98 protein-coding genes, 2 tRNA genes and 2 pseudogenes (2 of these 102 only partly in view) are annotated in these 113688 nt (G+C 62.7%); 50 read left to right on the forward strand and 52 right to left on the reverse strand.

Annotation, left to right across the window (positions count from 1 at the left end):
• A protein-coding gene (fdhD, locus tag CAF92_RS07145; RefSeq protein WP_046614522.1) for a formate dehydrogenase accessory sulfurtransferase FdhD crosses the window boundary here: on the reverse strand, positions 1–471 show its 5' portion. 360 nt of this gene lie to the left of the window's left edge; only the first 471 of its 831 coding nucleotides appear in the window; the start codon lies at positions 469–471; the stop codon falls past the left edge of the window.
• A gap of 186 nt (positions 472–657) precedes the next feature.
• On the opposite strand from fdhD, the gene lysM reads away from it, so the two are divergent.
• A complete protein-coding gene (lysM, locus tag CAF92_RS07150; protein WP_023661080.1) occupies positions 658–1098 on the forward strand; it encodes a peptidoglycan-binding protein LysM in 441 nt (146 codons plus the stop codon).
• Between the two features lie 112 nt (positions 1099–1210).
• Here the strand turns inward: lysM and yrfG are convergent, their stop codons facing one another.
• On the reverse strand, positions 1211–1873 hold the full coding sequence (yrfG, locus tag CAF92_RS07155; RefSeq protein ID WP_085599973.1) for a GMP/IMP nucleotidase: 663 nt from the start codon (positions 1871–1873) through the stop codon (positions 1211–1213).
• Positions 1874–1937: 64 nt separating this feature from the next.
• Between yrfG and nudE the strand changes: the two genes are divergently transcribed.
• Together nudE and cysQ are read left to right on the forward strand one after the other, a co-directional pair.
• Complete coding sequence (gene nudE, locus CAF92_RS07160; protein WP_015268611.1) at positions 1938–2504, forward strand: ADP compounds hydrolase NudE; 567 nt, start codon at positions 1938–1940, stop codon at positions 2502–2504.
• A complete protein-coding gene (gene cysQ, locus CAF92_RS07165; RefSeq protein ID WP_085599975.1) occupies positions 2501–3319 on the forward strand; it encodes a 3'(2'),5'-bisphosphate nucleotidase CysQ in 819 nt (272 codons plus the stop codon). Before nudE ends, cysQ begins: the two co-directional genes overlap by 4 nt.
• Before the next feature lie 204 nt (positions 3320–3523).
• Here cysQ and CAF92_RS07170 read toward each other — a convergent pair whose 3' ends face one another.
• From CAF92_RS07170 to rfbC, 4 genes are read right to left on the reverse strand one after another with little or no spacing between them, the layout of a single operon-like run.
• Positions 3524–3979: a YiiD C-terminal domain-containing protein gene (locus CAF92_RS07170; RefSeq protein ID WP_046614518.1), complete on the reverse strand. Its 456-nt coding sequence runs from the start codon at positions 3977–3979 to the stop codon at positions 3524–3526.
• Positions 3979–5385, reverse strand: coding sequence for a sigma-54 dependent transcriptional regulator (locus CAF92_RS07175; protein WP_085599977.1), 1407 nt, complete (start codon positions 5383–5385; stop codon positions 3979–3981). The genes CAF92_RS07170 and CAF92_RS07175 overlap by 1 nt, the downstream gene beginning before the upstream one ends.
• Complete coding sequence (locus CAF92_RS07180) at positions 5382–7196, reverse strand: ATP-binding protein (protein ID WP_025337341.1); 1815 nt, start codon at positions 7194–7196, stop codon at positions 5382–5384. Before CAF92_RS07180 ends, CAF92_RS07175 begins: the two co-directional genes overlap by 4 nt.
• Positions 7197–7238: 42 nt before the next feature.
• On the reverse strand, positions 7239–7784 hold the full coding sequence (rfbC, locus tag CAF92_RS07185) for a dTDP-4-dehydrorhamnose 3,5-epimerase (RefSeq protein WP_085599979.1): 546 nt from the start codon (positions 7782–7784) through the stop codon (positions 7239–7241).
• A gap of 279 nt (positions 7785–8063) precedes the next feature.
• On the opposite strand from rfbC, the gene aguA reads away from it, so the two are divergent.
• Both aguA and CAF92_RS27605 read left to right on the forward strand, forming a co-directional pair.
• Positions 8064–9170 (forward strand): agmatine deiminase, encoded by a 1107-nt coding sequence (gene aguA / locus CAF92_RS07190; RefSeq protein ID WP_046614514.1) that lies wholly within the window; start codon positions 8064–8066, stop codon positions 9168–9170.
• 184 nt (positions 9171–9354) lie between these two features.
• Positions 9355–9552, forward strand: coding sequence for a hypothetical protein (locus tag CAF92_RS27605; protein WP_080563721.1), 198 nt, complete (start codon positions 9355–9357; stop codon positions 9550–9552).
• Between the two features lie 133 nt (positions 9553–9685).
• On the opposite strand, the gene CAF92_RS07200 is transcribed toward CAF92_RS27605, so the two are convergent.
• The gene (locus CAF92_RS07200) at positions 9686–11764 is read right to left on the reverse strand and encodes a TonB-dependent siderophore receptor (RefSeq protein ID WP_085599981.1); all 2079 of its coding nucleotides are present in this window, start codon (positions 11762–11764) and stop codon (positions 9686–9688) included.
• A gap of 504 nt (positions 11765–12268) precedes the next feature.
• On the opposite strand from CAF92_RS07200, the gene CAF92_RS07205 reads away from it, so the two are divergent.
• The gene (locus tag CAF92_RS07205) at positions 12269–13588 is read left to right on the forward strand and encodes an OprD family porin (RefSeq protein WP_046614512.1); all 1320 of its coding nucleotides are present in this window, start codon (positions 12269–12271) and stop codon (positions 13586–13588) included.
• A gap of 134 nt (positions 13589–13722) precedes the next feature.
• On the opposite strand, the gene CAF92_RS07210 is transcribed toward CAF92_RS07205, so the two are convergent.
• The 3 genes from CAF92_RS07210 to CAF92_RS07220 form a co-directional block, all read right to left on the reverse strand.
• Positions 13723–15387, reverse strand: a complete 1665-nt coding sequence (locus CAF92_RS07210; RefSeq protein WP_085599984.1) for an FMN-binding glutamate synthase family protein — start codon at positions 15385–15387, stop codon at positions 13723–13725.
• A gap of 170 nt (positions 15388–15557) precedes the next feature.
• Positions 15558–16925: an ATP-binding protein gene (locus CAF92_RS07215; protein ID WP_085600144.1), complete on the reverse strand. Its 1368-nt coding sequence runs from the start codon at positions 16923–16925 to the stop codon at positions 15558–15560.
• A gap of 1 nt (position 16926) precedes the next feature.
• Positions 16927–17646, reverse strand: a complete 720-nt coding sequence (locus tag CAF92_RS07220; protein WP_085599986.1) for a response regulator — start codon at positions 17644–17646, stop codon at positions 16927–16929.
• 140 nt (positions 17647–17786) lie between these two features.
• On the opposite strand from CAF92_RS07220, the gene CAF92_RS07225 reads away from it, so the two are divergent.
• Positions 17787–20084: a TonB-dependent siderophore receptor gene (locus CAF92_RS07225; protein WP_085599988.1), complete on the forward strand. Its 2298-nt coding sequence runs from the start codon at positions 17787–17789 to the stop codon at positions 20082–20084.
• Positions 20085–20337: 253 nt separating this feature from the next.
• On the opposite strand, the pseudogene CAF92_RS07230 reads toward CAF92_RS07225, so the two are convergent.
• The 6 genes and pseudogenes from CAF92_RS07230 to CAF92_RS07255 all read right to left on the reverse strand — a co-directional run bounded on the left by CAF92_RS07230 (position 20338) and on the right by CAF92_RS07255 (position 23043).
• Positions 20338–20544, reverse strand: a pseudogene (locus CAF92_RS07230) (DUF3079 domain-containing protein).
• A gap of 125 nt (positions 20545–20669) precedes the next feature.
• The gene (locus CAF92_RS07235) at positions 20670–21302 is read right to left on the reverse strand and encodes a hypothetical protein (protein WP_256573699.1); all 633 of its coding nucleotides are present in this window, start codon (positions 21300–21302) and stop codon (positions 20670–20672) included.
• Positions 21277–21858: a DUF6036 family nucleotidyltransferase gene (locus tag CAF92_RS07240; protein ID WP_085599990.1), complete on the reverse strand. Its 582-nt coding sequence runs from the start codon at positions 21856–21858 to the stop codon at positions 21277–21279. Before CAF92_RS07240 ends, CAF92_RS07235 begins: the two co-directional genes overlap by 26 nt.
• A gap of 174 nt (positions 21859–22032) precedes the next feature.
• Entirely contained in the window at positions 22033–22356 is a 324-nt protein-coding gene (locus CAF92_RS07245; RefSeq protein WP_085599992.1) for a helix-turn-helix domain-containing protein, read from the reverse strand.
• A gap of 264 nt (positions 22357–22620) precedes the next feature.
• Positions 22621–22696: transfer RNA gene (locus tag CAF92_RS07250), tRNA-Thr, on the reverse strand.
• A gap of 98 nt (positions 22697–22794) precedes the next feature.
• Positions 22795–23043, reverse strand: a complete 249-nt coding sequence (locus tag CAF92_RS07255) for a hypothetical protein (RefSeq protein WP_046614507.1) — start codon at positions 23041–23043, stop codon at positions 22795–22797.
• Between the two features lie 571 nt (positions 23044–23614).
• Here CAF92_RS07255 and CAF92_RS07260 point away from each other — a divergent pair.
• Positions 23615–23890 (forward strand): DUF3077 domain-containing protein, encoded by a 276-nt coding sequence (locus CAF92_RS07260; RefSeq protein ID WP_013970482.1) that lies wholly within the window; start codon positions 23615–23617, stop codon positions 23888–23890.
• 269 nt (positions 23891–24159) lie between these two features.
• On the opposite strand, the gene CAF92_RS07265 is transcribed toward CAF92_RS07260, so the two are convergent.
• The 5 genes from CAF92_RS07265 to CAF92_RS07285 all read right to left on the reverse strand — a co-directional run bounded on the left by CAF92_RS07265 (position 24160) and on the right by CAF92_RS07285 (position 28470).
• Positions 24160–25365, reverse strand: a complete 1206-nt coding sequence (locus CAF92_RS07265; RefSeq protein WP_085599994.1) for a methyltransferase — start codon at positions 25363–25365, stop codon at positions 24160–24162.
• Between the two features lie 128 nt (positions 25366–25493).
• Positions 25494–26183 (reverse strand): ABC transporter permease, encoded by a 690-nt coding sequence (locus CAF92_RS07270; RefSeq protein ID WP_015268628.1) that lies wholly within the window; start codon positions 26181–26183, stop codon positions 25494–25496.
• Complete coding sequence (locus CAF92_RS07275; RefSeq protein WP_025337363.1) at positions 26183–26875, reverse strand: ABC transporter permease; 693 nt, start codon at positions 26873–26875, stop codon at positions 26183–26185. The genes CAF92_RS07270 and CAF92_RS07275 overlap by 1 nt, the downstream gene beginning before the upstream one ends.
• 54 nt (positions 26876–26929) lie before the next feature.
• Positions 26930–27685, reverse strand: a complete 756-nt coding sequence (locus CAF92_RS07280; RefSeq protein ID WP_046614504.1) for an ABC transporter substrate-binding protein — start codon at positions 27683–27685, stop codon at positions 26930–26932.
• 11 nt (positions 27686–27696) lie between these two features.
• Complete coding sequence (locus tag CAF92_RS07285) at positions 27697–28470, reverse strand: ABC transporter ATP-binding protein (RefSeq protein WP_085599996.1); 774 nt, start codon at positions 28468–28470, stop codon at positions 27697–27699.
• 664 nt (positions 28471–29134) lie between these two features.
• On the opposite strand from CAF92_RS07285, the gene gabP reads away from it, so the two are divergent.
• Positions 29135–30520 (forward strand): GABA permease, encoded by a 1386-nt coding sequence (gene gabP, locus CAF92_RS07290; protein ID WP_085599998.1) that lies wholly within the window; start codon positions 29135–29137, stop codon positions 30518–30520.
• A 181-nt stretch (positions 30521–30701) separates the two neighbouring features.
• Here gabP and CAF92_RS07295 read toward each other — a convergent pair whose 3' ends face one another.
• Both CAF92_RS07295 and ppk2 read right to left on the reverse strand, forming a co-directional pair.
• Entirely contained in the window at positions 30702–31145 is a 444-nt protein-coding gene (locus tag CAF92_RS07295; RefSeq protein ID WP_085591890.1) for a hypothetical protein, read from the reverse strand.
• A gap of 59 nt (positions 31146–31204) precedes the next feature.
• Entirely contained in the window at positions 31205–32185 is a 981-nt protein-coding gene (gene ppk2, locus CAF92_RS07300; RefSeq protein ID WP_046614502.1) for a polyphosphate kinase 2, read from the reverse strand.
• 192 nt (positions 32186–32377) lie between these two features.
• Between ppk2 and CAF92_RS07305 the strand changes: the two genes are divergently transcribed.
• Positions 32378–32584 (forward strand): hypothetical protein, encoded by a 207-nt coding sequence (locus CAF92_RS07305; RefSeq protein ID WP_046614501.1) that lies wholly within the window; start codon positions 32378–32380, stop codon positions 32582–32584.
• A gap of 139 nt (positions 32585–32723) precedes the next feature.
• Here the strand turns inward: CAF92_RS07305 and CAF92_RS07310 are convergent.
• From CAF92_RS07310 to CAF92_RS07325, 4 genes are all read right to left on the reverse strand, one after another.
• Positions 32724–32799: transfer RNA gene (locus CAF92_RS07310), tRNA-Phe, on the reverse strand.
• Between the two features lie 90 nt (positions 32800–32889).
• Complete coding sequence (locus CAF92_RS07315; protein ID WP_003257478.1) at positions 32890–33162, reverse strand: oxidative damage protection protein; 273 nt, start codon at positions 33160–33162, stop codon at positions 32890–32892.
• Complete coding sequence (mutY, locus tag CAF92_RS07320) at positions 33159–34226, reverse strand: A/G-specific adenine glycosylase (protein WP_085600000.1); 1068 nt, start codon at positions 34224–34226, stop codon at positions 33159–33161. Before mutY ends, CAF92_RS07315 begins: the two co-directional genes overlap by 4 nt.
• Positions 34223–36469 carry an AsmA family protein gene (locus CAF92_RS07325; protein ID WP_085600002.1) on the reverse strand — a complete coding sequence of 749 codons (2247 nt, stop codon included), beginning with the start codon at positions 36467–36469 and terminating at the stop codon, positions 34223–34225. The genes mutY and CAF92_RS07325 overlap by 4 nt, the downstream gene beginning before the upstream one ends.
• Before the next feature lie 387 nt (positions 36470–36856).
• Between CAF92_RS07325 and CAF92_RS07330 the strand changes: the two genes are divergently transcribed.
• The 6 genes from CAF92_RS07330 to hisF all read left to right on the forward strand — a co-directional run bounded on the left by CAF92_RS07330 (position 36857) and on the right by hisF (position 41851).
• A complete protein-coding gene (locus CAF92_RS07330) occupies positions 36857–38518 on the forward strand; it encodes an OFA family MFS transporter (RefSeq protein ID WP_015268635.1) in 1662 nt (553 codons plus the stop codon).
• A 293-nt stretch (positions 38519–38811) separates the two neighbouring features.
• Positions 38812–39405: an imidazoleglycerol-phosphate dehydratase HisB gene (gene hisB, locus CAF92_RS07335; RefSeq protein WP_003255736.1), complete on the forward strand. Its 594-nt coding sequence runs from the start codon at positions 38812–38814 to the stop codon at positions 39403–39405.
• Positions 39406–40044 (forward strand): imidazole glycerol phosphate synthase subunit HisH, encoded by a 639-nt coding sequence (hisH, locus tag CAF92_RS07340; protein WP_025337371.1) that lies wholly within the window; start codon positions 39406–39408, stop codon positions 40042–40044.
• On the forward strand, positions 40045–40305 hold the full coding sequence (locus CAF92_RS07345; RefSeq protein ID WP_046614499.1) for a DUF2164 domain-containing protein: 261 nt from the start codon (positions 40045–40047) through the stop codon (positions 40303–40305).
• 27 nt (positions 40306–40332) lie between these two features.
• Positions 40333–41070: a 1-(5-phosphoribosyl)-5-[(5-phosphoribosylamino)methylideneamino]imidazole-4-carboxamide isomerase gene (hisA, locus tag CAF92_RS07350; RefSeq protein ID WP_003257484.1), complete on the forward strand. Its 738-nt coding sequence runs from the start codon at positions 40333–40335 to the stop codon at positions 41068–41070.
• Positions 41071–41080: 10 nt separating this feature from the next.
• A complete protein-coding gene (gene hisF, locus CAF92_RS07355; protein WP_025337372.1) occupies positions 41081–41851 on the forward strand; it encodes an imidazole glycerol phosphate synthase subunit HisF in 771 nt (256 codons plus the stop codon).
• Positions 41852–41986: 135 nt separating this feature from the next.
• Here hisF and choV read toward each other — a convergent pair whose 3' ends face one another.
• The 3 genes from choV to CAF92_RS07370 form a co-directional block, all read right to left on the reverse strand.
• Positions 41987–43165, reverse strand: a complete 1179-nt coding sequence (gene choV, locus CAF92_RS07360; RefSeq protein ID WP_003257485.1) for a choline ABC transporter ATP-binding protein — start codon at positions 43163–43165, stop codon at positions 41987–41989.
• Positions 43162–44010: a choline ABC transporter permease subunit gene (choW, locus tag CAF92_RS07365; protein ID WP_169774667.1), complete on the reverse strand. Its 849-nt coding sequence runs from the start codon at positions 44008–44010 to the stop codon at positions 43162–43164. The genes choV and choW overlap by 4 nt, the downstream gene beginning before the upstream one ends.
• A gap of 81 nt (positions 44011–44091) precedes the next feature.
• A complete protein-coding gene (locus CAF92_RS07370) occupies positions 44092–45039 on the reverse strand; it encodes a choline ABC transporter substrate-binding protein (RefSeq protein WP_046614496.1) in 948 nt (315 codons plus the stop codon).
• Between the two features lie 453 nt (positions 45040–45492).
• Here CAF92_RS07370 and CAF92_RS07375 point away from each other — a divergent pair, with 453 nt between their 5' ends.
• Together CAF92_RS07375 and CAF92_RS07380 are read left to right on the forward strand one after the other, a co-directional pair.
• Positions 45493–46869, forward strand: a complete 1377-nt coding sequence (locus CAF92_RS07375) for an L-serine ammonia-lyase (protein WP_046614495.1) — start codon at positions 45493–45495, stop codon at positions 46867–46869.
• Between the two features lie 519 nt (positions 46870–47388).
• Positions 47389–48495 carry a GlxA family transcriptional regulator gene (locus CAF92_RS07380; protein WP_025337376.1) on the forward strand — a complete coding sequence of 369 codons (1107 nt, stop codon included), beginning with the start codon at positions 47389–47391 and terminating at the stop codon, positions 48493–48495.
• A 103-nt stretch (positions 48496–48598) separates the two neighbouring features.
• Here CAF92_RS07380 and CAF92_RS07385 read toward each other — a convergent pair whose 3' ends face one another.
• The 5 genes from CAF92_RS07385 to choX form a co-directional block, all read right to left on the reverse strand.
• Positions 48599–48856, reverse strand: coding sequence for a hypothetical protein (locus tag CAF92_RS07385; RefSeq protein WP_046614493.1), 258 nt, complete (start codon positions 48854–48856; stop codon positions 48599–48601).
• Positions 48857–49275: 419 nt separating this feature from the next.
• The gene (locus CAF92_RS07390; RefSeq protein ID WP_085600004.1) at positions 49276–49752 is read right to left on the reverse strand and encodes a thioesterase family protein; all 477 of its coding nucleotides are present in this window, start codon (positions 49750–49752) and stop codon (positions 49276–49278) included.
• Positions 49753–49762: 10 nt separating this feature from the next.
• On the reverse strand, positions 49763–50728 hold the full coding sequence (locus CAF92_RS07395) for an L-carnitine dehydrogenase (protein ID WP_085600006.1): 966 nt from the start codon (positions 50726–50728) through the stop codon (positions 49763–49765).
• A gap of 18 nt (positions 50729–50746) precedes the next feature.
• Positions 50747–51631, reverse strand: a complete 885-nt coding sequence (locus CAF92_RS07400; protein WP_046614490.1) for a 3-keto-5-aminohexanoate cleavage protein — start codon at positions 51629–51631, stop codon at positions 50747–50749.
• A gap of 121 nt (positions 51632–51752) precedes the next feature.
• Positions 51753–52697 carry a choline ABC transporter substrate-binding protein gene (choX, locus tag CAF92_RS07405; protein WP_085600008.1) on the reverse strand — a complete coding sequence of 315 codons (945 nt, stop codon included), beginning with the start codon at positions 52695–52697 and terminating at the stop codon, positions 51753–51755.
• A gap of 147 nt (positions 52698–52844) precedes the next feature.
• Here choX and CAF92_RS07410 point away from each other — a divergent pair, with 147 nt between their 5' ends.
• Positions 52845–53807 carry a GlxA family transcriptional regulator gene (locus CAF92_RS07410; RefSeq protein WP_085600010.1) on the forward strand — a complete coding sequence of 321 codons (963 nt, stop codon included), beginning with the start codon at positions 52845–52847 and terminating at the stop codon, positions 53805–53807.
• On the opposite strand, the gene CAF92_RS07415 is transcribed toward CAF92_RS07410, so the two are convergent.
• The 3 genes from CAF92_RS07415 to CAF92_RS07425 all read right to left on the reverse strand — a co-directional run bounded on the left by CAF92_RS07415 (position 53798) and on the right by CAF92_RS07425 (position 55648).
• The gene (locus CAF92_RS07415; protein WP_085600012.1) at positions 53798–54349 is read right to left on the reverse strand and encodes a hypothetical protein; all 552 of its coding nucleotides are present in this window, start codon (positions 54347–54349) and stop codon (positions 53798–53800) included. The two genes, CAF92_RS07410 and CAF92_RS07415, sit on opposite strands and share 10 nt — an antisense overlap.
• Positions 54350–54414: 65 nt before the next feature.
• Complete coding sequence (locus CAF92_RS07420; RefSeq protein ID WP_085600014.1) at positions 54415–55131, reverse strand: hypothetical protein; 717 nt, start codon at positions 55129–55131, stop codon at positions 54415–54417.
• A 115-nt stretch (positions 55132–55246) separates the two neighbouring features.
• Complete coding sequence (locus CAF92_RS07425) at positions 55247–55648, reverse strand: lysozyme inhibitor LprI family protein (RefSeq protein ID WP_085600016.1); 402 nt, start codon at positions 55646–55648, stop codon at positions 55247–55249.
• A gap of 287 nt (positions 55649–55935) precedes the next feature.
• Between CAF92_RS07425 and CAF92_RS07430 the strand changes: the two genes are divergently transcribed.
• From CAF92_RS07430 to CAF92_RS07455, 6 genes are all read left to right on the forward strand, one after another.
• Positions 55936–56913, forward strand: a complete 978-nt coding sequence (locus CAF92_RS07430; protein WP_023382781.1) for a dipeptidase — start codon at positions 55936–55938, stop codon at positions 56911–56913.
• A gap of 77 nt (positions 56914–56990) precedes the next feature.
• Positions 56991–57521, forward strand: coding sequence for a DUF5943 domain-containing protein (locus CAF92_RS07435; protein ID WP_046614486.1), 531 nt, complete (start codon positions 56991–56993; stop codon positions 57519–57521).
• A 15-nt stretch (positions 57522–57536) separates the two neighbouring features.
• Positions 57537–59597: a dimethylglycine demethylation protein DgcA gene (dgcA, locus tag CAF92_RS07440; protein WP_046614485.1), complete on the forward strand. Its 2061-nt coding sequence runs from the start codon at positions 57537–57539 to the stop codon at positions 59595–59597.
• Positions 59598–59774: 177 nt separating this feature from the next.
• Complete coding sequence (dgcB, locus tag CAF92_RS07445) at positions 59775–61727, forward strand: dimethylglycine demethylation protein DgcB (RefSeq protein WP_046614484.1); 1953 nt, start codon at positions 59775–59777, stop codon at positions 61725–61727.
• Positions 61727–62959 (forward strand): electron transfer flavoprotein subunit alpha/FixB family protein, encoded by a 1233-nt coding sequence (locus tag CAF92_RS07450; RefSeq protein ID WP_085600017.1) that lies wholly within the window; start codon positions 61727–61729, stop codon positions 62957–62959. The genes dgcB and CAF92_RS07450 overlap by 1 nt, the downstream gene beginning before the upstream one ends.
• A gap of 10 nt (positions 62960–62969) precedes the next feature.
• Complete coding sequence (locus tag CAF92_RS07455) at positions 62970–63740, forward strand: electron transfer flavoprotein subunit beta (protein WP_085600018.1); 771 nt, start codon at positions 62970–62972, stop codon at positions 63738–63740.
• Between the two features lie 887 nt (positions 63741–64627).
• Here the strand turns inward: CAF92_RS07455 and gbcA are convergent.
• Positions 64628–65920 carry a glycine-betaine demethylase subunit GbcA gene (gene gbcA, locus CAF92_RS07460; protein WP_046614482.1) on the reverse strand — a complete coding sequence of 431 codons (1293 nt, stop codon included), beginning with the start codon at positions 65918–65920 and terminating at the stop codon, positions 64628–64630.
• A 295-nt stretch (positions 65921–66215) separates the two neighbouring features.
• Here gbcA and gbcB point away from each other — a divergent pair, with 295 nt between their 5' ends.
• Positions 66216–67316 (forward strand): glycine-betaine demethylase subunit GbcB, encoded by a 1101-nt coding sequence (gene gbcB, locus CAF92_RS07470; protein WP_015268654.1) that lies wholly within the window; start codon positions 66216–66218, stop codon positions 67314–67316.
• 138 nt (positions 67317–67454) lie between these two features.
• Here gbcB and CAF92_RS07475 read toward each other — a convergent pair whose 3' ends face one another.
• On the reverse strand, positions 67455–69080 hold the full coding sequence (locus tag CAF92_RS07475) for a methyl-accepting chemotaxis protein (protein WP_085600020.1): 1626 nt from the start codon (positions 69078–69080) through the stop codon (positions 67455–67457).
• A 276-nt stretch (positions 69081–69356) separates the two neighbouring features.
• Between CAF92_RS07475 and CAF92_RS07480 the strand changes: the two genes are divergently transcribed.
• From CAF92_RS07480 to CAF92_RS27805, 4 genes and pseudogenes are all read left to right on the forward strand, one after another.
• Positions 69357–69587 carry a hypothetical protein gene (locus tag CAF92_RS07480; protein ID WP_025337390.1) on the forward strand — a complete coding sequence of 77 codons (231 nt, stop codon included), beginning with the start codon at positions 69357–69359 and terminating at the stop codon, positions 69585–69587.
• Positions 69584–69886, forward strand: a complete 303-nt coding sequence (locus CAF92_RS07485; RefSeq protein WP_003257516.1) for a cell division protein ZapA — start codon at positions 69584–69586, stop codon at positions 69884–69886. Before CAF92_RS07480 ends, CAF92_RS07485 begins: the two co-directional genes overlap by 4 nt.
• A gap of 223 nt (positions 69887–70109) precedes the next feature.
• Positions 70110–71138: pseudogene (locus CAF92_RS27800) on the forward strand (cache domain-containing protein); the annotation flags it as partial.
• A 135-nt stretch (positions 71139–71273) separates the two neighbouring features.
• On the forward strand, positions 71274–72002 hold the full coding sequence (locus tag CAF92_RS27805; RefSeq protein ID WP_371916238.1) for a methyl-accepting chemotaxis protein: 729 nt from the start codon (positions 71274–71276) through the stop codon (positions 72000–72002).
• A gap of 152 nt (positions 72003–72154) precedes the next feature.
• Here CAF92_RS27805 and CAF92_RS07495 read toward each other — a convergent pair whose 3' ends face one another.
• Positions 72155–73195 (reverse strand): low specificity L-threonine aldolase, encoded by a 1041-nt coding sequence (locus tag CAF92_RS07495; protein WP_085600024.1) that lies wholly within the window; start codon positions 73193–73195, stop codon positions 72155–72157.
• Between the two features lie 176 nt (positions 73196–73371).
• On the reverse strand, positions 73372–73887 hold the full coding sequence (locus CAF92_RS07500) for a hypothetical protein (protein ID WP_085600026.1): 516 nt from the start codon (positions 73885–73887) through the stop codon (positions 73372–73374).
• A gap of 276 nt (positions 73888–74163) precedes the next feature.
• Here CAF92_RS07500 and CAF92_RS07505 point away from each other — a divergent pair, with 276 nt between their 5' ends.
• The 6 genes from CAF92_RS07505 (at position 74164) to purU (ending at position 81729) form a co-directional block, all read left to right on the forward strand.
• Positions 74164–75417, forward strand: a complete 1254-nt coding sequence (locus CAF92_RS07505) for a serine hydroxymethyltransferase (RefSeq protein ID WP_025337394.1) — start codon at positions 74164–74166, stop codon at positions 75415–75417.
• A gap of 15 nt (positions 75418–75432) precedes the next feature.
• Positions 75433–76683, forward strand: coding sequence for a sarcosine oxidase subunit beta family protein (locus tag CAF92_RS07510; RefSeq protein WP_003255680.1), 1251 nt, complete (start codon positions 75433–75435; stop codon positions 76681–76683).
• A 14-nt stretch (positions 76684–76697) separates the two neighbouring features.
• Positions 76698–77033 carry a sarcosine oxidase subunit delta gene (locus tag CAF92_RS07515; RefSeq protein WP_013970519.1) on the forward strand — a complete coding sequence of 112 codons (336 nt, stop codon included), beginning with the start codon at positions 76698–76700 and terminating at the stop codon, positions 77031–77033.
• Positions 77030–80047, forward strand: coding sequence for a sarcosine oxidase subunit alpha (locus tag CAF92_RS07520; protein ID WP_046614477.1), 3018 nt, complete (start codon positions 77030–77032; stop codon positions 80045–80047). Before CAF92_RS07515 ends, CAF92_RS07520 begins: the two co-directional genes overlap by 4 nt.
• 179 nt (positions 80048–80226) lie before the next feature.
• The gene (locus CAF92_RS07525) at positions 80227–80859 is read left to right on the forward strand and encodes a sarcosine oxidase subunit gamma (protein WP_085600028.1); all 633 of its coding nucleotides are present in this window, start codon (positions 80227–80229) and stop codon (positions 80857–80859) included.
• Between the two features lie 12 nt (positions 80860–80871).
• Entirely contained in the window at positions 80872–81729 is an 858-nt protein-coding gene (purU, locus tag CAF92_RS07530; RefSeq protein ID WP_046614475.1) for a formyltetrahydrofolate deformylase, read from the forward strand.
• A 12-nt stretch (positions 81730–81741) separates the two neighbouring features.
• Here purU and CAF92_RS07535 read toward each other — a convergent pair whose 3' ends face one another.
• Complete coding sequence (locus CAF92_RS07535) at positions 81742–82053, reverse strand: hypothetical protein (protein WP_085600030.1); 312 nt, start codon at positions 82051–82053, stop codon at positions 81742–81744.
• Positions 82054–82323: 270 nt separating this feature from the next.
• Here CAF92_RS07535 and fdhA point away from each other — a divergent pair, with 270 nt between their 5' ends.
• Together fdhA and CAF92_RS07545 are read left to right on the forward strand one after the other, a co-directional pair.
• Positions 82324–83523 (forward strand): formaldehyde dehydrogenase, glutathione-independent, encoded by a 1200-nt coding sequence (gene fdhA, locus CAF92_RS07540; protein ID WP_015268662.1) that lies wholly within the window; start codon positions 82324–82326, stop codon positions 83521–83523.
• A gap of 229 nt (positions 83524–83752) precedes the next feature.
• Complete coding sequence (locus CAF92_RS07545; RefSeq protein ID WP_013970525.1) at positions 83753–84334, forward strand: DUF2780 domain-containing protein; 582 nt, start codon at positions 83753–83755, stop codon at positions 84332–84334.
• A 141-nt stretch (positions 84335–84475) separates the two neighbouring features.
• On the opposite strand, the gene CAF92_RS07550 is transcribed toward CAF92_RS07545, so the two are convergent.
• Both CAF92_RS07550 and CAF92_RS07555 read right to left on the reverse strand, forming a co-directional pair.
• A complete protein-coding gene (locus tag CAF92_RS07550) occupies positions 84476–85825 on the reverse strand; it encodes an APC family permease (protein ID WP_046614474.1) in 1350 nt (449 codons plus the stop codon).
• Between the two features lie 245 nt (positions 85826–86070).
• Positions 86071–86958 (reverse strand): acyltransferase, encoded by an 888-nt coding sequence (locus tag CAF92_RS07555; protein WP_046614473.1) that lies wholly within the window; start codon positions 86956–86958, stop codon positions 86071–86073.
• 182 nt (positions 86959–87140) lie between these two features.
• On the opposite strand from CAF92_RS07555, the gene CAF92_RS07560 reads away from it, so the two are divergent.
• From CAF92_RS07560 to creD, 4 genes are all read left to right on the forward strand, one after another.
• The gene (locus CAF92_RS07560) at positions 87141–87641 is read left to right on the forward strand and encodes an ATP-dependent zinc protease (protein WP_015268670.1); all 501 of its coding nucleotides are present in this window, start codon (positions 87141–87143) and stop codon (positions 87639–87641) included.
• A 93-nt stretch (positions 87642–87734) separates the two neighbouring features.
• Positions 87735–88415, forward strand: a complete 681-nt coding sequence (creB, locus tag CAF92_RS07565; RefSeq protein ID WP_046614472.1) for a two-component system response regulator CreB — start codon at positions 87735–87737, stop codon at positions 88413–88415.
• Positions 88415–89851, forward strand: coding sequence for a two-component system sensor histidine kinase CreC (gene creC, locus CAF92_RS07570; protein WP_013970529.1), 1437 nt, complete (start codon positions 88415–88417; stop codon positions 89849–89851). The genes creB and creC overlap by 1 nt, the downstream gene beginning before the upstream one ends.
• Before the next feature lie 107 nt (positions 89852–89958).
• The gene (gene creD, locus CAF92_RS07575; protein ID WP_085600032.1) at positions 89959–91287 is read left to right on the forward strand and encodes a cell envelope integrity protein CreD; all 1329 of its coding nucleotides are present in this window, start codon (positions 89959–89961) and stop codon (positions 91285–91287) included.
• 184 nt (positions 91288–91471) lie between these two features.
• Here the strand turns inward: creD and CAF92_RS07580 are convergent, their stop codons facing one another.
• The 5 genes from CAF92_RS07580 to aceE form a co-directional block, all read right to left on the reverse strand.
• Positions 91472–92095, reverse strand: coding sequence for a glutathione S-transferase (locus CAF92_RS07580; protein WP_046614469.1), 624 nt, complete (start codon positions 92093–92095; stop codon positions 91472–91474).
• A 3-nt stretch (positions 92096–92098) separates the two neighbouring features.
• Positions 92099–92767, reverse strand: coding sequence for a peptide-methionine (S)-S-oxide reductase MsrA (msrA, locus tag CAF92_RS07585; RefSeq protein WP_046614468.1), 669 nt, complete (start codon positions 92765–92767; stop codon positions 92099–92101).
• A gap of 167 nt (positions 92768–92934) precedes the next feature.
• Positions 92935–95625: a bifunctional diguanylate cyclase/phosphodiesterase gene (locus CAF92_RS07590; protein ID WP_046614467.1), complete on the reverse strand. Its 2691-nt coding sequence runs from the start codon at positions 95623–95625 to the stop codon at positions 92935–92937.
• Positions 95626–96015: 390 nt separating this feature from the next.
• Positions 96016–97659: a dihydrolipoyllysine-residue acetyltransferase gene (gene aceF, locus CAF92_RS07595; protein WP_046614466.1), complete on the reverse strand. Its 1644-nt coding sequence runs from the start codon at positions 97657–97659 to the stop codon at positions 96016–96018.
• A gap of 13 nt (positions 97660–97672) precedes the next feature.
• A complete protein-coding gene (aceE, locus tag CAF92_RS07600; RefSeq protein WP_046614465.1) occupies positions 97673–100318 on the reverse strand; it encodes a pyruvate dehydrogenase (acetyl-transferring), homodimeric type in 2646 nt (881 codons plus the stop codon).
• Positions 100319–100701: 383 nt separating this feature from the next.
• Between aceE and glnE the strand changes: the two genes are divergently transcribed.
• The 8 genes from glnE to CAF92_RS07640 all read left to right on the forward strand — a co-directional run bounded on the left by glnE (position 100702) and on the right by CAF92_RS07640 (position 110733).
• Entirely contained in the window at positions 100702–103635 is a 2934-nt protein-coding gene (gene glnE, locus CAF92_RS07605; protein ID WP_085600034.1) for a bifunctional [glutamate--ammonia ligase]-adenylyl-L-tyrosine phosphorylase/[glutamate--ammonia-ligase] adenylyltransferase, read from the forward strand.
• Between the two features lie 137 nt (positions 103636–103772).
• On the forward strand, positions 103773–104822 hold the full coding sequence (gene waaF / locus CAF92_RS07610; RefSeq protein ID WP_046614463.1) for a lipopolysaccharide heptosyltransferase II: 1050 nt from the start codon (positions 103773–103775) through the stop codon (positions 104820–104822).
• Positions 104823–105881 (forward strand): lipopolysaccharide heptosyltransferase I, encoded by a 1059-nt coding sequence (gene waaC / locus CAF92_RS07615; protein WP_015268679.1) that lies wholly within the window; start codon positions 104823–104825, stop codon positions 105879–105881. It abuts the gene before it with no gap.
• Positions 105881–107005: a glycosyltransferase family 4 protein gene (locus CAF92_RS07620; RefSeq protein ID WP_046614462.1), complete on the forward strand. Its 1125-nt coding sequence runs from the start codon at positions 105881–105883 to the stop codon at positions 107003–107005. The genes waaC and CAF92_RS07620 overlap by 1 nt, the downstream gene beginning before the upstream one ends.
• Positions 107002–107808: a lipopolysaccharide core heptose(I) kinase RfaP gene (rfaP, locus tag CAF92_RS07625; RefSeq protein ID WP_085600036.1), complete on the forward strand. Its 807-nt coding sequence runs from the start codon at positions 107002–107004 to the stop codon at positions 107806–107808. Before CAF92_RS07620 ends, rfaP begins: the two co-directional genes overlap by 4 nt.
• Positions 107808–108542 (forward strand): lipopolysaccharide kinase InaA family protein, encoded by a 735-nt coding sequence (locus tag CAF92_RS07630; protein ID WP_046614460.1) that lies wholly within the window; start codon positions 107808–107810, stop codon positions 108540–108542. The genes rfaP and CAF92_RS07630 overlap by 1 nt, the downstream gene beginning before the upstream one ends.
• A complete protein-coding gene (locus CAF92_RS07635) occupies positions 108539–109291 on the forward strand; it encodes a lipopolysaccharide kinase InaA family protein (protein ID WP_085600038.1) in 753 nt (250 codons plus the stop codon). The genes CAF92_RS07630 and CAF92_RS07635 overlap by 4 nt, the downstream gene beginning before the upstream one ends.
• Positions 109291–110733 (forward strand): lipopolysaccharide kinase InaA family protein, encoded by a 1443-nt coding sequence (locus CAF92_RS07640; protein WP_085600040.1) that lies wholly within the window; start codon positions 109291–109293, stop codon positions 110731–110733. Before CAF92_RS07635 ends, CAF92_RS07640 begins: the two co-directional genes overlap by 1 nt.
• Here CAF92_RS07640 and CAF92_RS07645 read toward each other — a convergent pair.
• The gene (locus tag CAF92_RS07645; protein ID WP_085600042.1) at positions 110694–113510 is read right to left on the reverse strand and encodes a dermonecrotic toxin domain-containing protein; all 2817 of its coding nucleotides are present in this window, start codon (positions 113508–113510) and stop codon (positions 110694–110696) included. The two genes, CAF92_RS07640 and CAF92_RS07645, sit on opposite strands and share 40 nt — an antisense overlap.
• 66 nt (positions 113511–113576) lie before the next feature.
• Positions 113577–113688, reverse strand: the 3' portion of a protein-coding gene (locus CAF92_RS07650; protein WP_085600044.1) for a hypothetical protein. The gene runs 74 nt beyond the window's last position; 112 of the gene's 186 nt are visible here — the last part of the coding sequence; its start codon lies beyond the right edge, outside the window; its stop codon occupies positions 113577–113579.

Below are 113688 nucleotides of genomic sequence, written 5' to 3' on the forward strand. Positions count from 1 at the left end.
GCGTTCACGCAGGCCGACCAACCATTGTGCCGGTGGCAAGGGCGCGCCAGGCAGCTCGGCCAGCTCTGGCAGCGCCTGCTCCAGTGCTTCGACCCCGCACAGGCCACAACCACTGGTGCCGGCCAGTTGGCGGCGCTGGTTTTTCAGGTTCCAGAACGCTCGGCTGGAAATCTCCAGGTCGGCGTACATCGCCGAGCCGCTGCCGGAGAGCTTCAGGTCGTAGATTTCTGCTGTGCCGTCGACAATGCCGCTGCCGACGCTGAAGCCGACGGCGAAGTCTTCCAGGTCGGTGGGACTGACCAGCATCACCGCCTGGTTGAGGCCGTTGTAGGCAATGGCCAGGGCCACTTCTTCGGCCAGGGGCGTGCTGTCGCGTCTGGCGTCATTGAGCTGGACGTAATCGTAGGTGTTGCTGGCGGCGGGCATGGTCAAGGGCGATGAGGCCGCGCATACCGGAGGTTTGCTGTTCATCGGGGCTGACTTTTCATAGGGGCTATCGGCGGCTTTCAGATAGCACAAGCCTAGGCGTGCGGGTCGGTGGCGTCTAATCGCTAGGGTCTATGCCTTGATAGACCGTGTCGATTGGGCGCATGGGGCGCCAGGGGGAAAGCTGGCCTAGACTGCTGTGTCCGAGGTTTCGTCAACAAGGAGAGCGCTATGAGCTTGTTCAGTTTCGTCAAGGAAGCGGGCGAGAAGTTGATCGACCTGCTGACCCCCGGCAATGCCAATGCCGAAGAGCAGTTGAAGAAACACGTGGAAAGTGTCGGCCTGGGCAACCCGAATATCACGGCCACCGTAGAGGGCGACACGATCATCCTCAAGGGTGAGGTGGCCAGCCAGGAGGAAAAGGAGAAGATCATCCTGGCGGCGGGCAACGTCGCTGGCGTGGCCAGTGTCGATGACCAGATCACCGTGACCGGACCGGTGGCCCAGGCCGCGCGGTTCGTCACGGTGGAGAAGGGTGATACGTTGAGCGCCATTTCGAAGAAGGTGTATGGCGACCCGAACAAGTACCAGAAGATCTTCGAGGCCAACAAACCGATGCTCAAGCACCCGGACAAGATCTATCCGGGGCAGGTGTTGCGTATTCCTGACTGATATCTACAGCCTGTACCGGCCTCTTCGCGGGCTCGCCCGCTCCCACAGGTACAACGCCAGCCGTGAATGTGGCGCTGTACCTTTGGGAGCGGGCATGCCCGCGAATGGGGCCTCACAGGCCGACCAATAGCTCCCGGTAATCCTCGACCGCCGCAAACTCTTCGGTATCCCGCGGCCCTGCCTGGCTATCCGGCTGGCGCACCGCCAGCAGATGCCCCACGCCAAACCGTCGTGCACTGCGCAGAATCGCCAGGGTGTCATCGATGAACAGGCTGCGCTCCGGTTCAAAGCCGATGTCCGCCTGCAATGCGTCCCAGAACTGCGGGCTTTCCTTCGGGTAGCCATAGTCATGCGAGCTGATCAGCCTTTCGAAATACGGCGCCAGCTCCACCCGCTCCAGCTTCAGCGACAGCGAATCCCGGTGCGCATTGGTGATCATCACCACGCGCTTGCCCGCGTTGCGGATCGCGGCAAGGAACGTATCGGCATCCGGGCGCAGGGCGATCAGGTCGGCGATTTCCTGTTTCAGCTCGCGGATCGGCAGCCGCAGTTCGCGGCTCCAGAAGTCCAGGCAATACCAGTTCAGCGTGCCGGCATTGCGTTCGAACAGCGGCTGCAGCTCCATTTCCGCCATTGCCCGGCTCACCCCGTGCAGCTCGGCGTAGCGCTGGGGCAGGTGGTCCAGCCAGAAGCGGTTGTCGTAATGCAGGTCGAGCAGGGTGCCGTCCATGTCCAGCAGGACGGTATCGATGGCAGACCAGGGAAGAACAGGCATGGGAAACTCTCGATCAGTCGGCAAGCCACGGTATAGTAACCCGTTCACGCCAAGGAGCCGCCCCATGCGCCAGAAACCCACCGTCCTCAGCCGCGAAATCGTCGCCAGCAGCCGCCTGTTTCGCGTCGAAGCCGTGCAATTGCGCTTCAGCAATGGCAACGAGCGTACCTACGAGCGCCTGGTGGGCCGGGGTAATGGCTACGGTGCGGTGATGATCGTGGCCATGCTCGATGCCGAGCACGCGGTGCTGGTGGAGGAATATTGTGGCGGCACCGATGAATACGAGCTGTCGTTGCCCAAGGGCCTGATCGAGCCGGGCGAGGACGTGCTGGCGGCAGCCGACCGGGAGCTCAAGGAAGAAGCCGGTTTTGGCGCGCGCCAGCTGGAGCACCTGACCGAGCTGTCGCTGTCGCCGGGCTACATGAGCCAGAAGATCCAGGTGGTGCTGGCCAGCGACCTGTACGAGGAGCGCCTGGAGGGCGACGAGCCGGAGCCGATGCGGGTCGACAAGGTCAACCTGCGCGAACTCTCGGCCCTGGCCATGCACCCGCAGTTTACCGAGGGGCGTGCGCTGGCGGCGCTGTACCTGGCGCGTGACCTGCTGATTCAGCGGGGGCTGCTGGAAGCATGAACGACCTGCAATTGATGCACGAAGTGGTCAAGCTGGCCCTGTTGGCGGGGGACGCGATCTTGCCGTTCTGGCGTGCCGATGTGGCCGTGACCAACAAGGCCGACGATTCGCCGGTCACCGCCGCCGACCTGGCGGCGCACCGGGTGATTGCCGATGGCCTGCTGGCGCTGGCGCCGCAGATCCCGGTGCTGTCCGAAGAGGACTGCAACATTCCGCTGGCCGAGCGTCAGGGTTGGAGCCGCTGGTGGCTGGTCGACCCGCTGGACGGCACCAAGGAATTCATCGCCGGCAGTGAGGAGTTTACGGTCAACATCGCCCTGGTCGAAAACGGCGAGGTGGTGTTTGGCGTGGTTTCCATGCCGACCAACGGGCGCTGTTACTTCGGTGGTCGCGGGTTGGGCGCCTGGCGTGCCGAAGCGGGTGAGGCCGCCCAGGCGATCCAGGTGCGCAACGCGCCGCCGGCGGGTGGGCGTTTCACCGTGGTTGCCAGCCGTCGCCATTCCAGCCCGGAACAGGAAGCCTTGTTGGCCGGGTTGGGGGCTGCGGTAGGTGAGCTGGAGCTGGCTAATATCGGCAGTTCGTTGAAGTTCTGCCTGCTGGCCGAGGGCAGCGCCGACTGCTATCCGCGCCTGGCACCGACCTCGCAGTGGGATACCGCAGCGGCGCAGGGCGTGGTGGAAGGGGCTGGTGGGGAGGTAATCGGGCTGGATGGCTTGCCGTTCCGGTACCCGGCGCGGGAGTCGTTGCTCAACCCGTATTTCCTGGCGTTGCCGGCAAATGCTGCGTGGCGCCAAGCCTTCCTGAGCCTGATCTGACGGGTATCATCACACTCTGTTGGAGCTGAGGACTTCAGCTTCGCCGCCTATATCGCCGGGGCCGCTTTGCGGCCCATCGCCGGCAAGCCAGCTCCCACAAGTACTGCGCAGACCTTCAGCATGGCGCTGCACCTGGCTTGCCGGCGATGGGCTGCGCAGCAGACCCAACAGCACTAACTGACTGGCATCAGTACTTGCCCGCGGTCAGCGGTGCAGCACGTACTGGCCGCTGAAGGTAACAGCAGGCTCGTCACTACCGGCATTGCTCACCGTGGTCTCCAGCGTCAACCGTGCCCTCCCGCGGCGCTGGTACATGGTCAAGAACCGCTCCCAGGTCTTTTCATCCGGCGCCGCACAGCGCGCCACCGCCGCCCCGGTAACCGGCAGCGGATAACTGATCTGCCCTTCCTGGATGACGATATGTCCGTCATCGATCCCCAACTCGCGCAAGCGCAGGTGCAGCCAGCCCCACCCCACCAGCACCGCGGCGCAGTACAGGCTGCCGCCGAACATGGTGCTCTTGTGGTTGACGTTGGCCGCCAGCGGCAATTGCAGGCGCAGGGTGTGCTGCTGCCAATCGAGCACTTCCAGGCCCATTTCGCGGGTCAGGGGGATGTCGCCGTGCAGGACGGACTGAAGGTGCTGGCTTTCGGTATTCATTAACGGATGTCCTCTTGATCGTCATGCCCGCCGCTACCGCCGTCGAAGCTCAAGCCATGCTTGCGCAGCTTGTCGTGCAGGGTCTTGCGGGGGATGCCCAGCGCCTCGGCCAGGCTGCGCATGGAGCTGTGTGGCTGGGCCAGTTCGGCCGCGATCAGCGAGCGTTCGAACTGCTCGACCTGTTCGCTGAGGTTGCCGCTCGGCATCGGTACCGCAGGCATTGCCGCAGGTGGCGCCTGGCCGTCCAGGGCCAGTTCCAGGCCAAGGGCGAAACGCTCGGCGGCGTTCTGCAGCTCGCGTACGTTACCGGGCCAGTCGTGACGCAGCAGAATGGCGCGCTGGGCCGGCTGCAGGGCGTGTGGCGGCAGGCCATGGCGCTGGCTGGCGGCGTCGGCGAAGTGCTGGAACAGCACCAGGATGTCATCGCCACGTTCGCGCAGCGGTGGAATACGTAGCGGCGCCACATTCAGGCGGTAATACAGGTCGGCACGGAAGCGCCCCTGGTCGGCTGACTGGCGCAGGTCCTCCTTGGTCGCGGCGATGATGCGGATATCCAGCGGGATCAGCTGGTTGCCACCCAGGCGCTCGACCACCCGTTCCTGCAGCATGCGCAGCAGTTTCACCTGCACATCCAGGCTCATGCTCTCGATTTCGTCGAGGAACAGCGTGCCACCGTTGGCGAACTCGAACTTGCCGATGCGGCGTTTCTGCGCACCGGTGAACGCCCCGGGCTCATGGCCGAACAGCTCGCTTTCGACCACTGACTCGGCCAGTGCGCCGGCATTGATCGCCACGAACGGCCCGTCGCGGCGGCTGGACAGGTCGTGCAGGGCACGGGCCACCACCTCTTTGCCGGCACCGGTCTCACCCAGGATCAGCACATCGGCGCGGGTGCCGGCCAGTGCGCCGATCTGCTCGCGCAGGCGCTGCATGGACGGCGACTGGCCCACCAGGCGGGTGGCCAGTTGCTGGCGGTCGCTCAGGGCCAGGCGCAGGCTGCGGTTGTCCAGTACCAGGCGGCGCAGGGCCAGGGCGCGACGCACGCTGTCCAGCAGGGCGTCGCTGGCAAAGGGCTTTTCCAGGAAGTCGTAGGCCCCGGCGCGCATCGCTTGCACCGCCAGCGGTACATCGCCGTGGCCGGTGATCAGCAGCACCGGCAGTTCGTTGTCACGGCCGTGCAGTTGTTCCAGCAGCTGCAGGCCATCGATGCCCGGCATGCGGATGTCGCTGACCACCACGCCGGGCCAGTCGGCCTCGATGCGTTCGGCCAGGCCCTGGGCATCGGCCAGGGCGACCACCTTGAGCCCGGCCAGGTCCAGGGTCTGGCTCAGTGCCTGGCGCAGGTGCGGGTCATCATCGACCAGGATGATCTGGGCTCGGCTGTCGATCAGTGTCTCGGTGGTCATGCCGAGGGGTCCTCCGAATTGGGCAAAGTAGCGCCAGGCGCGGCCACACGCAGCTGCAGGGTCAGCAGTGCGCCACCCTCCGGGTGGTTGGCCAGCAGCAGCTCACCGCCCAGGGCGCGCATCAGGCTTTCGCAGATGGCCAGGCCCAGGCCCAGGCCCTGGGTGCGGGTCTTGGTGGTGAAGAACGGCTCCTTGGCGTGCTCCAGGGCCTGGCGGCTGAAGCCGGGGCCGTTGTCGCGAATGTACAGGTAGACGCAGTCATCGCGCTGCTCGGCACTTAGCCACAGGCGGCGCGGGTTGGCCTTCTCGGTCAGGGCGTCGAGGGCATTGGCCAGAAGGTTGCCAAGCACCTGGCGCAGGCGGGTCTCGCCGGCCTGTACCCACAAGGTGGCTTCCGGCAGGTCGCGGATCAGCTCGACGGCCATCGCCCGGCGGCGCTTGGCCAGCAGCGCCAGGGCATCGTCCAGGGCCGGCTGCAGGGCCACGCTCTCCGGGGCATGGCGGTCACGACGGGCGAAGGCGCGCAGGTGGGCGATGATCGAGGCCATGCGCCCGGTCAGTTCGCCGATCAGCTTGAGGTTGCCGCGGGCGTCTTCGGTACGCTGGTGGTCAAGCAGGATCTCGGCGTTTTCCGCGTAGCTGCGGATGGCGGCCAGCGGCTGGTTGAGTTCGTGGCTGATGCTGGCCGACATGGTGCCGAGTACCGACAGCTTGCCGGCCTGCACCAGTTCGTCCTGCGCGCGCACGGCCTCCTGCTGGGCGTTTTCGCGCTCCAGCACGGCGCTCTTGAGCCGGGTGTTCAGGCCTTCGAGATCGGCGGTGCGCTCGGCTACTCGTTTTTCCAGCTCCTGGCGGCCACGTGCCTCGAAGTCGATGCGGTCGATGTAATGACGGCGCCGCTGCATCACCAGGCCGGCCAGCAGCATAAGCACCAATAGGGTGCCAGCGCCGATGGCCATCACGGTTTGCACCGAACGGTCGACCAGCATGCGCGGGGCGAGGATGCTGACCTGCCAGCCGGTTTCCTTGATATCGCGGGTCTGGCTGATCCAGGCGTCCTGGTTGAGCACCAGCGGCTGCGGGGCCTGGGTCGGGTAGGGCTGAATGGCGATGATGGCCTGGCGCTCGGCCTCGGTCAGTGCGCGGGTCGCACGGAAGCGCCAGTCGGGCCGGGAGGTCAGGATGACCACGCCATTGTGGTCGGTCAGCAACAGCTGCTCGGGTGTGCGGCCCCACAGGGTTTCGGTGTGGTCGAGGTCGACCTTGACTACCAGTACGCCAACGATGCGTTCACGGTCACGCACGGCGGCGGCAAAGAAGTAGCCGCGCTTGGCCGACGTGGTGCCCTGGCCGAAAAAGCGCCCCAGGCGGCCGGCCATGGCTTCGTTGAAGTAGGGACGGAAGGCGAAGTTGCGGCCAACGAAGCTGTCGCGCTTGTCCCAGTTGGAGGCGGCCAGGGTGTTGCCGCTGACGTCCATCAGGTACATCACCTCGGCGCCGGTCTGCTGGACGATGTCCTTGAGCAGGCGGTTGGCGTTGGTCACCGCTTCCAGACGGAACGGGTCGGCCAGCACCCCGCGCAGGGCCGGCAGGTCGCCGAGTATTTGCGGCAAGGTTTCGTAGCGGTGCAGGGTACCGAGCAGGTTGGCGACGTACAGGTCGAGGGTCTGGCGGTTCTGCGAGGCCAGTTCTTCCTGGTAGTAGCGTTCGGCCAGATGGTGCAGGGGCCACAGTAACGGGGCCAGGCACAGGGCCAACAGGGCCAGGCTGCGCCAGCGAGGACGGCGTGGGGGCGTGGGTTTTGCAATCATCACGTAAAGGCGCCAGAAAAGTCTGCCGCAATTATGCGCTAGTTAAGGCAGCAGTTCCGCCTCTGCCAGTGGCAGGCCGAGCTTGTCCTTGTCCGACAGCACTGGTGGCTGCTGCAGCCCCCAGTCGATGGCCAGCGTCGGGTCATCCCAGCGGATGCAGCGGTCGGCGCCCGGGTTGTAGTAGTCGGTGGTCTTGTAGAGAAACTCGGCCGACTCGCTCATCACCGCAAAGCCATGGGCGAAGCCGGGCGGAATCCACAACTGGCGATGGTTTTCGGCCGACAGCTGCACCGCGACCCATTGGCCGAAGGTTGGCGAGCTTTTGCGCACGTCCACGGCAATATCACGGATTTCCCCCTGCACCACGCGCACCAGCTTGCCTTGGGTGTTTTCCACCTGGTAGTGCAGACCGCGCAGCACACCCTTGATGGAGCTCGAGTGGTTGTCCTGGACGAACTCGACATTCACGCCGGTTTGCCGGGCGAACTCACGAGCGTTGAACGCCTCGAAGAAAAAGCCACGGCTGTCAGCAAAAATCTTCGGCTCGATGATCAGTACTTCGGGGATCGCGGTAGGGATGATGTTCATGGCGGTTCGCTGGCCCGTTCTGCTCATGTATTGACCCTAGCCGGTCTGGCCGTTTTTTCCGCCTTGGGCTTCAACGGCATTCACAAGTGCTGGCTATGGTAGAGGTCGTGCCGCTTTGATTCTCGACCAAGGTTGCGCATGTTTCGATTGTTATCGATTTAATGGCGGTATTCGGTCATAGATTTCCTGATTATCGGGCTTCAAATATCGATATATATCGGTTATAAATTGACAAACGCCCCAGCACAGTCCGGCTCAGGGCCATCACAGAGGTCAATCATGAAAACCCTCAACTCCACTCCCCGTGCCGATGGTTTCCACATGCCCGCCGAGTGGGCCCCGCAAACCCAGGTATGGATGGTCTGGCCGGAGCGCCCTGACAACTGGCGCCTGGGCGGCAAGCCGGCGCAGGCTGCCCATGTGACACTGGCCAAGGCGATTGCCCGCTTCGAGCCGGTAACCGTCGCGGTGTCCGCTGGCCAGTACGAAAATGCCCGTCGTCAGCTCGACCAGCCGAACATCCGCGTGGTCGAGATCAGCAACGACGACGCCTGGGTGCGTGACACCGGCCCGACCTTCGTCATCAACGACCAGGGTGAGGTGCGTGGCGTGGACTGGGGCTTCAATGCCTGGGGCGGCTTCGATGGCGGCCTGTACGCACCGTGGAACCGCGACGAGGAGCTGGCAGCCAAGGTCCTGGAAATGGAACGCTGCCAGCGCTACCAGACCGAAGGCTTCGTGCTCGAGGGCGGCTCGATCCACGTGGACGGTGAAGGTACCGTGATCACCACTGAGGAGTGCCTGCTCAACCGCAACCGCAATCCGCATCTGAACCGCGAGCAGATCGAAGCGGTGCTGCGCGACCATCTGGCGGTGGACACCGTGGTCTGGCTGCCGGATGGCCTGTACAACGACGAGACTGACGGCCACGTCGACAACTTCTGTTGTTACGTGCGCCCGGGCGAAGTGTTACTGGCCTGGACCGATGATTCGAACGACCCCAACTATGCACGTTGCCATGCCGCCATGGAGGTGCTGAAAAACACCCGCGATGCCAAGGGCCGCGAGTTCATCGTGCACAAGATGCCGATCCCGGGCCCGCTGTTCGCCACCGCCGAAGAGTGTGCCGGTGTCGATCAGGTGGCCGGCAGCCAGGAGCGTGACCCGTCGGTGCGCCTGGCCGGCTCGTACGTGAACTTCCTGATCGTCAACGGCGGCATCATCGCGCCAAGCTTCGACGACCCGGCAGATGCCGAGGCCAGAGCGATCCTGGCGAAGATCTTCCCCGACCACGAGGTTGTGATGATCCCCGGTCGCGAGCTGTTGTTGGGCGGTGGCAACATTCACTGCCTGACCCAGCAGCAGCCGGCGCCGGTCAAGCGTTGAGCGCACGGTGAATGAAGGGGCCCGTCGGATGACGGGCCTTTTTGTTTCCAAGGCTGTCCTCAGGCCTGTGCTGGCATACGTTTTGTATTGTTTTCAGTCAGATAGCTCGGCCATGCCGAACTCTCGGATCTGTAACAATCCTTACGTAAATTAGCCGCTCACGGGCCAGGGAGTACGTGTAGAAATGAACGCAGCAAGTGAGTCGGCTTTGCGCCCATCGGCAGTGAATCACCAATCGCTCAGGCTTGTGGCGAAGTGGTTGAAACACCATGGAAGCATCAGGGTCAGGACGACCGACCCACGACGTCTGCTTGCCGGACGATATCCCCAAGGGCTGATCAGCGAAGCAGAAATGCAGGCGCTGATGGCGGTGTGGCACTGATCGAATCGGTATTACCTGTACCGGCCTCTTCGCGGGCATGCCCGCTCCCACAGATACTTCACAGGCTTCGAGGCATGTGGTGCCCCTGTGGGAGCGGGCGAGCCCGCGAAGAGGCCGGCACAGGCGCTAGAGATCAGAAGCTGTAGCTGCCAGTCACCACCAGGCTACGGGGGTCACCCACCTGGATCTGCGCCGCACTGGTCGCAGAGCTGTAGTAGGTCTTGTCGGCAATGTTGCTCAGCGCCGCTCGCACATCCCAGTCATGCGTGCGGTACCCAGCCAATGCATCCCAGCGGCCATACCCCGGTAGCACCGTGGTGTTCTGGTTGTCCGCATAACGCTCGCCCACCAGCGTCAGGCCGGTTTCGGCGTACCAGCCCAGTTCCGGTTTCCAGGTCACGAACAGGCTGCCGTTGCGCTTGGCCACATCATTGATGCGGTTGCCTTCCTGGCCGTTGTTGTCCTTGACGATGGTCGCATCCTGCAGGCCGATGCCACCGCGCACGTACCAGTTGCCGACGATATTGCCGGTGGCGGTCAGTTCGATGCCGCGCGAACGCTGCAAGCCGCTGAGCAAGATGTTTTCCGGGACAAGCGGGTCGCGGGTGCGGCGGTTGTACAGTTCCAGCTCGTAGATGGCCAGAGTGGTGGTCAGACGCTGGTCGAGCCAGTCGCTCTTCACGCCGATTTCCTTCTGGCGGGTTTCTTCCGGCTTGGCGTCGTTACCGTTGCCCTTTGCGCCCGGGGTGATACCGATCAGACCGCCGCCAACCGGCGAGAATGTCTTGCTCCACGAGACGTAGAACGAATGGTCGCGCCACGGTGTGTAGACCACACCCAGGCGTGGGCTGGTGCTGTTGCTGTCCTGTGTTTCGCGCACGCCATCCTTGTTGGTGGTCTGCACGTCGAACTGGTCGAAGCGTACGCCGGCAAGAACCTGCCACTGATCGTTCAGGCGGATCTGGTCTTGAAGATAAAGGCCGCGGCTATCGACCACGGTATGGTTGTCACTAAACAACGTCATTGGGCCATTGAGCTGCTGGTTGCGGCCGGGCTTGCCCAGGCCCTGCAGTTTCTGGTCGACCGCTTTGTACAGCACCGGGTCGCGCTTCTGGTTGCCGAATTCCAGGCCCAGCAATAGCTTGTGCTCCAGGCCCAGGGTGTCGAAGTCGCCCTCGGCTTCCAGGGTGTTGAACAGGTTGCGGGTGTTCAGGTCCTGTTGCCAGCGCTGGCGGGTCAAGGTGTCGGTGCTGGCGTCGTAGCCCGTGACGTAGGTGTTGTCGAACTCACTGTCGAGCTTGAACAGACCCAAGGTATGGCGCAACTGCCAGGTTTCGTTCAGCTGGTAGTTCAGGCGCGAGCGCAGCGACTGGGCGCGGTCGTCGATGTAGTCGCGCTGGGTGTCGCCATAGGTGGTGCTGCGGCTGACATCGGCCGGGCGGCCGTTGACCCCGGGGATGCCACGGTCCGGGGTGCGGTTGTAGCGGCTGTATTCGTATTGCACCAGCCAGTTCAGGTCGGGGGTGACCTGCCAGCTGATCGACGGGGCGAACAGTTGGCGGCTGCCGTCGATGCCGTCGCGGAAGCTGTTGTTGTCCTGGTTGCCCATGTTCAGGCGCAGGCTGACGGTATCGCTGGGGTCGGCACTGAGGTCGGCATACAGGCTGCGCAGGTCCTCGCTGCCGGCCTGCGCCTCGATGCTCGAACGGCGGCCGTGCTCCGGCGCCTTGCTCACCCGGTTGACGATACCGCCCTGGCTGCCACGGCCATAAAGCACCGCTGCCGGCCCCTTGAGCACTTCGACCCGCTCGATGTTATGCAGGTCGCGGACGTACTGGCTGTCGTCGCGAATGCCGTCCAGATAGAAGTCGTTGCTGGCTTCGAAGCCGCGGATGCGCACGCTGTCGAAGCGGGTGTCGGCACCGCTGCTGACGTTGGGGATGCCTTCCAGCGCCTTGCCCAGGGTGTTGCTGCCGTAATCCAGCACGTTGACGGTCTTTACCGTGTCGATGGCCTGCGGCACATAGCGTACTGGCGTCGAGGTGCGGGTCGCGGTGCTTACCTCCTTGACCCGCGGGTTGTCCTCTTCGCGCTCGCTGTCGGCGGTCACCGACAGTTCCGGCAGAGTGGTGGAGGCGGCACTGGCCAGGCCGGCGCCGCACAGCAGCGGCAGGCCAAGGGTAAGGGGTAAAAGACGGCAGGGTACAAGCATGGGCACATCCGGATCGAGCAGGTGAAAAAGAGATGCGGATGGTAATGCTTGTTATTTGCTCTTGCTTGGGTATTTGTAAATGGTTGTCATTACATCTGTGTCAGTTTGTTTCGCTCTCTGCCGCGCCGCATTTTCCTGTAGGAGCAGCCTTGAGCTGCGAAAGCGTCCTCACAGGAAATTGTCCGTTCGATCAAAAGGCGATTTCCCACACAAGATAAATTGTCCGCTGATAGCGCAAACCCGCATGGAAATGCACCAGACACGCGGGCTATTTTGGTTATATCAACCTGCATTTCACGACTTTTTGACATTTGTAATCGCACACAGCTAGGATTCGGCCAACGCCTGCTGGCCATGATCTTGGCCATGCTGCTGCCAGAGGCCGCCGTGTGATTACCGGCAGGCCTTCCAGTCTGGATCCGCATAGCGTCGAACCTACGAAGGGGCGTTGGTTCCTGGCGTCATATTGCAGAGCGTTTTTGATTAAGAAATAAGGAAAACAACATGTTGAAAACCAGGATCAGCCTGGTCGCCCTGGCGATGGTCGCCGCGACCCAGGCACAGGCCAATGATCAGGCCGACAGCAAAGGCTTCATCGAGGACAGCCACGCCAACGTCCTGCTGCGTAATGCCTATATCAATCGTGACAAGAAGCACGGCACCGACGACCAGATCGAATGGGGCCAGGGCGTCATCGCCAACTTCTCCTCCGGCTTCACCCAGGGCACCGTCGGTGTCGGCGTCGATGCATTCGGCCTGTATGCCGTGCGTCTGGACGGCGGCAAGGGCCACAACGGTGGCGCCGGTGTCGACTTCTTCAAGCCTTCGGACTTCAAGGACGAGAACGGCAACGCCAACTCGCCGCACAACCTGGCCCGTGGTGGCGCTGCAGTGAAGTTCCGCATCTCCAACACCGTGCTCAAGTACGGTGACCAGATGCCGGCACTGCCAGTGCTGCAGTACGACGATGCTCGTCTGCTGCCAGAAAGCTTCACCGGTACCCTGATCACCTCCAAAGAGATCCAGGGCCTGGAACTGAACGCCGGTCGCTTCACCCAGGAAGCGCGCAAGAGCGCCGAGCGCCGTGACGGTGGTGGCCTGAAGTCGATCAACGTCCTTGGTGGCAGCTACAAGTTCACCGACAACTTCACCGCTTCGCTGTACACCGCCGACAACGAAGACGTGATGAAGAAGCACTACCTGGGCCTGAACTACGTCTTCCCGATCGCCAGCGACCAGTCCCTGACCCTGGACTTCAACGGCTACAAGTCGGACATCGACGACAAGTTCGTGAAATCCGCTGGCCTGAACGGCGACTCCAACACCATCTGGAGCCTGGCAGCCACCTACGCGTACGGTGCGCACTCGTTCACCATCGCCCACCAGCGCAGCACCGGCAGCACCGGCTACAACTACGGCTGGTACCAGAACGAGGGTGGCGTGGGTGACGGTGGTTCGACCATCTACCTGGCCAACTCGTACTGGTCCGACTTCAACGCCGAAGACGAGCGTTCCTGGCAGCTGGGCTACGGCCTGGACTTCGGTGCCTACGGCATCCCGGGCCTGACCTACAAGCTGGCCTACGTGGTGGGTGACAACATCAACACCCGCAACGTCGCCAACCCGCAGGGCTTCGGTGAAGGTAAAGAGCGCGAGATCTTCAACCAGATCCGTTACGTGGTGCAGGACGGCCCGGCCAAGGACCTGTCGATCAAGCTGCGTAGCTCGTTCGTGCGTACCAACAACGCCGTGCAGCAGAACGGTTACAACGACGACGGCAACGAAGTCCGCGTATTCGTCGAGTACCCGATCAGCATCTTCTGATCCTGATCTGATGGCCTAGGGGCTGCTTTGCAGCCCATCGCGATACAAGGCCGCTTCCACATTGATCGGCATGCGCAGGACCATTGTGGGAGCGGCCTTGTGTCGCGAAAGGGCCGCAAAGCGGCCCCCGGCTTTCACGCCGGCTCCACTGCCCTGCGCCGCAACCCGGCAACCTTCACCTCTCCCTCCCCAGTCTCCGGCGCAAAGCTGTCACTGCGCGCCATCCGCCACATCCGCGCATAAAACTCGCTTTCAATCGAGCCACTGAGCAATTCGCCCGGCTTGAGGAATGTGTGCAGGTCCGAGAACAGACCGATTTCGCTGGGGCTGATACGCCGCGCCAGGTGTTTGGGCTTGAGTTCCGAAGGGTGTTCCAGGCCCGCGGCAGCCAACATTTCGGCCAGCGCATGCAGCGTGTTGCGGTGGAAGCTGGCCACCCGCTCGGCCTTGTCCGGCACCACCAGGGCGCGTTGGCGCAGCGGGTCTTGCGTGGCCACGCCGGTCGGGCACTTGTTGGTATGGCAGCTCTGCGACTGGATGCAGCCAATGGCGAACATGAAGCCGCGCGCGGAGTTGACCCAGTCCGCCCCGATGGCCAGCACGCTGGCGATGTCGAAGGCGCTGACGATCTTGCCTGCCGCGCCAATGCGGATGCCAGCGCGCAGGTTCAGGCCGACCAGGGTGTTGTGCACGAACATCAGGCCCTCGCGCATCGGCACGCCCATGTTGTCGCTGAACTCGCGTGGCGCCGCCCCGGTGCCGCCTTCCTTGCCATCGACGACGATGAAGTCAGGAGTGATGCCGGTGGCAAGCATGGCCTTGGCAATGCCCATGAACTCCCATGGGTGGCCCAGGCAGAATTTGAACCCCACCGGTTTTCCGCCCGACAGCTCGCGCAGGCTGGCCACGAACTGCAGCAATTCGACCGGGGTGCGGAAGGCACTGTGCGCCGCCGGCGAGATGCAATCCTCGCCCACGCGCACGCCACGGGTGGCGGCAATCTCGGGGCTGACCTTGTGCCCCGGCAGGATGCCGCCGTGGCCCGGCTTGGCGCCCTGGCTGAGCTTGATCTCTATCATCTTCACCTGTGGCGAGCGCGCCTGCTCGGCGAAGCGCTGCGGGTCGAAGCGGCCGTCCTCGGTGCGGCAGCCGAAGTAACCGCTGCCGATTTCCCAGATCAGGTCACCGCCATGTTCGCGGTGGTAAGGGCTGATGCTGCCTTCGCCGGTGTCATGGGCAAAACGGCCCATGCGTGCACCGCGGTTGAGGGCCGCGATGGCGTTGGCACTGAGGGCGCCGAAGCTCATGGCCGAGATGTTGAAGATCGACGCCGAGTAGGGCAGACGGCATTGCGGCCCGCCAATGGCGATGCGGAACGATGCCGGGTCTGGCGTGGCCACTGGCAGCATGGAATGGCTGATGAACTCGAAGCCGGGCTTGTAGGCATCGTTGAGGGTGCCAAAGGCTTTCTCGGCACTTTCGTTCTTGGCCCGGGCGTAGACCAGCGAACGCTGCGAGCGAGAGAACGGCAGCTTGTCGTCGTCGCCCTCGATCAGGTACTGGCGGATTTCCGGGCGGATGGTTTCGATCAGGTAGCGGATGTTGCCCAGAATCGGGTAGTTGCGGCGCACGGCGTGGTGGCTTTGCCGCAGGTCGTTCAGCCCGACCAGGCTGAGCAACGTGGTGATCAGTGTCAACGGCCACAGCCAGGCATGCTGGGGTAGCAGCGGCAAGCTGGCGAAGGAGAACAGCAGGCAGAGAGCGAGGCAGGCGTAGCGGCTGGGTAGAGAGTGTTTCATGGGTCCATCGCAGGCAGGATGACCGGGCATAGGATAGGCAAAGGCGGGGAGGGGAAAACCTGGGTAATCGGTAAAAGACTGTTACCTGATTGTGGTTGTGTTGCCTGTGCTGGCCTCATCGCCGGCGATGAGGCCAGCCCAGGTGGTAAAGTTCCTGTCCCACAAAAGTGTTAGCGAGGCAACAAAACGCTGACCCGCAACCCACCCCCCTCGCGGTTCGCCAACAGCAACTCGCCCCCATGGCTGGCAGCAATCCGCTGGGCAATGCTCAACCCCAGCCCGTACCCCCCGGACGCCTGGTTGCGCGACCCTTCACCGCGCACGAACGGGTCGATGATGGTCGCCTGCAGGCTCGGAGCAATCCCCGGGCCGCGGTCATCGATATGGATGAACACCCCCGTGGTCGCCTGCTCAAGCGTGACCGAAACCTCCTTGGCATAACGCAACGCATTGACCAGCAGGTTCTGCAGGCAACGCTGCAGCAGCAGGGCATCGACCCGCAGGCTACCCGCCTGGCCATGCACCGGCAGCGGCTCTTCAGCAGTGGCCAGCTCCGCGCACTGGCGCACCACCAGCCGGTCCAGGTCCACCTGCTGCAAGTTCTGTTGCTCCCCCGCGCGCAGGTAATCGAGCACCTGGCCGATCATGTTGTCCATCTGCGCAATGTTCTGCCGCAGGCGTTTCCGGTTTTCGTCGTCCGGCAGGCGCTCCAGGCGCAGGCGCATGCGCGTCAGAGGGGTGCGCAGGTCGTGGGACACCGCCGCCAGGAAGTGGGCCTTGTCGTTGACCATCGCGATCAGCCGCTGCTGCATGGCGTTGAAGGCCTGGGCCGCCTGGCGCACTTCCTCCGGGCCATCCAGCGCCAAAGGCGGCTGCTCGAGGTTGCTACCAAGACCGCGCGCGGCATCGGCAAGGCGCCGCAACGGGCGCAGGCACAGGCGCACGGCGATCAGGCACACCAGCAATACCGCGACGATGCGCAGCGCGTACACCCGCAACAGGTAATCGCTGATCAGCACCCAGGCCGACTCGCCGCTCCAGCCTTGCAGTTCCTGGCCCTCGATAGTCAGCCAGTGCCCATCGGGCAACGGCACCGCGAACTGCAGATGCGCCTGGGCCGTGCGAAGGCCGAACAGGCTGCGCCAGACGATCGGCTGGCCGTGTTCATCGGTCAGCTGCACCTTAATCAGGCGCACGTCCTGGGCATGCCCCAACTCGTACTCGAGGGCCTGATGCAGCAACAGTTCGATACGCCTGCGCCCACGGCGCTCGTCCTGCACCGGCGTGGGCAGGGTTTCGCTGCAACGCAGCTGGTAATGCGCTGGCGCCTGCAGTGCACCGGCACGGCAGTCGGCCTGGGCGATCAACGGCGCGCTGCGTGCGGCAATCAGCCGGACAGGGGCCTCGAGTACCTGGGCAAAACGCACATCGAACCAGATGCTGCTCGACATCAACTGGATCAGCACGGTGCCGCTGACCATTATCAGCAGCAACTGGCCGAACAACGTGCGTGGCCACAGCCGGCGCAGCCAGCGCATGTCAGGCATCGGCCCCGTTGGCGGCGATGCTCAGCAGATAGCCTTCGTTGCGGATGGTGAGAATTTGCGCGGTACCCGCCGGCGCATGGCGCAGGTGCTGGCGCAGGCGGCTGACGCACATGTCCACCGAACGGTCGTCTGGCAGGTGGTCGCGGCCGAACGCACTGCGCGTCAGCTGGTCGCGGGATACTACGCGGTTGTTGGCTTCCAGCAGCTCGCGCAATACGCGGTAGTCGGAGCGGGGCAGGGTCAGGGTCTCGCCATCGGGGCGGGTGAGCAGGCGCTTCACATGTTCCAGGCGGAAGCCGGCGAACAGCTGGGCATCTTCTACCGGCTCTTCGGCGGGCGCATCCAGGCGTTGCGGACGACGCAGCACGGCCTTTATCCGGGCGATCAGCTCGCGTGGCTCGAAGGGCTTGGACAGGTAGTCATCGGCACCCACCTCCAGGCCGATGATGCGGTCCAGCGTGCTGCCCTTGGCCGACAGCATGATCACCGCCAGCCCCGGCGTGGCTTGCAGCTGGCGGCACAGGCTCAGGCCGTCTTCGCCTGGCAGCATCAGGTCCAGCACTACCAGCTCCACCTTGTGTCGGGCCAGTTGCTCGCGCATCTGCTCGCCGTCAGCCGCTGCCAGCACGTTATAGCCTGCATCTGTCAGGTAATCACAAAGAAGTTCGCGGATCTCGTCGTCATCGTCGACAACAAGCAAAGTTGTGCTCATGCGCGGAAACACCTGTTCGGTGAGGGCCGGTGGCGCTCGTTACGTTCGATTACATCCCCGTACAAGCCGGGGCTGGAGCCCGGGGGGCCTATCCCTAGAATCCTAACAAAAAATCATCTGCAAATACGAAGCCTTCCCAAATGAACTCCGAGAGCAACCCGAACGCCTTCCCCTCCATCAGCCGAGGCGGCACGCGCCTCAAACCACTGGCACTGTTCATTGCCATGGCCGTCAGCGGTGGCGCGATGGCTGCCGACAGCAAGCCCCTGGAACTGGAAGCCACGCAAATCGAAGACAGTGCCCTGCTGCCCGCCGACGAAGCCGGCCAGCTGGGTTACACCGTCGAAAGCACCCGCAGCTCCACCGGCCTGGCCCTGACGCCGCGCCAGACGCCGCAGTCAGTCACCACCATTACCCGCCAGCAGATGGATGACCGCGACATCCACACCATCGAGCAAGCGCTGGAGACCACCCCAGGCGTGACCGCAAGCAAGTCCGAAGTGGGCGGGCGTACCGACTACCGAGCCCGTGGTTACTCAATCAGCAACTGGAAGGTCGATGGCCTGCAGTTCCAGGGCGGCTCCGACTTCAGTGGCGGCGGCAACGCACTGAACATGGACCTGTACGAGCGCATCGACATCGTGCGCGGTGCCAACGGCCTGCTGGGCGGTACCGGCGACCCGTCGGCCACCGTCAACCTGATCCGCAAGGCACCGACCAAAACGTTCGGCGGTAGCGCATATGCCACCTACGGCAGCTGGGACAAGCGCCGCCTGGGCGCCGACCTCAACCTGCCGCTGTCCGAAGACGGCCGCCTGCGTTCGCGCTTCGTGATGACCCAGCAGGACGCCAACTCATTCCGCGACAACCAGTCCGAGCGCTCCCGCGCCGCGCTGGCCAACTTCGAGTTCGACCTGGACGACGCCACCACCCTCGGTGCCGGCTACCAGTACGAGTACAACAAGATTGTTGGCGGTGGCTGGGGTGCGAACATCCCGATCTGGTACCGCGATGGCAGCAAGACCGACCTGCCGCGCAGCACCAACGTGGTACCCAGCTGGAGCTTTGGCGAGTACACCACCCGCACCGCGTTCGGCTCGCTGGAGCACCGCTTCGACAATGACTGGACGCTGGACCTGAAAGCCGCCCAGAGCACCGCCGAAACCCTCAACCACCGCGGCCTGGCCAAGGTCAACTCGGCGGGCCGTGGCAGCTACGGCGGCTACTGGGACCAGGATGGCAGCGGTGCCGTGCTCAACGGCTTGCACAGCTCCACCGACACCACCCAGCAGTCGGCGCAGATCGACCTGTCCGGCCCGTTCCAGCTGTTCGGCCGTACCCACCAGGCGATGGTTGGCTACAACGACAGCCGCACCGTGGCCTGGTCGCCGGAATACACCTGCACCATGGTTGGCGACGGCATGGCCAGTGCGCCTGCGCTGGGTTGCCAGTTCCGCGCCAACAACGGCTTCCCGTTGACCGACTGGCGCAATGGCGTGGATGACGACTACAACATCATCGCCTCGCGCACCGGCCGCCACAGCAAGACCACCACCCGCCTGCAGGGCATGTACGCGGCAACCCGCCTCAGCATCACCGACCCGCTGTCGGTCATCCTCGGCGTGCGCACCAGCAACTACTCGGCCACCACCCGCAGCGTGGCCGGCGCACGTACCAGCCAGGAAGAGAACGGCATCGTCACCCCGTACCTGGGCGCCGTGTACGACCTCAACGACAACTACTCGCTGTATGCCAGCTACACCGACATCTTCACCCCGCAAACCGCTGAAACCAGCAACGGCAGCAAGGTCGAGCCGATTCGCGGGCAAAGCTACGAGACGGGTATCAAGGGTGAGTGGTTCGATGGCCGCCTGAACGCCTCGGCGGCGTACTTCCGCACCAAGCAAGAAAACAAGGCAGTGCTCGACGGCGACCTGACCACCCCCACCGGTGGCGACGCCTACAAGGCCGGTTCCGGCCAGGAAACCGACGGTATCGACCTGGAAATCGCCGGCGCCCTGACCCCCAGCTGGAACGTGTACGCCGGCTACACCTACCTGCACTTCCGCCGCGTCGACAGCGACGGCCGCAGCGACCCATCGCACCTGTTCAAGGCCTCGACCACCTACCGCCTTTCCGGCCCGCTCGACCGCCTGACACTGGGCGCCGGGGTTGCTGCGCAGAGCAACATCCGCGCAATCTCCAGCCCGGCGGGCCAGCCGAGCAATGGTGTGAGCAACGGTGCCACTGATGTGAATTGGTCCGGTTATGCCATCTGGAATGCCATGGCCAAGTACCAGCTGACCGACGACACCAGCGTCAGCCTCAACGCCAATAACCTGTTCGACAAGCACTACTACACCCGCTACGGGTTCTATGCCGGGGCGATTTATGGTGATCCACGCAATCTGTCGCTGACGGTCAGCACGGCGTTCTGATCAAACGCACCTGGGGCTGCTGCGCAGCCCATCGCCGGCAAGCCGGGCTCCCACAGGTACTTTGGGAGCGACTACCTTGCTCAATTTCTCACAGGTGGCGCGATCCCTGTGGGAGCGGGCGCGCCCGCGACCACGGGCGAAGCCCGTGGCATCCACCGCAGCACCTGATTCGCTGGGGCTGCACCAGGCTCAAGGCATGCACTGTACCTGTCGGAGCCCGGCTTGCCGGCGATGGCCCGCAAAGCCGCCCATTTCACCTGGGCCCAGTCCCTTGCTCGCGATCAATCGGCTTCGCCAGCCGGTCCTCGAAACTATCCCAGTCCTCACCAAACAGTTCCATCGGGTGCATGGTCCGACTCGCGCCATTGCCACAGGCCAATGCCTTGGTCGGGCAATACAGGTCACAGCCTCAGCAGATGCGCTCCGGGTGGCTGGGGTTTGTGGGGAATTTCTTGGCCATGGTTTCCTTCCCTCAAGGGCTGACTGATCTCAGGCTATGCTGCGTGCCGGCGTCAGGCTTGATTGAGATCAATCTTGGGGAGGAGTACAGCCACTACAAACCTCAACTGACCCAACTTTGCCGGATCAGTGGTGAGGGGGACGCGTTGCCAACTGGGCATAGCCGTTCGGCAGATGATGGGCATCTACAAAGTGCCGGGTTTGCAGTTCTAGCACCATGTTCATCAGACTGGATACGGGCTCAGCCACGCCCCAGGTAGCAGCAACCTTGTCGTAACGGTTTACCGCTTGCGCCTTTTCTACCTGTTTGCCATTCAGATCTTGAGCCAGGTCCCTCCAGCGGGTGACCAGCTTCTTCATCTGCTCGGCTTGTGCCGGCTTCATGCATGGAAAACGGCGAAGCCGGTCAACCAGATACATCAGGCGCCGCTTCCTTACGGGGGCGAGCCTTGGCATGTTCAAGCGATTTTCCAATGCTTCGCGCATATCCTCGTTTCTGTACCAGAAGAGGAGAGCGAAAGTCTCGGCAACGGCTTTGTCGAGCTTGTCCAGCGAGGTTTTTGTAGCTTGAACGACCAGGTGCTCGAGTGCCTGACGGGTATGTTGATCAGAGGGGGGCATGTCAGAGGACACAAGCGCCCAGAGTTTTTCTAGCGAGTAATCGAGCGGGGAGGTGTCGCAATGCCGGCCCCCATGCGCCGTATTCGAGGGCACAGTCATCGCCTCACTGGTATTACTGGCCCCACTCTCGCGCTTCATCGAGAATCAACCTCAGGCAGCTGGTTACGGCGCTTCTATCACAGGGGTAATAGTCGATTGCCTCCTTGGCAAGCCTATCAAATTCCTTGAGGTTCAGCTTGCCTGACCTGATAAGCAGATTGATGTCATCCTGGTCGCGTTCGGTGAATCTCCCAAGTTTTGAAATGGCGAGGTCGATCGGGTGAGCTATGAAAACCTGTAAAGGAGAGCACTCCTGGCCGGGAAGGAGGATTGCCCGCGCATCGTAGTCTTCATGCAAGGGGCATAGCGAGTTATTGAATTGCTGGTCGAATACGACGGACAGGTCCAGACCATCCTGTTCGTAGTCTTCCGGCGCGGCATAAACTGCCCTTATTTCGTCCCTGAGCAGGTGTTCGCTGGCCTGAATCTCCGCATCGATATCCGCACTGCCGCGGGCATTCGTCAGCATGTGCAAGGCGCACCCGCCAAAGACATAGATCTTGACTGTTCCCGAACGCCGCCCAGCCAGTAGAGGCAAGGCTCTGTCGAAGAGCTGGCGCACGGCCTGCGCCAAAGGGGTTTGCAGGTGCAGCATGAGGCAGGGCTCCTGAGGTTAGCAGGGCACTTTACTCATGGATGGCACAAGAGTTGTTTCGTTGAAACATCGCTTTGCAAAAAGCAGAGTTGTGGCTCTTTAGCATGCTGTGCGTAGGCCCTGTGCTACGTCTTTATTGCTTAAACACGAGCTGCGGAAAATGGGGTACAGGGTTTAGCTGCCAGGCGCTTGAGTGATCATGATCTGCGGCGGTGAACCGGCATCGTTCGAGGGCAGGGTGAGGCTCGTGCGAAAGTCGAGCTTGTCGAGCATGTCCATCATGGCGTCTAGGGTGAACTTCTCGATCTTGCCATTTGCAAGCTCGGATATTCGGGCTTGGGTTACGTTCAGCCTGATCGCAGCATCATGCTGCTTGAGGCCCATTTTTTTGATGCAGTCGGTGATGAAAATGGACAGGTCCATTTTCAAGGCCATTTTGCTGGCTGTGTCTGTATCGTGGGTGGCGTGGAAAGGGCTTTCGTGGAATTGAAGCGCCATTGGCTTTCCTCGACAGGAATATCTAAAATTTACGATAAATCGTGGCGGGGCTAGGTGGGCGAGTCAAAGCGTTTATGTTGGAAGATGTGTCCGGTCTCAGGCTGCACTCTTCTTTGGGATCGTTGGGGGCCGCTGCGCAGCCCATCGCAGGCAAGCCAGCTCCTACACCGAGCGCATCGACCTCAAGGCCAAGGCTGATGTGGTTGGGCGACCCTGAAAACAAAAAAGGCCCACCTTTCGGTGAGCCTTTTTTGATCCTGCGTATGGTGCCGGCACCAGGAATCGAACCCGGGACCTACTGATTACAAGTCAGTTGCTCTACCATCTGAGCTATACCGGCAATGGGGCGTCATTATAACGATCGGTTGGCGCCTGTAAACCACTTCGTTGCGAATGTTCGCAAATGACCTAAGTCACCGACCTGAAAGAAGAATTTTCCTACCAGCCGCGATGGATGGTGGTGACGCTTGGCTCGGTTTTGCCTGGGTTGAAGAACAGCTTGTCGTTGTCGCAGCCGCGCTTGCGGCAGGGGCTTTCGGTGCGCAGGGGCAGGCCGTTGTCGCCGCCCAGCTGCATGCCGGGGTGGTTCCAGCCAAGGCTGCTGGTGGGGTGGGGAGCGGTGCCGCTGGCGCAGCCGGTCAGGGCCAGGGTGAGGGTCAGCAGGGCGAGGGGCTTGGTCTGGGTCACAATGGTCGGGTCCGTTAGTCCATGTCGGTTCTGGCGCAACGCCAGAAGGTCGCGGGGCTGGCGGGCAGCGCGCGACGTCACTTTTTAATGATTTGGGGGGCGGATGATACACCGTTGGGCGGGATCAGCGGTGGGGCTTTAGCTTTTTGCTGCCTGTTCTGGCCTCTTCGCGGGTGAACCCGCTCCCACAGGGATATCACTGTTCTCAAGCCATGTGTGATTCCTGTGGGAGCGGGTTTACCCGCGAAAGGGCCATCAGCCGTACGAAAATTCTGAACTAGGGGGCTAATGGCTTCAGGGTTCGGATGCTTCGGAACTATCCTACGCGCGCCGCCGAAGTATCGCTGTTGTCGGGGAAATGGCTCACGGATACCGTTTTCGGGTCGCTCTGGCGACCGGGTGTGAGAACCCAAGTCGAATAAGCGCTACCCCTTTTTGGTGGCCGTACGCGGGCAGACTTTGGTCTGGCCGGGCTTCCTTATTCGACCGGTTTCTCACCCCGCGTACGGCTGCCACCCAAATCCGTGAGAAAGATTTCTGGCAGTCCCCTCCCCGAGTAAGGATTTGTGCCATGAAGAAAACCATCATCGAACCCATCACCACCGCAGGCGTGGAAACCTTCCTCGCAGCCGGTAACCCATCCCTCAATCTGCTACGCGTCGAGCCCGGCGTCCCCGTCGATGCTGCCTATGAGCATGTCTCGATTCTGATGGGCTACATCAAGCACCTGGTGCGCGAGGGGGATATGGAGGATGACCATAAATTCCTGGGTGCCGCCGATTATCTGTGCGACATGGCCAAGGCGCTGATGAACGATATCGAGATTGCCAAGAACAAGGCGCATTGAAAGGCTCCCACAAGGCACCGCGCAAATCAGGCCATTCTGAGTAAGGCTTTAGAAGCAGTCGTCAACCACAAGAAATGTTTATGCACAAGTGGCATCGGCGTCTTGCGCGAAAGGCATGCCGGATCAGTACACCGCCTGTCTTTGCGCAAACGCCTGTTTTTACTGGCCTTGACGGGCAAGCCGGAATAAGCCAAGCGTTTGAAATAGCGCTTGGATCCAACAGGTAATCACAAGCTTGTTCACAGAGTTATCCACAGGTTGTGCTACGGCTAACAGTCGCGTTCGGCAAGGATTAGCAAGTTGCGCGGGGTGAGTGGGTAGTCGCAGAACAGTCCAAGGCGCACGTTGTAGCCTTGTTCTTCGAGGAACAGGGCGCGATCGAGTACCAGCCACAGCTCCAGCGGCCGGCGGAACAGGTTGCGCACGCGCTCCAGGTTGCGGACCTCGGCCAGGCGTTGCCAGCCTGCGGCTTCCAGGGCTGCCCAGTCCGGGTTGCCAGTCAGCTGCAATTGCTTGAGTTCGGCCAGGTCGCGGCAGTACTGCTCGAAGGGCTTCTCCAGCCAGGCCACGGGTAGCGATGGTGTCGGCAGGTACTCGTCGGTCTGGCGCTGCTGGCGTTGCAGCAGGTCGAAGCCCAGGCGTCGGGCCATCGAGGTGTCGCGCTGGCGTCGTACGCGGGCGCCGGCGGTAACAGTTTCGCTCAAGGGCAGGCCCAGGTCGTCCAGTGACAGCCGCAGGCTGGAGGCTTGCGCGGCTGTGGATAACGCCTGGTACTGCTGCGTCGCGATGCGGTTGTAGCAGCAGGGGGCTACGGCCAGTTGCCGGCAACCTTGCTGGCTGGCCAACTGCATCAGGCGCACATGCAGGTCGCCACAGGCGTGCAGGGCGACCACGCTTTTGTCGCCAGCAAGGTGGCGGGCACTGTCGTTGGCCATCACGTCCTGGTGCACATGCTGCGCCGGCAAGTGGTGGTGCGCGCTCAGGGCCTGGCCGGCGGCGACCAGTTCGGCATCGTATTCCAGGCAGGTCAGGTGTTGGCCGGGTTGCAGCAGGCGGCGGCCCAGGTGGCCTTTGCCGGAGCACCAGTCCAGCCAGTGACGGGGCTGTTCGCGGAAGGCCAGGTGGCTGGCGAAGGCTTCGATCTGCTGCCATTTGCGGCCGGGGACGGCGACGTCGAGGCGGTGCGCGGCGGTGGGTAGATCGGTCGCCGGGAGGCTGCCGAGTGCCGAAAGCTGTCGGGCTTGCTGGGCCAGTTGCGGGAACGGGGCGGGCAATGGGGCAGCGGTGGTGTCGGTTTCGGCGTCTGCCAGGGAGCATTGGCGCAGGTGGGCGGCAAGCTCGGGGTGGGCGGTTTCCCAGGCCAGCTGCAGGCTGGTGAAGGGGCGGGGTTTCCACAGCTGCTGGTGCTCGATCAGGAACTGGTCGAGGGCCTGGAAGCGGGTGCTTAGGTGGGGGCTGTGGAGGTGGTTGGGCATGGCAAGGATGTGTGGTGGGTTCGAGGGCCTCTTCGCGGGCACGCCCGCTCCCACAGGCATAGCGCCACATTCAAGGTTGGCGCTACACCTGTGGGAGCGGGCGTGCCCGCGAAGCAGTCAGTGAGGTCTCAGCGGCCCTGGCAGGCATCCACGCGCAACCAGCGCTCCAGCAGCTTGAAACCCTGCACCAGCACGAACGAGATCACCAGGTAGAACACCCCGGCGGCAAAGAAGATCTCTACCGGCAGGTAGGTGCGGGCGATGATGGTACGGGCCATGCCGGTCAATTCCAGCAGGGTCACGGTACTGGCCAGGGCGCTGGCCTTGAGCATCAGGATCACTTCGTTGCTGTACGCCGGCAGGCCGATGCGCGCGGCGCGTGGCAGCATGATGTAGAACAGCGTCTTGCCCCGCGACATGCCCAGCGCCCGCGCCGCCTCGATCTCACCCTTGGGGATCGACTGCAGCGCGCCGCGCAGGATCTCGGCGATGTAGGCAGCAGTGTGCAGGGTCATGGTCAGCACGGTGCACCAGAACGGGTCGCGCAGGTACGGCCACAGCGAACTCGAACGCACCGCGTCGAACTGCGCCAGGCCGTAGTAGACCAGGAACAGCTGCACCAGCAGCGGCGTGCCACGGAAGAAGAAGATGTAGCTGAACGGCACCGCGCGCACATACCAGTGGCGCGAGGAACGGGCGATGCCCAGCGGGATGGCCAGGATCAACCCGGCAACCACCGCGATGGCCACCAGCTCCAGGGTCAGGGTCGCACCCTGGGCCAGGCGTGGCAGCCATTTGATGATGACTTCCCAATTCATTATTCGGCCCTCGCAAAGCCGCGAGCGGCGCGTTTTTCCATGAAGTGCATTCCGGTCATCGCAATGATGGTGAGGCTCAGGTAGATGCAGGCCGCGACCATGTAGAAGGTGAACGGCTCTTTGGTCACGGTCACGCCGATTTGTGCGTGGCGCATGATTTCTTCCAGGCCGATTACCGATACCAGCGCGGTGTCCTTCATCAGGATCATGAACAGGTTGCCAAGGCCGGGCAGGGCGATGCGCCACATCTGAGGCAGGATGATCCGCGACAGGATACGGCCTTTGGACAGGCCAAGCGCCAGGCCGGCTTCACGGTGGCCCTTGGGGATCGCCAGGATGGCGCCACGGAACACTTCGGTGGCGTAGGCGCCGAAGCACAGGCCCAGGGCGATCACACCCGCAGCGAAGGCGCTGAGCTCCAGGCCCGGCATGTTCAGGGCTTCACCGAGGGCGTTCATCAAGCCGACGGTGCCGAAATAGATAAGCAGTACCCACAGCAGTTCGGGTACGCCGCGAACCAGGGTCGAATAGAAGCCACCAAGCCATTGCAGCGGCTTGATCGAGGAAGTCTTGGCCAGGGCGCCGAGCAGGCCCAGGACCAGGCCCAGCAGCAAGGCGCAAAGCGCCAGTTTTACGGTCATCAGGGTGCCGGCCATCATGGCCGGACCGAATCCGTGCAGGTCGATATTCATGGGCAGGTCATTCTAGGGACTGGCGCGCCGCAAGGGCGCGCCGGTCGGGGCGGATCATTCGATGCTGAACGGGAAGTACTTGTCGTTGATCTTCTTGTACGTGCCGTCGGCCTTGATTTCTGCCAGGGCCTTGTTCAGGTCGTCGCGCAGTTTGGTGTCACCCTTGCGCACGGCAATACCGATCTTGTCGCTGTCCATCACCGGCTCGCCCTTGAACTCGAAGTTCGAGCCGTCTTTGCTCTTCAGCCACTCGTACTGCACGTACTTGTCGGCCAGGATGCCGTCGATGCGACCGGAAACCAGGTCGAGGTAGGCGTTTTCCTGGGTGTCGTACAGCTTGATCTCTACGTCGTCACCGTAGTTGTCCTCCAGCCAGGTGCCAGCCAGGGTGGCGCGCTGGGTGCCGATCACCTTGCCCTTGAGCGAGGCCTTGTCGGTCTTGAAGTCGACGTTTTTCGGCGCGATGAACTGCAGCTTGTTGGAGTAGTACGGATCGGTGAAGTCCACGGCCTGCTTGCGCTCGTCGGTGATCGACAGCGACGACACCAGGAAGTCGAACTTCTTGGCGTTCAGGGCCGGGATGATGCCGTCCCAGTCGGAGGTCACGACCGAGCACTCGACTTTCATCTTGGCGCACAGGGCGTCACCGATGTCTTTGTCGAAGCCGACCACGTTACCGCTGGCATCCTTGTTGTTGAACGGTGGGTAGGCGGCTTCGATACCCATGCGCAGTTTTTCTGCGGCCAGGGCGTTGGCCGACATCACCAGCGTGGCAGCAGCTGCCAGGAGGAATTTCTTGTAAGTGTGCATGTATTGCTCCGTTAGCGGTGGCTGGACATGAATTGCTTGCAACGCGCCGAGGTCGGGTTTTCGAAGACCTGCTGCGGCGATCCCTGCTCTTCGACCAGGCCCTGGTGCAGGAAGACGACTTCACTGGACACATGGCGGGCAAAGCTCATCTCGTGCGTCACCAGCAGCATGGTACGGCCTTCTTCGGCCAATGCGCGGATAACGTTTAGCACTTCCTGGACCATTTCTGGGTCGAGCGCCGAAGTTGGCTCGTCGAACAGGATGACCTTGGGCTTCATGGCCAGGGTACGGGCAATGGCGGCTCGCTGTTGCTGGCCACCGGAAAGCTGGGCGGGGTAGCTGTGGCGCTTGTCGTAGATGCCCACCTTGTTCAGCAGGGCTTCGGCGGCTTCGATGGCCTCGGCCTTGCTCTGGCCGAGCACGCGGCGTGGCGCCTCGATGATGTTGTCGAGGATCGACATGTGCGGCCACAGGTTGAAGTTCTGGAAGACGAAGCCGATCTCGCTGCGCAGGCGGTTGATCTGGCGGTTGTCCGCGGCGAACAGGTCGCCGTTCTTGGCGGCCTTGAGCTTGAGGGCTTCACCGGCGACCAGGATTTCGCCCTGGTGCGGGTTTTCGAGCAGGTTGATGCAGCGCAGCAGGGTGGACTTGCCGGAGCCGGACGACCCCAGGATGGAGATCACGTCACCGTCGCGCGCGGTCAGCGAAATGCCCTTGAGAATTTCCTGCTCGCCGTAGCGTTTGTGCAGATTGCGGATTTCCAGCGCGGGCGTGGCCTGAGCCATGTGCGGTCCTCATGTGTACGGGTGCGTTCCCAGCTGTTGGCGGCCTTCCTGGCGTGCGCCACGCTAGCATAGCGGCATTATCACGGCCAACAGGGTCGCTGGGGACTCGGGGCGCTGGTGGGGCAGTTTGTCGCATCGTTGCAGCGCAACGTCGCGCGGATGTCCGCGAAGGCATCGCCCAGCACCAGAGCCTTGATGAAAAAAGGCGCGATGGTGCCAGCTTTGGCCCGCTCATGGAAGCGGTTTTAGACCTTTCGCGGGCATGCCCGCTCCCACAGGTTCTTTAAAATGCCCAAATGGTTGCACCCGACCTGTGTGAGTGAGTATGCCCGCGAACGGGGGCGGTCAGGTGCTGAGGTTGTACCTGCAGGTTGCACTTTTTGGCATTGCAGTGGTGCACGGGTGTTACCGGGGAGCACCTTTGGTGCGTTTGTAAGTGAGTATTTCAGTAATCCGATGATTTAGCGGCCTTTCGGTCAGGCATTGGCCGAAAGCCCTCCAAACCGCATACCAAAAGGCTCGCAGACTTTTCTGACGAATGCATTCAGCACATGGCGCGCTTATTGCCAGTAGGAAACTGCCGATTGCAGCGACGCCCAGGTCAACCCCAGGCGCGCTCCGTAACCGCAGTCGGAGTGGTCCACTCCTTACAAAGGTAGTTTTAATGAGCGGTAACAATTCCAATGACCTCGCTCAGGGGCTCAAACAACGGCATGTGACCATGCTGTCCATCGCTGGCGTCATCGGTGCCGGCCTGTTCGTTGGCTCCGGCCACGCCATCGCTGCTGCCGGCCCGGCCGTGCTGCTGGCTTACGCTGCCGCCGGTACGCTGGTCGTGCTGGTGATGCGCATGTTGGGCGAAATGGCGGTCGCCTCGCCTGACACAGGTTCGTTCTCGACATATGCCGACCGCGCCATCGGGCGTTGGGCCGGTTTCACCATTGGCTGGCTGTACTGGTGGTTCTGGGTACTGGTAATTCCGCTGGAGGCCAACGCCGCCGCGGCCATCCTGCATGCCTGGTTCCCTGCGGTCGACCTGTGGGCGTTCTCCCTGGTCATCACCCTGGCGCTGACCCTGACCAACCTGTGCAGCGTGAAGAACTACGGCGAGTTCGAGTTCTGGTTCGCCCTGCTCAAGGTGCTGGCGATCATCGGCTTCATCGCTGTGGGTTGTGCTGCCTTGTTCGGCTTCGTGCCGAACAGCCAGGTAAGCGGTGCCAGCCACCTGTTCGACACCCAGGGCTTCATGCCTAACGGCCTGGGCGCGGTGCTGGCAGCCATGCTGACCACCATGTTCTCGTTCATGGGTACCGAAATCGTTACCATCGCCGCTGCCGAGTCGAAGGACCCGGGCAAGCAGATCAGCCGCGCCACCAACTCGGTGATCTGGCGTATCTGCCTGTTCTACCTGGTGTCGATCTTCCTGGTCGTGGCACTGGTGCCGTGGAACGACCCGGCCCTGGCCGAGACCGGTTCCTACCAGACCGTGCTGAGCCGCATCGGCGTGCCGAATGCCAAACTGATCGTCGACATCGTCGTGCTGATCGCCGTGACCAGCTGCCTGAACTCGGCGCTGTACACCTCGTCGCGCATGCTGTTCTCGCTGAGCAAGCGTGGTGACGCCCCGGCCATTGCCCAGCGCACCACCAAGTCGGCTACCCCGCATGTGGCGGTTCTGCTGTCCACTGCAGCGGCGTTCCTCTGTGTGTTCGCCAACTTCGTGGCCCCGGCCCAGGTGTTCGAGTTCCTGCTGGCCAGCTCTGGTGCCATTGCGCTGCTGGTGTACCTGGTGATTGCCGTGTCGCAGTTGCGCATGCGTGCCCAGCGTGAAGCCCGCGGCGAGAAGATCACCTTCAAGATGTGGCTGTTCCCGGGCCTGACCTGGGCGACCATTGCCTTTATCATCGCCATTCTGGTGGTAATGGCGCTGCGTGAGGACCACCGCGCCGAAATCATCGCGACCGCACTGCTGAGCATTGGTGTGGTGGCGGCTGGCTTGCTGGTGCACCGCAAGCGTGAAGCTGCCGGGCGGGTGGCGCTGGATAACTGATCTGCGCTAGCTGAAATGAAAAGGCCGCGTCCTGTGAAGGGCGCGGCCTTTTTTGTGGACTGTACCGGCCTGTTCGCGGGTAAACCCGCTCCCACAGGTACACCACATATCTTAATTTCTGTGATATCCCTGTGGGAGCGGGTTTACCCGCGAATGGGCCGGGGCAGGTCACATGGCCCTGTCAACCAAACTGCTTCTGCTGCTGTTGCTGCTTGGCAACCAGTTCAGAAGCCGCCACATAAGCTGCCTGGAACTCATCGCTCTCCAGCCAGGCCATGGTGGCCTCTTCGTCGGCCCCGTCCAGCCATTTGCGGTAGGCATTGAACACCAGCACGATGTAGTCGGTGGCGTGTTCTTCCTTGTGTCCCTTGAGCACCAGGGCCAGCAGCGGGTCTACCAAGAACACCGAAATCATCGGCACCAGGCCGCCTTCCTGGGCTTCCTTCATTTTCTTGAACAGTGGCTCGTAGCTGCCCGATTCCATGGCCTTGTTATACACCTGCTCGATGCTGGCGCTGTCGCCTGCGCTGGCCTTGACTGCCTGGCCGCTGCGTACCATGCGGTTCTGCTTGGCCTTGCTGGCGGCGCGCTTGGCGCGTTTCTGTTGCTTGGTAGGGGTGGCCATGGGGTGAATCCTTGGTGGGGCGGAAATTGCGCGTATTGAAGCGCAGCAGGCACGCCGATTCAACTGGCCTGCGGCTCTGCCTCATCTTCCTCGAAACCTCGCGATGCGCGCCCGACCAGCAGCGCATCCGGTGCATGCGCCACGCTGTGGTCCTTGCCCGGGTAATCCAGCGAATGCAGGAAGTGCCGGATGCAGTTGATCCGCGCACGCTTCTTGTCATCGGACTTGATCACGGTCCATGGCGCATCGGCAGTATCGGTATGGAAGAACATCGCCTCCTTGGCAGCGGTGTAGTCGTCCCACTTGTCCAGCGACTTGATATCGATGGGTGACAGCTTCCAGTGCTTCAGTGGGTCGTCCCGGCGCGAGATGAAGCGGCGCAGCTGCTCTTCGCGGTTCACCGAGAACCAGTACTTGAACAGCAGGATGCCGCTGTTGCACAACATCCGCTCCAGCTCCGGGGCCTGGCGCATGAATTCCAGGTATTGCAGCGGCGAGCAGAAATCCATCACCTTTTCGACCCCGGCGCGGTTGTACCAGGAGCGGTCGAAGAACACCATTTCGCCCGCTGTGGGCAGGTGCTGGATGTAGCGCTGGAAGTACCACTGGCCTTTTTCCTGCTCGGAAGGCTTTTCCAGGGCAACGATGCGCGCACCGCGAGGGTTAAGGTGCTCCATGAAGCGCTTGATGGTGCCGCCCTTGCCTGCGGCATCGCGCCCTTCGAACAGGATCACCACGCGCTGGCCGGTTGCCTTAACCCAGCTCTGTACCTTCAGCAACTCGATCTGCAGTGCGTGCTTGGCCTTTTCGTAGTCCTGGCGACGCATGCGGGTGCGGTAGGGGTAGCTGGCCGGCAGGCGGGCCGAGGTGCTGTCTTCGTTGCTGCCCTTGGGGGCGGTGGCGACTTCCAGTGCTGCAGGTTGCTGGCTGATGCTGGTGATCGTCGGCTCCGGCTTGCGCTGGCGTGGGCGGCGCATGCGGGCTGTGGTGATGGCGGGCTCGCTGGGAGCGGGGAGCAGGAGGGGGGATTCTTCGCTCATGGAGGTCCTTGCGGATCGGGTCGGATGTCCATGCTCCATGCTATCGAGAGTTGGCGGCTGCCTCGTTGATGCGGGTCAATGGCTAATGGCCTGGCGCCACCGTGTCATCGGTTCCACCTGTTGTGGGCTGCAAGCGCCAAATAGGCTGCGTAAGCCTCGCACGGTGTGGGGCACTTGAACTGGAGGTTACGCATGAAGCACTACTTTTATCTCAACTTCATCAGCTATGACGAAGACGGCGAGGAGGTGGGTTACCGCTCGGGAACTCTGCCTGCTGACAGCTATCGGGTGACCGCTGCGGACATCAAGAAAATCGCCGATTCGGTCCCGGGCCAGACGCTGCATTTGTTGAGCGTCTCCTACTTGGGGCAGATGACGCAGAGTGAGTATGAGGGTTAAGCGTTTTTGTAGTGCGGCCCCCCCTTGATGAGGCGGGGGCTTTCCTGGAGGACAAAAAACACAGACAACAAAAAACCCACACTAGGCGGGTTTCTTGTTGTCGCTTCGGGTAACTTTGCAACCACCAGAAGCTTGAAGGTGGTGCCCAGAGACGGAGTCGAACCGCCGACACGAGGATTTTCAATCCTCTGCTCTACCGACTGAGCTATCTGGGCGACGAGGTGAATTAAATAGACTTTCAGACCGCTCGTCAACGACTTTTTGAAAAAATTTTAAATTAATTCCGTCGCTTACGTTCCGTGGGGTCATTCCGAGGGTGGAACGTAGCCTTCCGCCTGGGCGTATTCTTCGCCGGCGAAAAACTTGTCCATCTCACCCTGGAGGAATTTGCGGTCCTCGGCGTTCATCATGTTCAGGCGTTTTTCGTTGATCAGCATGGTCTGGTGCTTCTGCCAGTCGGCCCACGCTTTCTGCGAGATGTGTTCGAAGATGTCCTGGCCCTTGGCGCCGGGGTAGGGCGGGCGTTCCAGGCCTGGCAGTTCTTCTTTGTACTTGCGGCACATCACGGTGCGGGTCATCGGGCGTCTCCTGCAATCAGTTCGTCGGCCGCGCGTTTGAGCAGCTTTTTCACCGGGGCGGCGAGGCCCAGGCGCGGCGGGGTGGCGAGGTTATACCAGAGCCAGTCGGCCTCGGCCACGTGCTGGCCGACCGGGTCGACGCGCACCAGCCAGGGCTCGATCGCCAGCTGGAAGTGGCTGAAGGTATGGGTCAGGCCGTCCATGGCGCGGCTGTCAGCCAGGCGAAGGCCGTGTTGGTAGGCCAGGTCGTCGAGCTGGGCGATGTCGTCCAGTTCCGGCAGGCTCCACAAACCACCCCACAGGCCGCTGGACGGGCGTCGGTAAAGCAGGATGGCGCCTTCGTGGTTGGCCAGCAGCGGCATCAGTGTGCGGCGTTGCGGCAGTGCCTTGCGCGGCTTGGGCTCGGGGTAGCGGGTTTCCTCACCGTGCAGGTGCGCTTCGCAGCCTCGCTGCAGCGGGCAGATCAGGCAACTGGGCTTGCTGCGAGTGCACAGCGTGGCGCCCATGTCCATCATCGCCTGGGTGTAGTGGTTGGATCGCTGCTGCGGGGTAAAGCGTTCGGCCGTGGCCCACAGCTGGTTGGCCACCTTGGGCTCGCCGGGGTAGCCAGCCTGGGCGGTGTAGCGGGCCAGCACGCGCTTGACGTTGCCGTCGAGGATCGGTGCGCGGATGCCCATGCTGATGCTGGCGATGGCACCGGCGGTGGAGCGGCCGATGCCAGGCAGCTCGGTGAGCTGCTCGACACTGCGCGGGAATTCGCCGCCATGCTGTTCGACCACGATCTTAGCGGCCTTTTGCAGGTTGCGTGCCCGGGTGTAGTAGCCCAGGCCCGTCCACAGGTGCAGCACCTCGTCCTCCGGCGCCTCGGCCAGGGCCTGCACGGTCGGCAGGGCCTGCATGAAGCGGTCGAAGTAGTTGAGCACGGTGCTGACCTGGGTCTGCTGCAACATGATTTCCGACACCCACACCCGGTATGGGTTGATGCCCTGTTGCCAGGGCAGGTCGTGCCGGCCGTGTTCGTCATACCAATCCAGCACAGCGCTGGAGAACTGCTCGGGGCTCATCGCTTGAACAGCCCCTTGAGCGCGTCTTTCAATTCAGGGCTCACTTTGTCTCCGAGTTTTTCATCGATCTTGTCCTGCAGGCGGTTGCCGGCCAGCTTGGCGGCAACCTTGCCCAGGCCGTCCTGGTCCAGGCGACAGGCTTTGGCGCCCAGCTCAAGCGGGCCGCGGCAGCGCAGCGGTATTTCGACACCCACATAGCGTTCGTTGACCTGGCAGGCCGGGTCCGGCATGGCGCGCTGGTCGCCTTCGACGACCACGCCAACGTTGTAGTCCATGCCCAGTACACGCAGGTCGAGGTCACCATGGCCATTGACGGTCAAGCCCGGAATGCGCGCCTTGAGGTCCGGGTTGTTGGCAACGCCATTGCGCACCACCAGGCTGCCGCGCAGTTCCTGGAACGGGGTGTCCTTGCCGCGTGGCTCGCCGGTGAGCGATTTGCGGTTCAGCGTGGCGATGGCCTTGCACAGCTGCTGTTCCAGGTTGGCATTGACCAGCACGCCGTCGTTGATGACGAAGTTGGCGTTGCCGTTGAGGGTGTCGACCAGGGCCTTCTGGCTGTTGCCGGTGGCGGTCAGGTCGCTGGCCAGGGTCAGCAGGCCTTTGACCGGTGGCGTCTGTTCCTTGCCCTCGGTCTTGATGAAGTGTTCCACCGGCACCCGCTGGATGCTGGTATTGACGCCCAGTTGCGGCACGGCAGGGCGCACATCGACGGTGCCCTTGGCCTCGAAGGTGCCGTTGTACAGTTCACCGCGCAGGGTTTGCAGGGTCAGCAGGCCGCCCTGGCCGGTGGCCTTGAGCTGGGCCTCTTCGATCGGCAGTTTGTCCAGGGTCAGCGAGCCGAAGGCCAGGTCGGCCTGCAAGTCCAGGGCGCGTAGGCGGTCGACCGGCAGCAGCTTGTCGTCGCTCCAGGCGACCTGGGTCGGGGCGTTGGGAAGCGGCGTGGTGCCAGGGCCGGCGACCGCGCTGGCTTCCTGTTGCTTGATCTCGGCCTGGCGCGCGGCAGTGGCGCCCTTGGCCTCTTCACTCTCGGCCGGCAGGTAGCGGTCGGCGTTGAAGGTGTCGCCCTTGAGCTGCAGGCGCAGAGCCTGTTTGGCGAAGTCTTCGACGGCCACGCGGCCACTGAATGTGCTGTCATCCAGCTTCACCGCCAGGTCTTCCAGGGCCAGGCTGTTCGGCGTGCCCTGCAGGCGGGTGACCAGTTCCAGCTTGGCGAAGGCCGCCGGGTCGTTGGTGGCCGGCAGCGGGCGGCCGATGCTGTCGAGGAAGGTGCGCAGGTCGAACTGGGCGATGGACAGGCCACCGCTAAGCTGTGGCGCCTTGTCCAGGTCACGCAGGTTCAGTTCGCCCAGGGCGCGCAGCTGGTTGGCCGAGACTTTCAGGCCGTTCCACGAGGCGACATTGGCGGCCAGGTCGACCAGCACCTGGCCTTGGGCAGCGAAGGTCACGGTCTTGCCGCCGGTGGGCTCGCCCGAGGTTTCGCCCGACAGGCGCATGTCTTCGAAGTTGTAGCGCTTGAGCTTGCGGTCGAAGCGCAGCTCGCCGGCCAGTTCGGTGCGGGCCTTGATGTTCGGCTGGCTGGCACTTAGGAAGGCGCTGGCCTTGAGCGGAATGTTCGCCCCTTCGTGGACCGGACCGGTGCTCAGCTGGATACTTTCGGCGCTGTAGCTCTGGCCGGTCTTCGCATCGGTGTACTGCACGCGTGCGTTGTTCACGGTCAGGCTGTCGATGTCCAGCTTGACGGCGCGTTCGTTGCTGGCGACCGGTGCCGACGCCTGTTCAGCTGGTGCCTGGGCCGGAGCACTGGCCTGCGTATCGGCGCTGGTGCCGTTCTGCGCGGACAATGGCTTGCCGATGTCTTCCCAGTTGCCATGGCCCTGTTCGTCACGGGCCAGGGTCAGGTTCAGGCCCTCGACGCGCACGTCGCTCATTTGCACTTCGCGGCGCAGCAGTGGCAGCACACGCACCGACAGGCCGAGCATCTGCAGGTCGGCGAACGGCTCCTTGGGTTTGTTCAAGGTGGCAATGCTCGCTTCGTGCAACTCCAGGCCCAGCCACGGGAACAGGCTCCAGCCGATGTCCCCGTTGAGGGTCAGCTCGACGTGAGCCTTGTCACGTGCCAGCTGGCGAATCTCGTCTTTGTAGTCGTTGGGATCGAAGAGGTGGGTCAGGGCGAAGCCCAGCGCCACGATGATCAGCAGCAACCCGAGAAGCCCAAGTCCCAGGATTTTGCCGAACGCTTTCATGGGCGAGTCCTTGTAGTCCGTTTTTGAAATTCAGGCGCCAGAGTATAGCGCCGCAGTGGTTGCCCCTGCGTATTCGACCAGAGATACGAGACATTTCCTATGCGTGCATCAGATGGTACGGCTTTCGACAGCCATGATTTTGTCAGTTCCGAACGTGCGGCCTGAACTGGCCCTATCGCCGGCAAGCCAGCTCCCACAGGGATCGCGCTGTTCCCGAGGTAGGTGGGGTACTTGTGGGAGTTGGCTTGCCGGCGATAGGGCCGGTAAAGGCAACATGACCGTTTCAGCCGAGCAAAAATTAACGATATCAGATTGCTTTCACGCTGCTTGATGCTGCTACCCTTGCGCCGCTTTGCCTGCACCCTCCCTATAAGAAGGATCTGATCCATGAGCAGTACCGTCGCGGCGGGGACCTTGGCCAGTGCGCCAGGCTTCCTGTCGAAGGAGCGCATCATCGCCCGTCCGGGCTTCAACCGCTGGCTGGTCCCGCCGGCCGCCCTGGCCATACATCTGTGCATCGGCATGGCCTATGGCTTCTCGGTGTTCTGGCTGCCGCTGTCGCAAGCCCTTGGCATCACCGCTCCAGTTGCCTGCGCAGCGGACATGGGCTTCATGGCCCGTATGTTCAGCGCCGAATGCGATTGGCCGATTTCCATGCTGAGCTGGATCTACACCCTGTTCTTCGTCTTCCTCGGTTGCTCGGCGGCCGTGCTGGGTGGTTGGCTGGAGCACGCGGGCCCGCGCAAGGCCGGCCTGGTGTCGGCACTGTGCTGGTGCGGCGGCATGCTGATTTCAGCGATTGGCGTGAAAACCCACCAGCTGTGGCTGATGTGGCTGGGTTCCGGCGTAATCGGTGGTATCGGCCTGGGCCTGGGCTACATCTCGCCGGTTTCGACCCTGATCAAGTGGTTCCCGGACAAGCGCGGCATGGCCACCGGCATGGCGATCATGGGCTTCGGTGGCGGGGCCATGGTCGGTGCACCGCTGGCCACCGCGCTGATGGGCCATTTCGGCAATGCGCAGGAAGTGGGCGTGTGGCAGAGCTTCGTCGTCATGGCGGCGATCTACTTCGTGTTCATGACCGCCGGTGCCCTGGCGTATCGCGTACCGCCCACCGGCTGGAAGCCAGAAGGCTGGAGCGCCCCAGTGAAGAAAGCTGGCAATACCATGGTCACCGACCGCCACGTACACGTCAGCGTGGCCTGGAAGACCCCGCAGTTCGCGCTGATCTGGCTGGTGCTGTGCCTGAACGTGTCGGCCGGTATCGGCATCCTCGGCATGGCTTCGCCCTTGTTGCAGGAAGTGTTCGCCGGCAAGCTGCTGGGCAACGGGCTGAGCTTCAGTGAGCTGAACAGCGCCCAGCTGGCGCAGATTGCGGCGATCGCCGCCGGCTTCACCGGCCTGCTGAGCCTGTTCAACATCGGCGGGCGGTTCTTCTGGGCGTCGTTCTCGGACTACATTGGCCGCAAGAACACCTATTTCGCCTTCTTTGCCTTGGGCGTAGGCTTGTACAGCCTGGTGCCGAACATGGGGCACCTGGGTAACGTGGCGCTGTTCGTGGCGGCGTTCTGCATCATCCTGTCGATGTACGGTGGTGGGTTTGCCACGGTACCGGCCTACCTGGCCGACCTGTTCGGCACGCAGATGGTCGGCGCCATTCATGGCCGCCTGCTGACTGCCTGGGCAGCGGCGGGGGTTCTGGGGCCGGTGCTTATCACCTACCTGCGCGAGTACCAGTTGGCGGCAGGGGTGGAGCGTGCAGCTGCCTATGACATGACCTTGTACATCCTCGCCGGCCTGTTGGTGCTGGGCTTCGTCTGCAACATGCTGGTGCGGCCGGTGGCCGACAAGCATTTCATGAGCGATGCCGAACTGGCTGCCGAGCGGGCGTTGAGCCATGACAAGGGCGCCGACGGGGCGCGCTCGCTGGAGTGGAAGGCGGCGCCGGGTAGCCTGCCACTGGTGCTGCTGGCCTGGGCAGTGGTGGTCGTGCCGTTGGCCTGGGGCGTTTGGATTACCCTGCAGAAGACGGCTGTGCTGTTCCATTGATCAGTGGTAAAACCGGCTGACTTCGCTGGCTGTACCGGCCCTATCGCCGGCAAGCCAGCTCCCACAGGTACTGCGCAGGCCTTGAGGGCAGCGCGGTCCAAGTGGGAGCTGGCTTGCCGGCGATGGGCTGCAAAGCAGCCCCAGATCATCCCAGGTCACCGGGTTGTATAGACTTGTAACGGTATCCAGCCTGCGTAATTCCTCGTTTTGCCATATGTCATCCGCGTTTCAAGCCAGCGCGTTCTAGGCCTATAATGAAGCCCTTTTCGCCTAATGATTTTGCGGAGCTGGTGATGGTCGAACGTAAGGCTTCCGTCGAGCGCAATACCCTGGAAACCCAGGTCAAGTGCTCGATCAACCTCGATGGCAGTGGCAAGGCCCGATTCGATATCGGTGTGCCTTTCCTTGAACACATGCTGGACCAGATTGCTCGCCATGGGCTGATCGATCTGGATATCGAGTGCAAGGGTGACACGCATATCGACGATCACCATACCGTCGAAGACGTCGGCATCACCCTGGGCATGGCATTCGCCCAGGCCATCGGTGACAAGAAGGGCATCTTCCGCTACGGCCACGCTTATGTGCCTCTGGACGAAGCGCTGTCGCGCGTGGTCATCGACTTCTCCGGTCGCCCGGGCCTGCAGATGCACGTCCCGTATACCCGCGCCAGCGTCGGTGGCTTCGATGTCGACTTGTTCCAGGAGTTCTTCCAGGGCTTCGTCAACCACGCCCTGGTGACCCTGCACATCGACAACCTGCGTGGCCACAACACCCACCACCAGATCGAGACCGTGTTCAAGGCTTTCGGCCGCGCTCTGCGCATGGCCATTACCCTCGACGAGCGCATGGCCGGGCAGATGCCTTCCACCAAAGGGTGCCTGTAAATGCAGACGGTAGCCGTAATCGACTATGGCATGGGCAACCTGCACTCGGTGGCCAAGGCGCTCGAGCATGTAGGGGCCGGTAAGGTGCTGGTCACCAGCGATGCCACGGTCATCCGCGAAGCCGACCGCGTGGTATTCCCGGGCGTGGGCGCGATTCGCGACTGCATGGCCGAAATCCGCCGCCTGGGCTTCGACAGCCTGGTGCGCGAGGTCAGCCAGGATCGCCCGTTCCTCGGCATTTGCGTGGGTATGCAGGCGCTGCTCGACCACAGCGAAGAAAACGACGGTGTCGACTGCATCGGCATGTTCCCCGGCCAGGTGCGCTTCTTCGGCAAAGACCTGCAGGAAGACGGTGAGCACCTGAAGGTGCCGCACATGGGCTGGAACGAAGTCGGCCAGACCAACGACCACCCGCTTTGGCACGACATCCCCGACCGTGCGCGGTTCTACTTCGTGCACAGCTACTACATCAATGCCGGCAAGCCGGCCCAGGTGGTCGGCCGCGGCCATTACGGTGTCGATTTCGCCGCTGCGCTGGCCGATGGCTCGCGCTTTGCCGTGCAGTTCCACCCGGAGAAGAGCCATACCCATGGCCTGCAGCTGCTGCAGAACTTCGTTGCCTGGGACGGGCGCTGGTAAATGAGCAGGTCGAAGACCAAGGCCCCTGTCATCACCCTGGCCCCCGAGCAGGAGCGCGAAGCGCTGCACACGCTCAAGCGCTTCCTCGAAGACCGTTTCGAGCTGGAGCTGGGGTCGTTCGAAGTGGCCGAAGTCCTCGAGTTGTTCAGCAAAGAAATTGCACCCCATTACTACAACAGGGCGATTGCCGATGTTCAGCTGCACCTCAAGGAGCGGTTCGAGAGCATCGAAAGTGATCTGTGGGCGCTCGAGAAGCCCTGAAACCCCAAGAACAGACAGGTTCCCAAGATGCTGATTATCCCCGCTATCGATCTGAAGGACGGTGCCTGCGTGCGCCTGCGCCAGGGCCGCATGGAAGACTCCACGGTATTTTCCGACGACCCGGTGAGCATGGCCGCCAAGTGGGTCGAGGGTGGCTGCCGCCGCCTGCACCTGGTCGACCTCAACGGCGCCTTCGAAGGCCAGCCGGTCAACGGTGAAGTGGTCACCGCCATTGCCAAGCGCTACCCGACCCTGCCGATCCAGATCGGCGGAGGCATCCGCTCGCTGGAAACCATCGAGCATTACGTCAAGGCCGGCGTCAGCTACGTGATCATCGGCACCAAGGCGGTCAAGCAGCCGGAGTTCGTTGCCGAAGCGTGCAAGGCCTTCCCGGGCAAGGTCATCGTTGGCCTGGACGCCAAGGATGGCTTCGTCGCCACCGACGGCTGGGCTGAAGTGAGCTCGGTTCAGGTCATCGACCTGGCCAAGCGTTTCGAGGCCGATGGCGTCTCGGCGATCGTCTACACCGACATCGCCAAGGACGGCATGATGCAGGGCTGCAACGTGCCGTTCACCAAGGCACTGGCAGAAGCCACCTCGATCCCCGTGATCGCCTCGGGCGGCATCCACAACCTGGGCGACATCAAGGCCCTGCTGGACGCCAAGGCCCCGGGCATCATCGGCGCCATCACCGGCCGTGCCATCTACGAAGGCACTCTCGATGTCGCCGAGGCCCAGGCCTTCTGCGACAACTACCAAGGCTGAGGACTGAACCATGGCACTGGCCAAGCGCATCATCCCTTGCCTGGACGTGGACAACGGCCGGGTGGTCAAGGGCGTCAAGTTCGAGAACATCCGTGATGCCGGCGACCCGGTGGAAATCGCCCGTCGCTACGACGAGCAAGGTGCCGACGAAATCACCTTCCTCGACATCACCGCCAGCGTCGATGGCCGCGACACCACGCTGCATACCGTCGAGCGCATGGCCAGCCAGGTGTTCATCCCGCTGACCGTGGGCGGTGGCGTGCGCACTGTGCAGGACATCCGCAACCTGCTCAATGCCGGTGCCGACAAGGTCTCGATCAACACGGCCGCAGTGTTCAACCCGGAGTTTGTCGGCGAGGCAGCGGACCGTTTCGGTTCGCAGTGCATCGTTGTCGCCATCGACGCCAAGAAGGTGTCCGGGCCGGGTGAGCAACCGCGCTGGGAGATTTTCACCCACGGCGGGCGCAAACCGACCGGGCTGGATGCCGTTGAATGGGCGAAGAAGATGGAAGGCCTGGGGGCTGGCGAGATCCTGCTGACCAGCATGGACCAGGACGGCATGAAGAACGGCTTCGACCTGGGCGTTACCCGTGCGATCAGTGATGCGCTGGGTATTCCGGTGATTGCCTCGGGTGGGGTGGGTAACCTGCAGCACCTGGCTGACGGTATTCTGGAAGGGCACGCCAGTGCGGTTCTGGCGGCCAGCATCTTCCACTTTGGTGAGTACACAGTGCCGGAAGCCAAGGCCTACATGGCTTCGCGCGGGATCGTCGTTCGCTGATCGATTAATTGGGGCTGCTTTGCAGCCCATCGCCGGCAAGCCAGCTCCCACAGGGACCGCACAAGGCTCAGGGCCTGCGCTGCCAATGTAAGAGCTGGCTTGCCGGCGATGGGCCGCAACGCGGCCCCAATGGCATCAACCGTGATTCTTGCCGAGCAATGCGTGGTACAGCTCGGTATCCCCAAGAATCCCCACCACCTTGTCGTTGTCCTGCAACACCAGCTTGTTGCCGGTCTGGTAACGAATCTGTAGCGCCTCGCGCATGCCGATATCGGCATTGACCAACGTTGGGCGGCGGCCCAGCAGCTCAACATCCTGCCCAGGTGCCCAGTTCTGCAGGTCCAGCCCGTTCTGCCCTTGGCGTGCGCGCTTGATCGAGCCACCTTCGCCCAGGTCCAGCCACGAGTCGATACCCGGGTCCAGGCATACCGAACCATTCACCCGCTTGCAGTTGTCCAGGCTGCGCATCAGGCTGCGCCCGCACAGCACGTTCAGCGGGTTGGTGTGGGCGACGAAGGTACGTACATACTCGTCGGCCGGGTTGAGCACGATCTCTTCCGGCTTGCTGTACTGGATGATCCGGCCATCCTTCATGATGGCGATGCGGCTACCCAGCTTCAGCGCCTCGTCCAGGTCGTGGCTGACGAACACGATGGTCTTGCTCAGCTTCGCCTGCAGACCAAGCAACTCGTCCTGCAGGCCCTGGCGGATCAGCGGATCCAGTGCCGAAAACGGTTCGTCCATCAGCAGGATGTCGGCATCCATCGCCAGCGCCCGGGCCAGGCCCACGCGCTGCTGCATGCCACCAGACAGTTCGTCCGGTTTCTTGTTGCGCCACTGGGTCAGGCCCACCAGCTCGAGCTTCTCGTCGACCAGCTTGCGCCGTTCCTTCTCGGGGCGGCCCTGCATTTCCAGGCCAAAGCTGATGTTCTCGCGCACGGTCAGCCAAGGCATCAGGGCGAATTTCTGGAACACCATGGCAATGCGCTTGGTGCGCATCATCTTCAGCTCGGCGGGGGTGCAGTGGGCAATGTCGATATGCTTGCCTTCGTGCTCGACGAACAGCTTGCCGCGGCTGACGGTGTTCAGGCCGTTGATGCAGCGCAGCAAACTCGACTTGCCCGAACCGGACAGGCCCATCAGCACACAGATCTCGCCTTTCTGGATATCCAGGTTGGCCTTCTCGACACCCACCACCAGGCCGGTCTGCTTGAGGATCTGCTCGCGGGTCTGGCCCTGGTCGAGCAGGGCCAGCGCTTCGCGCGGCTTGTTGGAGAAGATGACGTCGACGTCTTCGAAACGAATGATGCTCATGCTTCACCCCTTACCGGCAGGTCCGGTTGCTTGCAGATACGGTCGAGCATGATCGCCAGCAGCACGATCGCCAGGCCCGCTTCGAAGCCCAGGGAAATATCGGCGGTGTTCAGTGCGTTGACCACAGGTTTGCCCAGGCCGTCAGCGCCGACCAGAGCGGCGATCACCACCATCGACAGCGACAGCATGATGCACTGGGTAACGCCGGCGGCGATGCTTGGCATCGCGTGCGGCAGTTCGATACGGGTGAGCAGCTGGCGTCGCGAGCAGCCAAACGCCTTGCCGGCGTCCATCAGCTCCTGCGGGACGTCGCAGATGCCCAGATAGGTGAGACGGATCGGCGCGGCGATGGCGAACACCACCGTCGAGATCAGCCCCGGCACCACACCCAGGCCGAACAGGGTCAGGGTGGGGATCAGGTAGACGAAGGTAGGTACCGTCTGCATCAGGTCGAGTACCGGGCGCATGGCGGTATAGAACATCGGTTTGTGCGCGGCGACGATGCCCAGTGGCACGCCGATGGCCACGCAAACCACTGTGGCGAAGGTGACCTGCGCCAGGGTTTCCATGGTTTCCTGCCAGTAACCCAGGTTGAGGATCAGCAGGAACGACAAGGCCACGAATGCGGTCAGCGCCCACTTGCGCTGAATGAAATGCGCCAAGGCGGCGAACAGAGCGATGAGCACGAACGGATTGAAGAAAGTCAGGGCGCTGGTGACGCCATGGATCATGAACTCCAGGCCTTGCGCGATGGCGTCGAAGTAATTCGCGCCGTTCTGGGTCAGCCACTCGACGAACGACGCGATGTACTGGCCCAGGGGTATTTTCTGATCGATAAGCATGATAGCGAGCTTCCACCTGCATAGATTGAAATCAACCCGGGGCAGGCATGGGCCTGCCCCGAGGTAGCGCTATTGCGTATTTCGTTATTGCGTCAGCTTGGCCTTGGCCGCCTCAAGGCCGGGTTTGCCATCCACGGTGGTTACGCCGGCCAGCCAGGCATCCAGTTTGCCAGGGTTGTCCTTGAGCCACTTCTTGGCCGCCGCCTCGGGTTTCATCTTGTCGTCCAGGACATAGCCCATCATGGTGCTTTCATCCTTGAGCTCGAACGACAGGTTCTTCAACAGCTGGCCAACGTTGCTGCATTCCTGCACATAGCCCTTGCGGGTGTTGGTCAATACGGTCGCCTTGCCAAAGTCGGGGCCGAAGAACTCGTCCCCGCCGGTCAGGTACTGCATCTTGAAGCGAGTGTTCATCGGGTGCGGTTCCCAGCCGAGGAACACGATGGCCTCGCCGCGCTTCTGCGCACGGTCAACCTGCGACAGCATGCCGGCCTCGCTGGACTGGACGATCTTGAAGCCGGCGTCCTTCAGGCCGAAGGCGTTCTTGTCGATCATGCTCTGGATGGTGCGGTTGCCATCGTTGCCGGGCTCGATGCCGTAGATCTTGCCGTCCAGCTCCTTCTTGAACTTGGGAATGTCGCTGAAATCCTTCAGGCCCTTGTCATACAGCGCCTGGGGTACGGCCAAGGTGTACTTGGCGTTTTCCAGGTTGGCGCGCACTGTTTCGACAGTGCCGGCGTCGCGGTACTGCTTGATGTCGTTCTCCATGGTCGGCATCCAGTTGCCGAGAAACACGTCCAGGTCCTTGCCGGTGGCCAGCGACTTGTAGGTCACCGGTACCGAGATCATGGTGGTGTGGGTCTTGTAACCCAGTGCTTCGAGCACAACGCTGGTGGTCGCGGTGGTTACAGTGATGTCGGTCCAGCCGACATCCGAGAACCGTACCGTCTGACATTGCTCGGGTTCGGCGGCCTGGGCCAGCAAAGGCGCGGACAGCAACGCAACCAGCAACAGCGAGGGTGAACCTTTCATGGATGGACTCCTGTGATTTTGTCTTCGGGTTCGCGTGGGTCGCCGGGCTTTCTCAGGGTCCGGTCGACCAGGCCTGCAGAGGGCAGGATGCGTGGCCGTGCTTTACGAGTCGCTTTCGATAATCCTCCAGCGCTGGGCAATCGCCTACTGGTGGGGTCGTAACCAGTACGGAACGGGTCGTATCCAGTATGGGCGATGTCGCTTATGGATTTTTCCACCCCCTCAGCCGCATTTTTACGTCACCAGGCCGCCGGAAAGCGGCGTGGCGAGGGCAGCTCCCCGGTAGAAAACAGCGCGGCGCTGCTGGACAAAAGTACGTCGGTTGCAGACGGCGAGGGGGTTGGTAAAAGCCCGATGATGCGTGCATTCAAGGCGGCCCGCTGCTTCAGCCTAGCAGCTGCCCCGCCCTGCGCATGGCGCGCAGAGACAAGCCCAGCAAGAGGTGATTCGACAATGGCCATCAGCGTGTTCGACCTGTTCAAGATCGGTGTCGGGCCCTCCAGCTCCCACACCGTCGGCCCCATGCGTGCTGGCGCCCTGTTCGTCCAGGGCCTGCGCGAACGCGGCGAGCTGGAACGTGTGAAGCGGATCGAAGTGCGCCTGTATGGCTCGCTGTCGGCCACGGGGGTGGGGCATGGCACCGACAATGCCACCATCATGGGCCTGATGGGTGAATGGCCGGACGCCATCGACCCGACCCAGATCGCGCCGCGTATCGCCGACCTGCGCGAAACCAACACCCTGCAGCTGGACAGCCGCCTGCCCATCGAATTCGTCTGGGCCCGCGACATGCTGCTGCTGGACGAGAACCTGCCGTACCACCCCAACGCGATGACCCTGATCGCCGAAGGCGAGCAGGGCGAGCTGCATCGCGACACCTATTACTCGGTGGGTGGCGGCTTCGTGGTTGATGCCGCTCAGGCCGCCAGTGGCGTACTGGATGCCGACCAGACGGTGCTGCCGTACGACTTCAACAGCGCCGCCGAACTGCTGCGCCTGTGCAAGCAAAACGACCTCAGCGTGTCGCAATTGATGATGGCCAACGAGAAGGTCTGGCGCAGCGAGGAAGAGATCCGCGCCGGCTTGCACAAGCTGTGGGAAGCCATGCAGGAATGCGTCAACAACGGCCTCAAGTACGAAGGCACGCTGCCCGGCGGGTTGAACGTGCGCCGCCGCGCCGCAAAGCTGCACCGCAGCCTGCAGGAAATCGGCAAGCCCAACGTGATCGGCTCGACCATGAGCGCCATGGAATGGGTCAACCTGTTCGCCTTGGCGGTCAACGAAGAAAACGCCGCCGGTGGGCGCATGGTGACCGCGCCGACCAACGGTGCGGCGGGCATCATCCCGGCGGTGCTGCACTATTACATGCGCTTCAGCGATGCGGTGGATGAATCCAGCGTGGTCGACTTCTTCCTCGGTGCTGCCGCGGTGGGCATCCTGTGCAAGAAGAATGCGTCGATCTCCGGTGCCGAAGTGGGCTGCCAGGGTGAAGTCGGCTCGGCTTGCGCCATGGCAGCAGCGGGCCTTGCCCAAGTACTGGGCGCGACCCCGCCTCAGGTGGAGAACGCTGCCGAAATTGCCCTGGAGCACAACCTGGGCCTGACCTGCGACCCGGTCGGCGGGTTGGTACAGGTGCCATGCATCGAGCGCAACGCGATTGCTGCGGTAAAGGCCATCAACGCGGTGCAGATGGCCCTGCGTGGTGATGGCGAGCACTTCATTTCCCTCGACCAGGTAATCCGCACCATGCGCGATACCGGGGCCGACATGCACGACAAGTACAAAGAGACCTCGCGCGGTGGTTTGGCAGTCAGCGCGATCGAGTGCTGATAGCTTTATCTGACATCAAGGGCCTCTTCGCGGGTGAACCCGCTCCCACAGGTACTGCGTTGCTCTCGCTCGCGGTGCTGTACATGTGGGAGCGGGTTTACCCGCGAAGACGCCCTTGAGTTTGAGGCAGGTGCAGCACCGCCCCCCAATGCCCCCTAATGGTGCAAGCGCGGCGCATACCGATCGTCGGGTGTCGTTATCAGTGTGGGCGTTGTCGGTGACACTCAATAGTGTCGTTTCTGGGCATCCTACACTGCGCGTGTCACCAAATTGCTCAGCCGTTACACGCACAGCGCCTAGCACGCCCGTTCTACGAAGATTGGCCAACTCGATCAAAGCACCTGATTTGTCTAACAAAGGCGTCGTTTTCAGGTTTTTTTGGATAGCCGTTCAATTTCAGGCACGGCGTTTGCGTTGAGATTGGCACCAAGGCCCCTGCACATGAAACCGGGGCCATACATAACAAGAAATCAGTGCTCGCCTGAGGCACACCCTGCATTTGTGTGAGGAGAAATCGCGATGACGTCGTACACCTCCGGGAACCCAACCCAGAACCGCACAGCCCCCCAGTCCATCGGGTTTCTCCTACTGGACAATTTCACCCTCATTTCCCTGGCATCGGCCGTGGAGCCGCTGCGCATGGCCAACCAGCTTTCCGGCCGCGAACTGTACCGCTGGCACACCCTCACCGCCGATGGTGGGCAGGTGTGGGCCAGCGATGGCTTGCAGATAACCCCTGACGCCGCCATGCACAGTGCGCCGCCCATCGATACCGTGATTGTCTGTGGCGGCGTGGGCATCCAGCGCAGCGTTACCCGCGAGCATGTCACCTGGTTGCAAACCCAGGCCCGTCAGTCGCGCCGTCTGGGCGCGGTATGTACCGGTAGCTGGGCCTTGGCCTGTGCGGGTCTGCTGGATGGTTTCGATTGCAGCGTGCACTGGGAATGCCTGGCGGCCATGCAGGAGGCCTACCCGCGGGTCAACATGAGTACCCGCCTGTTCACCCTCGACCGTAACCGCTTTACCAGCTCCGGCGGCACCGCGCCGCTGGACATGATGCTGCACCTGATCAGCCGCGACCACGGCCGTGAACTGTCGGCAGCGATTTCCGAAATGTTCGTCTACGAGCGCATCCGCAACGAGCAGGATCACCAGCGCGTGCCGCTCAAGCACATGCTTGGCACCAACCAGCCTAAGCTGCAGGAAATCGTCGCGTTGATGGAGGCCAACCTTGAAGAGCCGATCGACCTGGACGAACTGGCAGTGTACGTGTCGGTATCGCGCCGGCAGCTCGAGCGCCTGTTCCAGAAGTACCTGCACTGTTCGCCGTCGCGTTACTACCTGAAGCTGCGCCTGATCCGCGCCCGGCAGCTGCTGAAGCAGACGCCGATGTCGATCATCGAAGTGGCGTCGGTGTGCGGCTTCGTGTCTACCCCCCACTTCTCCAAGTGCTACCGCGAGTACTTCGGTATTCCGCCGCGTGACGAGCGCGTGGGCTCCAACACTGCGCAGCAGGTGGCGATGATGCCGATCCCGCAAGCCATGACCCTGTCGCCGCACAGCGGGCCGATGGCAGCCCTGAGCCAGGCGCGCAACGAGTCGACCTTTGCCAGTGTAAGGCTCTGAAACGGGACCGGCCTCTTCGCGGGTAAACCCGCTCCCACAGGTACTGGTGCGATACCTGTGGGAGCGGGTTTACCCGCGAAGAGGCCAGTACAGGAAAAATCAGTCAGGCGCGCTTGTTGAACTGCGCCAACGCCGGCAACAGCTGTTTGTCGATGGCCTGGCGCACCGCCGGCAGGATCGTCGCACTACCGGTATACATCTGCTCCACCATCCCCTTCAGCGCCCGTGCATTGGGCTCGGTCAGCCCACGCACTACCGCTTCGCACGCCTGCTCGGCAGTAGCGCCGGCCGGAATCTCGAACCCGCGCGCCCGCAGGTGGCCTGCCAGATCGTCCTGGTCAATCAAATCCGCATGCATCATGGCTGTTGTCCCTTTTATCGCTAAGAGAGTGCTGCTGTGATTTACGACCGATTCTGTGACGCTGGCGACATGCCCGCAACAACAGAATGGCGCCATGGCTGCTTTGGCTAAGAACAGGTCGTTCCCGGCTAATTCCACCTGCCGGGAAGTGCGCAAACTCAAGCCATCTACCGCAACGGAGGGTTTGGTCACCCTCGTTCGTGCACAGTGGATGTTGCTCGCTCTTGGCCCCGGATGCTCACGGCTTTCCGGGGTTATTTTTTGCCCGAAGCAACACCGCCGCCGCTGTTGGCACACTGTCTTACTCAATGCTTGAAGGCTTGCATGCCCTCTGTGGGAGCGGGTTCACCCGCGAATGCGTCGGTAGCTCATCATCGCATTCGCGGGTGAACCCGCTCCCACAGGGTACGCAGTTTTGTTCAGGGCCGGGTGTTCAAACCCATCATACGTCCGAGGAACTCGGCCGGTGGCAGATCCTGTTGTTCATCCACCAACCCCTGCAGCAATCCGGCACTACGCTCACTGAACGGTGCCGACTTCGGCCCCGCCAGGTCAACATGCAGCAGCATCTGCTCGCTGGCCGCCAGTGCCTCGTCGAGCCCCGCCCGGTGCAGGCTGTGGTAGACATGCAGGCGCTTGCGATCGAAGCCGATGATCTGCGTCTGCACCCACACCTCGGTACCCAGCTTCACTTCGTGCAGGTAGTTTATGTGCGCTTCCAGGGTGAACAGCGAGTTACCGCTCTGGCCGCGGCTGTCGGCATCCAGGCCGATGCGCTCCATCAGCGCGTCGGTGGCGTAGCTGAAGATCAGCAGGTAGTAGGCATCACGCAGGTGCCCGTTGTAGTCGACCCAGTCTTCCTGGACCGGGGTACGGTAGGTGATCAGTGCGGGCATCGCGGTCTCCTCAGTCGCCGAAAGCCATACCGTGCTTGGCCTTGCTGGTCTTCACCGCTTCCAGCACTGCCAACAGGGTGTCATCACGATAGCGCTCCAGCGCGGCGATGCTGTGGTCGCCCAGTTGTTCGGAGGTCCCTTCGACCACATCGTCGATCAGCTTGTCGGTCAGCTCTGGTGCCGGCAGATAAGTCCACGGCAGTTGCAGCGCCGGGCCGAACTGGGCCATGAAGTGACGCATGCCTGCGTCACCACCGGCCAGGGTGTAGGTGAGGAACGTGCCCATGAACGACCAGCGCAGGCCGGCGCCGAAGCGGATGGCATCGTCGATTTCGCCGGTGCTGGCCACGCCGTCGTTGACCAGGTGCAGGGCTTCGCGCCACAGGGCTTCGAGCAGGCGGTCGGCGATGAACCCGGGCACTTCCTTGCGTACGTGCAGCGGGCGCATGCCCAGGGCGGTGTAGATGGTTTTGGCAGCTTCGATGGCCTCGGGGGCGGTGCGGTTGCCACCGACGATTTCCACCAGCGGCAGCAGGTACACCGGGTTGAACGGGTGGCCGACCACGCAGCGCTCGGGGTGGGTGGCAGATTCGTAGAACTCGCTGGGCAGCAGGCCCGAGGTGCTGGAACCGATGATTGCATCGGGTTTTGCGGCAGCGCTGACCTTTGCGTGCAGGTCGAGCTTCAGGTCCAGGCGTTCAGGGGCGCTTTCCTGGATGAAATCGGCATCGCGAACGCATTCCTCGATAGTGTCGACGAACTTCAGGCGTTGTTGTGAAGCGCCTGGTGCCAGGCCTTGCTTTTCCAATGCCGGCCAGGCGTTGGCGATGCGCTTGCGCAAGGCCTGCTCGGCGCCTGGCGCCGGGTCCCAGGCGACCACGTCCAGGCCGTGGGCCAGGGCGCGCGCAACCCAGCCGCTGCCGATCACGCCACTACCCAGGGCGGCGAAGGTCTTGATCTCGGTGATGAAGGTCATGTTGGGCTCCTGAAAGTGTCAGCGGCGTTTGAGGTTCATCTTTTCCCGGCCTTCTGCCGGGGTCAGCACGCGGGCGCCAAGGCGCGAAATGATCTCCACCGCGCGCTCGACCAACTGGCCGTTGCTGGCCAACACGCCACGGTCCAGATACAGGTTGTCCTCCAGGCCCACCCGCACGTTGCCGCCCAGCAGCACGGCCTGTGCGGCCATCGGCATCTGCATGCGGCCGATTCCGAACCCGGCCCAGGTGACGTTGGCCGGCAAGTTGTCGACCATCGCCTTCATGGTGGTGGTATCAGCCGGCGCGCCCCACGGGATGCCCAGGCACAGCTGGAACAGCGGGTCGTCGAGCAGGCCTTCCTTCATCATTTGCTTGGCGAACCACAGGTGGCCGGTGTCGAAGATTTCCAGCTCGGCTTTTACCCCCAGCTCGGTTATGCGCTTGGCGCCAGCGCGCAGTTGCGCCGGGGTGGAGACGTAGATCGAGTTGCCGTCGCCGAAGTTGAGGGTGCCGCAGTCGAGGGTGCAGATCTCCGGCAGCAATGCTTCGACATGCGCCAGGCGCTCCAGGGGGCCGATCAGGTCGGTGCCCGGGCCGAATTCCAGTGGTGTTTCACCTGGGCCGATTTCCAGGTCGCCACCCATGCCCGCGGTAAGGTTGACGATGATGTCCACGTCGGCTTCGCGGATGCGTTCCATGACTTCGCGATACAGCGCCACATCACGGCTGAAACGGCCGGTTTGCGGGTCGCGCACGTGGCAGTGGACCACGGTGGCGCCGGCTTTGGCGGCCTCTACGGCAGACTCGGCGATCTGCTTGGGGGTCACTGGAACAAGGTGGCTTTTCGAGGCGGTGTCGCCGGCGCCGGTGAGGGCGCAGGTGATGATGACGTCGTGGTTCATGACGGGGTTCCTTGTGGTGTCTGGTGGCCTTTTCGCGGGTAAACCCGCTCCCACAGGGAACGATGTTGCCCCTGGCATGTGCATGACTTGTGGGAGCGGGTTTACCCGCGAATGGGCCGGATCAGTTGGCAGTGAGGTTTAGGTTGTCGGCAGCCGGCTTGCCATCGAAGGTGGTCACACCCTCGAGCCAGCGGGCCTTGTCCTCGGGGTGGTCCTTGAGCCACTGGCGGGCCGATTCCAGTGCATCCTTGTGGTCGAGCAGCGGCTGCATCATGCGGCTCTCGTCCTCGGCGCTGAAGTTCAGGTTCGCCAGCAGGCGGTGGGCATTGGGGCAGCGTTCGGCGTAGTCTGGCGCAGTCACCGTCCACACTGTCGCGCGGCCTTCGTCAGGGCCCAGGGCGTCCTGGCTGTCGCCCAGGTAGACCATGTCGATATTCACGTTCATCGGGTGCGGTGCCCAGCCAAAGAACACCACGGCCTCGTTGCGCCGCACTGCACGGTCGACGGCGGCGAGCATGCCGGCCTCGCTGGATTCGACCAGCTGGAACTTGCCCAGGCCGAACTGGTTCTTGGCTATCATCGCCTTGATCTGGGTGTTGGCGCCGGAACCCGGTTCGATGCCGTAGATTTTCCCGCCCAGTTCCTTTTCGAACTTGTGGATGTCGGCGAAGGTCTTCAGGCCCTTGTCGGCCAGGTACTTGGGTACTGCCAGGGTGGCGCGGGCGTCTTCCAGGCTGGGCTTGTCGAGCACCTTGACCTGCTTGGCGTCGACGAACGGGGTGATGGTCTGGGTCATGATCGGGTTCCAGTAACCCAGGAACATGTCCAGGCGTTTGTCGCGGATGCCGGCGAAGATGATCTGCTGCGAGGCGCTGGTCTGCTTGGTCTGGTAGCCAAGGCCATCGAGCAGCACCTGGGCCATGGCGCTGGTGGCGATGACATCGGTCCAGTTGACCACGCCCAGACGGACGTTCTTGCAGGCCGCAGGCTCGGCGGCGAATAGTGGGGAAGTGGCGATGCTGCTCAGGGTAAGGGTCAACAGGCTGCGGCGGATCAAGCTGTGCATGGTGGCTCTCCATCGGCAGTGCATATTGTTATTGGGGTTCGACCTCTCTGGGTCGTATGAAGAAGCTACGCTGCTGTCAGGGTGGAAAATCGCACCCTGGCGACCAACATTTGCACGGAGGCGACCACCTTTGCCGTGGAGCATGCAATGCCGCAAATCATTCACTTCCTGTTGTTGCCCGGGTTCTCGGCCATGGGTTTCATCAGTGCCCTGGAACCACTGCGGGTGGCCAACCGCTTCAAGGGCTCGTTGTATCGCTGGCAGGTGTTGAGCCTGGACGGAGGCGCAGTGCAGGCCAGCAATGGCATGTCGGTGAACGCCGATGCAGCGCTGGCGGCGGGCGGACCTGGCGGCATCCTGCTGATCGTCGCCGGCTTCGAGCCATTGGCCTGTTACGGGCCGGCGCTGCAGCAGGCGCTACGCCGCCTGGACCATGAGGGGGTTGTTCTGGGGGGCATCGATACCGGCGCGGTGGTGCTGGCCGAGGCCGGTCTGCTCGACGGCCATCGCGCCACCGTGCACTGGGAGGCGCTGGAGGCGTTCAAGGAGAACTATCCGAGCCTGCAGGCGACCCAGGAGCTGTTCGAAATCGATCGCCGGCGCATCACCTGCGCGGGTGGCACTGCCTCGATCGACCTGATGCTCGACCTGATTGCGCAATCCCACGGCAGCGAGCTGGCGGTGCAGGTATCGGAGCAGTTCGTGTTGGGCCGCATTCGGCCGCGGCAGGATCATCAGCGGATGCAGATTGCCTCTCGCTATGGCATCAGCAACCGCAAGCTGGTGCAGGTGATCGGCGAGATGGAAAAGCATACTGAGCCACCGTTGAGCACATTGGAGCTGGCCGCCCGTGCCATGATCACCAGGCGTCAACTGGAGCGCTTGTTTCGTCTGCACCTGAATGACACGCCCAGTGGGTTCTATCTTGACCTGCGTCTGGACAAGGCGCGTCAGCTGCTTTGCCAGACGCAGATGAGCATCACGCAGGTAAGTGTGGCATGCGGTTTCGAGTTGCCGTCGTACTTTACCCGCCGGTACAAAAGGCGCTTTGGACGCTGTCCTCGTGAAGAGCGTCAGGCGCTGAAGCCACAGCTGCCGGATCAGAACTGATCGAGGTCGGAATACGCCTGGAGGCGGTTTTCGATCTGTACTCGCCGCGCCTCGAAAGCCCGAGTGTCGAGTTTGGCGCCCATATGGTCCAGTAGCAGGGCCACGCGCGTCCGCGGAGCATCCGGGTCGGTCGCACAGCACAAGTGAAAGATGATCGCCAGGGGGCTGCCGTTGTCATCCAGGTCAAAGTCGATGCGCAGGTGCGAGCTGGCCGAGGTGCTGCGCAGCAGGGCGAGGTCTGGCTGTTTCAAGCCATTGAGTATGTCCTTGGCAACCCGCTCGAACTTGAGGTTGCGCCTCTGGGGCGCTGGAATCCAGCCGTTGAAGACGTCCTGAAACACGGCATCCGTGGGTACGCAGTTGATGCTTTTCGTCGTCCGTTCGAACAATTCGATACCGATGTCTTCCAGGCCCTGTAGAAAATGGTTGAACCAGCGCTGGCCGTCCTGTTGACGATCGTGAGCCTGGTTGGCCCCCAGTTGCGCCAGGCGCAGGCAGGCGTGAAGGTCCTCCCATGGTTGGGTGGCAGGTTTGGTGGGCATGCTTCTGGCCCTCGTCGCAAAGTAGGAAGGGGAGCCTGGCGCCGCTGGGCGGCGCCAGGTTCAGGTCAGATGTCCAGCGCCAGGATGTCGAACGCCTGGCTGGCCAGCTTCATCCTGACGGCATCGCGCATGGCGTCGAAGTGACGAACACTGAACGAGCCCTGCTGCGAGGCCCGGTAAACCCGGGTGTTCGACTTGTCGATGATGCGGCCAGCCGACCCTGCGGCTTTCTCGGCCTTGTCATAGCTCAGCTGAACGCTGGTCATGTGCATGATCGGCAGCCCTTGCGGTGTCATCTCGCAGGCCGAAATCTGAATGGTGCTGGATTTCCCCGAAACGCTCACGCTGCTTTCTTCAAGCAGTTGCTGCGCCTTCGGCGTTTGTACGATCGCTTCGAAGGAGCGTTGTACACAGCGGCTCAGGCGGTGGCTGGCGCCGATCTGGACGGTGACAATCTGGGGCACCAGGGTGGCCAGCGTGTGGGTGTCCTTGTCGATTGCTTCCTCGACATGGGCGGCGCCGGTCAGCGTCCAGCCGAATTTGCCCAGACCGTCGTTGTAGAAGTTGTACCACTCGCGCTGCTGGGTTTCCTTGTCGAACTTCTTGTTCGCCGACAGGTTCATCAGGCGCATGCCATCGAGCACATCTTCGGCAACACTGGCCGGTACATCCGGGGCAAAGATGCAGACGGTGTTGGCTACCATGACGGCGCGTTCTTCGCCTTCTTTCTTCAGGGCGGCAATGGCGCTGTTCATGTCGGTCTTGCTGATAGTAGAGGTCATGTCTTGGTTTCCGATCTAGTTCATCATCGGCACCTCGGGCGAGGCGCCGGGGACGCACTTTGGTTCGGATCGTCAAGACAGATAAGCCGACAGCCTTTCCTGCCCAGGAACTTCCTTACTGCTGGCCGATGGACTGCAGGTATTCCGAGCGGTCATCGCTGCGCTGTGCCACGCAGGTGTTCCACGCCGCTTCGAACGCTTTGCTGCCCGGCTTCTCGGCGTAGGTTTCTACCTTGCAGTCGGCATCGCGCAGCTGCGTCCACAGTTTCTCGGCGGCATCCATGCGCCCGGCCAGGGCATCGGCCTTGTCGCTTTCGTCGGCGTACTGGTCGCGAATGCGCTGGATAAGGTCGTCATACGCCGACTTCAGTTCACGCTCGGCCGTCTGCTTGTTGAATGCCGCGCAAGCATATGTCTGCTGGTCGGTCTCGACGTTGTCGCACGGGGTGCTTTCTTCTTCGCCGGCGTGGGCGCCCGATACGATAGCCAGCAATACCAGCCATGCCATTGATTTCATCCGTTTTCTCCTCAACAAGGCTGACGAATCGGCTGGATTCTCGCTCAGCTGTCGGCAAGACGATAGCTCCCTGAAGAAATGTTCATGAAACGGCCGGAAATGTCGTTATCGAGACTGTCTCTCATCGCCAGACGGCGCGCCAGAGGGCGCGATGTCGCGCATTGACGCTTTCGGCAAACCCCCTGTCGTTTTTGCATCGGGGCGCTGTTGGGCACAGGCATATGCTGGCCCCAAAGCGCCGGCAATAAGGTTTGGCGCAAACCCATTCAATAAAAGGGGACAGCCTGATGAGCCCAGCCGAACTTCACGCCGACAGCATCGTCATTGACGGCCTGATCATTGCCAAATGGAACCGCGAGCTGTTCGAGGACATGCGCAAAGGCGGGTTGACTGCGGCCAACTGCACGGTGTCGGTCTGGGAAGGTTTCAAGGCTACCGTCGACAACATCGCCGCCAGCCAGAAGCTGATCCGCGAAAACAGCGACCTGGTGATGCCGGTGCGCACCACTGCCGACATCCGCAAGGCCAAGGAGCTGGGCAAGACCGGTATCCTTTTCGGCTTCCAGAACGCCCATGCCTTCGAAGACCAGATCGCCTATGTCGACGTCTTCAAGCAGCTGGGCGTGGGCATCGTGCAGATGTGCTACAACACTCAGAACCTGGTCGGCACCGGCTGCTACGAGCGTGACGGCGGCCTGTCGGGCTTCGGCCGCGAGATCGTTGCCGAAATGAACCGCGTCGGCATCATGTGCGACCTGTCCCACGTCGGCTCCAAGACCTCCGAAGAAGTCATTCTCGAGTCGAAAAAGCCGGTCTGCTACTCGCACTGCCTGCCTTCGGGCCTGAAAGAGCACCCGCGCAACAAGTCGGACGAAGAGCTGAAGTTCATCGCCGACCATGGCGGTTTCGTCGGTGTGACCATGTTCGCGCCGTTCCTGGCCAAGGGCATCGACTCCACCATCGACGACTACGCCGAAGCCATCGAATACACCATGAACATCGTTGGTGAAGACGCCATCGGTATCGGTACCGACTTCACCCAGGGCCACGGCCAGGACTTCTTCGAGTACCTGACCCACGACAAGGGTTACGCCCGTCGCCTGACCAACTTCGGCAAGATCATCAACCCGCTGGGCATCCGCACTGTGGGCGAATTCCCCAACCTCACCGAAACCTTGCTCAAGCGCGGCCACTCCGAGCGCGTGGTGCGCAAGATCATGGGTGAGAACTGGGTCAACGTCCTCAAGGACGTGTGGGGCGAGTAAGCCGCTCTCCAAGCCTGAAAGCCCCTGCCAGCAACGCCGGGGCATCCCAATAAAAAATTTTATGGAGTTGAGTTTCCATGGCCAAGATCGCCCCGCAATTGCCAATCGAAGTAGACAGCGAGACCGGTGTCTGGACCAGCGACGCCTTGCCGATGCTGTATGTGCCGCGCCATTTCTTCGTCAACAACCACATGGGCATCGAAGAAGTCCTGGGCGCCGACAAGTATGCCGAGATCCTCTACAAGGCCGGCTACAAGTCCGCCTGGCACTGGTGTGAAAAAGAAGCTGAGTGCCATGGCCTGGAAGGCGTGGCGGTGTTCGAGCACTACATGAAGCGCCTGAGCCAGCGTGGCTGGGGCCTGTTCGAGATCCAGGACATCGACCTCGACAAGGGAACCTGCAGCGTCAAGCTCAAGCACTCCGCGTTCGTGTACGTCTATGGCAAGTGCGGCCGCAAGGTCGACTACATGTTCACCGGCTGGTTCGCCGGCGCCATGGACCAGATTCTCGCTGCCCGCGGCAGCTCGATTCGCACTGTGGCCGAACAGGTCTATGGCGGGTCGGAAGAAGGTCACGAAGATGGCCTGTTCGTCGTCAAGCCGTTGTAAGCCGGAGATAGCGTCATGGCATTCGAAGCAATGTTCCAGCCGATCCAGATCGGCAAACTGACCATCCGCAACCGTGTGCTCAGCACCGCGCACGCCGAGGTCTACGCCACTGACGGCGGCATGACGACCGACCGCTACGTGAAGTACTACGAAGAAAAGGCCAAGGGCGGTATCGGCCTGGCGATCTGCGGCGGCTCGTCGGTGGTGGCCATCGACAGCCCGCAGGAGTGGTGGTCGTCGGTCAACCTGTCGACCGACCGCATCATCCCGCACTTCCAGAACCTGGCTGACGCCATGCACAAGCATGGCGCCAAGATCATGATCCAGATTACCCACATGGGCCGTCGCTCGCGTTGGGACGGCTTCAACTGGCCGACCCTGATGTCGCCGTCGGGTATCCGTGAACCCGTGCACCGCGCCACCTGCAAGACCATCGAGGTGGAAGAGATCTGGCGCGTGATCGGCAACTACGCGCAAGCTGCCCGCCGCGCCAAGGAAGGTGGCCTGGACGGCGTGGAACTGTCGGCCGTGCACCAGCACATGATCGACCAGTTCTGGAGCCCGCGCGTCAACAAGCGTACCGACGAATGGGGCGGCACCTTCGAAGGCCGCATGAAGTTCGGCCTGGAAGTACTGAAGGCCGTACGCGCCGAAGTCGGTGACGATTTCTGCGTGGGCATGCGTATCTGTGGCGACGAGTTCCACCCCGATGGCCTCAGTCACGAGGACATGAAGCAGATCGCCGCCTACTACGACGCCACCGGCATGATCGATTTCATCGGCGTGGTCGGCTCGGGTTGCGACACCCATAACACCCTGGCCAACGTCATCCCCAACATGAGCTACCCGCCGGAGCCGTTCCTGCACCTGGCCGCCGGCATCAAGGAAGTGGTCAAGGTCCCGGTACTGCACGCGCAGAACATCAAGGACCCGAACCAGGCCACGCGCATCCTGGAAGGCGGCTATGTCGACATGGTCGGCATGACCCGCGCGCACATCGCCGACCCGCACCTGATCGCCAAGATCAAGATGGGCCAGGTCGACCAGATCAAGCAGTGCGTCGGTGCCAACTACTGCATCGACCGCCAGTATCAGGGCCTGGACGTGCTGTGCATCCAGAACGCCGCGACCTCCCGCGAATACATGGGGGTGCCGCACATCATCGAGAAGACCACCGGGCCCAAGCGCAAGGTCGTCATCGTCGGCGCCGGCCCTGCCGGTATGGAAGCGGCCCGCGTGGCTGCCGAGCGCGGCCACGACGTGACCGTGTTCGAGAAGAAGGACCAGATCGGCGGGCAGATCACCATCGCCGCCAAGGCGCCGCAGCGCGACCAGATCGCCGGTATCACTCGCTGGTACCAGCTGGAGTTCGCCCGCCTGAAGATTGACCTGCGCCTTGGCACCGCCGCTGACGTGGCGACCATCCAGGACCTGCGCCCGGACATCATCGTGCTGGCGGTGGGTGGGCATTCGTTCCTGGAGCAGAACGAGCACTGGGGCGCCGCCGAAGGGCTGGTGGTCAGCAGCTGGGATGTGCTCGACGGCAAGGTTGCGCCGGGCAAGAACGTGCTGGTGTACGACACCATCTGCGAGTTCACCGGCATGTCGGTGGCTGACTTCATCGCCGACAAGGGCAGCCAGGTGGAGATCGTCACCGACGACATCAAGCCGGGCGTGGCCATGGGCGGTACTACCTTCCCGACCTACTACCGCAGCATGTATCCGAAAGAAGTGATCATGACCGGCGACATGATGCTGGAAAAGGTCTACCGCGAAGGCGACAAGCTGGTGGCGGTGCTGGAAAACGAATACACCGGCGCCAAGGAAGAGCGTGTGGTCGACCAGGTGGTGGTGGAGAACGGCGTGCGTCCTGACGAGCAGCTGTACTACGCACTGAAGGAAGGTTCGCGCAACAAAGGCCAGATCGACGTGGAGGCGCTGTTCGCCATCAAGCCACAGCCGATCCTCAGCCAGCCGGGCGAAGGCTACCTGCTGTACCGCATCGGCGACTGCGTGGCCCAGCGCAACGTGCATGCGGCGATCTACGACGCCTTGCGCCTGTGCAAGGACTTCTGATCGAGAAAAATCGTCGCCACCGGGCGCGGTCCCTGTGGGAGCGGGTTCACCCGCGAAAGCGTCAGCACAAGCAACAAAGTTGTCTGATCTGACGCATTCGCGGGTAAACCCGCTCCCACAAGGGGCCAATCCCATCTTCAGAGTGGCGCAAGAATCCAGCTGTTGTGGGAGCCTCCCATGTTGAACACCCTTCTACCTATTCTGCTGTTCGCTGCCCTTGGCCTGGCAGTGCTCGGCGCCCTGCGCCGGGTGCGCATGTGGCGGCGTGGCCGGCCGTCCAAGGTCAACCTGATCGGCGGCCTGCTGGCCATGCCGCGCCGTTACCTGGTGGACCTGCACCATGTGGTCGAGCGCGACAAGTACATGTCCAAGACCCACGTGGCCACCGCTGGCGGCTTCGTGCTGTCGGCCGTGCTGGCGATCCTGGTGCACGGCTTCGGCCTGCAGAGCAAGATTCTCGGCTACGCGTTGCTGGTGGCTACCGTGATCATGTTCAGCGGCGCCATCTTCGTCTTCAAGCGCCGCCTCAACCCGCCTTCGCGCCTGTCCAAGGGCCCGTGGATGCGCCTGCCGAAGAGCCTGCTGGCGTTTGCCGTGAGCTTCTTCATCGCCACCTTGCCGGTCGCCGGCATCCTGCCGGCCAACACCGGTGGCTGGGTGATGGTGGGCATTCTCGGCCTGGGCGTGCTGTGGGGCGTGTCGGAGCTGTTCTTCGGCATGACCTGGGGCGGCCCGATGAAACACGCCTTCGCCGGTGCCCTGCACCTGGCCTGGCACCGCCGCGCCGAACGCTTCGGCGGCGGCCGCTCCACCGGCCTCAAGCCGCTGGACCTGGAAGACCCGAACGCGCCGCTGGGCGTGGAAAAGCCGGTGGACTTCACCTGGAACCAGCTGCTGGGCTTCGACGCCTGCGTGCAGTGCGGTAAATGCGAAGCTATGTGCCCGGCCTTTGCTGCCGGCCAGCCGCTGAACCCGAAAAAGCTCATCCAGGACATGGTCATCGGCCTGGCCGGTGGCACCGATGCGCAGTTCGCCGGCAGCCCATACCCGGGCAAACCGATCGGTGAGCATGGCGGCCACCCGCACCAGCCGATCGTCAATGGCCTGGTCGACGCCGAAACGCTGTGGTCGTGCACCACCTGCCGTGCCTGCGTCGAGGAATGCCCGATGATGATCGAGCACGTCGATGCCATCGTCGACATGCGCCGTCACCTCACCCTGGAAAAAGGCGCTACCCCGAACAAGGGTGCCGAAGTGCTGGACAACCTGATCGCTACCGACAACCCGGGCGGCTTCGCCCCCGGTGGCCGCATGAACTGGGCCGCCGACCTCAACCTGCAACTGCTGTCGGAGGTGAAAACCACCGAGGTGCTGTTCTGGGTCGGTGACGGTGCCTTCGACATGCGCAACCAGCGCACCCTGCGCTCGTTCGTCAAGGTGCTCAAGGCTTCGGGCGTGGACTTTGCCGTGCTCGGCCTGGAAGAGCGCGATAGCGGCGACGTGGCTCGCCGTCTGGGCGATGAGGCGACCTTCCAGCAATTGGCCAAACGCAATATCCAGACCCTGGCCAAATACAAGTTCCAGCGCATCGTCACCTGTGACCCGCACAGCTTCCATGTGCTGAAGAACGAGTACGGCGCCCTGGGCGGCGACTATCAGGTGCAGCACCACAGTACCTACATCGCCGAACTGATCGCGGCCAACAAGCTCAACCTTGGCCAGCACAAGGGGGGCAGCGTCACCTACCACGACCCGTGCTACCTGGGCCGTTACAACGGTGAGTACGAAGCTCCACGGGCTGTGCTCAAAGCCCTGGGTATCGAAGTGCGCGAGATGCAGCGCTCCGGCTTCCGTTCCCGCTGCTGCGGCGGTGGCGGCGGTGCGCCGATCACCGACATCCCGGGCAAGCAGCGTATCCCGGACATGCGCATGGACGACATCCGCGAGACCGAGGCCGAACTCGTAGCCGTGGGGTGCCCACAGTGCACCGCCATGCTCGAAGGCGTGGTCGAACCGCGCCCACAGATCAAGGACCTGGCCGAGCTGGTGGCCGACGTGCTGATCGAAGCGGACGCGCCCTCTGCCCCAAAGCCGCAAACGGCCAAACGTGAACCTGCGGAGGTGCACTGATGAGCGACATTATCCGCCGCGACCCACGCGCCGAGTGGATCGCCCGTAACCGTCTGCACCCGCTGCATGCAGCGATGCAGACGCAGCAGACCAGCTGGATGGGGCCCAACGGCCTCATCCGCAAGAACCCCCATGCGATTGCCGCAGGCTTCATCGGCCCGGCCGGCATCAAGCGCATCGACCGCAGCGGCGCCCAGCAGGGCACTGCCGTGGGCGGGCGACGCACGGCGGCGGTTGAGGTCAAGCTGCCGCTGCACCAGGTACCTGCGCCGGCGTTCTACATTGCCGTGGTGCCGGACATGGTCGGTGGCCGCCTGAGCAGCCACGACCGCGACCTGCTCGGCCTGGCCCACAGCCTGGCCGGCAGCGACGGTGCGGTGTTGGCAGTGGTGTTTGGCGAGCATAAGGAAAGCAACTTTTCCACAGCCGGGGTCGACCGCCTGCTGGTCATCGAAGGCGAGGCATTCGAAGGTTATGCACCGGAGCAACTGGTACAAGGCCTGCGGGCTGTGGATAACCAGTTCACCCCGCGCCACTGGCTGCTGCCCGACAGCCGCACCGGTGGTGGCGAACTGGGCCGGCGCCTGGGCGCGGCACTGGGCGAGCGCCCGGCGACGCGGGTATGGCAGGTCAAGGACGGCCAGTGCATCGGCCGTGCCGGTGCCGGCCAGCAGGATTTGCAGCGCGCCGTACCACGCTTGATCCTGGCGGCGGCCGAGTGCGCCGAGCCGGTCAGCGAAACCCGTCACGAAGCGCTGCCGGTGGAGTTGTCCACAAGCGTTGCGCGTAGCCTGTCGCGGATCGAAGACCTGGGCTCGGTGGCCGTGGACCCTGCCACCATTGCCATGGCCGAGGCCGAGTTCATCGTTTCGGGCGGCAACGGGGTCAAGGATTGGGACCTTTATCACAAGGCCACTGCGGCCCTTGGCGCCACCGAAGGCGCCTCGCGGGTGGCGGTGGACGACGGCTTCATGCCCCGTAACCGTCAGGTGGGTGCCACCGGTACCTGGGTTACCGCGCGGGTCTACGTGGCTGTGGGTATCTCGGGCGCGATCCAGCACCTGCAGGGCATCGGCGCCTGCGACAAAGTGGTGGCGATCAACATGGACCCGGGCTGCGACATGATCAAACGGGCCGACCTGTCGGTAATTGGCGACAGTTCGGCGATTCTCCAGGCACTGATCGAGGCTGTGGACAACTACCGCAGCGGCGGCCAGCGCGACGCGGCATAAGGGCACGAGCATGAGTACGAAAGTGATCAGCCTGGTTTCCATCGGTGCCCACCCCAGCTCCGGCCGCGCTCGCCGCGCCGAGCAGGATGCGCGCGCCGTGGAGCTGGGTTTGCAGCTGGCTGGGGATAACTTGCAGGTGGTGCATGCCGGCGACCCACGGGAAGAGGCGCTGCGCGCCTACCTGGGGATGGGCCTGGACCATCTGGATGTGCTGGAGCAGCCGGCCGGCGCGGATGTGCTGGGCGTGCTCGGGGATTACCTGCGCGACGCCGGGGCCCAGCTGGTGCTGACCGGCAGCCAGGCCGAGACCGGTGAGGGGTCGGGCATGTTGCCCTTCCTGCTGGCCGAAAAGCTCGGATGGCCGCTGATTGTCGGGTTGGCTGAAGTGGAGTCGATCGACAACGGCACCGCCCAGGTATTGCAGGCGCTGCCGCGCGGTCAACGGCGTCGGTTGAAGGTGCGCCTGCCGTTGCTGGCGACTGTGGATAACGCTGCGCCCAAGCCGCGCCAGAGCGCTTTCGGGCCGGCACGCCGGGGTGTGTTGGCGGCACGCAACGTAGCTATTGTCGAAGACGAATTGCTGACTGAAGCCGAATTGCAACCGGCCCGCCCACGGCCCAAGCGGCTGAAGGTTATCAAGGCCAAGAGCGGTGCTGACCGGATGAAGGCGGCGACGGCCAAGGCCAGTGGCGGCGGAGGCAAGGTGTTGAAGGACGTTTCGCCACAGGAAGGCGCCGAGGCCATCCTCAAGCTGTTGGTGGAAGAAGGCGTGCTGCGCTAGAGCCTCACGCGGTCCCGTTGTAGGAGCGGCCTTGTGTCGCGATGGGTTGCGCAGCAGCCCCGGCAATCTTGACTGGTAGTCGAGATCCTGGGGCCGCGCTGCGGCCCATCGCGACACAAGGCCGCTCCTACATTCCATACACAGTATCGAGCGAATGTTTTTGCCCACCAAATCTGTTCGCCAAGGTGTGGATAAAGTGTTGGCGCATGGTCACAGCCCTTGTATCACGTGGCCTCCAAGCGTTTGATCAAAAAACGATCAGTCTTATCCCTGCCTTCGCATACAACGCACGCCAGCACCCTCCTGATTTTGCCCACAATCGCTGTTAGCCGGTCTGTGGATAATCTGTTTGATAGCTTCTGTAGGCCTTGTATTTAAAGGTTTCGGTAGGTTTGTTCAAAAATGAGCAAATCCGGATGAGGTCTTCTTTATCTCCGATAATCAGGACCTTGGGGCGCTTATCCACAACCAGATCGAACAAAACGAATCAATTGCCCACAAACTCTGTTGGTGTCTCTGTGGAAAAAGTGTTCGCGGAGGCCGCCAAGCCTTTATCAGCAAGGCTTTCAAAGGTTTGGTCAGAAAACGTTCAATTCGCGATTTAAGCTAGCGGAAGAGCGCCGGGCAGTATTTTCCACAGGGCCTGTTCGCCGATCGATGCTCTGGCGCGACATCAAGAAAAACGTCAGCCCAAGACCTGGAACGATTTTCAGCGGGCGAATCAGGAAGGGAAAGCACAAGATGGCGCCGCGGAGCGGCTAAGAAAAGGGACGGGAAATGCCGGTTTGTAAGATCGAGGATGAAGCCAACGGAGATTGTCGCGCAGATCCGGAAGTACGGTGAGAAGACCAAGCCTGTGAGTTACCCACAGGCTTGGTTCGCGTGTATCACTGCGCCTGAACTTCCTTCAGATACGCCGCCGGCTCTGCCCCCAGATTGTTCAGCAAGCGCTGGCTGTACCAGTCAATGAAGTTGACCACGCCAAACTCGTAGGTTTTCGAGTAAGGCCCAGGCTGGTACGCAGTGGAGTTGATCCCGCGCTGGTTTTCTTCGGCCAGGCGACGGTCCTGATCGTTGGTCGCGTCCCAGACCTTGCGCATCTGCTCAGGGTCATAGTCCACGCCTTCCACGGCATCCTTGTGGACCAGCCACTTGGTGGTGACCATGGTTTCCTGGGCGCTGATCGGCCACACGGTGAACACGATCATGTGGTCGCCCATGCAGTGGTTCCAGGAGTGTGGCAGGTGCAGGATGCGCATAGAGCCCAGGTCGGGGTTCTTGATGCGGCCCATCAGCTTCTTGCATGCCTGCTTGCCATCCATGGTCATCGACACGGTCCCCTTGAGCAGCGGCATCCGCACGATACGGTTACGCAGGCCATGGCTCTTGTGCAGGTACGGGATCTTCTCGGCTTCCCAGGCAGCGGCGGAGGCGGCTACGTGGTCCTTGAAGGCCTGGTCGGCGCGTGGGTCGTTGGTGTCATCCCACTCCAGCAGGGTTTTCAGCAGCTCAGGGTGCGACCCGTTGCAGTGGTAGCACTCGCGGTTGTTTTCCAGCACCAGCTTCCAGTTGGCCTTTTCCATCAAGGTGGTTTGTACCGCCACCTTGGTGTTTTCCATGTCGTACGGTTCCATGTAGTGGTCCAGGGTGGCCAGGAACTCGTCGATGGCGGGCGGGTTTTCCGCCAGGCTGATAAAGATGTAGCCGCCTGCAACTTTCACATTCACAGGCTTGAGGCCGTACTGGTTCATGTCGAAGTCGGCGCCCATTTCGGTGCCGGCGAACAGCAAGCGGCCATCCAGCTCGTAGGTCCACTGGTGGTAGGGGCAGACCAGCTTGGCCACCTTGCCTTTTTCGCTGGTGCACAGACGCGAGCCGCGGTGGCGGCACACGTTATGGAAGGCATGCACTTTGCCCTCGGCGCCACGGATCACGATGATCGGGTTCTTGCCGATCTGCAGGGTCAGGAAATTGCCCTTTGTCGGAATCTCGCTTACCAGCCCCGCAATCAGCCACTCCTTGTGGAAGATCTCCTGCATGTCGATCTGGAACAGACGCTCGTCGGTGTAGAAAGGCTGGGGTAGCGAGTAGGTGCGCTCGCGGGTCTGCAGCATCTCGGCGGTGGCCTTGCGTGCAGGTTCCAGTGGATCGCCCAGGCTCAGGGTTGCGGTGACGTCCATCGTGTATTCCTCGGGGCCGTGTGCGGCCGGCAAAAGGTGGCTAATCGTTGTTGTGGTGCCGCAAGGCTGCTCATCAAGAAACAGCTGGTTGTTTTGCCGTGGAGTGTGCGTCCGAAGGCGTCATGAACCGTATCCATGGGCGACATGGCCGATTTGAATTACGACGCGCCAGCCCTTGTGGCGCGGGGCTGGTCGCGATAAGCACGCCGATGTCGCTGGCAGGAATGTACGTCGTCTTCAGCTTGCGCATTATCCAAGCCATAAAAAGGCCGATAGTCGGCTGCTGGAGATGAACATGTCCGATACCTTCCTTAATCCGGTCACCACCCAGACCTGGGCCAACGGCCGCCACATCGTGCGCTGTGTCAAGGTCATCCAGGAGACCTGGGACGTGCGCACCTTCTGCTTCATGGCCGACCAGCCGATCATGTTCTTCTTCAAGCCAGGGCAGTTCGTCACCCTGGAACTGGAGATCGAAGGCAAGCCGGTGATGCGCTCCTACACCATCTCCAGTTCACCGTCGGTACCCTACAGCTTCTCGATCACCGTCAAGCGCGTGCCGGGCGGCCTGGTGTCCAACTTCCTCCACGACACCATGCACGAAGGCGCCGAGCTGCCGGTGCACGGCCCGGTGGGGCTGTTCAACGCCATCGACTTCCCAGCGCAGAAAGTGCTGTACCTCTCGGGCGGTGTCGGGATCACCCCGGTCATGTCGATGGCGCGCTGGTTCTACGACACCAACGGCAATGTCGACATGGTATTCGTGCACAGCGCCCGTTCGCCGAAGGACATCATCTACCATCGCGAGCTGGAGCAGATGGCTTCGCGCATTCCCAATTTCAGCCTGCACATCATTTGTGAAAAGCATGGCCTGGGTGAGCCGTGGGCGGGTTATCGCGGTTACCTCAACCAGCGCCTGATGGAGCTGATCGCGCCGGACTACATGGACCGTGTGGTGTTCTGCTGCGGCCCGACGCCATACATGACTGCGGTCAAGCGCATGCTCGAAGCGGTCGGCTTCGACATGAAGAACTATCACGAGGAATCGTTCGGCGCGACGCCACCCGAGGCCAAGGCCGATGCGGTAGAGCATGCAGAGCAGGCTGCCGATGCACCGGAGCTGGATGCAGCCGACCTCAACCTGGTGGAGTTCATCGGCAGCGAGAAGAGCATCCGGATCGCCCCGGGCGAGACCGTGCACGCGGCGGCTGCCAAGGTTGGCCTGATGATCCCGAAAGCCTGCGGCATGGGCATTTGCGGTACCTGTAAGGTGCTCAAGCTGGGTGGCGAAGTGGAGATGGAGCACAACGGCGGCATTACCGAAGAGGACGAAGCCGAGGGCTACATCCTGTCGTGCTGCAGCGTGCCGAAAGGGGATGTACGGATCGATTACTGATCCGGGGATGCAGGGGGCTGCCTTGCAGCCCATCGCCGGCAAGCGCGGCTCCCACAGGTACTGCATAACCAGGAGAGTTGTGCGGTCGGTGTGGGAGCTGGCTTGCCGGCGATGGGCCGCAAGGCGGCCCCAGGTGTTTCAAGTGCGGAACCGCGCCACCAGCCCATTCAGATCCACGGCCAACCGCGACAACTCCGCACTCGCCGCGCTGGTCTGATGTGCCCCGGTAGCACTCTGCACCGATAGGTCATTGATGTTCACCAGGTTGCGGTCCACTTCACGCGCCACCTGCGCCTGCTCTTCCGCCGCGCTGGCAATCACCAGGTTGCGCTCGTTGATCTGCGCCACCGCCCCGGCGATGGTGTCCAGCGCCATGCCTGCGCCACGGGCAATGTTCAAGGTGGATTCGGCACGCTCGGTGCTGGTGCGCATCGACTCCACCGCTTCTTCCGTACCGCCTTGAATACTGCCGATCATCCGCTCGATCTCACTGGTCGACTGCTGGGTACGATGAGCCAGCGCCCGCACCTCATCAGCCACCACGGCAAAGCCACGGCCCGCCTCACCGGCACGTGCCGCCTCGATCGCGGCGTTCAGCGCCAGCAGGTTGGTCTGGTCGGCCAAGCCACGGATCACGTCCAGCACCTTGCCTATATCGCGCGACTGTTCGGCCAGGTGAGTGATCAGCTTGGCAGTGGCCTGCACGTCGCCACTCATGCGCTCGATGGCACCCACGGTCTCCATTACCAGGTCACGTCCATCACCGGTGGAGCGGCTGGCTTCACTGGACGCTTCCGAGGTGCTCACGGCATTGCGTGCGACTTCTTCCACAGCGCTGGTCATTTCAGTTACCGCAGTGGCAGCCTGCTCGATCTCGTTGTTCTGCTGCTGCAGGCCACGGGCACTTTCGTCGGTGACGGCATTCAGCTCTTCGGCCGCCGAGGCCAGCTGGGTGGCGGAGCCGGCGATCTGTTGCAGGGTGTCTCGCAGCTTGTCCTGCATGCGTGCCATGGCACGCAGCAGGCGGGCGGCTTCGTCGGTGCCTTCAGCGTGTATGACGTGGGTCAGGTCACCGTCGGCGACCTGTTCGGCGCTTTTGAGCGCTTCTTCGATCGGCTTGACGATGCTGCGGGTCAGCAGGAATGCGCAGACGAAAGTCAGCACAGTGGCGGCGACCAGCAGACCGATCACCAGGGCGAAGGCAGCGGCGTACTGGTTGGCGGCCTTCTCGTTGGTAGCGCGGGTCTGCTCGGTGTTGATGCGCACCAAGGTGTCCATGACCTTGTTGATCTGTTCGGAGTTGGCCAGCAGGTCGCGGTTGAGCAGGTCGCGCAGTTCGTCGAGGCGGTCGGCCTGGCTCAGGCTACGCATGCGTGACTCAAACTGGCGGTACTGGTTGAGCAACTGGCCGTACTGATCGAACGCAGCCTGTTCGTCGGCGGCTCCGATCATCGGCAGGTAGGCCTGGCGCGCACGGTCGATCTGGCTGTTGCGCTCGTCCAGCAGGCTCAGGGTTTCGCGCTGAGTTGCCGGTTCGCGGTTGAGCAGCAGGCGGTAGGAGAGGGTGCGCATGCGCAGGTTCAGGGCAGTGAGCTCGTCGAGGATCTTGATGCTGGGCACGCTGACCTGTTCGATGACGACGCCGGCCTGGCGGATGTTGCCCATCTGGATGAGGGAGAAGATGCCGAGGCCAAGCATCAGTAGGCCGATGAGTGCGAAGCCGAGCAGCGCGCGCGGGGCGATGTTCATATTGCGTAGAGACATGGAGAGAACGATCCAGGCAAGGGAAAAAAGGGGCGCAAAGTGCGACAAAACATGACTTGCCGGGCTATCGGTTGTGACTGCTCAGTCTTGAGTGCTGATGGCGAAAATTGTGAGGTTGCTAACCTTTTCCTGACCGGCGGTTGACCCAGGTCGGAACAAGGGGGTGGTTCCTCTGTCAATCTGCGGGTTAGACACCTTGTGAATCCGATATTTAATGGCGATGGGCCGCACTTTTCTTTATCGTGTGCGCCCCTCGCAACAACCTGAGATAGACCCATGCTGGAAGCTTCCCTGAACCAAATCGAGCAACTGGTCAGTGACCTGATGCAGAAGAACGCTCAACTCACCGAGCAGAACACCGCCCTCGGCCAGGAACTGGCCCAGGCCAAGGAAGAGAACGAAACCCTGCAGCTGTCGCTGATGGAGCAGGAAGAGAAGAACGGCAGCACCGCCGCACGCCTGCAGGCCCTGCTCGAGCGCGCCAATGCCGGCGTCGTAGGCGCATGACACTGCGAGCGCAGCCAATCAATGTCGTGTCGATCCTCGGCAACGACTATTCGATCAAGGCGCCTGAAGGCCAGGAAGCGACCCTGGCCCAGGCGGTGCAGATGCTCAACACCGCCTTGGCCCAGACCAAGCGTCAGTACCCGACCCTGATCGGCGACAAGCTGCTGGTGCTGGCAGCGCTGAATCTGTGTTCACGGCAGATCGAGCTGCAGGATGAGCACCGCAAGACGCTGGAGCGTACCCAGGCGCAGATCGACGCCACGGTGGACGCAATCGTGCGGACCATAGCCGAACAATAAGGTCTTGCGTCGCCCTCTGTGGGAGCGGGTTCACCCGCGAATGCGTCAGTGCATTCTGCATCGCATTCGCGGGTATGCGCGCCGCCACAGGACATCTGACTGCTTCAGATCACTGGATTAACTGGATACGCAAGTGTATACACTTTCCGCAAAACAATAATTATGCGGGGAGTAGGGCATGCGTATCTGGCGTAAGAGCATCCAGTGGCAGTTGATCACCAGCATGGGTGCCGCCCTGCTGGCGAGTATTCTGGTGGTGGTCATAATTTTCACGGTGGCGCTAAACCGCCTCACCGAACGCTACCTGGTCGATACCGCGCTGCCCGCCAGCATCGAGGCCATCCGCAACGACATCGAGCGCATGCTCGGCCAGCCGCTGGTGGCGGCGGCGGATATTGCTGGCAACACTCTGCTGCGTGACTGGCTTGCCGATGGTGAAGACCCCGCCCAGGCCGCTCCATTCATCGAATACCTGACCGCCGCCAAGCAGCGCAACCAGGCTTTTACCACGTTGTTCGTCTCGACCGAAACCGGCCACTACTACAACGAGAATGGCCTGGACCGTACCCTCAGCCGCAGCAACCCAAAGGACAAATGGTTCTACGGCTACATCGACAGCGGTGCCGAACGCCTGATCAACATCGACATCGACGGTGCCACCGGCGAGCTCGCGCTGTTCATCGACTATCGCGTTGAAAAGGATGGTCAACTGGTCGGTGTCGCCGGCATGGGCCTGCGCATGACAGAACTGTCGAAGCTGATCCATGACTTCAAATTTGGCGAGCACGGCAAGGTGTTCCTGGTGCGTAACGATGGCCTGATCCAGGTTCATCCGGACCCTGCCTTCAGCGGCAAACGCCAGCTCACCGAACAGCTCGGTGCGGACGCCGCCAAGGTGCTGATGACCGGCGGCGAAGGCCTGCGCAGCAGCCGCTTCAGCCGTGACGGCGAAAGCTACCTGGCGCTCGGCCTGCCCCTGCGCGACCTCAACTGGACCCTGGTGGCCGAGGTGCCCGAGGAGGAAATCTACGCACCAATGCACCAGGCGGTATGGCTGACCAGCCTGATCGGTGGTGCCGTGGCCCTGGTGTCGCTGCTGCTGGTAGTGCTGTTGGCGCGTGGCCTGGTGCGGCCGATCCGCCGTGTCACGGCGGCGCTGGTGCAGATTGGCAGTGGCGCGGGTGATCTCAGCCACCGGCTGGACGATTCACGCCTGGACGAACTGGGCGACCTGGCGCGTGGCTTCAACCGCTTCCTGGACAGCCAGCGCCGGTTGATCGGCGAGGTATTGCACACTTCCGAGCGGCTGCACCTGGCGGTCGAGCAGGTGACACAGGTGGTGGACAACACCGCCGAGCGTTCCGGGCGCCAGCAGGAAATGACCGAAATGGTCGCTACCGCCGTGCACGAAATGGGTTTGACAGTGCAGGACATTGCCCGCAATGCCGGTGATGCGGCCCAGGCCTCGCAGTCGGCGAGGGACGAAGCCCTGCAGGCGCGTGAAGTGGTGCAACGCTCGATCCGTGGTATCGAAGGGATGTCGGGTGATATCGGCAAGGCGGCCGATGCTGTCAGCCAGCTGGCCGATGAAGTAGCCTCGATCGACGAGGTTCTAGCAGTGATTCGTAGTATTTCCGAGCAAACCAACCTGCTGGCGCTGAATGCCGCCATCGAGGCGGCCAGGGCAGGGGAGATGGGGCGAGGGTTTGCCGTTGTGGCTGATGAAGTGCGTACCTTGGCCCGGCGCACGCAGCTTTCCACCGACGAAGTGCAGCAGATGATCCAGCGTCTGAAGCAGGGCGCGGGTTCGGCGGTGAGTTCGATGCAGGCGGGGCAGCAGGCGACGGGGAGTGGGGTGGAGTCGAGCCAGCGCACCGGGGCGTCACTGGGTGCGATCACTGACCAGGTGGAGCACATCAGCGACATGAACCATCAGGTAGCTACTGCGACCGAAGAGCAGTCGGCGGTGACCGAGGAGATCAATCGTACGGTGCAGGGGATTTCCGACCTGGCGCGGGAGACCGCAGCGGAGGTGCAGGGTTGTCGGCAGGAGTGCCAGGCGCTGCGAGGCTTGGCTGATGACCTGGCGCGGCAGATGGGTGGGTTCAGGCTTTAGATCAGTGTTGGCTTCTTCGCGGGTAAACCCGCTCCCACAGGTTCATCATTGCTCTTGAGGGCAGTGCTTACCTGTAGCTCCCACAGGTTCACCACAGGCATTGAAACCTGCGCGATCCCTGTGGGAGCGGGTTTACCCGCGAATGCGACCTGTCAGGCGCCGATGATGCTGCGGATATCCGCCGCCAGCTCGCGCACCCGCTCTTCCTCGGTATCCCACGAGCACATGAACCGCGCCCCGCCACTGCCAATGAAGGTATAGAACCGCCACCCTCTGCCGCGCAGCGCCTCGATCGCGTGTTCCGGCATTTGCAGGAACACCCCGTTGGCCTCCACCGGGAACATCAGCTCCACCCCCGGCAAGTCACTCACCAGCGAGGCGAGCAACTGCGCGCAATGGTTGGCATGCGCGCCATGGCGCAACCAGGCGCCATCTTCAAGCAGGCCCACCCAAGGCGCCGACAGGAAGCGCATCTTCGATGCCAGCTGCCCGGCTTGCTTGCAGCGGTAGTCGAAGTCCTCGGCCAGTTGGCGGTTGAAGAACAGGATCGCCTCGCCCACCGCCATGCCGTTCTTGGTGCCGCCAAAGCACAGTACATCGACGCCGGCCTTCCACGTCAGCTCAGCCGGGCTGCAGCCGAGGAACGAACAGGCATTGGTGAAGCGTGCGCCGTCCATGTGCAGGTTCAGCCCCAGCTCCTTGCAGGTGGCGCTGATTGCCTTGAGCTCGTCGGGGCGATAGACGGTGCCTACTTCGGTGGCTTGGGTAATGGTCACTACGCGTGGCTTGGGGTAGTGGATGTCCTGGCGCTTCAGCGCCACTTCGCGAATCGACTTTGGCGTCAGCTTGCCGTTGACGCTGGGCGCGGTAAGCAGCTTGGAGCCGTTGGAGAAAAACTCGGGCGCACCGCACTCGTCGGTTTCGACGTGGGCGGTCTCGGAGCAGATCACGCTGTGGTAGCTCTGGCATAGGGAGGCCAGGGCCAGCGAGTTGGCGGCAGTGCCGTTGAAAGCGAAAAACACTTCGCAATCGGTTTCGAAGAGGTTGCGGAAGTATTCGGCGGCGCGCTCGGTCCATTGGTCGTCGCCGTAGGCGCGATCGTGACCATGGTTGGCCTTCTCCATCGCTGCCCAGGCTTCGGGGCAGATGCCGGAATAGTTGTCGCTGGCGAATTGTTGGCTCTTGTCTGTCATGACACTACTGTCCTGTGAACGACGCAGAACAGCACTCTAAACCATCATTTGGTCGGTTGCCTATACAAGCTCTATGGTTCCAATGGGCTGCCTGGCATGCGCCAAGCAGAATGGGGTATGCCAGTAAGGCAGCGAGGCAGTTGCATAGTGCCGCACAAGCTCCCTACAACGTAAATTCAACTCTCAATCAAGTGGATTTCCCAGTAGATGTCTTCAATGATATCAGCGAGTTCATTATAATTTGCATAGATATAGCGAAAATCAATTTTATAATTCTTGCAATCAAATTTTAAGTTTCCGCTATTGGCTAATGCGGCGTAGCCGAGACCACTCTGGTCTTCAGAAAAATTTTTGATGAGATCGCCGTTCGCGTAAAGCAGAACGTGAGCATATATTTTTTCAGTAACGTTTTTCCGACGTGTGCGGCCTGGGCTCACGGCTCTTCTGGCTTGCTGGCGTTTCGGGTCGATTTTTTCTGGAAAGTCGTCCGTTTTCAATTCGGCGCCAGTGATACGTACCAGTTGCTGTTCATCAGACAGGTCTGATTCAAATAAACTGAGTTTTGCAGTTGATCTTCGCCAATCGAAAGACGCGATATCAAGTATATCTCCGGCGCGCAAATATATCAGTGAGCCATAGGCTTGAGGCTCTAGTGGGAATGTAAAAAGTCCGAAACTGGCTTTAACTTCCATAGCATTTCTCTTCATGCTTCGGCAGAAGTGGGCGCTGCCGATGACAAGATCTTCAGGCTCCCAGGTCAATATCGGCAACTGGTAGAAATGCCAGGTCTGGCTGTACCTGGCCAACGCTCAACCCCACAACGTGCAGCTGCCTCGAACACGACAATGTCGTAAACGCGCCATTGCAAGGCGTGCGCAGGCATCTGACCCGCCCCGGCCAGTCATAACATCGCCACAAAGGGCCACAGTGCCCCACGACAAAAAACGATCGCTGCCGGGAGATACACGATGTTCAGCAAGCAAGACCAGATCCAGGGTTACGACGATGCACTGCTGGCGGCGATGAATGCCGAAGAACAGCGCCAGGAAGACCACATCGAGCTGATCGCCTCGGAAAACTACACCTCCAAGCGCGTGATGCAGGCCCAAGGCAGCGGCCTGACCAACAAGTACGCCGAAGGCTACCCGGGCAAGCGCTACTACGGTGGCTGCGAGCACGTGGACAAGGTAGAAGCTCTGGCCATCGAGCGCGCCAAGCAGCTGTTCGGCGCCGACTACGCCAACGTCCAGCCGCACTCCGGCTCCTCGGCCAACGGTGCTGTCTACCTGGCCCTGCTGCAGGCTGGTGACACCATCCTCGGCATGAGCCTGGCCCACGGCGGCCACCTGACCCACGGCGCCAAGGTGTCGTCTTCGGGCAAGCTGTACAACGCTGTGCAATACGGCATCGACACCAACACCGGCCTGATCGACTATGACGAAGTCGAGCGCCTGGCTGTCGAACACAAGCCGAAAATGATCGTTGCCGGCTTCTCGGCCTACTCCAAGACCCTCGACTTCCCACGCTTCCGCGCCATCGCCGACAAGGTCGGTGCGCTGCTGTTCGTCGACATGGCCCACGTAGCCGGCCTGGTTGCCGCTGGCCTGTACCCGAACCCTATCCCGTTCGCCGATGTGGTTACCACTACCACCCACAAGACCCTGCGCGGCCCACGTGGCGGTCTGATCCTGGCCAAGTCGAACGAAGAGATCGAGAAGAAACTGAACGCCGCAGTGTTCCCTGGCGCCCAGGGCGGCCCGCTGATGCACGTGATCGCCGCCAAGGCCGTGTGCTTCAAGGAAGCACTGGAGCCTGAATTCAAAGCCTACCAGCAACAAGTGATCGAAAACGCCCAGGCCATGGCCCAGGTGTTCATCGACCGCGGCTACGATGTGGTTTCTGGCGGCACCGACAACCACCTGTTCCTGGTCAGCCTGATCCGCCAGGGTCTCACCGGCAAAGATGCCGACGCCGCCCTGGGCCGCGCGCACATCACCGTCAACAAGAACGCCGTGCCGAATGACCCGCAGTCGCCATTCGTCACCTCGGGCCTGCGTATCGGCACCCCGGCTGTCACCACCCGCGGCTTCAAGGTCGCTCAGTGCGTGGCCTTGGCCGGCTGGATCTGCGACATCCTCGACAACCTCGGTGACGCAGACGTCGAAGCCGATGTGGCGAAGAACGTCGCGGCCCTGTGCGCAGATTTCCCTGTTTACCGCTGAGTGGAGTCACACACCATGCAACGTTACTCGGGCTTCGGCCTTTTCAAGCACTCCCTCAGCCACCACGAGAACTGGCAGCGCATGTGGCGCACGCCAACCCCTAAAAAGGTTTACGACGTGGTTATCGTCGGCGGTGGCGGCCATGGCCTGGCCACGGCCTACTACCTGGCCAAGGAACACGGCATCACCAACGTTGCCGTGATCGAGAAGGGCTACCTGGGCGGCGGCAACACTGCCCGTAACACCACTATCGTGCGTTCCAACTACCTGTGGGATGAGTCGGCGCACCTGTACGAACACGCCATGAAGCTGTGGGAGGGCCTGTCCCAGGACCTCAACTACAACGTGATGTTCTCCCAGCGCGGCGTGTACAACCTGTGCCACACCCTGCAGGACATGCGTGACTCCGAGCGCCGGGTCAGCGCCAACCGCCTGAACGGCGTGGATGGCGAACTGCTCAACACCGCCCAGGTCGCGGCCGAGATCCCGTACCTGGACTGCTCGAAGAACACCCGCTACCCGATCCTCGGTGCCACCGTGCAGCGCCGTGGCGGCGTGGCGCGTCACGACGCCGTGGCCTGGGGCTTCGCCCGTGCCGCCGACGCCCTGGGCGTGGACCTGATCCAGCAGACCGAAGTGATCGGCTTCCGCAAGGAAAACGGCGCGGTCATCGGTGTGGAAACCAACAAAGGCTTCATCGGCGCCAAGCGCGTCGGCGTGGTCACCGCCGGTAACTCCGGGCACATGGCCAAGCTGGCCGGCTTCCGCCTGCCGCTGGAATCGCACCCGCTGCAGGCGCTGGTATCCGAGCCGATCAAGCCGATCATCGACAGCGTGATCATGTCCAACGCCGTGCACGGCTACATCAGCCAGTCCGACAAGGGCGACCTGGTGATCGGTGCCGGTATCGACGGCTGGGTCGGCTACGGCCAGCGCGGCTCTTACCCGGTGATCGAGCACACCCTGCAGGCCATCGTCGAGATGTTCCCCAACCTCTCGCGCGTGCGTATGAACCGCCAGTGGGGCGGCATCGTCGATACCTCGCCGGACGCTTGCCCGATCATCACCAAGACCCCGGTCAAGAACATGTTCTTCAACTGCGGTTGGGGTACTGGCGGCTTCAAGGCTACCCCAGGTTCGGGCAACGTCTTCGCCGCGAGCCTGGCCAAGGGCGAAATGCACCCACTGGCCGCGCCGTTCTCCATGGACCGTTTCTACAACGGCGCACTGATCGACGAACACGGCGCCGCCGCCGTCGCCCACTAACCGGAGACACCGTCATGTTGCATATTTTCTGTCCCCACTGCGGCGAGCTGCGCTCCGAAGAAGAGTTCCACGCCTCTGGCCAGGCGCACATCGCCCGCCCGCTGGACCCTAACGCCTGCTCTGACGAGGAATGGGGTACCTACATGTTCTACCGTGACAACCCACGCGGTATTCACCACGAACTGTGGGACCACGTTGCCGGCTGCCGCCAGTATTTCAACGTCACTCGCGACACCGTGACCTACGAGATTCTGGAAACCTACAAGATTGGCGAGAAGCCGCAAGTGACCGCCAGCGGCAAGCAGAACAGCGCCGCGTCGACCGTCAAAGGCCAAGGGGAAAAAGTATGAGCCAGACCTATCGCCTCGCCAGCGGCGGCCGTATCGACCGCAGCAAGGTCCTGAACTTCACTTTCAACGGCAAGACCTACCAAGGTTATGCCGGTGACAGCCTGGCCGCCGCGTTGCTGGCCAACGGCGTCGACATCGTCGGCCGCAGCTTCAAGTATTCGCGTCCACGCGGCATCATCGCCGCCGGTACCGAAGAGCCGAACGCCATCCTGCAGATCGGCTCCAGCGAAGCCACCCAGATCCCCAACGTGCGTGCCACTCAGCAGGCGCTGTACGCAGGTCTTGTAGCTACCAGCACCAACGGCTGGCCGAACGTCAACAACGACGTCATGGGCATCCTGGGCAAGGTAGGCGGCAGCATGATGCCGCCGGGCTTCTACTACAAAACCTTCATGTATCCGAAATCGTTCTGGATGACTTACGAGAAGTACATCCGCAAAGCCGCAGGCCTTGGCCGCGCGCCGCTGCAGAACGACCCGGACAGCTACGACTACATGAACCAGCACTGCGACGTGCTGGTCGTCGGCGCCGGCCCTGCTGGCCTGGCCGCTGCACTGGCCGCTGCCCGCAGCGGTGCCCGCGTGATCCTGGCTGACGAGCAGGAAGAGTTCGGCGGCAGCCTGCTCGACACCCGCGAAACCCTCGACGGCAAACCTGCTGCCGATTGGGTCAGCGCCGTGGTCAAAGAGCTGGAAAGCCTGCCGGAAGTGACCCTGCTGCCACGTGCCACGGTCAACGGCTACCACGACCATAACTTCCTGACCATCCACGAGCGCCTCACCGACCACCTCGGCGACCGCGCCCCGATCGGCCAGGTACGCCACCGCGTGCACCGTGTCCGCGCCAAGCGCGTGGTCCTGGCTGCGGGCGCCCACGAGCGCCCGCTGGTGTACGGCAACAACGACCTGCCGGGCAACATGCTGGCCGGTGCCGTGTCCACCTACGTGCGCCGCTACGGCGTGGCCCCGGGCCGCAAGCTGGTGCTGTCGACCAACAACGACCACGCCTACCGTGCCGCGCTGGACTGGCACGACGCCGGCCTGCAAGTGGTCGCCATTGCCGACGCTCGCCACAACCCGCGTGGCTCGCTGGTTGAAGAAGCACGTGCCAAAGGCATCCGCATCCTCACTTCCAGCGCCGTGATCGAGGCCAAGGGCAGCAAGCACGTCACCGGCGCCCGTGTGGCCGCCATCGATGTGCAGGCACACAAGGTCACCAGCCCTGGCGAAACCCTCGAATGCGACCTGATCGCTACCTCCGGTGGCTACAGCCCGATCGTGCACCTGGCTTCGCACCTGGGCGGTCGCCCGGTTTGGCGTGAAGACATCCTCGGCTTCGTGCCGGGCGATGCTCCGCAGAAACGCGAATGCGTGGGTGGCATCAATGGCGTCTACGCCCTGGGCGACGTGATCGCCGATGGCTTCGAAGGCGGCGTTCGCGCAGCCACCGAAGCGGGCTTCAAAGCCACGGTCGGCAGCCTGCCGAAAACCGTTGCGCGCAAGGAAGAGCCCACCGTGGCGCTGTTCCAGGTGCCGCACGACAAGGGCACTGCCCGCGCACCCAAGCAGTTCGTCGACCAGCAGAACGACGTCACCGCGGCCGCCATCGAACTGGCCACCCGTGAAGGCTTCGAGTCGGTCGAGCACGTAAAACGCTACACCGCGCTGGGCTTCGGTACCGACCAGGGCAAACTGGGCAACATCAACGGCCTGGCCATCGCCGCCCGTTCGATCGGTATTACCATTCCGGAAATGGGCACCACCATGTTCCGCCCCAACTACACGCCGGTGACCTTCGGCGCGGTAGCGGGCCGTCACTGTGGCCACCTGTTCGAACCGGTACGCTTCACTGCCCTGCATGCCTGGCACGTGAAGAACGGCGCCGAGTTCGAAGACGTCGGCCAGTGGAAGCGCCCGTGGTATTTCCCGAAAGCCGGTGAAGACATCCATGCTGCCGTGGCTCGCGAATGCAAGGCCGTGCGTGACAGCGTTGGCCTGCTGGACGCCTCGACCCTGGGCAAGATCGACATCCAGGGTCCGGATGCCCGTGAGTTCCTGAACCGCATCTACACCAACGCCTGGACCAAGCTCGACGTGGGCAAGGCCCGCTACGGCCTGATGTGCAAGGAAGACGGCATGGTCTTCGACGACGGTGTAACCGCCTGCGTCGGCGACAACCACTTCATCATGACCACCACCACCGGCGGCGCTGCACGCGTGCTGCAGTGGATGGAGCTGTATCACCAGACCGAATGGCCGGAACTGAAGGTTTACTTCACCTCGGTCACCGACCACTGGGCCACCATGACCCTGTCCGGCCCCAACAGCCGCAAGCTGCTCAGCGAGCTGACCGACATCGACATGGACAAGGAAGCCTTCCCGTTCATGACCTGGAAGGAAGGCAACGTCGGCGGCGTACCGGCCCGGGTGTTCCGTATTTCGTTCACCGGCGAGCTGTCGTACGAAGTGAACGTGCAAGCCAACTACGCCATGGGCGTGCTGGAACAGATCGTCGAGGCGGGCAAGAAGTACAACCTGACCCCGTACGGCACCGAGACCATGCACGTACTGCGTGCCGAGAAGGGCTTCATCATTGTTGGCCAGGATACCGACGGCTCGATGACCCCGGACGACCTGAACATGAGCTGGTGCGTAGGCCGCAACAAGCCGTACTCGTGGATCGGCCTGCGTGGCATGAACCGCGAAGACTGCGTGCGTGAGAACCGCAAACAGCTGGTAGGCCTGAAGCCGATCGATCCGACCAAGTGGCTGCCCGAAGGCGCCCAGCTGGTGTTCGATCCGAAGCAGCCGATCCCGATGGATATGGTTGGCCACGTCACCTCCAGCTATGCGTCCAACTCCCTGGGCTACTCGTTCGCCATGGGTGTGGTCAAAGGCGGCCTCAAGCGCATGGGCGAGCGCGTCTACTCGCCGCAGGCAGATGGCAGCGTGATCGAGGCGGAGATCGTGTCTTCGGTGTTCTTCGATCCGAAGGGTGAGCGGCAGAACGTTTGACTCCGGGCCCTGTGGGGGCAGGCCAGGCCTCATCGCCGGCAAGCCGGCTCCCACAGGATCGATGCAGCTTTGAAGGTTGGCGAGGTCCCTGTGGGAGCTGGCTTGCCGGCGATGAGGGCGGTAGCCCCAACACACAAGCTGCGTCGCATCGACGAACAAGAATTCAAGGCAGGTAAGAAATGAGTGCTATCAACGTCTTCCAGCAAAACCCCGGCGCCGAGGCCAAGGCCCAGTCGCCACTGCACCACGCCGACCTGGCCAGCCTGGTTGGCAAAGGCCGCAAGAACGCAGGTGTGACCCTGCGTGAACGCAAGTTCCTCGGCCACCTGACCATCCGTGGCGACGGCCACGACCCGGAATTCGCCGCCGGCGTGCACAAGGCCCTGAGCCTGGAGCTGCCAGTGGCACTGACGGTAGTCGCCAACAACGAAATGTCGCTGCAATGGGTCGGCCCCGACGAGTGGCTGCTGATCGTGCCTGGCGGCCAGGAACTGGCGGTCGAGCAGAAACTGCGTGCTGCCCTCGAAGGCCAGCACATCCAGGTGGTCAATGTCAGCGGCGGGCAGAGCCTGCTGGAGCTGCGCGGCCCGAACGTGCGCGAAGTGCTGATGAAATCCACCAGCTATGATGTTCACCCGAACAACTTCCCGGTGGGCAAGGCTGTCGGCACCGTGTTCGCCAAGTCGCAACTGGTGATCCGCCGCACCGCCGAAGACACCTGGGAGCTGGTGATTCGCCGCAGCTTCGCCGACTACTGGTGGCTGTGGCTGCAGGACGCTTCGGCCGAGTACGGTCTGAGCATCGAGGCTTAAGGAGAACAGAACATGAGTCGGGCACCGGATACCTGGATTCTCACCGCCGACTGCCCGAGCATGCTCGGCACCGTCGACGTGGTGACGCGTTACCTCTTCGAGCAGCGCTGCTACGTGACGGAGCACCACTCCTTCGATGACCGGCTGTCGGGGCGTTTCTTCATTCGCGTGGAGTTCCGCCAGCCGGACGATTTCGACGAAGCCGGCTTCCGCGCCGGCCTCGCCGAGCGCAGCGATGCGTTCGGCATGGCCTTCGAGCTGACCGCACCGAATCACCGCCCCAAGGTGGTGATCATGGTGTCCAAGGCCGACCATTGCCTTAACGATCTGCTGTATCGCCAGCGTATCGGTCAGCTGGCCATGGACGTGGTCGCGGTGGTGTCCAATCACCCCGATCTCGAACCCCTGGCACACTGGCACAAGATCCCTTATTACCACTTTGCCCTGGACCCGAAGGACAAGCCTGGGCAAGAGCGCAAGGTACTTCAGGTGATCGAGGAAACCGGTGCCGAGCTGGTGATACTTGCACGCTACATGCAGGTTCTGTCGCCAGAGCTGTGCCGGCGCCTGGATGGCTGGGCGATCAACATTCACCACTCGTTGCTGCCAGGGTTCAAGGGCGCCAAGCCTTACCACCAGGCATACAACAAAGGCGTGAAGATGGTCGGCGCTACGGCGCACTACATCAACAACGACCTGGACGAAGGCCCGATCATCGCCCAGGGCGTGGAGGTGGTCGACCACAGTCATTACCCGGAAGATCTGATTGCCAAAGGGCGTGACATCGAGTGCCTGACCTTGGCGCGGGCAGTGGGGTATCACATCGAGCGGCGCGTGTTCCTCAACGCCAACCGGACTGTGGTGCTGTAAAACGCATGGCGATCAGGAGGCGATGGTGTTCAGGTAACCCTGAATCGCCTCCTTCAGTGCGTTCAGGTATTGGCTTCGAAGCGGCTCATCCACTTTTTTCTTGCCGGCCCAGCTGTCCGCCCAAGTGCTCCACTCTACCTCCCAAAGTTCATCGCTATCCCCGTCGAACTCATATTTCCAGCCCTGCTCCACGCTCGCCTCGACGCTCTGGAACAACCATTCTGTTGTCATGAAGACACCCCCGCCTCGATGCAAGCCATATTCGATTTCCAGATCGATTCCGTGCTTGGCGGCGGCTTTTTCCCAGTGGTCATTGATATTCATGCAGTGCTCTCCGTGTGGTTCGTTCTGATGACGCTATGGCATAAAACCAAGTGTCGACTGGAGCCCTGCGGTACATATCTATCGAGCGCTTGTGTCAGCTGGCATAGGCGGACCCGGTGCTGCCGCGAAACGGCAACTGCCTGTCGTTTTCAGTCAGTGCACTCAGGGTTCGAGGGTCCACAATTCCGTGCATTCCAGTAACTCAAGCCGCCCGGGACGGCGGCGCGTTCCACCACCGCTGCATAAATATAAATCAAGCGAGGTAAGAGCATGTCTGGCAATCGTGGAGTGGTGTATCTCGGCGCGGGCAAGGTCGAGGTACAGAAGATCGACTACCCGAAAATGCAAGACCCACGCGGCAAGAAGATCGAGCACGGCGTGATCCTCAAGGTGGTTTCCACCAACATCTGCGGCTCCGACCAGCACATGGTCCGCGGCCGCACCACTGCCCAGGTCGGCCTGGTCCTGGGCCACGAAATCACCGGTGAGATCGTCGAGAAGGGCCGTGACGTCGAACGCATGCAGATCGGCGACCTCGTCTCGGTGCCATTCAACGTCGCCTGTGGCCGCTGCCGCTCCTGCAAGGAAATGCACACCGGTGTCTGCCTCACCGTCAACCCTGCCCGCGCCGGCGGCGCCTACGGTTACGTCGACATGGGCGACTGGACCGGCGGCCAGGCCGAGTACGTGCTGGTGCCGTATGCTGACTTCAACCTGCTGAAACTGCCTGAGCGCGACAAGGCCATGGAGAAAATTCGTGACCTGACCTGCCTGTCCGACATCCTGCCTACCGGCTACCACGGTGCCGTGACTGCCGGCGTTGGCCCAGGCAGCACCGTCTATGTCGCCGGTGCCGGCCCCGTCGGCCTGGCTGCCGCTGCCTCGGCACGCCTGCTGGGCGCTGCCTGCGTCATCGTCGGCGACCTCAACCCGGCCCGCCTGGCCCATGCCAAGTCCCAGGGCTTCGAAGTGGTCGACTTGTCCAAGGACACCCCGCTGCACGAGCAGATCGTCGATATCCTCGGCGAGCCGGAAGTGGACTGCGCCATCGACGCCGTTGGCTTCGAGGCCCGCGGGCATGGCCACGAAGGTGCCAAGCATGAAGCCCCGGCCACGGTGCTGAACTCGTTGATGCAGGTTACCCGCGTTGCCGGCAACATCGGTATCCCGGGCCTGTACGTGACCGAAGATCCGGGTGCGGTGGATGCTGCCGCCAAGATCGGTGCCTTGAGCATTCGCTTCGGCCTGGGCTGGGCCAAGTCGCACAGCTTCCACACCGGCCAGACCCCGACCATGAAGTACAACCGCCAGTTGATGCAGGCGATCATGTGGGACCGTATCAACATCGCCGAAGTGGTTGGCGTGCAGGTGATCAACCTGGATCAGGCGCCGGAAGGTTATGGCGAGTTCGATGCAGGTGTGCCGAAGAAATTCGTGATCGACCCGCACAAGATGTGGGGCGCAGCCTGATAGCGTGATGTAACAAAGAGCCCCTCAATATGAGGGGCTTTTTTTTTGGGGCTGAGTGGAGAACCTGTGAACCTGCTTCGACCTAGCATTTTTTACATGGGCAGGTATCCAGGTCAAAAGCACTGAGGCGGTCAGCAAAAGTGGTCGACAGTCGGGGCGGAACAAAGCTGCGAGATCCCAGTCAAAACTCGCGTTTCCCAGGCCATCCTGGCCCACGAGGTCCCTCCCGATGAAAGCATTCACCCTGGCAACTCTGATGACCCTGGCCGCAAGCCCGGTGTTCGCCTTCAACCTCAGCGACGCCGCCAACGCCGTGTCGGCCATGCAGAACCAGAATCAGAGCCAGCAAGGCCAGGTGCAGGCACCCGAGGCGCAGGCAAACCTGCTCAATACCTTGGGCAGCCAATTGAATATCACCCCAGAACAAGCCGTGGGTGGTGCAGGGGCCATGCTGGGGCTGGCGCGCAACAACCTGAGCAGCGACGACTACGGCCAATTGACCAAGGCCGTACCGGGGCTGGACCTGCTTGCCGGGGCCAATGCACTGGGTGGCTTGAGTGGCCTGGGTGAGTTGCTGGGCAAGAACAGCGAGAGCCAGTCGGCCTTGAGCAATGCGCTGGGCAACAATGTGGAAAACCGCAGCGACCTGGACAATGCGTTCAAGGCGCTGGGGATGGATACCGGGATGATCGGGCAGTTTGCGCCGTTGCTGCTTCAGTACCTGGGGCAGCAGGGGATTGCCGGGTCGCTGTTGCAGAACCTGGGGAGTTTGTGGACCACTCCTGCTCCATTGACCCGACCTTCGGTCTGATCATTTTGTAACACCAGTACCGGCCTCATCGCAGGCAAGCCAGCTCCCCCACGGTTACAGCACCAGCCCTGAAGGCAACGAGAACCTTGTGGGAGCTGGCTTGCCGGCGATGAGGCCAGTACAGCCAGCGCAATTTTCAGGTCATGCAGCTTCTGAGAAGTCCACCAGCCGCACCGGGCGGCGGAAGCCGGCGGTCAGTACCGCGAGGTACGCAAGACCCACCGCAAACCAGCACAGGCCAATAACCAAGGTCAGCGCCGACAGGCTGGTCCACAGCCACAGTGTCAGCCCCAACCCCACCAGCGGAACCAGGCCATAGCTCAGCAGCCCTTTGAGGCTGAGCTGCGTGGCATCGTCCACCAGATGGGTTTTTACCACCGCAAGGTTCACCGCCGAAAACGCCACCAGTGCACCAAAGCTGATCAGCGAGGCAAGGGTCGCCAGGTCTATTACCAACGCCAGCAACGAGAACGCCGAAACCAGCAGAATTGCGAACACTGGCGTGCCAAAGCGCGGTGACAGGTAGCCGAAAGTACGCTGCGGCAGCACCTTGTCACGGCCCATGGTGAACAGAATGCGCGAAACCGCCGCCTGCGAGGCCAGTGCCGAGCCCAGGCTGCCAGCCACATAGGCCGCAGTGAAGAAGTTGGCCAGGAACTGACCGCCCGCCTTGAACATCACCTCGTTGGCCGCCGCATCGGCATTGGCAAAGGTGGTGCCCGGCAGCACCAATTGGCTGACGTAGGCCAGCACGGTGAACAGCAAACCGGCGAACAAGGTGGTGAGGATGATGGCCCGGGGCACATCGCGGCGGGCATCGCGGCATTCTTCGGCCAAGGTAGAGACAGCGTCAAAGCCGAGGAACGACAGGCACAGCACCGCCGCACCAGCCATGAGCGCGCCGAAGCCCGGCTGCGAACCGTCGCCCAGCAGTGGCGAAAGCAGGTCGAGCGGCTGGCCGGCCAGGGACTGGCAGGACAGGGCGACGAACACCACGATGAAGACGATCTGTGCGCCGACGATCAGGTTGCTGGTCTTGGCCACAGAGTGAATGCCGACCACGTTGAGCGCCGTGACCAGGGCAATGGAGGCCAGTGCGATCGACCACGCGGGTATGGCGGGGAAGGCTATGTTGAGGAACAGGCCGATCAGCAGGTAGTTGATCATCGGCAGGAACAGGTAGTCGAGCAGCAGCGACCAGCCAGCCAGGAAGCCAACGTTCGGCCCAAAGGCCATGTTGGTATAGGAGTACGCCGAGCCCGCGACCGGGAAGCGTTTGACCATGAAACTGTAGGATGTGGCGGTGAACAGCATGGCCACCAGCGTGACCATGTAGGCGCCAGCCGTGCGGCCACCAGTAAGTTCGGTGACGATGCCGTAAGTGGTGAAGATGGTCAGCGGGACCATGTACACCAGGCCGAAGAACACCAGGGCGGGCAGGCCGAGGACACGGCGGAGCTGGACGGGGGTGGAGCTGGGTGGGTTGGCCATCATTCGATCCAGAGCATTTTTGTAGTTGTGCTTTGGCCGATTTTTATCCACCTAGGTGCGGTGTGACAAAGAAGTAATCCTAATGCTGATTATTAGCCAGGTTTTTAATCGGATTCTTGTAATGCCTGTACCGGCCTCTTCGCGGGCTCGCCCGCTACCACAGGACCTGCACAGAATTCGAAAACTGTGGAGATCCTGTGGGAGCGGGCGAGCCCGCGAAGAGGCCGGTACAGGCGGTAAATATCTCAGCCCATTTCGGCCCGCAGCTGCTCGATCCGCAAGTCCTTCTCCACCCACAACTGGTTCACCCAAGCCTGCACGGTCTGCCTGAACCCAGGATCATTCTCGTAATCCCCCGCCCACAGCATCGGGTCCAGTTCACGCACGCGAATGTCGATAATCACCCGGCTGATGCTGCCATTGAGCAAATCCCAGAAACCCGGCGCCTTGTTGCCGGGATAGACGATGGTCACATCCAGCAAGGCATCCAGTTGCTCGCCCAATGCCGCCAACACGAACGCCACACCACCAGCCTTGGGCTTGAGCAGGTAGCGATACGGCGATTGCTGCTGCTGACGCTTGGCTTCGGTGAAGCGCGTGCCTTCCAGGTAGTTCACCACGGTCACGGGCTGGCGCTTGAACAGTTCACAAGCAGCCTTGGTGATTTCCAGGTCCTTGCCTTTCAGCTCGGGGTGCTTCTCCAGGAAGGCCTTGCTGTAGCGCTTCATGAACGGGTAATCCAGCCCCCACCAGGCAAGGCCCAGCAGTGGTACCCAGATCAGTTCCTTCTTCAGGAAGAACTTGAAAAACGGTGTACGGCGGTTGAGGCTCTCGATCAGCGCCGGAATGTCGACCCAGGACTGGTGGTTGCTGACGGCCAGGTACGAAGTGTCCTTGCGCAGGTTCTCGACGCCGCGGATATCCCACTGGGTAGGAATGCACAGTGCAAAGATGGCTTTGTCGATCTCCGACCAAGTCTCGGCCACCCACATCACCGCCCATGAGGCATAGTCACGCCCACGCCCCGGCAGCACCAGTTTGAGCAGGGCGAAGACCAGCAGCGGGCAGATCAACACCAAGGTGTTGAGCAGCAGCAGGGTGGTAGTGAGGATGCCGGTCAGCAGGCGACGCATAAAGAGACTCTTGTTGTGGGAGATAAACGGTTGGCAATGATAAGCAGGGCAGTGGCCTACGCCAAATTTCCAGTGCCCTGCGGCGAGGACAAATGTTTCACATTATGTTGGTTAGGCTTGTGACAGCGAACCTATCCTGCCAGTGCAGTCTAAGCACTGACCCTCTTCAAGGAAGCTTGCCTGTGAAACCTCTGCTTGCCCTGTTGTCGTTGTTGGCGCTGCCGGTCATGGCCGCCGAGCCCACAATCTATGGCCGTTACGAGAACATAGCCCTGCCCGAACTGGGCGAAACCCTGAAAGCCAAGATGGATACCGGTGCCTTCACCGCGTCGCTGTCGGCCAAGGATATCGAGCTGTTCACCCGTGATGGCGACGAGTGGGTACGCTTCCGCCTGGCTACCAAGGACTCGGACGGCAAGGTTTACGAGCACAAGGTCTCGCGCATCAGCAAGATCAAGGGCCGTGCCGATGAAGAGGAGGAAGGCGATGCGCCGGAAATCTCCAAGCGCCCGGTGGTCGACCTGGAGCTGTGCCTGGGGGACGTGAAGCGCACCGTCGAGGTCAACCTGGTGGACCGCAGCAGCTTCAACTACCCGCTGCTGGTGGGCTCCAAGGCTTTGCGCGAGTTCAAGGCGGCGGTCAACCCGGCCAAGAAGTTCACCGCTGGCAAGCCAGGCTGCTGATCGCAAACCACCTGTACCGGCATCTTCGCGGGCTTGCCCGCTAAGAGGCCGGTAAGTTAAAAGTCCAGTCTGCCCCCAGTTAGGCCGGACGCCATGCCCCACATCCTCATCGTCGAAGACGAAGCCGCCATCGCCGACACCCTGGTCTACGCCCTGCAGGCCGACGGCCATAGCACCGAATGGGTAACCCTGGGCAGCGCCGCCCTCGACCAGCAGCGCCAGCGCCCGGCCGACCTGGTCATCCTCGATATCGGCCTGCCTGATATCAGTGGCTTCGAAACCTGCCGCCAGCTGCGCCGATTCAGCGAGGTACCGGTAATGTTCCTCAGCGCCCGCGACGGCGAAATCGACCGGGTAGTGGGCCTGGAAATCGGTGCAGACGACTATGTGGTCAAACCCTTCAGCCCGCGTGAAGTGGCGGCGCGGGTACGGGCGATCCTCAAGCGCATGGGCCCCAGGGTCGAGCCCGCTGTCGAGGCCACGCTGTTCCAGCTCGACACCTTGCGCATGCAGATTACCTACCGCGGCCAGCCACTCCCCCTTACCCGCCATGAATTCCGCCTGCTGCAATGCCTGCTCGAGCAACCGCACCGGGTATTCAGCCGCGAACAGCTGCTGGACGCCGTGGGCGTGGCCTCTGACGTGGGCTACGAGCGCACCATCGACAGCCATATCAAGTGCCTGCGCGCCAAGCTGCGCCAGGTGGCCAGTGATGCCGAACCGATCCAGACCCACCGTGGCCTCGGCTACAGCTACAGCCCGGACCATGCCTGATGCGCCTGGGCATCCGGATCTTCCTGGTGTACTTCCTGTTCGTCGGGCTGGCGGGCTACTTTCTGCTCAACACGGTGCGCGAACAGATCCGTCCGGTGGTGCGCCAGTCCTCGGAAGAAACGCTGGTAGACACCGCCAACCTGCTGGCCGAGATCCTGCACGATGACGTCAAGGCCGGCACCCTGAACCAGAGCCGCTTGCCCGAAGTGCTCAAGGCCTATGGCTCGCGCAGCCCGGGTGCGCAGATCTGGGGCCTGGCCAAGAACCAGGTCAGCCACCGCATCTATGTCACCGATGCCAAGGGCACCGTGCTGCTGGACTCCAGCGGCGAGGACCTTGGCAAGGACTACTCGAAGTGGAATGACGTGTACCTGACCTTGCGTGGACAGTACGGCGCCCGCTCCACCCGCAGTGACCCCGACGATGAAAGCACCTCGGTGATGCACGTGGGCGCGCCGATCATCGACGATGGCAAGATCATCGGCGTGGTCACCGTGGCCAAGCCCAACAGCTCGCTGCAACCGTACATCGACCGCTCCGAACGGCGCTTGCTTACCCTGGGCCTGGGGCTGATCGGCCTGGGCCTGCTGATCGGTGCCGCGTTGTCGTGGTGGCTGGCGCGCTCGCTGCGCCGGCTGGCCCGCTACGCCCAGGCGGTCAGCGAGGGCGAGCGCGCCGCCCTGCCGCACTACAAGGGTGGCGAACTGGCGCACCTGGCCCAGGCGGTCGAGCGCATGCGCACGCAACTTGAGGGCAAGGCCTATGTCGAGCGGTATGTGCATACCCTGACACACGAGCTGAAAAGCCCGCTGGCGGCCATTCGTGGCGCTTCCGAGCTGTTGCAGGGCGATGACATGCCGGCTGACCAGCGGGCGCGCTTTGCCGGCAACATCGAGCGCGAGAGCGAGCGTTTGCAGCAGATGATCGAACGCCTGCTCAACCTGGCCCGGGTCGAGCAGATGCAGGCGCTGGAGGATGAGCAGCAGGTGGCGCTGGCGGCGTTGGTGGACGAGTTGCTGTTGGCCCATGCGGCGCGTATCGAAGGTGCCGATTTGCAGGTGCGCCAGCGGGTGCCGGCTGGTTTGCGCTTGTTGTGTGACCCATTTCTGATGCGCCAGGCGCTGGCCAACCTGCTCGACAACGCGTTGGACTTCACCCCGGAGGGAGGCGCGCTGTTGTTCGACCTGGAACGCGATGGCGAACGGGTGGCGCTGAGCGTGTTCAACCAGGGGCAGGCGATACCGGCCTATGCCATTGGGCGGGTGAGCGAGCGGTTCTACTCGCTGCCGCGGCCGGGGAGTGGGCGCAAGAGCACCGGGTTGGGGCTTAATTTTGTGGCCGAGGTGATGCAGCTGCATGGCGGGGCGTTGGCTGTGGATAACGTCGATGGTGGGGTGCGGGTAAGGTTGTGGCTGCCGGTGCGGCGTATCAGCTGACATTGCCGGGGCTGCGCAGCAGCCCCAAAAACACACAATCTCCACACCATCTCCCCGAAGCCTCCACGCAAGGCGCAGACACTGCGCCCACTGCCACAGGAGGCCCCATGAACAAGACCCTCGGTTTCAAACTCGGCATGATCGCTGTATTGATCTTGCTACTGCTCGTCCCGCTACTGCTGATCAGCGGCCTGATCGGTGAACGCCAGGCCCTGCGCGACAGTGTGCTGCGTGATATCGCCCAGAGCGCCAGCTTCGACCAGCAACTCAGCGGCCCGCTGCTGGTGGTGCCCTACCGCAAGTACGAGCGCCGCTGGATCGAAAAGGACGGCGAGCGCACCCAGGAAACCAGCACCATTGCCGGGCACCTGTACTTCCTGCCGGAAATCTTCGACGCTGACCTGGGCGTGGACACCGAACTGCGCGCTCGTGGCATCTACCAGGCCCGGCTGTTCCACGCCAAGGGCCGTATCAGTGGCCGCTTCAAACTCCCGGAACGCTGGGGCATCGACAAGGATTTCGACGACTACCGCTTCGACAAGCCGTTCCTGGTGGTGGGCATCAGCGATATCCGCGGCATCGAGAACGGCCTGGAGCTGAGCATGGGCGAGCAGAAAGTGCCGTTCGAAGCCGGTACCCGGCTCGACTGGATGCGCGGCGGCGTGCACGCCAGCCTGCCGGGGCTGGACGGCCTGCAGGCGCGTGAATTCAGCTACGGTTTCGATCTCGCACTGCAAGGCACCGGCCAGCTGCACGTAGTGCCGGTGGGCCGCAGCAGCGCCGTGGACCTGCGCGCCAACTGGCCACATCCGAGCTTCGTCGGCAACTACCTGCCCAGTCGCCGCAACATCGACGCCCAGGGCTTCACTGCCCACTGGCAGACTTCGTTCTTTGCCACCAACCTCGAAGACGCCCTGCACCAGTGCGCCACCGCCGGGCAGTGTGCGGACTTCAGCGAGCGCAGCTTCGGTGTCAGCTTCGTCGATCCGGTGGACCAATACCTGAAGAGCGAGCGGGCGATCAAGTACGCCTTGCTGTTCATCGCCCTGACCTTCGCCGGCTTCTTCCTGTTCGAAGTACTGAAGAACCTCAGCGTGCACCCGGTGCAGTACATCCTGGTGGGGGTGGCGCTGGCGTTCTTCTACCTGCTGTTGCTGTCGTTGTCCGAGCACATCGGCTTTGGTTTGGCGTATGGGCTGTCAGCTTCGGCGTGTGTGCTGCTGATCGGCTTCTACCTGAGCCATGTGTTGCGCAGCCTGGGGCGTGGGGTGGGCTTTGCGGTGGGGTTGGCGGCGTTGTATGCGCTGCTCTACGGGCTGCTGAGTGCCGAGGACTATGCGCTGTTGATGGGCTCGTTGCTGTGCTTTGGCCTGCTGGGGGTATTCATGGTGCTGACCCGACGGCTGGACTGGGCTCGGGTGGGGAGGGCGGCATGAGGGAGGACAGAGAGATCGGGCGGTGGCTGGCCTTGAGGATCGGGTTGCTGTTTCCTGTGATACCGAAGTGAGGCGGGGGCTGCTTTGCAGCCCAATCGCCGGCAAGCCAGCTCCCACAGGTACAGCACTGGATTCAAGAGCTGTGAATACCTGTGGGAGCTGGCTTGCCGGCGATAGCGGCCCGTCAGGCTGTCGGTGCTGTTGCCACCATCGAAGGCCGCTTGGCCACCTCGGCATACCACGCCGCCAAGCCAGGCTGGTGTTCACGCCAGCCAAACTCGGGCTGGCGCAAATCCAGATACCCCAGCGCACAGGCCACGCCGATCGCTGCCAGGTCGAACCCGGACATCAACTCGGGCAAATGCTCCTGCTCCAGGTTGGCCAGGCTACGGCGGATCTTGTCGCCCTGTGCCTGCAGCCAACCCTCCCAGCGCTTGTCTTCAGGGCGCAGGAAGGTCTCATAGCGGCTCGACACCGCCGCATCCATGATGGCATCGGCCTGCGACACCAGCGTCATGCGCCGCCAACGCGCCGAGCCTTCACGCGGCAGCAGCGGCAGGCCGACGTGCTGCAGGTCGAGGTACTCGCAGATCACCCGGCTGTCATGCAGCACGGTGCCGTCTTCCAGGCGCAGGGCCGGGATCTTGCCGATCGGGTTGTCCTGGTTGAGCTGTAGGTCGCCGCTGACCGGGCTGATATTCACCGGCTGCAGCTGCACGCGCTCAAGCTGGCCGGTCTCGTGCAACACCACCATGACCTTGCGCACGAAAGGCGACAACGGCGAGTGGAACAAAGTCATCGTGCTCATGCTTCAGTTACCCTGCAGGCTCGGTGGCAGGCACACGCCGGTACCGCCGATACCGCAGTAGCCGTCCGGGTTCTTGGCCAGGTACTGCTGGTGGTAGGCCTCGGCGAAGTACACGGTCGGTGCCTGGTCGATTTCAGTGGTGATCTCACCGAAGCCGGCCTTGCTCAGTTCGGCCTGGAAGGCGTCGCGGCTGGCCTTGGCCTGTTCCAGCTGTTCAGGGCTGGTGCAGTAGATGGCCGAGCGGTACTGGGTACCGATGTCGTTGCCCTGGCGCATGCCCTGGGTCGGGTTGTGCAGTTCCCAGAACATCGCCAGCAGCTCGCGGTAGCTGACCCTGTCCTTGTCGAACACCACCAGCACCACTTCGGTGTGGCCGGTCAGGCCCGAGCACACTTCTTCATAGGTAGGGTTGGGGGTGAAGCCGCCAGCGTAGCCGACCACTGTGCTGACCACGCCTTCACGCTGCCAGAAGCGGCGCTCGGCGCCCCAGAAGCAGCCCAGGCCGAAGATGGCGAAGTCGATGGCGCCTTCGAAGAACGGGCCGAGCAGCGGCGTGTCTTTGAACACGTAGTGGAACTCGGGCAGCTTCATTGGCGTTTCGCGGCCAGGCAGGGCCTGCTCCGCGGTTGGCATGACGTTTTTGTTCACCAGGATTTCCGAACGCAGGACCATGGCGGTTCCTCTGTGTTTATTCAGTTGGATAGGTGGTGGAGCCATCGACGGCAAGCCAGCTCCCACATGGATACCAAGGTTTTGGGATATGAGCGGTCCCTGTGGGAGCTGGCTTGCCGGCGATAGGGCCCTAATGGTTTCTATAGTGCCCGAGGTTTGCGCGGCTGTCAGGCCAGAGGACCGCGCGGGTAACGCTTCAGCCGTTCAGCCAGCTCGCGCCCCGGAATCGGCCGGTCGAACAGGTAGCCCTGGCCCACGTCGCAGCGGTGCCGGCGCAGGAACGCCAGCTGCTCCGGCGTCTCGATACCCTCGGCCACCACCTTCAGCTTGAGGTTGTGAGCCATGGCCACCACCGCCGAGGTGATTTCCATGTCGTCCTGGTTGTCCGGGATCTCGTTGATGAAGCTGCGGTCGATCTTGAGGATGTCGATCGGAAATTTCTTCAGGTAGCTCAGCGACGAATAACCGGTGCCGAAATCGTCCATGGCCAGGGTCAGGCCCAGTGCCTTCAGCTCATCCAGCTGGCGGTGGGTGTCTTCGGTGGCCTCCAGCAGCAGGCCTTCGGTCAGCTCAAGCTCCAGCAGGTGCGGGGGCAGGGCTTCTTCCTCGAGGATGGTGCTGATCGACGCCACCAGGTCCGGGTCGGAGAACTGCTTTGGCGACAGGTTGATGGCCACATGCAGGTTGCCCATGCCGGCCTGGCGCAGTTGCTGGCTCATGCGGCACGATTGGCGCACCACCCATTTGCCGATGGGGATGATCAGGCCGGTTTCTTCCGCCACGCTGATGAACTGGTCCGGGCGGATCATGCCGCGCTCGGGGTGGTTCCAGCGCAGCAGTGCTTCCAGCCCCAGCAGGCGGCCGCTGCGCAGGCACAGCTTGGGCTGGTAGAACACCTCCAGTTCGTTCTGGGTCAGGGCGCGACGCAGGTTGTTCTCGACGAACAGCTTGTAGCTGGCTTCGGCATTGAGCACTTCGGTAAACACCTGCACCTGGTGCTTGCCGTTGGCCTTGGCCTTGTGCAGCGCCAGGCCGGCGTTCTTCATCAGGCTGGCCGGGTCGGCACCATGAAGTGGCGCACAGGCCAGGCCCACCGAGGCGGTGACGTTGATCAACTGGTTGTCGACGAACATCGGCTTGTCGAGGGTGCGCAGCAATTGCTGAGCCACGCCCTGGCCATCTTCCAGGCTGGTGTCGTCGAGCAGTACGGCGAACTCGTTACTGGCAAAGCGCGCCAGGATACCGCCGGCGTGCAGGCTGTTGCGCAGGCGCCGGGCCAGGCTGATCAGCAGCTTGTCGCCGGTCTGGTGGCCGAGGCTGTCGTTGATGCGCTTGAAGTTGTCGATATCCACCAGCAGCAGGCACATCGAGTATTCGCCATCACGGGCAAAGCGCTCGTCCAGGCTGCGGATGAACGCCGGGCGGTTGCCCAGGTTGGTCAGGTTGTCGGTGTAGGCCAGGCGCTCGATGCGCTGCTGGGCCAGCTTGGTCTGGGTGACGTCTTCGTAGATGCCGATGTAGTGAGTCAGCTCACGGTTATCGCCGTATACCTTGGAAATCGACAGCTGGCCCCAGTAGGGCTCGAGGTTCTTGCGTCGGCTCTTGAACTCGCCCTGCCAGCTGTTGCCCATGGCCAGGCTCGACGGCGAGTCGAACAGCAGCTCGCTCAGGTTTTCCAGCGCCGGCAGCTCGCCCAGGTGGCGGCCTTGCACTTCCTCGGTGCTGTACTGGGTGATGGCGGTAAAGCTGGGGTTGACGTACTCCACCACACCGTCGCGGTTGACCAGCAGGAAGGCGCTGGCGCTTTGCTCGACCGCACGCTGGAACAGGTGCAGGGCGCTGGCGGCGGTGCGCCGGTTGTGGTTGGTGATGACTTGGGCGAACTGGTCGGCCAGTTCGCCGGCAAAGGCGATTTCGTCCGACTGCCAAGCCCGTGTCTGGCCGGTCTGTTCCAGGCACAGCACGCCGACTACCTGGCCATCGACACGGATACTGGCATCGAGCATGGCCTTGTTTTCCGGGCACATGCTTTGCGCCAGGGCGCGAGTGCGCGGGTCGTGGCCGGCATTGTGGGCGTCGATGGCGCGGCTGGCGTGCAGCGCGTCGAGGTAATCGGGGAAGTGGCTGGCATCGATTGCTTCGGGCTGGCGGTGCTCTTGCGCATCCCGGTACCAGGCGATGATGGGCTCCAGGCGCTGGTCTTCCAGGTGCCAGATGCTGGCGCTGTCCACCTTGTAGATCTCGCAGGCGCTCTGGGTTATCAGCTGGGCGGCTTCCCGCAGCGAGTTCCCGGCGCTGTAGCGCTGGCGGGCCAGGCGCAGAATCAGGTCCTGCTGCCCGCGTACCCGTTCCAGGTGCTCGAGTTGTTCCTGCTGCGCCCGCTGGTTCAGTTGCAGGGCCAATTGCAGGCGGTTGTTACGCGATTCCAGGTCGCTGGCACCGGCCTCGCCAGTATCTTCGGCCTGGTCGTCGAGCACGCTCAGGTAGCCGCGCAACAGGTGGCGGTTGTGCTGCTTGTAGGCTTCCCCAGCCTCCAGCAGGCGTAGCGATGCAGTTGGCGTGTGCAAGGTGTAGCGCACGCGGTAGTAGCCGCGCTGGGCCAGTTGCAGCTGGATCTCGTCGTGCAGCCGATAGCGGGCTTCGGGTTCCATCAGGCTGGCATAGGGTGCGTCTACCAGAGCGCACAGGTCGCCGGCGTGCAGGCCGAACTGGCGCTCGCAGGCCGGGTCGAGGTAGAGCATGGTCCAGCTGGCTTCGTTGAGCCTTTCGAAACGCAGCATGCCGAGCCGCGAGGGCACGGGTAACTGCGTGACGACCTCGGCCGCCACACGGCTGGCGGCATCGGGTTGGCTTTTCATCGAAGACTCGCTTGAAGAGGGAACGCGGCCTTGGGGGCGGCAGGTCTGGCAAGGTTGCATCATGTCCCGGAGGCTGGCAAGCAGCCAGGCGTGATGCTGTGGACGGGTTATCGGCTGGTGGGTGGGAATCTGTAGTCTGGCTGATATTTCCGGGGCCGCTTTGTGGCCTGTGGGAGCGGGTTTATCGAGGCGTCGAACCGCCGCGAACAATCCAACACAGTACATGGCACCGGCTGCGCCGGTGTTCGCGGGTGAACCCGCTCCCACAGAGGGTGCAGCCCGCCCGGAAAATCCGGGTAAAAAAAAGCCCCGCCAATCGACGGGGTTGAGGTACGAGCGTGGCAGCTCGAAAAGGGTACTGCCCCTCGCGGGGAGGGGCAGCGGGCTGCCTTACAGCAGCATGGTGCGGATATCGCCCAGCACGTCGCCCAGGCGCTTGGTGAAGCGCGCGGCGGCAGCGCCGTTGATCACACGGTGATCGTAGGACAGCGACAGCGGCAGCATCAGCTTCGGCTGGAAGGCCTTGCCATCCCAGACCGGCTGCATGGTCGCCTTGGAGACGCCCAGAATAGCCACTTCCGGCGCGTTGACGATCGGCGTGAAGCCGGTGCCGCCAATGTGGCCGAGGCTGGAGATGGTGAAGCAGGCGCCTTGCATCTCGTCGGCCGACAGCTTCTTGGTGCGGGCTTTTTCGGCCAGCGCAGCCGCTTCGGCAGCCAGTTGCAGCAGGCTCTTCTGGTCGACGTTCTTGATCACAGGGACCAGCAGGCCGTCCGGGGTGTCCACGGCAAAGCCGATGTGCACGTACTTCTTGCGGATGATGGCCTTGCCGCTTGGCGCCAGCGAGCTGTTGAAGTCCGGCAGTTCCTTGAGCAGGAAGGCGCAGGCCTTGAGCAGCAGTGGCAGCACGGTCAGCTTCACGCCAGCTTTCTCGGCCACGGCCTTCTGCGCAACGCGGAAGGCCTCCAGCTCGGTGATGTCGGCGGAGTCGAACTGCGTCACGTGCGGCACGTTCAGCCAGCTGCGGTGCAGGTTGGCAGCACCGACCTGCATCAGGCGGGTCAGGGCGACTTCTTCCACTTCACCAAACTTGCTGAAGTCCACGGCAGGGATCGGTGGGATGCCTGCGCCACCGGTTGCGCCAGCGGCTGCCGGTGCTTCCTTGGCCTTCTGCATCATCGCCTTGACGTAGACCTGCACGTCTTCTTTCAGGATGCGGCCGTGCGGACCGGTCGCGGCAACCGCGCCCAGGTCGACGCCAAATTCCCGGGCCAGCTGACGAACCGCCGGGCCTGCGTGAACCTTGGCGTTGCTGCCGGCAGCCGGTGCGGTAGCAACCGGTGCAGGGGCAGCAGCCGGGGCTGCAGCGGCAGGTGCGGCGGCCGGAGCCGCCTCAGCCTTGGCCGGGGCAGCAGCAGCGGCAGGTGCAGGAGCTGCAGCCGGGGCAGCGCCCGCGACTTTCAGCTTGAAGATCAGGTCGCCAGTGCCGACTTCGTCTTCCAGCTTGCACAGGACCTCTTCGACCACGCCGGCAGCCGGCGACGGGATTTCCATGGAGGCCTTGTCGGACTCCAGGGTAATCAGCGACTGGTCGGCTTCGACGGTGTCGCCGACCTTGACCAGCACTTCGATGATCTTGGCCTTGCCCGACGAGCCGATGTCCGGCACGTGGATGTCCTGCACGCTGGCGGCAGCCGGGGCTGCTGCCGGAGCAGGGGCCGGGGCGGCTTCGGCGGCCGGAGCCGGCGCAGCAGCCTGGGCCGGTGCTGCGGCCGGGGCCTCAGGGGCCGCAGCAGCGGCGCCCTCGGCTTCCAGAACCAGCAGCTCGTCGCCTTCTTTCAGGCGGTCGCCCAGCTTGACCTTCAGTTCCTTGATGACGCCGGCTTTCGGGGCCGGGATCTCCATGGAGGCCTTGTCGGACTCCAGGGTCAGCAGGCTCTGGTCAGCCTCGATACGATCACCGACCTTGACGAACAGCTCGATGATTTCACCTTCACCGCTGCCGATGTCAGGTACGCGAATGAGTTCGCTCACTTAAAAATACTCCTCAGCAGTCCAGTGGGTTGCGCTTGTCCGGGTCGATACCGAACTTGACGATAGCGTCTGCAACAACCTTTGGTTCGATCTCGCCGCGGTCAGCCAGGGCTTCCAGGGCAGCCAGCACCACGAAGTGGCGGTCGACTTCGAAGAAGTGACGCAGTTTCTTGCGGCTGTCGCTGCGACCGTAACCGTCGGTACCCAGGACCTTGAACTCTTTGCTCGGTACCCACTGGCGAATCTGCTCGGCGAACAGCTTCATGTAGTCGGTGGAGGCGATGACCGGGCCCTTGCGACCGTTCAGGCACTGCTCGACGTAGGTCTGCTGTGGCTTCTGGCCAGGCTTCAGGCGGTTGGCGCGTTCCACGGCCAGGCCGTCGCGACGCAGTTCGTTGAAGCTGGTTACGCTCCACACGTCGGCACCGACGTTGAACTCTTCACGCAGTATCTTCGCTGCTTCGCGGACTTCGCGCAGGATGGTGCCGGAGCCCATCAGCTGTACGTGGTGCGCGGCTTCGCGGGTGTCTTCTTCCAGCAGGTACATGCCCTTGATGATGCCTTCCTCGACACCGGCCGGCATGGCTGGCTGCTGGTAGGATTCGTTCATCACGGTGATGTAGTAGAAGATGTCCTGTTGCTCTTCGGTCATCTTCTTCATGCCGTCCTGGATGATCACCGCCAGCTCGTAGCCGTAGGTCGGATCGTAGGTGCGGCAGTTCGGGATGGTGCCCGCCATCATGTGGCTGTGACCGTCTTCGTGCTGCAGGCCTTCACCGTTCAGGGTGGTACGGCCGGCAGTACCGCCGATCAGGAAGCCACGGGTGCGGCTGTCGCCAGCAGCCCAGGCCAGGTCGCCAATACGCTGGAAGCCGAACATCGAGTAGAAGATGTAGAACGGCAGCATCGGCTGGTTGTGGCAGCTGTACGAGGTACCGGCAGCGATGAACGACGACATGGCGCCGGCTTCGTTGATGCCTTCCTCGAGGATCTGGCCCTTCTTGTCTTCGCGGTAGAACATCACCTGGTCTTTATCGACTGGCTCGTAGAGCTGGCCGACCGACGAGTAGATGCCCAGCTGGCGGAACATGCCTTCCATACCGAAGGTACGAGCTTCGTCCGGGATGATCGGAACGATGCGCTGGCCGATTTCCTTGTCCTTGACCAGCTGCGCCAGAATACGCACGAAGGCCATGGTGGTGGAGATTTCGCGGTCGCCCGAGCCGTCCAGGATCGCTTTCAGCGTTTCCAGTGGCGGGGTCGGTACGCTGAAGCTCTTGGCGCGGCGCTGTGGCACGAAACCGCCCAGGGCAGCACGGCGTTCGGCCAGGTACTTGGCTTCGGCAGAACCTTCTTCCGGCTTGAAGAACGGCAGGTTCTCCAGATCGGCATCCTTGACCGGGATGTCGAAGCGGTCACGGAAGTGACGCAGGCTGTCGACGTCGACCTTCTTGGTGTTGTGCGCGGTGTTCTTGGCTTCGCCGGCACCGGTACCGTAACCCTTGATGGTCTTGGCCAGGATGACGGTAGGCTGGTCCTTGTGGTTGACCGCCTGGTGGTACGCCGCGTAGACCTTGTACGGGTCGTGGCCGCCACGGTTGAGCTTCCAGATCTCTTCGTCGGACAGGTCTTCGACCATGGCCTTGAGCTCTGGGGTGTTGAAGAAGTTCTCACGAACGTACGCGCCGTCTTTGGCTTTGTAGTTCTGGTACTCGCCGTCGATGACTTCGTCCATGCGGCGCTGCAGGGCACCATTGGTGTCCTTGGCGAACAGTGGGTCCCAGAAACGGCCCCAGACAACCTTGTTGACGTTCCAGCCACCGCCACGGAACACGCCTTCGAGTTCCTGGATGATCTTGCCGTTGCCGCGAACCGGGCCGTCGAGGCGCTGCAGGTTGCAGTTGATGACGAAGATCAGGTTGTCCAGCTTCTCGCGGCCGGCCAGGGCGATTGCACCCAGGGATTCCGGCTCGTCGCACTCGCCGTCGCCCATGAAGCACCAGACCTTCTGCTTGCCGGCCGGGATGAAGCCGCGGGCTTCCAGGTACTTCATGAAGCGTGCCTGGTAGATGGCCTGGATCGGGCCCAGACCCATCGAAACGGTCGGGAACTGCCAGAAGTCAGGCATCAGCCATGGGTGTGGGTACGAAGACAGGCCGTTGCCGTCCACTTCCTGACGGAAGTTGTTCATCTGGTCTTCGCTGATGCGGCCTTCCATGAACGCACGGGCATAGACGCCTGGCGAAGCGTGGCCCTGGAAGAAGATCAGGTCGCCGCCGTGTTCTTCGGTCGGAGCCTGGAAGAAGTAGTTGAAGCCGATGTCGTACAGGGTGGCGCTGGAGGCGAAGCTGGAGATGTGTCCGCCCAGGTCCGAGTCTTTCAGGTTGGTACGCATGACCATGGCCAGGGCGTTCCAACGCACCATCGAGCGAATGCGGCGTTCCATGAACAGGTCGCCAGGCATGCGTGCTTCGTGGGTGACAGGGATGGTGTTGCGGTATGGCGTGGTGATCGCATACGGCAGCTGGGAGCCACTACGGGTGGCCAGCTCGCCCATACGGGTCATCAGGTAATGAGCGCGGTCTTCGCCTTCTTTGTCGAGGACCGACTCCAGGGCATCCAGCCATTCCTGGGTTTCGATTGGATCGAGGTCTTGCATGGCTTGCTCCAGGGCGGAAAGGCAACCAGAATCGATTGCCTGAAGTTGCGACTGGCCTTATGGGCAGACGTCGTGAATTCTTGGATTACCGGGGTGTCCTCCGGCGCCGTGTAGTTTTACTACATTTGCTTTCGCATTTCATGCTTTTACACGACACGAGTAGTAGTAAAACTACATTTGTGCGACGTTTCGTCGCATGCTGGCTTGTGAGGAAAAACGTTCATGTTGGTTGGCATTGTGTCGCGAACGGGTAATTCTTGATGTTTGGTGCCAATTTTACGTTTTTTTCAGCTATTTCCAACTTTTGTACGACAGTCCAACCGTGGTCCGGCTTCCCCTTGGCCGCTTATTCCCCTCTATTTCACGCCGATCAAGGATAGACCATGCGCCTACCTTTGCCGTCCGATCTGCCCGCTACCCTGCAGCCACTGGTCGCACGCAACCAGCAATTCATCAGCGATGCGGTGGCTCACCACCCGGAACTCGACCTCAAGGCCTGGAGCCCGCTGCACCGGCAACAGTTCGACCAGGTAGCCGCCGCCAGCGACTTCGTGCTCGGCCTGGTCCGGCGCGAGCCGGCCATGCTGTTCGGCCTGCTGGCCAGTGGCGAGCTGGATCGGTGTTACGCCGCGGGTGAACTGCGCGGGCACATCGCTGCAGCTGCTCAGGCGGCGCAGAGCGAGGACGAGCTGGCGCGCAACCTGCGCCGCGAGCGCAACCGCCAACAGCTGCGCATCATCTGGCGCGACATCACGCGCCAGGCCGCATTGGGCGAAACCTGCCGCGATCTGTCCGACCTGGCCGACGCCGCCATCGACGAAGCCTACCAATGGCTGTACCCGCGCCACTGCCAGCAGTTCGGCACGCCTGTCGGCAACCGCAGCGGCCAGCCACAGCACATGGTGGTGCTGGGCATGGGCAAGCTGGGCGCGGTAGAACTGAACCTGTCGTCGGACATCGACCTGATCTTCGCCTTCCCCGAAGGCGGTGAAACCGAAGGTGTGAAGCGCTCGCTGGACAACCAAGAGTTCTTCACCCGCCTGGGCCAGCGCCTGATCAAGGCGCTGGACCCGGTCACCGTCGACGGTTTCGTTTTCCGCGTGGACATGCGCCTGCGCCCGTATGGCTCGGCCGGCGCGCTGGTGCTCAGCTTCAATGCCCTGGAGCAGTACTACCAGGACCAGGGCCGTGACTGGGAACGCTATGCGATGATCAAGGCGCGGGTGGTGGCCGGCGACCAGGCGGCCGGCGCGCAGCTGCAGGAGATGCTGCGGCCGTTCGTGTACCGCCGCTACCTGGACTTTTCCGCGATCGAAGCGCTGCGCACCATGAAGCAGCTGATCCAGCAGGAAGTGCGACGCAAGGGCATGGCCGACAACATCAAACTGGGTGCTGGTGGCATTCGCGAGGTGGAATTCATCGCCCAGGCCTTCCAGCTGATCCACGGCGGGCGCGACCTCAGCCTGCAACAGCGGCCGTTGCTGAAAGTACTGGCCACCCTCGAGGGCCAGGGCTATCTGCCGCCAGCCGTGGTCGCCGAGCTGCGCGAGGGTTATGAGTTCCTGCGCTATACCGAACATGCCATCCAGGCCATTGCCGACCGCCAGACGCAAATGCTGCCGGACAGCGAGACCGACAAGGCGCGGGTGGCCTACATGCTCGGTTACGCCGACTGGCAAAGCTTCCATGACCAGCTGACACACTGGCGTGGCCGCATTGACTGGCACTTCCGCCAGGTGATCGCCGACCCGGATGATGAAGATGGCGAGGGCGAGCTGGTGGTGGGTGGCGAATGGTCGCCGCTTTGGGAGCAGGCGCAGGATGAAGATGCCGCTGGCCGTCAGCTGCAGGAGGCCGGTTTCCAACAGCCCGCCGAAGCCCTGCGGCGCCTGGCCGCGCTGCGCTCCAGCCCACAGCTGCGTTCGATGCAGCGGATTGGCCGTGAACGCCTGGATGCCTTTATCCCGCGGTTGCTGGCCCAGGCTGTGGAACATGACAACCCCGACCTGGTGCTCGAGCGCGTGCTGCCGCTGGTCGAGGCCGTGGCACGGCGTTCTGCCTACCTGGTGCTGCTCACCGAAAACCCTGGCGCCTTGCGTCGCCTGCTGACCCTGTGCGCCGCCAGCCCCTGGATTGCCGAGCAGATTGCCCGCTACCCGCTGCTGCTCGACGAACTGCTCAATGAAGGCCGCCTGTTCAGCCCGCCACTGGCGCCGGAGCTGGCCAGCGAACTGCGCGAACGCCTGACGCGCATCCCCGAGGACGATCTGGAACAGCAAATGGAGGCGCTGCGCCACTTCAAGCTGGCCCACAGCCTGCGTGTGGCCGCCTCGGAAATCAGCGGCAACCTGCCGCTGATGAAAGTCAGCGACTACCTGACCTGGCTGGCCGAGGCCATCCTCGACCAGGTGCTGGCCCTGGCCTGGCGCCAGACCGTGGCCCGCCATGGCCAGCCCAAGCGCACCGACGGCAGCCTGTGCGACCCGGGTTTCATCATCATCGGCTACGGCAAGGTAGGAGGCCTGGAGCTGGGTCACGGCTCGGACCTGGACCTGGTATTCATCCATGACGGCGACCCGCAGGCGGAAACCGACGGTGCCAAGCCGATCGACAGTGCGCAGTTCTTCACCCGCCTGGGCCAGCGCATCATTCATCTGCTGACCACCCAGACCAACTCGGGCCAGCTGTATGACGTGGACATGCGCCTGCGCCCGTCGGGTGCCTCGGGGCTGCTGGTGAGTTCGCTGGGAGCGTTCGAGCGCTACCAGCAGAACGAGGCCTGGACCTGGGAGCATCAGGCCCTGGTGCGGGCCCGGGTGCTGGTGGGCTGCAAGCAGGTGGGCACGGCGTTCGAAGGCGTGCGCGCCAAGGTGCTGGGCAAGGCCCGCGACCTGGAAAAACTGCGCAGCGAAGTGAGCGAAATGCGCGCCAAGATGCGCGACAACCTCGGCACCAAGGCCACCGCAGCCGGTACCGCGGCCAACGCCTTCGAGGCCGGCGTGCCGTTCGATATCAAGCAGGATGCCGGCGGTATCGTCGATATCGAATTTATGGTGCAATACGCCGCTTTGGCCTGGTCCCACGACCACCCGGCCATACTCCGATGGACCGATAACATCCGCATTCTGGAAGAGCTGGAGCAGGCGGGTTTGATGCCGGCCAGTGACGCGGTGCTGTTGCGTGAAGTGTACAAGGCTTTCCGCTCGGCCTCGCACCGCCAGGCCCTGCAGAAGCAGGCCGGGGTGATCGATGCGGCGCAGTTTGCCGATGAGCGCCGCGAAGTGCGGCGGATCTGGGGTGAATTGGGCCTTGCCTGAAGGCCGCTCCCACAGGGGCTGCAATCAGCGACGGATATGCCTGAGTGGTACACTGTCCGCCACATAGCCTGAATATAAAGAGGGGAGGCCAGGCTGTACCGCAGCCTGTAGCCTCCCCGAGCGTTTCTGGACTAAGCATGAGAATACTGATCATTGGCCCCAGCTGGGTCGGCGACATGGTGATGGCGCAGACCCTGTTCCAGAGCCTGAAACAGCAGCACCCCGACTGCGTGATCGATGTGCTGGCCCCCGAGTGGAGCCGGCCGATCCTCGAGCGCATGCCCGAGGTCCGTCAGGCCCTGAGCTTCCCGCTCGGCCACGGTGCACTGGAACTGGCCACGCGGCGACGCATCGGCAAGTCCCTGGCCGGCCAGTACGACCAGGCCATCCTGCTACCCAACTCGCTCAAGTCGGCGCTGGTGCCATTCTTTGCCGGTATCCCCAAGCGCACCGGCTGGCGTGGCGAAATGCGCTTCGGCCTGCTCAACGACGTGCGCAAGCTGGACAAGGCCCGCTACCCGCTGATGATCGAGCGCTTCATGGCCCTGGCCTACGCGCCCGGCGCCGAGCTGCCGCAGCCGTACCCGCGCCCCAGCCTGCAGATCGAAGCGCAAAGCCGCGATACGGCGCTGGCCAAGTTCGGCCTGGAGCTGGACCGCCCGGTGTTGGCGCTGTGCCCTGGTGCCGAGTTCGGCGAGGCCAAGCGCTGGCCGGCCGAGCACTACGCCACCGTGGCCGATGCGATGATCCGCCAGGGCTGGCAGGTGTGGCTGTTCGGCTCGAAGAACGATCACCCGGTCGGTGAGCAGATCCGCGACCGGCTGATCCCGGGCCTGCGTGAAGAATCGTCCAACCTGGCCGGCGAAACCTCGCTTGCCGAGGCCATCGACCTGATGTCCTGCGCCCATGCCGTGGTGTCCAACGACTCGGGCCTGATGCATGTGGCCGCCGCGCTGAACCGCCCGCTGGTGGCGGTGTACGGCTCGACCTCGCCAGGCTTCACCCCGCCGCTGGCCGAGCACGTGGAAGTGGTGCGCACCGGCATCGAGTGCAGCCCGTGCTTCGACCGCACCTGCCGCTTCGGCCACTACAACTGCCTGCGCCTGCTCGAACCGGGCAAAGTCATTGCTGCCCTGCACAGCCTGACCGGGCCGGACCTGATCGATACCGTGGCCGAGGTCGACTAAGTGCGGGTACTGATCATCAAGACTTCGTCGCTGGGTGATGTGATCCACACCTTGCCGGCGCTTACCGATGCCGCCCACGCCATCCCGGGCATCCGCTTCGACTGGGTGGTGGAAGAAGGCTTCGCCGAAATCCCCAGCTGGCACCCGGCGGTCGACCAGGTGATCCCGGTGGCCATTCGCCGCTGGCGCAAGAACCTCTGGCAAACCATCAAGAGCGGCGAGTGGAAGGCGTTCAAGCAACGTGTACGCGAGCGCAAGTACGACCTGGTGATCGACGCCCAGGGCCTGGTCAAGTCGGCCTGGCTGACCCGCTACGTGAAGGCTCCGGTGGCCGGCCTGGACCGCTACTCGGCCCGCGAAGGCTGGGCCAGCCGCTTCTATGACCGGCGCCTGTCGGTTGCCACCGGCCAGCACGCGGTGGAGCGGGTGCGCCAGCTGTTCGCAATGGCCCTGGCCTACGACCTGCCGGAAGGCATCGGCAACTACGGCCTCGACCTCGAGCGCCTGCAACTGCCGCCGGCCGCCCCCTATGTGGTGTTCCTGCATGGCACCACCTGGGCGACCAAGCACTGGCCCGAAGCCTACTGGCGCGAACTGGCCGAGCGCATGGGCCGGCGCAAGCTGGAGGTGCGCCTGCCGTGGGGCAACCCGGCCGAGAAGGCGCGGGCCGAGCGCATCGCCCAGGGCTTGAACAACTGCCAGGTACTCCCCAAATTGAACCTTGCCGGCGTCGCACGCGTGTTGGCGGCGGCAAAAGCCTGTGTGGCGGTCGATACGGGCCTCGGTCACCTGGCGGCGGCACTCGATGTGCCCACCATTTCGCTGTTCGGCCCGACCAACCCGGGCCTGACCGGCGCCTACGGACGGACCCAGATTCACCAGGCCAGTGACTGGCCCTGCGCGCCCTGCCTGCAGAAGAAGTGCACCTACAAACCGAGCGCCGACGACCTGCGCCGGTTCGATCTGAAACGCGAGTGGCCGCTGTGCTTCACTCGCCTGAATCCCGAGCATGTAGCGAGCCGCTTGAGCGCGTTGCTGCTGGCTGAGGATGTCCGTTGATGCAACTGGCTTTCGTGCTTTACAAATATTTCCCCTTCGGCGGGCTGCAGCGTGACTTCATGCGCATTGCCCTGGAATGCCAGAAGCGGGGCCATCAGATCCGTGTGTACACGCTGATCTGGGAGGGTGACATTCCGCCGGGCTTCGAAGTGCTGGTGGCGCCGGTGAAGGCGATTTTCAACCATCGCCGCAATGAAAAGCTCAGCGCCTGGATGGCCGCCGACCTGGCCAGGCGCCCGGTCGACCGCCTGATCGGCTTCAACAAGATGCCAGGGCTGGACGTGTACTACGCCGCCGACGGCTGCTTCGAGGACAAGGCGCAAACCCTGCGCGGCGGCTTGTACCGCCGCTGGGGCCGCTACCGGCACTTTGCCGAGTACGAACGAGCGGTGTTCGCCAAGGACGCCCATACCGAAGTGCTGATGATTTCCGAAGTGCAGCAGCCGCTGTTCATCAAGCACTACGGTACCCCGGTGGAGCGGTTCCACCTGCTGCCGCCGGGCATTTCCCAGGACCGCCGCGCGCCGGCCAACGCCGACGAGATCCGCGCAGAGTTCCGCAAGGAATTCAACCTGGGCGATGACGACCTGCTGCTGGTGCAGATTGGCTCGGGCTTCAAGACCAAGGGCGTCGACCGCAGCCTCAAGGCCCTGGCTGCACTGCCGTCGGCCCTGCGCAAGCGCACCAGGCTGATGGTGATCGGCCAGGATGACCCCAAGGTGTTCCAGCTGCAAAGCGCTACCCTGGGCCTGGGCGAGCAGGTGCAGTTCCTCAAGGGCCGCAGCGACATCCCGCGTTTCCTGCTGGGCGCCGACCTGCTGATCCACCCGGCGTACAACGAGAACACTGGCACGGTGCTGCTCGAGGCGCTGGTGGCCGGCCTGCCGGTGCTGGTCTCCAAGGTGTGCGGCTACGCCCACTACATTGCCGAGGCCGACAGCGGCCTGGTGCTGGATGAGCCATTCGAGCAGGAACAGCTCAATGGCTACCTGCAGCGCATGCTGGAAGACCAACAGGCCCGCGCCAGCTGGTCGCGCAACGGCCTGGCGTTTGCTGAAACCGCCGATCTGTACAGCATGCCGCAGCATGCCGCCGATGTGATCCTGGGGCAGGAGTCCGCATGAAGCTGATACTGGCCGAACCGTTCAAGCGTCTTTGGGCCGGGCGTGATGCCTTCGATGCCGTGGAGGCGCTGCAAGGCGAGGTCTATCGCGAACTGGAAGGGCGCCGCACGCTGCGCACCGAGGTCGCTGGCGAGGGCTTCTTCGTGAAGATCCACCGCGGCATTGGCTGGGGCGAGATCTTCAAGAACCTGCTTACCGCCAAGCTACCGGTGCTCGGTGCCGGCCAGGAATGGCAGGCCATCCAGCGACTGCACCAGGTTGGCGTGCCGACCATGACTGCCGTCGCCTATGGCGAGCGTGGCAGCAACCCGGCCGCGCAGCACTCGTTCATCATCACCGAAGAACTGGCGCCGACCATCAGCCTGGAAGACTTCAGCATCGACTGGGTCAGGCAGCCGCCCGAGCCGCGCTTGAAACGCGCGCTGATCGCCGAAGTGGCGAAGATGACCGGCGGCATGCACCGCGCGGGGGTCAACCACCGCGACTGTTACATCTGCCACTTCCTGCTGCACACCGACCGCCCGGTGACGGCGGACGACTTCAAACTGTCGGTGATCGACCTGCACCGAGCGCAGACCCGGGCGAAAATCAGCCGTCGCTGGCGCGACAAGGACCTGGCCGCGCTGTACTTCTCGGCGCTGGACATCGGCCTGACCCAGCGCGACAAGCTGCGCTTTCTGCGTGGTTACTTCCAACGCCCGCTGCGGCAGATCCTGAAGGATGAAGCCGCGCTGCTCGCGTGGCTGGAGCGCAAGGCGCAGAAACTCTACGACCGTAAGCAACGTTATGGGGATGCACTCTGATGGCGGGGTGGACACTGGCGCCGGGCTACGAACACCTGGCGGCGGACTTCGGCAGCCTCGATGCGGTATTTGCCCTGCAAGGCGAGCGCCTGACCCGCGACCCGCTCAGCGAGGTGGTACGTATCACTCGTGACGGGGTCAATTACTACATCAAGCGTTACACCGGTGCTGGCAAGCACATGCGCCGTTACCTGGGCCGGCCGCGGATCAAAGCCGAATGGCAGAACCTCAAGCAGTTCGACAAGTGGGGCATCCCCACTGCCGAAGTAGTGGCCTGGGGCCTGGAGCGCCATGGTCTGGCCTTTGCCCGGGGGGCCATGATCACCCGCGAACTGCCGCGCACAGAAGACCTGTCGGCGCTGGCCGAGCGCAACGATGCCCGCCTGGCCGATCGCGCCTGGGTCGGGCATGTCAGCAGCCAGCTGGCGCGCCACACCCGGGTCATGCACCAGCACCACTTCGCCCACAACGACCTGAAATGGCGCAACCTGCTGGTCGACGACCAGGGCACGCTATTCTTCATCGACTGCCCCACCGGCGATTTCTGGCGCGGCTTCATGTGGCGGCACCGGATGATCAAGGACCTGGCGTGCCTGGACAAAGTGGCCAAATACCACCTGTCGGCAACCCAGCGCCTGCGTTTCTACCTGCAATACCGTGGCCGCGACCGGCTGAATGTGCGTGACAAGAAGCGCATTCGCCAGGTGGTGAGCTTTTTCGAGGGAAGGGAATGACCGATTACCTGGCCAGCGCGGACCTCGCGCTGCTCAAACGCCATGGCCTGGACGACTTCGAGGCGCTGTGGGCACTGCAGCTGGATGCCGTGGACGAACCGAACACCGGCCGCGGTGGCTGGAGCAGCGTGTTCCGCCTGGAGCTCGAAGGCAAGGGCTACTATCTCAAGCGCCAGAGCGATTACCTGACCCGTACCCTGCACCGGCCATTTGGCGAGCCAACCTTCGCCCGCGAGTTCCGCAACATCAGCCGTTACCAGAAGCTGCAGATTCCGGCCTTGCAGGCGGTGTTCTATGGCGAGCGAAAGAAAGGCGGCACGCATCGGGCGATCCTGATGACTCGCGCCCTGGACGAGTGGGCCGACCTCGACAGCCTGCTGGCCCGCTGGCCACAACTGAGCGATGCTGAACGCAATGGCGTCCTGCAGGCCTGCGGCCAGCTGGCGCGCACCCTGCACAGCGCCGGCCAGGTGCATGGTTGTTTCTACCCCAAGCACATCTTCCTGCGCCAGCGCCGCGAAGGCTGGGACGCGCAACTGATCGACCTGGAGAAGACCCGCCCCCTGCTGTTCGGCATGCGTGACCGTCTCAAGGACCTGGAGCCGCTGCTGCGTCGCGCCCCGGTCTGGAGCGAGCGTGATGTACGTACCTTGCTGGCCAGCTACCTGGCGCAGCCTGCCGATGGCACGCTGGTCGATACATGGCTGCAACGCCTGACGCAACGCCGTCGTGAAAAAGAGGCCCGCTGATGCGTTTGTCTGAATTGAAAGAGGCCGGGCGCAACCCCTCGTTGCCCCTGAGCATCACCCTGGCCGATGCCGCCGGCACGGCTGACCTGCAATTGCTCAGCCTGCTGCGCGTGCTGCCGGGCCAGCGCTATGTGGGCGCCGGCGTGTGGCGCGGTACCCCGGTGCTGGCCAAGCTGCTGGTCGGTGGTAACGCTGCGCGGCATTTCCAGCGCGAACTGCAAGGCGTGAAGCTGCTGGCCGAGCAGGGCCTGACCACGCCGAAGCTGCTGGCCGACGGCCTCAAGGAAGGCGAGGGTGGTTGGCTGCTGTTCGAATTCCTCGACAGCGCCGAAAGCCTGGCCGATGCCTGGGCGGCAGTGGAAAGCTTGCCGGTGCTGGCCGACGAGCAGCACCTGGTGCTGGGCGAGGCGCTCACCGCAGTGGCGCACATGCACGCCCGGGGCCTGTGGCAGGAAGACCTGCACCTGGACAACCTGCTGCGCCACGGCGGCAAGCTGTACCTGATCGATGGCGCCGGCATCAAGGCCGAAACGCCTGGCCAGCAGCTGTCGCGCCCACGTGTGCTGGAAAACCTTGGGGTGTTCTTCGCCCAGCTACCCAAGCGTCTGGAGCCGTTCATCGAAGAACTGCTGGTGCACTACCTGCTGGCCAACGCCGAGCATGCACTGCCGATGGAAGCCTTGCAGAAGCAGGTGGACAAGGTGCGCAGCTGGCGCCAGAAGGATTACCTGGAAAAGGCTGGCCGTGAATGCAGCCTGTTCAGTGTCGAGCGCAGCCTTTCGGGTCTGCGGGCGGTCCGCCGCGACGAGGTCGAAGCCATGCTGCCGGTGCTGGAGCAGGCTGACGCGTTGATCGACCAAGGCCACCTGTACAAGACCGGTGGTGCGGCCAGTGTGGCGCGCATCGAGGTTGGCGGCCGCACGCTGGTGCTCAAACGCTACAACATCAAGAACACCGCGCACTGGTTCAAGCGCTTCTGGCGCCCGAGCCGGGCCTGGCATTCCTGGATCGAAGGCCACCGCCTTGAATTCCTCGACATTGCCACGCCGCGTCCACTCGCGGTGCTGGAGCAGCGAGTGATGGGGCTGCGAAGCCGTGCCTACCTGGTCACCGAGTATGTCGATGGCCCGGACCTGGCCGAATGCTTCGCGCCCTACGTGGATAACGGCGATGCGCCCGAGGAGCAGGTGGATGCCTTGGTGCATGTGATGCAGCAACTGATTCGCGAGCGTATCAGCCACGGCGACTTCAAGGGCCACAACCTGTTCTGGCACAACGGCCAGTGGTCGTTGATCGACCTGGACGCCATGTGCCAACACGCCACTCAGCTCAGCTTCGCCCCCGCCTACGCCCGTGATCGGGCGCGGCTGCTGCGCAACTGGCCGAGTGGCAGTGCGTTGCATCAGCGGCTTGACCGGCTGCTGCCCAAGCTGGCCGAGTAAACCGCCGGCAGTGCCAGCCAGTCGCTGCTGCGGCCTGGCTGGCGCACTCGGATGCGCCACTGGCCTTCCAGCTGGCGTAGCACGGCCCAGGCGTGGACTGCACCCAGGGCCTTCTCGGGCAGTTGCAAATGGTAATGATCGGCAAGCAGGTGCCGACGGACCGGCAACTGATGGGTGCCTAACTGCAGATAGAGTTGCCCCCCGGCATCGTACAGGTTGGTCTCACCTGCCACCGCTTCGCCCTCAACCGCAGGTTGAAGGCGTACGTCTTCCAACAGCTGGGCTACGTCAGGTAACCCGTCATGCCATAGCACGATGGAATCGACTACCCAGTTGCCATTGCGCAGACGCTTGATAGGCAACTGTACATAAGCGTCCGGTTGCCTGGGGTCGAGCACACGCCAGCGATGGCCGTCGAAGTGGACGTTGTACATACGCCCCTGGCTGTCCTTCACGAAGTATCGAACCGGGCCAAGCGTATTGATCTGCTCGTACACTTCCTCGCCGTGGACCCCGTCGATCCGGTAGCGCAGTTTGCTCACGTCCACGGCCGCTTCGTGGGTTGTCGGCAGGGGCCGCGGGGGTTGAGGTGGCAGGCCGCGCATCGCCCTGCGCATGAGGGGCGAGCTAGCGAAACTGGTCAGCCCATCGGTAGCATGGCTGAAGGCAGCTATGGCGTGATGAAGCATCGCCTCGTGGTCTTGCTTGTTCATCGCCTCGAAACCGTCCCAGACCGAGATCGACATTCGCCCGAAGGCCAAGGACGAGAGGGCCGGAGCTGGCAGCACCAGGCTGATCATGTCGAGGGTCAGGTGCAGTGTTGCCAGCCCGATTTCGCCAAGCAGTTCGCTGTGGCTGCGACTGTTGGCATCGGCTTCGGCGATCATGGCCTGGACTTGCGCTCGGTAAAGGGCTTCGAACAGGTTCCCTTCGATCTTTGGCCATTGCACGTGCGGCCCCAGGCGCCCCTTGCGTATCAACCGGTCAAGCCGCATGCCATCGGCCAATGGTGCCCGCTGAACCAGGTAACGGCGCAGGGCGGGGGTGCGGCGTAACATTTTCAGCAGGGCGCGGGTGTTCGGGTATTCACGCCAGGCGCGCCGGTCGGGAGCGTCTGGTGTGTACAACACAAGAGGTTGAATAGCCTCATTCTGGGCTTTGATCAGCAGTACCCCTTGCAGCGTATGCCCGTCCGCGGTCAATTGATGAACCATGACGCGTTGCTCGTCGATGGCGGGTCGCCAGCGATTGTCGGAGTGGTTGATAACTGCCTTGATCCATCGATAACCGCGTTCTTGGGTACCCTCGAGTAAATGCCTGGCGTAACGGGCCTTGGCCGCTTCGGCGTGCATGCGTGTGCGGGTTATGTTGCCGTGGGCCTGCATGCGCCAACGCGCAGCGGAGGATTCAAGCAGGTGGGTGCGCAGAAAGCTGATGTAGCCACTGCCGGCGTCGAGTTTGCGTACAAGGCGCTTCGCCCCCTCGGGGGATAGCGAGTCGAGTGGGCTGCCATCCTCGTGGTGGACTCGAGCAGTCAGCCAGTAGTCGAGGTCGAACCAGGCAATATTGAGCAACGCCAGTTCGTCGAGGCGGTAGGTGATGGGGACCAGTTCGACGGTATCACCCACATGTCGACGATTGACAACCGCAACATACCCGGAAGGTGCCAGTGGGTTCACCAACGGGCCCTTGCGGCGTGCCAGGGTGACGGATACGCAGATTTTCTCGGCGGGCAACTCGATGGCGAACTCACGGCGTAGCGCCTCGCCCAGGCGTTCACGTACCCATGCGAGCAGGTGGTGGCGAGTACGGAATTGCTCCAGCGTGAGCAAGCCAGGCGCAGCTGCCTGGGCGATGGCCCCGGCGAGCTCCTGGATCGTTTGCATGATGTGCGTCAGGCTTTGCGTGGAACTCTCACGCAGCCATGCGGGCAGGTGTTTTTCCAGCAGCAGTGCATAACGGGTGGACAGCGCATATTGGCTGCCCATGAGGTCGATCAGTGACTGCTGTTTGGCTATGGCGGTTTTCAGTGCCGGCAGATCCGGGGTCTGGCCAAGCGTCCAGGCGGCGTGCCAGGCGATGGTAAGCCGTTGATGCTGGGCGTCGAGCACATCAGTTACCTGTTGTTCGACCAGATCGCCGGTAAACCACTCGTAGCGCAGCCGGTCGGCACACCTTACCAGCTGCTGGTCCTCCAGGCGGGGTAGCAGTTGCAACAGTGGGCGGCTTTGCAGCGGGTCGTCCAGGCGCTCACATAGTTCGGTATGTAATTCGGCCAGATTGGCGAACCCTTCGACGCCGTGGGAAACGCTGCACAACAGTGCTATGCCGGAGGCTGTAACCGGCTCGGCGTCCACCCCTTGCGGCGCGTCTGCCACAAGCACCAGCACGCCGGGTAACGGCAACCGGCCATGAGGGCTCGAACGGTTGAAAACCGGACGATAAACCTGGGCCCGGTGGGTGTCTGGCAAGTGGTTGCGCTGCCAGGGTAACGGCAGCTCCAGAGAGGTGCGCAGCAGGCTGATGTGGCTGTAGTCCAGGGTCTGGTCGGCGAGGCGCAGTTCCAGTTCGGCCAGAAGTTGTTCATGACGCAGTTGGCGCAGCTGCTTGAACCGGCTCTGGCCTTCTTCGACAGGGTCGTTCCAGAACGCTGCCAGGTCACCAAAAAAGCGTTGACGCATGGCGGCCGGTTCCGTTTCGCCCACCAGTTCGGGTTTGCCTCGCTCAAGGGCGATGAGCTGTTGATCTAGCGCTTCGAGGCGCTGCAAAGGTGTCATGGTGTGGCTCCTTGGAAGATGGCAGCCAACCATGTCGCGGCAAAAGAGGGTACAGGTATTACCCGGTTACTGCCGTGAACGAGGGTAGAAACCTTGCAGGCCGAGGGCAGCCGATACCCCTAGGCCGAGCCAGGCCAGGCTGTCCCAGACCCCGTCCCCCAGCAAGGCGGCAAACAGC

Origin of the sequence: Pseudomonas sp. B10(2017), from assembly GCF_002113295.1 — a bacterium.
Taxonomy (GTDB): domain Bacteria; phylum Pseudomonadota; class Gammaproteobacteria; order Pseudomonadales; family Pseudomonadaceae; genus Aquipseudomonas; species Aquipseudomonas pudica.

Excerpts from the sequence above, each read along its gene's own strand:
- lysM (WP_023661080.1), top strand. The coding sequence starts at position 658 with ATGAGCTTGTTCAGTTTCGTCAAGGAAGCGGGCGAGAAGTTGATCGAC.
- yrfG (WP_085599973.1), bottom strand. The coding sequence starts at position 1,873 with ATGCCTGTTCTTCCCTGGTCTGCCATCGATACCGTCCTGCTGGACATG.
- nudE (WP_015268611.1), top strand. The coding sequence starts at position 1,938 with ATGCGCCAGAAACCCACCGTCCTCAGCCGCGAAATCGTCGCCAGCAGC.
- cysQ (WP_085599975.1), top strand. The coding sequence starts at position 2,501 with ATGAACGACCTGCAATTGATGCACGAAGTGGTCAAGCTGGCCCTGTTG.
- CAF92_RS07170 (WP_046614518.1), bottom strand. The coding sequence starts at position 3,979 with ATGAATACCGAAAGCCAGCACCTTCAGTCCGTCCTGCACGGCGACATC.
- CAF92_RS07175 (WP_085599977.1), bottom strand. The coding sequence starts at position 5,385 with ATGACCACCGAGACACTGATCGACAGCCGAGCCCAGATCATCCTGGTC.
- CAF92_RS07180 (WP_025337341.1), bottom strand. The coding sequence starts at position 7,196 with ATGATTGCAAAACCCACGCCCCCACGCCGTCCTCGCTGGCGCAGCCTG.
- rfbC (WP_085599979.1), bottom strand. The coding sequence starts at position 7,784 with ATGAACATCATCCCTACCGCGATCCCCGAAGTACTGATCATCGAGCCG.
- aguA (WP_046614514.1), top strand. The coding sequence starts at position 8,064 with ATGAAAACCCTCAACTCCACTCCCCGTGCCGATGGTTTCCACATGCCC.
- CAF92_RS27605 (WP_080563721.1), top strand. The coding sequence starts at position 9,355 with ATGAACGCAGCAAGTGAGTCGGCTTTGCGCCCATCGGCAGTGAATCAC.
- CAF92_RS07200 (WP_085599981.1), bottom strand. The coding sequence starts at position 11,764 with ATGCTTGTACCCTGCCGTCTTTTACCCCTTACCCTTGGCCTGCCGCTG.
- CAF92_RS07205 (WP_046614512.1), top strand. The coding sequence starts at position 12,269 with ATGTTGAAAACCAGGATCAGCCTGGTCGCCCTGGCGATGGTCGCCGCG.
- CAF92_RS07210 (WP_085599984.1), bottom strand. The coding sequence starts at position 15,387 with ATGAAACACTCTCTACCCAGCCGCTACGCCTGCCTCGCTCTCTGCCTG.
- CAF92_RS07215 (WP_085600144.1), bottom strand. The coding sequence starts at position 16,925 with ATGCGCTGGCTGCGCCGGCTGTGGCCACGCACGTTGTTCGGCCAGTTG.
- CAF92_RS07220 (WP_085599986.1), bottom strand. The coding sequence starts at position 17,646 with ATGAGCACAACTTTGCTTGTTGTCGACGATGACGACGAGATCCGCGAA.
- CAF92_RS07225 (WP_085599988.1), top strand. The coding sequence starts at position 17,787 with ATGAACTCCGAGAGCAACCCGAACGCCTTCCCCTCCATCAGCCGAGGC.
- CAF92_RS07235 (WP_256573699.1), bottom strand. The coding sequence starts at position 21,302 with ATGAAGCGCGAGAGTGGGGCCAGTAATACCAGTGAGGCGATGACTGTG.
- CAF92_RS07240 (WP_085599990.1), bottom strand. The coding sequence starts at position 21,858 with ATGCTGCACCTGCAAACCCCTTTGGCGCAGGCCGTGCGCCAGCTCTTC.
- CAF92_RS07245 (WP_085599992.1), bottom strand. The coding sequence starts at position 22,356 with ATGGCGCTTCAATTCCACGAAAGCCCTTTCCACGCCACCCACGATACA.
- CAF92_RS07260 (WP_013970482.1), top strand. The coding sequence starts at position 23,615 with ATGAAGAAAACCATCATCGAACCCATCACCACCGCAGGCGTGGAAACC.
- CAF92_RS07265 (WP_085599994.1), bottom strand. The coding sequence starts at position 25,365 with ATGCCCAACCACCTCCACAGCCCCCACCTAAGCACCCGCTTCCAGGCC.
- CAF92_RS07270 (WP_015268628.1), bottom strand. The coding sequence starts at position 26,183 with ATGAATTGGGAAGTCATCATCAAATGGCTGCCACGCCTGGCCCAGGGT.
- CAF92_RS07275 (WP_025337363.1), bottom strand. The coding sequence starts at position 26,875 with ATGAATATCGACCTGCACGGATTCGGTCCGGCCATGATGGCCGGCACC.
- CAF92_RS07280 (WP_046614504.1), bottom strand. The coding sequence starts at position 27,685 with ATGCACACTTACAAGAAATTCCTCCTGGCAGCTGCTGCCACGCTGGTG.
- CAF92_RS07285 (WP_085599996.1), bottom strand. The coding sequence starts at position 28,470 with ATGGCTCAGGCCACGCCCGCGCTGGAAATCCGCAATCTGCACAAACGC.
- gabP (WP_085599998.1), top strand. The coding sequence starts at position 29,135 with ATGAGCGGTAACAATTCCAATGACCTCGCTCAGGGGCTCAAACAACGG.
- CAF92_RS07295 (WP_085591890.1), bottom strand. The coding sequence starts at position 31,145 with ATGGCCACCCCTACCAAGCAACAGAAACGCGCCAAGCGCGCCGCCAGC.
- ppk2 (WP_046614502.1), bottom strand. The coding sequence starts at position 32,185 with ATGAGCGAAGAATCCCCCCTCCTGCTCCCCGCTCCCAGCGAGCCCGCC.
- CAF92_RS07305 (WP_046614501.1), top strand. The coding sequence starts at position 32,378 with ATGAAGCACTACTTTTATCTCAACTTCATCAGCTATGACGAAGACGGC.
- CAF92_RS07315 (WP_003257478.1), bottom strand. The coding sequence starts at position 33,162 with ATGACCCGCACCGTGATGTGCCGCAAGTACAAAGAAGAACTGCCAGGC.
- mutY (WP_085600000.1), bottom strand. The coding sequence starts at position 34,226 with ATGAGCCCCGAGCAGTTCTCCAGCGCTGTGCTGGATTGGTATGACGAA.
- CAF92_RS07325 (WP_085600002.1), bottom strand. The coding sequence starts at position 36,469 with ATGAAAGCGTTCGGCAAAATCCTGGGACTTGGGCTTCTCGGGTTGCTG.
- CAF92_RS07330 (WP_015268635.1), top strand. The coding sequence starts at position 36,857 with ATGAGCAGTACCGTCGCGGCGGGGACCTTGGCCAGTGCGCCAGGCTTC.
- hisB (WP_003255736.1), top strand. The coding sequence starts at position 38,812 with ATGGTCGAACGTAAGGCTTCCGTCGAGCGCAATACCCTGGAAACCCAG.
- hisH (WP_025337371.1), top strand. The coding sequence starts at position 39,406 with ATGCAGACGGTAGCCGTAATCGACTATGGCATGGGCAACCTGCACTCG.
- CAF92_RS07345 (WP_046614499.1), top strand. The coding sequence starts at position 40,045 with ATGAGCAGGTCGAAGACCAAGGCCCCTGTCATCACCCTGGCCCCCGAG.
- hisA (WP_003257484.1), top strand. The coding sequence starts at position 40,333 with ATGCTGATTATCCCCGCTATCGATCTGAAGGACGGTGCCTGCGTGCGC.
- hisF (WP_025337372.1), top strand. The coding sequence starts at position 41,081 with ATGGCACTGGCCAAGCGCATCATCCCTTGCCTGGACGTGGACAACGGC.
- choV (WP_003257485.1), bottom strand. The coding sequence starts at position 43,165 with ATGAGCATCATTCGTTTCGAAGACGTCGACGTCATCTTCTCCAACAAG.
- CAF92_RS07370 (WP_046614496.1), bottom strand. The coding sequence starts at position 45,039 with ATGAAAGGTTCACCCTCGCTGTTGCTGGTTGCGTTGCTGTCCGCGCCT.
- CAF92_RS07375 (WP_046614495.1), top strand. The coding sequence starts at position 45,493 with ATGGCCATCAGCGTGTTCGACCTGTTCAAGATCGGTGTCGGGCCCTCC.
- CAF92_RS07380 (WP_025337376.1), top strand. The coding sequence starts at position 47,389 with ATGACGTCGTACACCTCCGGGAACCCAACCCAGAACCGCACAGCCCCC.
- CAF92_RS07385 (WP_046614493.1), bottom strand. The coding sequence starts at position 48,856 with ATGATGCATGCGGATTTGATTGACCAGGACGATCTGGCAGGCCACCTG.
- CAF92_RS07390 (WP_085600004.1), bottom strand. The coding sequence starts at position 49,752 with ATGCCCGCACTGATCACCTACCGTACCCCGGTCCAGGAAGACTGGGTC.
- CAF92_RS07395 (WP_085600006.1), bottom strand. The coding sequence starts at position 50,728 with ATGACCTTCATCACCGAGATCAAGACCTTCGCCGCCCTGGGTAGTGGC.
- CAF92_RS07400 (WP_046614490.1), bottom strand. The coding sequence starts at position 51,631 with ATGAACCACGACGTCATCATCACCTGCGCCCTCACCGGCGCCGGCGAC.
- choX (WP_085600008.1), bottom strand. The coding sequence starts at position 52,697 with ATGCACAGCTTGATCCGCCGCAGCCTGTTGACCCTTACCCTGAGCAGC.
- CAF92_RS07410 (WP_085600010.1), top strand. The coding sequence starts at position 52,845 with ATGCCGCAAATCATTCACTTCCTGTTGTTGCCCGGGTTCTCGGCCATG.
- CAF92_RS07415 (WP_085600012.1), bottom strand. The coding sequence starts at position 54,349 with ATGCCCACCAAACCTGCCACCCAACCATGGGAGGACCTTCACGCCTGC.
- CAF92_RS07420 (WP_085600014.1), bottom strand. The coding sequence starts at position 55,131 with ATGACCTCTACTATCAGCAAGACCGACATGAACAGCGCCATTGCCGCC.
- CAF92_RS07425 (WP_085600016.1), bottom strand. The coding sequence starts at position 55,648 with ATGAAATCAATGGCATGGCTGGTATTGCTGGCTATCGTATCGGGCGCC.
- CAF92_RS07430 (WP_023382781.1), top strand. The coding sequence starts at position 55,936 with ATGAGCCCAGCCGAACTTCACGCCGACAGCATCGTCATTGACGGCCTG.
- CAF92_RS07435 (WP_046614486.1), top strand. The coding sequence starts at position 56,991 with ATGGCCAAGATCGCCCCGCAATTGCCAATCGAAGTAGACAGCGAGACC.
- dgcA (WP_046614485.1), top strand. The coding sequence starts at position 57,537 with ATGGCATTCGAAGCAATGTTCCAGCCGATCCAGATCGGCAAACTGACC.
- dgcB (WP_046614484.1), top strand. The coding sequence starts at position 59,775 with ATGTTGAACACCCTTCTACCTATTCTGCTGTTCGCTGCCCTTGGCCTG.
- CAF92_RS07450 (WP_085600017.1), top strand. The coding sequence starts at position 61,727 with ATGAGCGACATTATCCGCCGCGACCCACGCGCCGAGTGGATCGCCCGT.
- CAF92_RS07455 (WP_085600018.1), top strand. The coding sequence starts at position 62,970 with ATGAGTACGAAAGTGATCAGCCTGGTTTCCATCGGTGCCCACCCCAGC.
- gbcA (WP_046614482.1), bottom strand. The coding sequence starts at position 65,920 with ATGGACGTCACCGCAACCCTGAGCCTGGGCGATCCACTGGAACCTGCA.
- gbcB (WP_015268654.1), top strand. The coding sequence starts at position 66,216 with ATGTCCGATACCTTCCTTAATCCGGTCACCACCCAGACCTGGGCCAAC.
- CAF92_RS07475 (WP_085600020.1), bottom strand. The coding sequence starts at position 69,080 with ATGTCTCTACGCAATATGAACATCGCCCCGCGCGCGCTGCTCGGCTTC.
- CAF92_RS07480 (WP_025337390.1), top strand. The coding sequence starts at position 69,357 with ATGCTGGAAGCTTCCCTGAACCAAATCGAGCAACTGGTCAGTGACCTG.
- CAF92_RS07485 (WP_003257516.1), top strand. The coding sequence starts at position 69,584 with ATGACACTGCGAGCGCAGCCAATCAATGTCGTGTCGATCCTCGGCAAC.
- CAF92_RS27805 (WP_371916238.1), top strand. The coding sequence starts at position 71,274 with ATGGTCGCTACCGCCGTGCACGAAATGGGTTTGACAGTGCAGGACATT.
- CAF92_RS07495 (WP_085600024.1), bottom strand. The coding sequence starts at position 73,195 with ATGACAGACAAGAGCCAACAATTCGCCAGCGACAACTATTCCGGCATC.
- CAF92_RS07500 (WP_085600026.1), bottom strand. The coding sequence starts at position 73,887 with ATGGAAGTTAAAGCCAGTTTCGGACTTTTTACATTCCCACTAGAGCCT.
- CAF92_RS07505 (WP_025337394.1), top strand. The coding sequence starts at position 74,164 with ATGTTCAGCAAGCAAGACCAGATCCAGGGTTACGACGATGCACTGCTG.
- CAF92_RS07510 (WP_003255680.1), top strand. The coding sequence starts at position 75,433 with ATGCAACGTTACTCGGGCTTCGGCCTTTTCAAGCACTCCCTCAGCCAC.
- CAF92_RS07515 (WP_013970519.1), top strand. The coding sequence starts at position 76,698 with ATGTTGCATATTTTCTGTCCCCACTGCGGCGAGCTGCGCTCCGAAGAA.
- CAF92_RS07520 (WP_046614477.1), top strand. The coding sequence starts at position 77,030 with ATGAGCCAGACCTATCGCCTCGCCAGCGGCGGCCGTATCGACCGCAGC.
- CAF92_RS07525 (WP_085600028.1), top strand. The coding sequence starts at position 80,227 with ATGAGTGCTATCAACGTCTTCCAGCAAAACCCCGGCGCCGAGGCCAAG.
- purU (WP_046614475.1), top strand. The coding sequence starts at position 80,872 with ATGAGTCGGGCACCGGATACCTGGATTCTCACCGCCGACTGCCCGAGC.
- CAF92_RS07535 (WP_085600030.1), bottom strand. The coding sequence starts at position 82,053 with ATGAATATCAATGACCACTGGGAAAAAGCCGCCGCCAAGCACGGAATC.
- fdhA (WP_015268662.1), top strand. The coding sequence starts at position 82,324 with ATGTCTGGCAATCGTGGAGTGGTGTATCTCGGCGCGGGCAAGGTCGAG.
- CAF92_RS07545 (WP_013970525.1), top strand. The coding sequence starts at position 83,753 with ATGAAAGCATTCACCCTGGCAACTCTGATGACCCTGGCCGCAAGCCCG.
- CAF92_RS07550 (WP_046614474.1), bottom strand. The coding sequence starts at position 85,825 with ATGGCCAACCCACCCAGCTCCACCCCCGTCCAGCTCCGCCGTGTCCTC.
- CAF92_RS07555 (WP_046614473.1), bottom strand. The coding sequence starts at position 86,958 with ATGCGTCGCCTGCTGACCGGCATCCTCACTACCACCCTGCTGCTGCTC.
- creB (WP_046614472.1), top strand. The coding sequence starts at position 87,735 with ATGCCCCACATCCTCATCGTCGAAGACGAAGCCGCCATCGCCGACACC.
- creC (WP_013970529.1), top strand. The coding sequence starts at position 88,415 with ATGCGCCTGGGCATCCGGATCTTCCTGGTGTACTTCCTGTTCGTCGGG.
- creD (WP_085600032.1), top strand. The coding sequence starts at position 89,959 with ATGAACAAGACCCTCGGTTTCAAACTCGGCATGATCGCTGTATTGATC.
- CAF92_RS07580 (WP_046614469.1), bottom strand. The coding sequence starts at position 92,095 with ATGAGCACGATGACTTTGTTCCACTCGCCGTTGTCGCCTTTCGTGCGC.
- msrA (WP_046614468.1), bottom strand. The coding sequence starts at position 92,767 with ATGGTCCTGCGTTCGGAAATCCTGGTGAACAAAAACGTCATGCCAACC.
- CAF92_RS07590 (WP_046614467.1), bottom strand. The coding sequence starts at position 95,625 with ATGAAAAGCCAACCCGATGCCGCCAGCCGTGTGGCGGCCGAGGTCGTC.
- aceE (WP_046614465.1), bottom strand. The coding sequence starts at position 100,318 with ATGCAAGACCTCGATCCAATCGAAACCCAGGAATGGCTGGATGCCCTG.
- glnE (WP_085600034.1), top strand. The coding sequence starts at position 100,702 with ATGCGCCTACCTTTGCCGTCCGATCTGCCCGCTACCCTGCAGCCACTG.
- waaF (WP_046614463.1), top strand. The coding sequence starts at position 103,773 with ATGAGAATACTGATCATTGGCCCCAGCTGGGTCGGCGACATGGTGATG.
- CAF92_RS07620 (WP_046614462.1), top strand. The coding sequence starts at position 105,881 with ATGCAACTGGCTTTCGTGCTTTACAAATATTTCCCCTTCGGCGGGCTG.
- rfaP (WP_085600036.1), top strand. The coding sequence starts at position 107,002 with ATGAAGCTGATACTGGCCGAACCGTTCAAGCGTCTTTGGGCCGGGCGT.
- CAF92_RS07630 (WP_046614460.1), top strand. The coding sequence starts at position 107,808 with ATGGCGGGGTGGACACTGGCGCCGGGCTACGAACACCTGGCGGCGGAC.
- CAF92_RS07635 (WP_085600038.1), top strand. The coding sequence starts at position 108,539 with ATGACCGATTACCTGGCCAGCGCGGACCTCGCGCTGCTCAAACGCCAT.
- CAF92_RS07640 (WP_085600040.1), top strand. The coding sequence starts at position 109,291 with ATGCGTTTGTCTGAATTGAAAGAGGCCGGGCGCAACCCCTCGTTGCCC.
- CAF92_RS07645 (WP_085600042.1), bottom strand. The coding sequence starts at position 113,510 with ATGACACCTTTGCAGCGCCTCGAAGCGCTAGATCAACAGCTCATCGCC.